The following is a 112,745-nucleotide window of genomic DNA, read 5'->3' as shown; positions in this document are numbered from 1 at the left end:
GGCTACAACCCCAACGCGATCTACGCCATCCTCGCCAGCGGGATCCCGGCGATCCTGTCGGTGATCGTGCCGAAGCTGATCGGGTCGGGGCTGTGGATCGCCGACTACTCCTGGTTCCTCGGATGCGGGCTCGGGTTCGTCGCCTTCATCCTGTTCGAGCGGCGCAACCCCCGGATCATGGTGGACGCCAGGTGATCCACGTCAAGGTGATCAACCCCAACACCTCCCGGGACATGACCGAGATCATCGGCGCGTGCGCCCGGGAGGTGGCGGGCCACGTCACCGCGGTCAGCCCGGCCATGGGCCCGGCCTCGATCGAGAGCCACTACGACGAGGCGCTGGCCGTGCCGGGGATCCTGACCGAACTGCACGGCGCCGACGCCTACGTGATCGCCTGCTTCGGCGATCCGGGCCTGGACGCGGCCCGCGAGGTCGCCGACGGCCCGGTGGTCGGCGTCGCCGAGGCGGCCATGCACGTCGCGACCCTGGTCAGCCGCACTTTCAGCGTGGTCACCACACTGGGCCGGACCGTCCAGCGGGCCTGGGACCTGGCCGAACGGTACGGCTGCGGGCAGGCCTGCCGGGGGGTGCACGCCTGCGAGATCCCGGTGCTCGACCTCGACGACAAGGCGTGCGACCTCGTCGCGGAGGTGGCCGAGGCGGCGCTGGAGAGGGACCGCTCGGAGGCGATCGTGCTGGGGTGCGCCGGGATGGGGGCGTACACGAAGAGGATCGCCCGCCGGATCGACGCCCCGGTCATCGACGGCGTCCAGGCGGCGGTGACCCTGGCCGAGTCGCTCGTGCGGCTCGGCCTGACCACCAGCAGGCTGGGCGAGTACGCCGCTCCCCCGCCGAAGCCCTATTCGGGCCTGCTGAGCGAATTCGCGTTGCGGGGACAACGTCCGATATGAACACTTTCCCGCATGATCCGACAGATCCGCGCCCGCTACGACGAACACACCATCACCGTCTACCAGGCCTACAACCCCGAGATCGGCGGGTACGCCGCAACCCACGGCCGCTTCTCCCCCACCTATAACCGGGACAGGATGACCTGGGTCAAACCCTCCTTTTTGTGGATGATGTACCGCTCCGGCTGGGCGACCAAGCCCGGCCAGGAGCGCGTGCTGGCCATCCAAATCACCAGGGAGGGCTTCGAATGGGCGCTGGCCCATTCGGGGCTGAGCCATTTCGACCCGGCCATCCACGCCGACCGGAAGGAGTGGACCGCCACCCGCCACCGCCCGGTCCGGGTCCAGTGGGACCCGGAGCGGTCGCCGAGCCTGCACGCGCTGCCGCACCGGGCGCTCCAGATGGGCCTGTCCCGCGAGGCGGTGCACCGCTACGTCGACGAGTGGATCGTCGGCATCGAGGACGTGACCGCCCTCGCCCACCGCGTCCACGCGCTCGACCCCGGGTCCCGAGCGGCCGCCCTCCCGGTGGAGCTCCCCTACCCGCTCCCCGCCGGCATCGCCGCGACCTGCGGGGCCACCTCATGATCGAACAGGTGTTTGATAGTGTTCGGAGTCATGAGCGCACCGTTCCAGCCGTCGCTCCTCGACGCGACGGCCGACCACGAAGGGCCCGGCCCGCTCGACGGCCACGTGCACCGCACCCTTCTGACTGACGGCGCCTGGATCGACGTCCGCCCCGGCTGGATCGCCGGAGCCGACGCCCTGTTCGCCCGCCTCTCCGAGACGGTCCCGTGGCGGGCCGAGCGCCGCAAAATGTACGACAACGTGGTCGACGTGCCGCGACTGCTCGCCTTCTACGACGAGGGCGACCCGCTGCCCGACCCGCTGCTCGACGAGGCGAAACGGGCCCTCGACGCCCACTACCGCGACGAGCTGAAGGAGCCGTTCCGCACGGCGGGCCTGTGCCTCTACCGCGACGGCCGCGACAGCGTCGCCTGGCACGGCGACCGCATCGGCCGAGGCTCCACCGAGGACACGATGGTGGCGATCGTCTCGGTCGGCACCCCCCGGGCCCTCCTCCTCCGCCCCCAGGGCGGCGGCCCCACCCTCCGCCACGACCTCGGCCACGGGGATCTGATCGTGATGGGCGGCAGCTGCCAGCGAACCTGGGAACACGCCATCCCCAAGTCGGCGAAGGCCCTGGGGCCCCGGATCAGCATCCAGTTCCGGGTCCGCGGCGTCCGCTGACCGGATGCGCGTGGCACCGCGACCGGGTGGACGAGGCCCACTGACCGGATGCGCGGGGCACAGAGATAGGTGCGCGGGGCCCGCTGACTAGATGCGCGGGGCGCAGTAACTGGATGCGCGGGTCTGTTGACCGGATGCGCGGGGCGCAGTAACTGGATACGCGGGTCAGTTGGCCGGATGCGCGGGACCATCGCCATTCCGGGGTTCCGTGTTGCCGGCGTGATTCGCGGCCGAATTGGGTCATGGCTCGAATCCAGCCTTTCCTGATGTCGCTGAGATGCCCGCATTTATCCGGATAATTCCGCGCTAAGATCGTCGCCCTGCCGTCAAATCGTGGGGAATGACGTGTCAATTCGTATTGCGGCGGTTATTGTCGGCGTTTATTCGGCCGCGATGATCGGCGCTCTCGGGTATGCGGTGCTCACCGGGGAGTGGCACGTCTTCTTCCTGGCCGCCGTCGGGGATCGCTTCGAAGCCGCCGAACTGTGGCTGGTGCTCGCGGTGCTGGTGACCGCGGGGCTGCGCGGCTGGGTGCTCTGGGCGCTGCTGGTCCGCCCGCCGCTCCAGGGGCCGCCGTGGATCCGGGTGCTGCGGGTGCTGCTCTACCTGAACCTGATCGTCTTCCTGCTGGGCCCTGTCGTGCAGCCGGTGGCGGGTTACGCCGCCTTTCTGCTGACGCTGCCGGTGGTGGCGATGCTGCCGCTGGCGTTCGGGCAGGCGCCCCTGGCGGTCCGGGTGGTCGTCGCGGTGGCGGGGCTGGCGGGGTGTCTCGTGCCGTTCGTCGTCGACCTGCCGGGACCGGCGGTCGTCTGGCCGATCGGGGTGGTGCTGCTCCAGGTGTTCTGCCGGTCGAGCCCGCTCACGCGGTGGCTCGGGCTGGTCGCGCTGGTGCACGCGGGCGCCATGAGCATGCTGCCGTCCCGGTTCACCACCTACCAGGATCTGAGCGCGCTGTGGCTGCTGCTCGACGCGTTGGCGGTCACCCAGGCGTTGTGGCTGGCCCACACCGCCGCCGACCTGGGCCGCGACCACACGGACGCCCCGGCCGCGCCGCTCCCGTTCCGGGTGGGGGCGCTCGCGCTGGTCTCGGCGGTGGCCGGGCTGGTGGCGGTGACGGCGCTGCGTCCACCGATGGTGGTCGTCGACGAGCTGGTGATCGCCACCGAGCCGGAGGCGTTCGTAGAGGACTTCCCGCCGCAGGCCGCAGGCTGCGAGCCGTGGACGGTGCTCGGGGGGCAGTACGCCACCACGGCGGCGCAGGACCGGGAGAAGGCCTACCTGTGCCTGGTCCGCCGCATCGACCCGCGGAACGTCCCGGACGAGACCCTGCTGGCGGAGGGGCGGGCCCGCTGCGCCGCCGCCGACCCGCTCTACCGCCGGGACATGGAGCGGCTGATCTACCTGTGCCCCGAGAGGGCGACGGACACCTCGTCGTTCTCCCTGCTGCTCGGCCAGGGCGTCGAGGACGCGCTCCACGAGAAGTGCACCGACCCCTGGCCCCGCGACCGGGACCGCCGCCAGCTCACCATCCCCTTCTACATGGACGATCCCGCGGCGGGCTACCGGCTCGGGGCCGACGGCCCGGCCGACGCGCCGCCCGGCTACCCGGGCGAGATACCGGTCGCCGTCGGCGCAGGGGTCCAGGCGGTGTGCGTGACGATGAAGACGCTCCCCACGGCGCCGCCCGTCCGGGCCGGCGGATGGCGGAGCGTGGTCGAAGTGCCGTTGCGCTCGGCCGACGGCGGTTTCTGGGTGCGCGGGACCTATCCACAGCTCGCCCACGACACCCCCGCGGGCCGCCAGCGGATCCGCCTGTACGCCCGCGACCTGGCCACCCCGGGGCTGAAGGCCGAGCAGCACCTGATCGTGGTCTTCCCCGGCCGATCCGCGAAGAGGGTCGTCCACAAGTGATCCGCGCCCTTGTCGTCGCCCTCTACGGCGTCGCCGTGCTCGTCACGGCCGTCGTCGCGGTGGTGACCGGCGACCTCGATCCGCTGTCCCTGCTCACTGTCACGCCGTTGCGGTCGTACCTGCACGGGGGAACGGACTGGCTGATCGTCCCGCTGGCACTCGTGTCGATGCGCACGGCCGCGGAGGCCGACCGCCGCCCGGTCGGGGCAAGTGAGGCGGCGATCGTCTCCGTGTAGGACGGCTCAGGCGACCGGCTCGACCGGGGCCGCCACGGCGGTGCGCGGGGCCGTGAGGACCGGGCGTTCCACCAGGGTGACGTCGACCTTCAGGCCGGGCGCGAGGCGTACCGCCTCGTGGCCCGGGACGTCGGCGAGGACCTCGCCGCCGCCGTCGAGCTGGACGCGCAGCCGGGCGATCGAGCCCCGGAACGACGACGCCAGGATGAAGCCGCGCCCGTCGTCTGACGGGGTGACCCGGACCGCCTCCGGGCGGACCAGGACGTCGACCTCCTCGCCGGGGGCGGCGTTGTCGAGGGGCAGGATCTGGCCGAAGACCTCGACCGTCTCCCCCGACACGCGGCCGGGCAGGTGGTTCATCGTGCCGACGAACTCGGCGACGAACGGGGTCGCCGGGCGGTCGTACACCTCGGCCGGAGGGGCCACCTGCTCCAGGCGGCCCGACTTCAGCACCGCGACCCGGTCGGCGACCGAGAGGGCCTCCTCCTGGTCGTGGGTGACGAAGATCGTGGTGATGCCGAGTTCGAGCTGGAGGCGGCGGATCTCCTCGCGGAGGTTCACCCGGACCTTGGCGTCGAGGGCCGACAGCGGCTCGTCGAGCAGCAGCACCTTCGGCTGGAGGGCCAGCGCGCGGGCCAGCGCCACGCGCTGCTGCTGGCCGCCCGACAGCTGGTGCGGGTAGCGCTCGCCGAAGCCGCCGAGGCCGACGAGTTCGAGCAGCTCGGCGGCCCGGCTGTGCCGCTCGGAGGCCGGCCGCCGCCGGACCCGCAGCCCGAACGCCACGTTGTCGCGGACGTTCAGGTTCGGGAACAGCGAGTAGCTCTGGAACACCATCCCGGCGTCGCGCCGGTTGGCGGGGACCCGGGTGACGTCGGCGCCGTCGATGAACACGGCGCCGGTGTCGGGGCGCTCGAAACCGGCCACGCAGCGCAGCGCGGTCGTCTTCCCGCAGCCCGACGGGCCGAGGAAGGCGATCAGCTCACCCTGCTCGATGGTGAGGCTGAGGCCGTCGAGGGCGACCGTGCCGCCGAACGAGCGGCGCAGCTCACGGAGTTCAACGGTCATTTCGCTTTCCTTCCAGCCCCCGAGAGGGTGAGCAACAGCAGCCAGATCAGGCCGAGGCTGAGCACCGACAGCGCCACCGAGAGCTGGCCGTCGTTGCCGGAGATCGTGACGATCCACACCGGGAACGTGCGGTAGCCCATCAGGGCCGCGATCGTGTACTCGCCCATGACGAGCGCCAGGCTGAGGAAGCCGGCGCTGGCCACGGACGAGCGCAGGTTCGGCAGGATCACCCGGAACAGCACGTACGGCCACGAGGCGCCCAGGTTCCGGGCCGCCTCCACGAGGGTCCGCACGTCGATGGCCCGCAGGCCGGTGTCCAGCGAACGGTAGGCGAACGGCAGCGCGAGCATGACGTACGCCAGGACCAGGACGACGGGGAAGTCCTCGTCCTGGATGGAGATGAGGGTCTGCCAGAACGGCGTGGCCGCCAGGGCGTCGGTGCCGCCGCGCAGCGCGTTGGCGATGCCGACCACGTAGGTGATCGGCGGCACGATCAGCGGCAGCGTCGTGATGGTCTCCAGCACCGGGCGCAGGCCCGGAGCCCCCAGACGTACCGCCAGAAGAGCGGGCAGCGCCAGGAGCAGGACCAGCACGATGACCGCGGCCCCGAGCAGCAGCGACGTGAGCAGGCTCTCACCGAAGCCGGGGGCCGAGACGATCCGGCCGTAGGCGCCGAGGGAGAAGCCCCGCGACTCGTTGTAGACGGTGAACCAGACCGCGATGGCCAGGGGCACCAGGAAGTAGACCGCCGCCACGCCGAGGGTGACCCGGCGCCAGGTCACGCCAGCCATCGGGAGCTCCTCTTCTGCAGGGGCAGGTAGACGGCCATCACCAGCAGCGCGATCACGATCATGTCGAGGGACAGCGCGAGGGCGATGTTCTCGTACCCGATCAGCACGTTGCCCGTGAGGGCGTCGGCGATCTGGAGCGTCACCAGCGGCACCGACGCGCCGACCATCGCGGCGGCGGTCGCGTAGGCGGCGAACGCCCCGCCGAACAGCAGCACGCCCCCGCCGAGCAGCGACGGGCCGAGCACCGGGATGCCGACCATCCGCCAGAACTGCCAGGTGGACGCGCCGTTGTTCTGCGCGGCCTCGCGCCACTGCGGCTTGAGGCCGTCGAGCGCGGGGGCGATGACCAGCACCATCAGCGGCACGGAGAAGTAGAGGTAGACCAGAGCCAGGCCCCAGAAGTTGTAGAGCGCGCCCGGGCCGAGGCCGAGGGCGGCGGTGACCACGCCGGAGTTGCCGAGCGTGGCGATCCAGATGAAGGCCAGCGGCACCCCGCCGAAGTTGGACAGCACCCCGGAGGCGGTCAGCACGGCCTCGCGCAGCAGCCCCGACCGCGAGGTCAGCACCGCCTGCGCGAGGAACGCCCCGAGGATCGCGCCCGCGACGGCGACGACGGCCGACAGCTTGACGCTGCTCCACAGCGCCCCGATGTACGGCTCGCGCATCGTCGCCGACAGGTTGTCGAACCCGAGCCCGCCGGTCTTGACGGTGAACGCGCCGACGACCAGCACCACCACGGGGATGCCGAAGGCGATCAGGGTGACGGCGAGCAGGGGCGCCGCCGCCAGCCACCCGGCGCCGCCACCGCGACGCCGGGAACGTACCGGGCCGGTCATCAGCCGGCGACCGCGGCGCCCCAGCCGGAGGCGACGACTTCGTTCGCCTTCGTGACCTGGTCGGCGGTGGGGAAGGCGGGCTCGCCGTCGACCGGCGGCAGGGCGGCGGAGGCGGCCTGGTCGACCGAGCCGTCGGCGATCATCGCGGGCAGCAGCACCGGGCGGGCGAAGCCCTTCAGGTAGAGGTTCTGGCCCTCGGTGCTGTAGAGGAACTCCTGCCACAGCCGCGCGGCGGCCGGGTGGGGGGCGTCCTTGTTGATGGCCTGGGCGTACAGCGAGATGTACTTGCCGTCGGTGGGGATGACGGTCTTCCAGTCGAGGCCCTTGGCGGCCATGATCGGCGCGTAGGCGGCGTTGTTGTAGTCCCAGTCGATCGAGATCTGGGTCTCGCCCTTCTCGATCGTCGCCGGGGTCGTCTCGACCGGGTTGAAGTTGCCGGCGTCCTTGAGCTTCTTGAAGAAGTCGATGCCGGGCTGGATGTCGTCGAACGAACCGCCGTTGGCGAGCGCGGCGGCGTACACGCCGGCGAAGGCCGAACCGGCCTTGGTCGGGTTGCCGTTCATCGCGACCTTGCCCTTGTACTCGGGCTTGAGCAGGTCGGCGAAGGTCTGCGGGCAGGCCGCGATCTTCTTGGCGTCACAGGCGATGGAGACGTAGCCGCCGTAGTCGTTCACCCAGAGGCCGTCGGCCTCCTTCTGCGCGGCGGGGATTTTGTCCCAGGTCGCGACCTTGTACGGCGCGAACAGGCCCTCGGCCGCGCCGGAGTAGGCGAACGACTGGCCGATGTCCAGGACGTCGGGGGCGCGGTCCTGGCCCTTGCGGGTCTTCACCGCGTTGATCTCGTCGGCGGAGGAGGCGTCGGGGGTCTCCTCCTCGATCTCGATGCCCGGGTACTTGGCCTTGAAGGCGGCCAGGATCGCGCCGTAGTTGGCCCAGTCGGGCGGGAGGGCGATGACGTGCAGCTTGCCCTCGGCCTTGGCGGCCTCGTAGAGCTTGTCGACGCCACCGAAGTCGGCGGCCGAGGTGGCGGTGCGGGCGTCGACCGCGGCGGCGCCACCGGAGGCGGCGGCGGAGGACGTGGAGGTTGCCTCGGTGCCGGGCGCGGACCCACAGGCCGCGACGGCGATCAGCAGACCGGCGGTCAGGCCGGTGAGACGGACTCGGGAAGAGACCACGGTGAACTCCCCATGGAGCGAAGTGCAGAGAACTTGTCCAAACAAGCTAGGGACACCAGATCGACCACCCACGTCCTGCCGGTGAACAGTCGGAGGCCATTCGTCAAATGGCTAAACCCCTACTTTTCCGGACGTTTTCCGGACCGTACGGTGAAGCCTGCCCTGTACACACGAAGGTGGGGAGCCGCCGTGCACCCGCGTTACGCGCGCATCGCCGACGAACTACGGGCGGCGATCCTCGGCGGCGAGATCCCGGTGGGCACGCCGCTGCCGTCGGAGACCGTGCTCGCCGCCCGGCACCAGGTCGCCCGGGGGACCGTCCGTCAGGCCGTGGCGGTGCTGGCGGCCGAGGGGCTGGTCGGCTCCCGGCAGGGGGCCAGGCGGATCGTGCTGGGCCGCGAGCGCAGTCAGAACTTCGCGGTGCTGCACAGTTTCGCGCAGTGGGCGCGGGCCGCCGGACATGAGGTGACCGGCCAGGTCATCGAGCAGCGCCGCCGTACGGCCGACGCCGCCGAGGCGGCCCGGCTCGGGCTGGCGGTGGGCGATCCGGTGCTGCGGGTGCTGCGGTTACGCCGCCTCGACGGCGCGGCGGCCCTGCTGGAACGGACCGTGTACGCGGGCTGGCTCGCCCCCGCAGTCGAACGGCTGCCCGCCGACTGCGACTCGGTCACGCAGGCCCTGTACGAGTCCCGGGGGCTGGTGTTCGCGTACGGAGAGCACCTGATCGACGCCGTCGCGGCCGGGAGCGAGGACGCCCGCCTGCTCGGGGTGCGGCGGGGCGGGCCGCTGCTGCGGCAGCGGCGGGTGACGACGACGCGGGAAGGGCGCCCGGCGGAGTGGTCGGACGACCGCTACCGGGCCGGCAGCGTGACGTTCGCGATCCGCAACGCGGCGGGCGCCCTGGCGGTGAACCCGCCCGGCTAGCTGTAGAAGCCGCCCTCGATGCGGCTCTTGAACACCGACTGGATGCCCTGGTGGGCCATGACGCCCTGCGAGACGGTGTAGTCGATCAGCAGGACGCTGGCCTCGAACGTCAGGTTCTCGGTCACCCGGGTCCCGGCCGCGCCGAGGTCCTCGAAGGTGATCGTCTGGTGGGTGATGACGTTGGGCAGCGTCCACGAGTCGACCTCGTAGAAGTACCCGGCCGCGTTGATCCGCTGCTGGGCGTGGGTGTTGATCGGCGTCGCCGGCAGCCCCGGCTGGAGCGGCGTGTTCTCGATCGCGGTCTGGTTGATGGTCCGGACCCCGGCTGCCGTGGTGTCGGAGTGGACGACCACCCGCTGGAGCAGCGGGTTGGCGCCGATGTGGTTCTCGAAGTTCGAGTAGATCGCGAACACCACGTCGCGGGGGGCCGCGATGTCGACGGAGATGCTCTGCGACCTCGCGGCCCGGCCCAGGGCGGGGTTCGGATGGTTCAGGGCCTCGATCAGGGTGTACGTCGTGCGGGCCAGCTCCCACTGGAGGGCGACCAGCGGGTCGGCGTCGGCCCTGGCGGGCGAGCTCATGACGGACAGGACCATCGTGAGGGCGAGCAGTGGAGCGCTTAACAGCCGGAACGGCTTCTTTCTCATGGCCACATCTCACCCCAGAAGCCGTTGGAACGCTCCTGGCAAGACCTGCCAGTCTTTAAGCGAGACGCGGGCGGCCGAAGGCCGACCGCGGCTCGCGCGCCCGGAATCTGCCCAATATCAAGGCACCAATCGGTACCCCACTCCCCGCACGGTCTCCACGACGTTCGGCTCGCCGAGCTTGGCCCGCAGATGGGCGATGTGCACGTCGAGGGTGCGCGCCGCCGACCGGCTGAGGTCCTTCCAGTTCTCCAGCAGCAGGGTCTGCTTGGTGACGACCTCGCCGGGTGTCTGCACCAGCCGCCGGAGTAACGCGAACTCCTTCGGCGTCAGTGGCACGTTCCGGCCGTCCCGCCAGACCAGATAGCGCTTGGCGTCGATCTGGATGTCGCCCGCCTGGAGGACGTCGGTCTTGCCGCCCCGCGTGCGGCGCAGCACGGCCTCCATGCGCGCTTCCAGTTCCTCCATGGAGACCGGTTTGACCAGGTAGTCGTCGGCGCCGGCCCGTAGTCCGCGGACCCGTTCGGCTCCGTCGTCCCGGGGCGACAGCACGATGATCGGGACGTCGCTCGTCCGCCGGATCTCCCGGCACGCCTCGGCCCCGTCGTCGTTTCCCGCCCCCAGGAACACGACGTCATATCCGAGCACGGCCGTCCGGTCGGGTCCGACCGTGACCGAATAACCTGATTTCCCCAGTGCGGCTTCGATGTCGGCCGCCGTCTGCCTGTCTTCGTCCACGACGAATACCCGCATGTCTCCCCGTGTTTAAAGCTGTGGCCCCCGCCTCGTCCGGGCAATACTGGTGGGTTCAGGATGACATGTCAACAATTGCCGAAGAATCAATTAGGGCATGGTCAAATGAATGGCCGCCTCGGCGGTGAACGGCAGGAACGTGAACGACTCCTGCAGATAGAGCGTCACCGTGGCGTCGGTGTGGCTCAGATATCCAATGGAGACGTCCTGCCCGAGATGCAGGTCGAAGTCGCCGCCCCGGGTGGTGAGCACGACCGCGCCGGTGATCGCCGGCGCCCAGACGATGTCGCCCGAGACGAGGCGCTGGATGTGCTCCAGCACCGGATATCCGTGGTCGGCCGTCTCGGCGACGCCCGTGTAGGAGTCGGCGCTGAGGAGCACCGAATAGGGCCCGTCGACCCCGGCCATCCGCAGGATGCCGAGGGCCTGCGCGATCGCGTCCGGATAGGCGCGGACGTCGGAGGGGAGCACCAGCGGCCGGTGGGAACTGAGCGGGATGACGCCCGAGATGTGCCCCGCGTCGAACCCCTCGAAGACGGCCCGGTCCTCGGCGATGGCCAGCGCGGCGGCGGCGTCCTTGACCGGCTGCCAGTCGGAGTCGTTCGAGCCGCGCTCGACGTCGTCGACCGCCTCGCGGTCCAGCTCGAACGGCCGGCGCAGCTCGATCAGCCGGGACACCTCCCGCCGCCGGACCTGGAGGCCGGGCGACGGCGAGGTGACCGGCGTCGTGTGCCCGGTCGACACGGCCGACAGCTCGGTCCCTCCCGGGCCGTGGACGTCGACCACCCGGCGGCCGGCGATGTGGCGCTTGAACGTCCGGGTGGCCTCCTCCTCGATCTGCGCCCAGGCGGCGTCGGAGATCGGGGCGAGCTCGCGATGGAGGTTGTTCATAGCTGCGGGACTCCCTTGAGGTCGCCGATGGCCATCCTGGTGGGGATCTGCGCTGCGGGAGGGTCTTCGAGGAAGGCGCCCGACGGGACGAAGTAGAGCGAGCCGGTCAGCGCCGTGGAGAAGTCGAGGATCCGGTCGTAGTTGCCCGGCGGGTCACCGATGAACATGTTGGTCAGCATGTGTTCCAGCAGCTCGGACGTGCGCGAGTAGCCGATGAAGTAGGTGCCGAACTCGCCCTGCGAGGCGTTGCCGAACGGCATGTTGTCGCGCAGGATCTTCAGTTCCCTGCCGTCCTCCTCGATGACCGTGAGGGCGTTGTGGGCGTTGGCGGGCTTCACGTCGTCGTCGAGCTCGACGTTGGAGAGCTTGTGGCGGCCGATGACCTTCTCCTGGTCCTCGGTGTTCAGCCGGTTCCAGGTCGAGAGGTCGTGGACGTATTTCTGGACCAGGACGTAGGAGCCGCCGGCGTGGTCGGGGTCCTCGTCGCCGATGAGCACCGATTCGAGGGCCAGGTCCCCCGTGGGGTTCTCGGTGCCGTCGACGAATCCGAGCAGGTCACGGGCGTCGAAGTAGCGGAAGCCGTGCACCTCGTCGGCGCTCGCGACCCCGTCCCGGAGCCGGTTCATGATGAGCTGGGCCAGCTCGAAGCAGAGGTCGTGCCGGTTGGCCCGGATGTGGATCAGCAGGTCGCCCGGCGTGGAGGGGGCGTAGTGGGCGCCCCTGATCTCCTTGAGCGGATGGAGCCCCTGCGGCTTCGGCAGCCCGGGGTAGAGCCGGTCCCAGAGCTGCGACCCGAACCCGAGCACACACGACAGCCCCGGGTCGAGCGAGCGGAACCCGACCGTCCGCAGCAGCCCCGCCAGGTCTTCGCCCAGGTCCCGGACCGCCTGATGGCCGGTCGGCTTGATCGTCGCGACGATGAAGATGGCCGAGGGACTCAGTGGACCCAGGACCGCCTGTACGCCGCTGCGATAGTCCTCCACCCCGCTAGGGGTCGCCGGTGACATGGCTGAGGAACCTCCTGATCCGGTACGGATTCGTCTATGACCCGTAGTACGACACGACGGCCGGCTGGCCGGTGTAGTTGGGCCCGGCCGTGTCGTCGGCGCCCAGGTAGTCGTAGGGAAACTCGATCACGGCGGGCCCGGTCCGCCAGATGCGCTTGGCGCGGGCGTCGTACCCGAACCCCTGACCCCTCAGAGTGGCCACCAGCCCGCGCCGGGACGGCACCTCGACCGACGCGACGTCGAAGCTGGCCACGAACCTGCCGCCCTCGTTCAGCCATCCGGCGACGTCGGCGAGGACCCGGAGCTTGTCCCCGACGTAGTGCAGCCCGTGCACGACCGTGACCAGGTCGAACCGCTCGCCGGGCCGCCACCCGGGCACGCCCGCCACGACCAGCCGCAGGTTCCGTCCCGGCCGCACCGCGAAGTGATCGACCAGATCGACCCCCGTGACGTCGGCCCCGAGCATCGCCCCCTCGGCGAGGGCATGCCCCTCCCCGCAGCAGAGATCCAGCCACCTCCTGCCTGGCAGGAGCCCGGCCAGGTCGAGCCCGAGCTCCCGCGAGTAACTCGCCAGCCGCCGCCCCCGGTTCATGGCGTTGTTCGCCACCACGGGAGACACCTCAAGCTCAGCGGCCCCGAGCAGCTTCCCCATGCGGCCTATTTTGTCGCCAATGTCGTGAAGCGGCGGGCGTTTCGCACCGCCGCGCCGGTGGGGTCGTTGTTGAAGTAGACGTAGCCCTCGTCCGGCAGGCGGTCGAGCCAGGTCCTCATCGCCTGGTCGCCGTATTCGGGCGGGTTCTTCCTCGACGTTCCTTCGTGGAAGCGCAGGTAGGCCCAGGTGGTCGTCTGCCACAGCGGCCCCTGCCGGCGGCCCCGGCGGTCGGCCCAGACGAGGGCGGCCTCGTGGGTTTCGAGGGTCCGCCGGGTGTCGTCGTTCCACCACGACTCGTGGCGGGGTTCCACCGCCAGGGCGACGCTTTCGGGGAAGCATTTCAGGCAGTCTCCGAGGGCGTCCTCCTCGTACGGGAGATTGGGCGGCAGTTGAATCAGGATGGGGCCGAGTTTGTCGCCCAGGCCTTCGGCCATGCGCATCAGGCGGTCGACCGGTTCCCTCGGGTCGCGCAGGCGTCTGACGTGGGTGAGATATCGGCTCGCCTTGACGGCCATGACGAAATCGGCGGGCGTCCGGTCGTGCCATTGCCGAAAGGTCTCGTGTTTCGGCAGGCGGTAGAAGGAGCCGTTGTTCTCGACGGTGCGGAATTCCTCGCCGTAGTGTTCCAGCCAGCGTTTCTGCGGCACACCCGGCGGATAGAGGACCCCGCGCCAGTCGGCGTACTGCCAGCCGGATGTTCCCACCAACATCCCCCCAGCCTAGGCTTCGCGGGGTGAACCTCAGGGAGATCGCCCGCCGCTTCGCCGCCACCTGGCAGACCGGCTGGGCCACCCACGACGTCGACCTGCTGCTTTCTCTGTACGCCCCGGGCATCGTCCACCGCTCGATGCCGTTCCGCGAGCCCCACCAGGGCATTTCGGCCCTGCGGGACTATCTGACGTGGTCGTTCTCCGAGGAGGTCGTGCGGTCCGTGGAGTTCGGGGAGCCGCTGGTCGACGGCGACACGGCGGCGATCGAGTTCCGGGTCGCCGCCGAGGAGGGCGATCTGGCGGGATGCGTTTTCGTACGCTTCGACGAAAACGGTCTCGCCATCGAGACACGCGATTATTGGCACATGTCGGATAATCCCGAACGGGTTTAGGACCAGGTGTGGGTCGGGGCCTGTCCGTGGCGGCGGTTGTAGCATCGGGCGGTGAATTTCCCGCCTGGTATGCCGCCCTCCCGGTCGCCGTCTCCGCGGCCGGAGTGCTGTTCACCGATGGGCATGACCGGGTGCTGCTGGTGCGGACCACGTACAAAGACGACTGGGACATCCCCGGCGGCGTGATCGAGGTCGACGGCGGCGAGACCCCCGCGGCGGCGGCCCGGCGGGAGCTGCTGGAGGAGCTGGGCCTCGACCGCGAGGTGGGCGACCTGCTGAGCATCGACGTCCGCCCCCCGCAGCCGGACCGGCGGGCGTTCGTGGCCTTCCTCTTCGACGGCGGCGTGCTGACCCCCGGCGACGTGGCCGGGATCGGGTTCCCCGACGGCGAGATCGCCGAGGTCCGCCTGGTCTCCCTCGGCGAGGTGGCCCGCTTCACCGACGCGGCGCTGGCCCGCCGGATCAGGTCCACGCTGCTCCACCCGGGTCCGGGCCTGCTGTTCCTGTCGGACGGCGAGCCGACCGGGGATGATCGTGGCCATGGACCACATGACCGCCCTGATCGAGCAGAACGCCCGGTTCGGTGACCTCCTCCACGCCGCCGACCCCTCCACCGAGGTGCCCACCTGCCCCGGCTGGACCCTGAAGCAGCTCTTCCGCCACGTCGGCCGGGGCGACCGCTGGTCGGCCCAGATCATCTCCGACCGGGTCGACGGCGGCCTGGACCCCCGCGAGGTCCGTGACGGCAAACCCCCGGCCGACACCGAAGGAGCCCTGGCCTGGCTGCACGGCGGCCCGGCCGTCCTGCGGGACGCGCTCGCGGCGACCGGAGCGTCGACGGACGTGTGGACGTTCCTCGGCCCCCGCCCGGCGGAGTGGTGGGTCCGCCGCCGCCTCCACGAGGCGACCGTCCACCGCGCCGACGCCGCCTTCGCCCTGGGGCAGCCCTACGACCTGGCCCCCGACCTGGCCGCCGACGGCATCGAGGAGTGGATCGACACGGTCGCGGCCTCCCGCCCCACCCTCGACCCGGGGGTGACCGTGCACCTCCACACGACCGACGTCCCGGGCGAGTGGATGATCCACGGCGAGGAGGGCCGGACCGTCTGGGAGCCGGGCCACGGCAAGGGCACGCTCGCGGTCCGGGGACGCGCGGAGGACCTCTTCCTGGCCCTGGTCAACCGGAGGGAGGAGGGCCTGGAGATCTTCGGCGACGAGAACCTCTGGGCGTCGTGGCGGGAACGCGCCCGGTTCTGACCTCTCAGGCCCCGGCGCCCGGCAGGGTCTCGGAGAGCTCGATCATGTTGCCCCACGGGTCGCGGAAGAAGGCCAGGCGGCGGCTGATGTCCTCGATCTCGAACGGCTCGCCGATCACGTCCACGCCGCGCCGGACCAGTTCGGCCCGGGTCTCGTCGACGCTGTCCACGTGGACGCAGATGTGCTGGTAGCCGCCGTGGCGCAGGCTCACCTCCAGGTCGTCCAGGACCTCCTTGGGAAACGGGACCGGCCCGGCGAGGATCTCGACGTGGAAGTCGTCGTCGTCGGCGGGGCTCAGATAGGCCAGCTTCAGCTCCCCGTACGGCCATTCCTGCAGGACCCGGAAGTCGAGCTTCTCGACGTACCAGGACTTGGCGGCCTCGAAGTCCGGGACCCGGATTCCGACGTGGTGCCCGGCGAACGACGCGAACGGGCTGGCGGGGTTCCTGGGCGGGTGGGCCGGCATCGGCATGGTGCAACTCCAGCGGAAGAGAGAACGGGCCGCCCCCCTCGGGCGGCCCCACTGAAGTCAACCGGCCGGGACCCGCCGGGTGAACGCCCAGCCTGGCACCGCTCAACCTGGTTCCCGCAGGACCACCCTAGGCGCGGGATACTGGACCCATGTCCAGGCCAGCGGAGATTCGCGAATTCCTGCGCTCGCGCCGGGCCCGACTGACCCCGGCCGACGTCGGGCTGCCGATCAGGGCCGGGAGCCGCCGCGTGGCGGGCCTGCGCCGGGAGGAACTGGCGATGCTGGCCGGTGTCAGCGTCGACTACTACACGCGCCTGGAGCAGGGCCGCGCCCCCCACGCCTCCGAGCAGGTGCTGGGCGCGGTCGCCGACGCCCTGCGGCTCGGCGACCTGGAGCGGCGCCACCTGTTCGACCTGGTCAAGCCGGTGGCCGACCCGGGAGACGACCGGCCGCCCCGGGCCCGGCCGGCGGTGCGGATGATGCTCGACGCCCTCGACCCGGTGCCCGCCGTGCTCCACGGCCCCTGCCTGGAGGTCGTGGCGATGAACCGGATGGGCAAGGTCCTGCTCGACGACTTCGACGCCATGCCGCCGGGCGAGCGCAACATGGTGCGCTGGATGTTCCTCGACCCGAAGGCCAGGTCGGTCTATCCCGACTGGGACGAGGTCGCCGCCCAGATGGTCGCGATCCTGCGCGCCGCCGCCCCCCACCCGCGCCTGACCCGCCTGGTCGGCGAGCTGACCGCCCGGTCGCCGAGGTTCACCGACTTCTGGGACGACTACAGGGTCTTCCAGCACACCCACGGCACCAAGCGCTTCCACCACGACGCGGTCGGCACCATGTCGCTCAACTACGAGTCGCTGGTCCCCCCGGCTGACCCGTACCTGTCGCTGATCATCTACTCGGCCGCCACCGGCTCCCCCTCGGAGGAGAGACTGTGCGCCCTGACGGACTGGGCCGACCGCTCCTGAAAACGCGAACAGCGCACTCGTGATCACACGAATGCGCTGTTCGGAAGCCGGTGCGCCGCCAGGGACTCGAACCCCGGACCCGCTGATTAAGAGTCAGCTGCTCTAACCAACTGAGCTAGCGGCGCTTAAGACCCCTGAAGATTACCGCACCCCCGAACCCCCACCAAATCGGGCTACACTAGAACATCATTCGGTACGTCCAGAGGGAAGCCCACGTGACCTGGTTCGCCTCACCGTCGGAAGCCGCCACCCGTCTCGGACAGACCGGATACCTCTCCGACGACTCCATCGCCACATCGGTCTTCCTGGCCGGCGTCCTGGAGAAGCCCCTCCTGGCCGAGGGCCCGGCGGGCGTGGGCAAGACCCAGCTCGCCAAGGCGATAGCCGAGGCGACCGGAGCCGACCTGATCCGGCTCCAGTGCTACGAGGGCCTCGACGAGGCCAGGGCCCTCTACGAGTGGAACTACAAGAAGCAGCTCCTGCGGATCCAGGCCGAGGACGACGCCTGGGACGACATCTTCAGCGAGGAGTTCCTCCTCGAACGCCCCCTGCTGAAAGCGATCAGGGCGGAGCGGCCGACCGTCCTGCTGATCGACGAGACCGACAAGGCCGACGTGGAGGTGGAGGGACTCCTGCTGGAGATCCTCTCCGACTTCCAGATCACCATCCCCGAGCTCGGCACCATCACCGCCGGGCGCAAACCCTTCGTCGTCCTCACCTCGAACGCGACCCGGGAACTCAGCGAGGCGCTCAAACGCCGCTGCCTCTATCTGCACCTCGACTATCCGACCCCGGAACGCGAACGCGACATCGTCCGGGCACAGGTCCCCGGCATCGCGGAGACGCTGGCCGAACAGCTCGCCCGGACGGCCGCCACGCTCCGCGCCCTGGAACTCAAGAAGTCGCCGAGCATCGCCGAGACCGTCGACTGGGCGCACACCCTGCTCGCCCTGGGCCGCGAGATCCTCGACGAACAGACCGTCGCGGAGACCCTCGGCGTCGTGCTGAAACACCGTTCCGACCAGCAGCGGGCCGCCAAGGAACTGGGCCTGCGATGATCGACCGGCACATCGGTTTCGTGCACGCCCTGCGCGAGTCGGGTCTCCCCGTCTCCCTCGCCGAGGGGCTGGACGCCGCCGACGCCCTGCGCCATCTCGACCTGTCCGTCCGGGAGAACCTCCGTGAGGCCTACGCCGCGACGCTGGTGAAACGCCCGCAGCACCGCGAGGGCTTCGACGTCCTCTTCGACCTCTGGTTCCCCGCCACGACCCAGGGCCCGCCGAAACACCACGACGGCGACCCCCGCGAGGAACTGGCCGAACTCCTGCGGGGAGACCCGAACACCCCGGAGTTCCGCGCCTTCGCCCAGGCGATGGTCGAACGCTTCGGCCAGGTCCAGGCCGGCCCCGGCCGCCAGTCGTGGTTCTCCTATCCGGTCATGCGCGCCCTCTCGCCGCAGACCCTGATCGCCCGCCTGCTGGGCGAACGCGGCGGCCTGCCCGAGAAAATCGCGCGGCAGCGCATCGCCACGAACATCGCCGCTTTCGAGGCCGAGGTGGCCACCGACGTCCGCAGGAGAATCGCCGAGGAACAGGGCCGCGAGCGCATCACCAGATCGGCCGTGAAACCGCCGATCGACCGCCGCGACTTCCTCCGCGTCACCAAGGCCGAACTCGCCGAACTGCGCAGAGAGGTCCATCCCCTGGCCAGAAGACTGGCCACCCGCCTCTCGATGAAACACCGGAAGGGCGACCGGGGCAGGCTCGACTTCCGCAGGACGGTCCGCGCGTCGCTCCAGTCGGGCGGCGTCCCGCTCACCACTCACCTGAGGCCGAAACGCCCGCACAAACCGGAACTGGTCGTCATCACCGACGCCAGCGACTCGGTCGCGAGTTTCGCCCAGTTCACCCTGCTGCTCACCTTCGCCCTGCGCGAGCAGTTCACCAAAGTGAGAGCCTTCGCCTTCGTCGACACCGTCGACGAGATCACCGGGTATTTCGCGCCGGGCGCCGACGTCCTCGACGCCATCACCCGCATGACCGGTGAAGCCGACATCACCAGATTCGGCCGCACCGACTACGGCCAGGTCCTGACGCGTTTCGAAGAACGCTACGCGAGCGCCCTCACCCCGAAAACCAGCCTCCTCATCCTCGGCGACGCCCGCTCCAACTACCAGCCGCCCAACACCGAAACCCTGAAACGCCTCACCGAAAAGACCCGTCACGCCTACTGGCTCAACCCGGAGCCGAGAAACCAATGGGACACCGGCGACTCAGTGGCCAGCGGCTACGCCGCCGTCATCCCCATGCACGAATGCCGAAACGTCCACCAACTGGCCACCTTCATCGAAGAGATCGCCTGAGAAGGAGCCGGCATGCCGTTGCGGGACGAACTCAAGCTGGTGGTTCTCATCTGGAACAGCACACTTCTCCTGGCGGACATCGACGCCATAAGGGGTTCGGGCCCTTTCGAGGAGGCGTTCGTCGCTCCCGGCTCATTCGCGGGTGCGGCGGACGGCAGTCTCACCGCGCTGAGCAACTTCAACACCCGCCATTCCGACGTCGTCCTCCAGCGCTGGGACGGAGCCCCGCCCCGCAGCGCAGACGCCGTCGACCTCTCCGTCCGGCTGGTCTCAGGGAAAATAGGCCCCTTCGTCCTCGTCAGCGGAGACGTTCTCCCCCACATCGATCTGGGAGAAGAGAACGCCACCTGGCACGTCCGCATCACGCGAACGCCCGCCGACGTGCCGGATGACTACGACGAAGAAGAAGACGACCCCATGGACGAGACGTTCACCTTCCAGTTCTGGCCCGGCTGAGAAGCCTCCTCCGTTACGGCTCCGCCCACCCCGGCACCGCCCGCCGTCCCAAGCCACGCCGTAACCGGCGCCAACCGGCCGCAATGGCTCCTCGCCACCACAAGGTCGCCTCTTGCCAGTAATAGTTCAGTACACCTATATAAACATCTAGGAGTCGATGATGTAATTGACTCTGTGCAGCTCAGGTATAACTTCCGCCTCTACCCCACCGCGGGTCAGCGCGAATCTCTGGCCAGGGCGTTTGGGTGCGCGCGTACGGTGTTCAACGACGGGCTGCGCCTGCGGCACGAGGCCCGTGAACAGGGCTTGCCTTACGTCTCGGATGGAGATTTGTCCAAGCGGCTCATCACCGAGGCGAAGAAGACACCGGAGCGGGCGTGGTTGGGCGAGGTGTCGGCCGTCCTGCTCCAACAGGCTCTTGCCGACCTGAACACCGCCTACCGCAACTTCTTCGCTTCGGCCACCGGGCGGCGGAAGGGCCCGCAGATGGCTCCCCCACGGTTCCGCTCGCGCAAGGATTCACGGCAGTCGATCCGATTCACCAAGAACGCCAAGTTCAAGGTCACCCCGGCCGGAAGGCTACGCCTGCCGAAGATCGGAGACGTCCCGGTCCGCTGGTCGCGCCGACTACCGTCGCAGCCGTCGTCGGTGACCGTGACGAAGGACACCGCCGGACGGTACTTCGCTTCCTTCGTCGTGCAGACGTCTGACGAACCGTTACCGGAGGTGTCCTCTGAAGTAGGCGTCGATCTTGGGCTGACCCACTTCTTGGTCACGTCCGACGGCAGAAAGGTGGACAACCCACGTTTCCTGCGCCGCGCCGAACGCCGTTTACGCAAAGCCCAGCAGTCCCTGGCCCGCAAGGAGAAGGGCAGCCAGAACCGGAAGAAGGCCGTGGTGAAGGTCGCCAGGGCTCACGCCAAGGTGGCCGATGCTCGCCGAGACCACGCCCACAAACTCTCCACCCAGTTGATCCGCGACAACCAAGCGGTCTACGTGGAGAACCTGTCGGTGTCCGGTCTCGCCCGCACCCGGCTGGCCAAGTCCGTGCATGACGCGGGCTGGTCGCAGTTCACGACCATGCTGGCGTACAAGGCCACGCTGCATGGCCGGACGTTCGCCAGGATCGACCGCTGGTTCCCCTCGTCCAGACGCTGCTCGGCCTGCGGCGTCATCGCCGGCAGGATGCCGCTCGACGTCCGCGAATGGACCTGCGGCTGCGGCGTCACCCACGACCGTGACCACAACGCGGCGAAGAACATCCTCGCGGCTGGACGAGCCGAGAGGCGAAACGCCTGTGGAGACCAGGCAGGACCGGATTCCGGACCTGCGCCAGTCGTTGAAGCAGGAACCCACTCCACGCTGCCCGCCTCGGCGGCGCTCCAAGGGAGAATCCCGCCTGTTAGGCGAGAGGGATGTCAAGATGCGGGGCATGCCCTGGAAGACCGGGATGGTCGCTCGTGACCCGTCCGAACCGCACCGTACCGCCACGCCGCTTGAGCTGCTCTTCGACCTGGTATTCGTCACCGCGGTCGCGCAGGTCGCCGCGCAGCTCGATCACGCCCTGCTCGAAGGGCACGCCGCCGAGGGGGTCATCAGTTATCTGATGCTCTTCGGGGCGATCTGGTGGGCGTGGATCTCGTTCACGTGGTTCGCCAGCGCCTTCGACACCGACGACGGGCCCTACCGGATCCTGGCGTTCGTTCAGATCGCGGGGTCGCTGGTGCTGGCGGCGGGGGTTCCGGCGGCGTTCGACGATCTCGACTTCCGCTGGACCGTGCTCGGTTACGTCATCATGCGCATCGCCTATGTGGCGCAGTGGCTGCGGGCGGGGCGGGAGCATCCGGCGGTCCGGACGCTGGCGATCAAGCTGGCGGCGGGGACCACGGCCGTGCAGGTCCTCTGGGTGCTGCAACTGCTGCTGCCGGACGACTACCGGATCCTGGCGTTCATCGTCCTGTTCCTGGTCGACCTGTCGGTGCCGTGGTTCGCGGGCTGGAACGCCGACCAGGGCGGGTTCCACGCCCATCACATCGCCGAGCGCTTCGGCCTGTTCACCCTGATCGTCATCGGCGAGTCGATCACCGCGGCGACGCTGGCCATCCAGGGGGCGTTCGCGGCGCAGGGCCATGTCCTCGACCTGATCGTCCTGGCCGTGGCGGCGCTGCTGATCTCGCTGTCGGTGTGGTGGCTCTACTTCGGCTACATGGACCACCGGGCGCTCCGGACCAACCCCAGGACGACCTACATCTGGTCGTACGGCCACTACTTCATCCTCGCCGCCATCGCGGCCGGCGGGGCGGGGGTGGCGGTGATCGCGGCGTCGGTGGGGGGCCACGGCGCGCACCTGCCCGAATGGGGGGTCGCGCTGGCGCTCACGGTGCCGGTGGCGGTGTTCCTGTTCGCGTTCGCGGCCATCGACGCGCTGGCCAACGGCAGGCGGGACCTGAAGCCGGTCGTGTTCGCCGCCGCGGGGATGGTCGTGCTGGCGCTGACGCCGCTGGCGACGGTGATCGGAGGGCCGTGGACGGCACTGGTCACGGCCCTGATCGTGGTCGCGCTGCTGGCGAAGGAGCTGCTAGCTCATCCGTCGGAGGATGCGCGCAGCCGTCCGGCTGAGTAGTTCGACCTGCTCGGCGTCGAGCTGGGCGGTGGGATTGCGGCGGATGACGCCGGGGATCTTGCGGGGGTAGGCCACGGTCAAGCCCTCGCCGCTGACCACGCCTGAGCGGTTGGCGATCGTGCATCCGTGCAACGCGAGCACGGGGCTGATCGTCACCTGGACGCCGGTCTCCCTCGACAGGACCTCGGCCAGGTCGGTGGCGGCGCCGATGAGGCCCTTGGCCACGCTGGTGCCGTACTTCTCGTCGAAGAAGAGGCGTTTGCCGTGCTTGGCCACGATCGTGTCGGGCGACCAGGCCTCGTTGTCGACGATCCACAGCCCGCCGGGGCCGATGATCAGGTGGTCGACCGAGGCCTTGCCGGGCACGGCGCGTCCGTCCATCACGCGGTAGCCGCGGCGGCGCAGCATCATGCGGAGGATGCGGCCGGTGCGGACCTCGCCCCGGCGTTTGCCGCGCCAGACGGCGGTGCGCTCGTGGGAGCGCCAGGCGATGAAGGCGTCGGTGCCGCCGGCCAGGGCGCCCAGGACGACTCCCGTGGCGAAGGCGTTCCAGCCGAGGCGGGCGGCGAGGAGGTGGCCGGCGACGAAGCCGGCCACCGTGTAGGCGGCGCGCAGCCGGAGGCGGTTCTTGCGGCCGGCGAGCCAGAAGGTCAAGTACAGGTTCTGGGGCGACGACCCGGTGAACTTCTCGTCGCGCGGGACATAGATGGACCCGTTGGGCACCCTGCACTCCCGGATGGTTAGGGCAGCTTTGCCTAAGGCGTACCCGATCAGGGATTCCAGATCCACGATGGTGATGGAACTAGCACACTTACGCCACCACCGGGGTAATCAGCCTCGTCTTGACCGACCAGTCGGTATGCTGGTCGTCGATCAGAGGAGGTCGGCATGGCGCGGTTGGGCACGTCCGTCGAGGAACCGGTACGCCAGCGGTTGCTGTCGGCGGCGACGCGTCTGTTCGCCGACAAGGGCTTCGAGAGCACGTCCGTCCAGGAAATCGTAGCGGCCGCGGGCGTGACAAAAGGGGCCATGTACCACTATTTCGACTCCAAAGATGATCTTCTTCACGAGATCTACGGCCGGGTCCTCCGCATGCAGATGGACCGCCTGCGGCATTTCGCCGACGGTGAGGGAACCGTCGCGGAGCGCCTGCACGCCGCGGCGGCCGATGTGATCAACACCACAGTCGACAACCTCGACGATTCGAAGATCTTTTTCAGGTCGAACCACCAGCTGGCCCCCGACACCCGCAAGATCGTCCGGGCCGAGCGCCGCCGCTACCACGAGCGCTTCCGCGACCTCGTCCTCGAAGGCCAGGAGGAGGGCGTCTTCCGCGCCGACGTCCCGGCCGAGATGGTGGTCGACTTCTTCTTCGGCTCGGTCCACCACCTCGGCACCTGGTACCACCCCGACGGCCCGCTCACCGGCGACGAGGTCGGCCGCTACTTCGCCGACCTCCTCCTCAGGTCACTGACGCCTTCTAACTGACTTCTCCGTTACGGCTCCGCCCACCACGGCGCCGCCCGCCGCCCCCGGCCCGCGCCGAACCCGGCGCCGACCGGCCGCGCCCGCCGCGCGTCGCGACGGCTACTCCGGGGCCGGAAGCCCGACCAGCGGAGCCAGCGCGGTGCGGTGGTCGCCGGGGGTGCCGAAGGCGATCGCGTCGGCCTTGGCCCGCTTCAGATAGAGGTGAACGGGATGCTCCCAGGTCATCCCGATACCTCCGTGAAGCTGGAGGGCCTCCTCCGCCACCCGTACCGCGACCTCACCGCAGTGCGCCGCCGCGACCGCCACGGCCACCCGGGCGTCGGACCCCGAGGCGAGCTGGTCGGCGGCGTTCCGCGCCGCCGCCCGCGCCCCGGCGACCTCCAGCCAGAGATCGGCGAGCCGGTGCTTGAGCGCCTGGAACGACCCCACCGGCCGCGCGAACTGCCGCCGCTCCTTCAGGTAGGCCACCGTCGTGGTCAGGCACCACTCCGCGACGCCCACCTGCTCGGAGGCGAGCAGCCCGGCGGTGAACAGCAGCGCCTCCGGCACCGACCCGCCGTCGAGCACCACGGCCGGAGCCCCGTCGAAGGTGACGGTGGCCAGCGGCCGGGTCACGTCCAGGGAGACGACCGGCTCGACCCGCGCCCGCTCGGCCTCCACCACGGCCACCAGGCCGTCTTCGCCCGGCACCACGAACAGGTCGGCGCCCAGAGCGCCGGCCACCCCGGTGAACCGCCCGCTCACCCGCTCGTTCTCCAGGCTCACCGACGCCGGCCGCTTCCCGACGATGTCGGCGTCGACGGCGGCGGTCGTCACGTCCCGATAGGGCGAGGCGGCCAGCGACACGCACAGCGCCGCCGTCGCCTCCCCCGACGCCAGCCGCGCGATGTCGGCGTATCCGGCGTCCAGCAGCACCCGGGTCGCCAGCACCGACGACGTCAGGAACGGCACCGGCGTCACCGCCCGGCCCAGTTCCTCCAGCACCACCGCGACCTCGCGGGCGGAGGCCCCGGCTCCGCCCGAGGCCTCGGGCACCAGCAGCCCGGCCACGCCGATGTCGCGGGCCAGCCCGTTCCAGGCGGCGGCGTTGTCGCCCTCGGCGGCGGCGGGGGCCTTGTCGGCGAGGAGGTCGCGGACGGCGGTGCGCAGTTCCTCCTCGACCTCCGTGTAGAGCAGCGTCATCGAGGCAGGTCCTTCCACGGCACGGCGACGTCGGTTCGGGGTTCGGCCGGCAGCCCGAGCACCCGCTCGGCCACGATGTTGCGGAGGATCTCGGACGTGCCGCCCTCGATCGAGTTGCCCTTGGCGCGCAGGTAGCGGTAGCCCGCGCCACGGCCGAGGAAGTCGACCCCGTCGGCCCGCCGGAAGGTCCAGTCGTCGTAGGTCAGGCCGTCTTCGCGCAGGAACTCCACCTCCAGCGCCGAGACCTCCTGGTGGTGCCGGGCGAACAGCAGCTTCATGCCCGACCCCTCCGGGCCGGGGTGCCCGGCCAGGAGCTGTTCGCGCAGCCGCTGCCCGGTCAGCCGCATCACCTCGCCCTGCACCCACAGGTCCAGGGCGCGCCGGTGCAGGTCGTGGGTGCGCAGCTCGGGGTGGGCCTGCCAGTCCTCGGTGAACAGGCCCATCATCGTGCGGCGCGGCGATCCGGCGGAGCCGATGGCGACGCGCTCGTTCATCAGCGTCGTCTGGGCCACCCGCCAGCCGTCGCCGACCTCGCCGAGCCGCAGGTCGTCGCCGAGCCGGACGCCGGTCAGGAAGACCTCGTTGAACTCGGCCTCGCCGGTGATCTGGCGCAGCGGCCTGACCTCGACGCCGGGGTCCTCCATGTCACAGACGAAGTAGGTCAGCCCACGGTGTTTGGGCAGGTCGGGGTCGTGCCGGGCGACGAGGATGCCCCAGCGGGCCAGGTGGGCGCTGGACGTCCAGACCTTCTGGCCGTCGACGACCCAGTCGTCGCCGTCGCGGACCGCCCTGGTCGCCAGGCTCGCCAGGTCGGAACCGGCGCCGGGCTCGGAGAAGAGCTGGCACCAGACCTCCTCGCCGGTCCAGAGCGGGCGCAGGAAGCGCTTCTTCTGCTCGTCGGTGCCGTAGGCGAGGATCGTCGGGGCGGCCATGCCGAGGCCGATGCCGATCCGGCTGGGGTTGTTGTCGGGCGTGCCCCGGAAGAGCTGCTCGACCAGCCCCTGCAGGTCGCGCGGGGCGTCCAGGCCGCCCAGTCCCTCGGGAAAGTGCACCCAGGCCAGCCCGGCGTCGAACCTGGCCCGCAGCCAGTCGAGCGGGCTCATCGAAGCCGGGTCGTGCCCGGCCAGGAACGCCTCCGCGCGCTGCCTGACCGTCGTCGCGTCCACCACGTGATCCCCTTGTCTGCGTGCCGTTCCAAGCGAGACGCGGACGGCCGAAGGCCGGCCGTGGCTCGCGCCCGTGAATCTGCCTCAGGGAAGCAGTACCGCACCGGGTCCTTGATCCGGTATCGGTGGAATCACGTGTGCTTCTTCAGCTCCCGGTAGGCCAGGGAGCGCTTGTGGACCTCGTCGGGGCCGTCGGCGAAGCGCAGGCTGCGGGCGCCCGCCCACAGCGCGGCCAGCGGGAAGTCCTGGCTGACGCCGCCCGCGCCGTGGACCTGGACGGCCTTGTCGAGGATCCACTCGACGGTGACCGGTGTCGCGATCTTGATGGCCTGGATCTCGGCGTGCGCGCCCTGGTTGCCCACGGTGTCCATCAGCCAGGCCGTCTTCAGCACCAGCAGCCGGAGCTGCTCGACCTTCACCCGCGACTCGGCGATCCAATCTTGGACGACGCCCTGCTGCGCCACCGGCTTCCCGAAGGTCGTGCGGGCCAGGGCGCGCCGGCACATCATCTCGATGGCCCGTTCGGCCATCCCGATCAGGCGCATGCAATGGTGGATGCGGCCGGGCCCGAGGCGGGCCTGGGCGATGGCGAAGCCGCCGCCCTCCTCGCCGATGAGGTTGGCCGCCGGAACCCGGACGTCCTCGAAGAGGATCTCGGCGTGGCCGCCGTGGTCGTTGTCGGTGTAGCCGAAGACCGACATGCCGCGTTTGACGGTCAGGCCCGGGGTGTCGCGCGGGACGAGGATCTGGCTCTGCTGGCGGTGCTTGGGCGCCTCGGGGTCGGTCTTGCCCATCACGATGAAGACCGCGCAGTTCGGGTTCATCGCGCCGGTGATGAACCACTTGCGGCCGTTGATCACGTATTCGTCGCCGTCGCGGACGATCGAGGTGGCGATGTTGGTGGCGTCGGAGGAGGCCACGTCGGGCTCGGTCATCGCGAAGGCCGAGCGGATCTCGCCGTTCAGCAGCGGTTCGAGCCAGCGCTTCTTCTGGTCGTCGGTGCCGAACTGGTGGAGCACCTCCATGTTCCCCGTGTCGGGGGCGGCGCAGTTGGTCGCGACCGGGGCGATGGCCGGGGACCGGCCCATGATCTCGGCGAGGGGGGCGTACTGGAGATTGGACAGGCCCTTCTCCGGGAGGAACAGGTTCCACAGACCGCGTCTCCTGGCCTCGGCCTTGAGTCCGTCGAGCACCGGCGGCGCGCTCCAGCCCCCCGCGGCGGCCTGCTCCTCGAAGACCGGCTCGGCCGGGTAGACGTGCTCGGCCATGAACGCCTCCAGGCGTTCGCGATAGCCGTTCGTCGTCGCGTCGAAGGCGAAATCCATGGTCAGACCTCCCGAAGGCCGCGCTCGACCAGCGGCGCGACGATGTCCCCGATGTCGGCGAAGCCCGCGCCGACCGTCAGGCCCTGGGTGAAGCGGAAGTGGATGCCCTCGGTGATGACGGCGAGCTTGAAGCAGGCCAGGCCGACGTACCAGCCCAGCCGCGACACGTCGCGGCCCGATTCCGAGGCGTAGCGGGCGGCCAGCGCGGCGACGTCGACCTCACCGCCGAGATCGAGCCCGCCGACGTCGAGATGGGGGAAGTCGGAGTAGAGCAGGAACAGCGCCACGTCGGTGAGCGGGTCGCCGAGGGTCGACATCTCCCAGTCGAGCACCGCCCGCACCCGCCCGTCGCGGATGAGCGTGTTGCCGAGCTTGAAGTCGCCGTGGACGATCGCCGGCGCCCCCGACACCGGCACGTCCCCGGCCAGCCGGGCGAACAGCTCGTCGATCCCGGCGACCTCGCGGCTGCGGGAGGCGTCGAGCTGCCGCTTCCAGCGCTTGACCTGCCGGTCGAGGAACCCCTCGGGCCGCCCGAAGTCGCCCAGGCCCACGGCGGCCGGGTCGATCACGTGGAGCCGCGCCAGCACCCCGGCCAGGTGGTCCCCCACCTCGGGGGTGAGACGGGTGGGCGCGCCCTCGACGTGCTCCATGACGTAGAAGGGCGCGCCGACCACCTCGACGTCGTCGCAGAAGTGGTACATGCGCGGCACCGGCACGTCGGTGTCCCGCAGCGCGCCCATCACCCGGAACTCCCGGCCCATGTCGTGGGCGGTGGCCAGCACGTGGCCGAGCGGCGGGCGGCGCACCACGACGGTGCGGTCGGCGTCGCGGACGACGTAGGTGAGGTTCGACCTGCCGCCCTCGATCAGCTCGGCGGTCAGGGGGCCGTGGGTGACCCCGGCCTCGGAGAGGCGGGCGGCGAGACGGTCGAGGTCGAGTCCGGGCACTGTCACAGCTCGCGAGCATACCGACCAGCCGGTATGAGTGTCGACGGAGGGTCCCCGCGTCCGGAGGGGTGACAGAGGTCAACACGAGGACTTTTCTGGATATATCAGGACATGTAGATATCGAGTACCGGCACTTCGGCCCGCCCGGCCCGCGACCCTAGGGTGACCCCCCATGGAACCGACGTTCTTCGAAACCCCCGACGAGCTGTACGCCTGGCTGGCCGCCCACCACGCCACCGAGAAGGAGCTGTGGGTCGGCTTCCACAAACGCGCCACCGGCCTGCCGGGCCTGACCTGGCCCGAGTCGGTCGACCAGGCACTCTGCTTCGGCTGGATCGACGGCGTGCGCAAGAGCCTCGGCCCCGAGTCCTACGTCATCCGCTTCACCCCCAGGAAGCCCCGCAGCACGTGGAGCTCGGTGAACATCAACCGCATCCGCGAGCTGATCGAGCTGGGCGTCGTCCACGAGGCGGGCGTGGCCGCCTTCGAGGCCCGCAGTGAGGACCGTTCCGAGATCTACTCCTACGAGCAGCGCCAGGCCGCCGAGCTCCCCGAGGAGTACGCCGCCCGGTTCCAGGAGGACAAGGCCGCGTGGGACTGGTTCGAGGGCCAGGCCCCCTGGTACCGCCGGACCGCCATCTACTGGGTCATCAGCGCCAAGAAGGAGGAGACCCGGCTGCGCCGCCTGGCCACCCTGATCGAGGACTCGGCGGCCGGCCGCCGGATCAAGTCGGTGACGCGTCCCTGAACACCGCCGACAGGTATTCGGTGAACGCGGCCCGCAGGTCGTCGAGCGTGGGCGTGCCCCCCGCCCCGACGACGGCGTCGAACAGCAGCCCCTCGGTGAACGCGACGAGCTGGCGGCCCTGCCGGGCCGGGTCGGAGGTCCCGGCGGCGGCGAACATGGCGACGGTCGGCTCGCGGTAACGGCGCCCGATGTCGTCGTAGACGGCGCGCAGTTCCGGCCGCCGGGTGGCCTCCAGCGCCAGTTCGTAGCGGGCGATGCTGCGCCGCCGGTCGGGCCCGATCATCTTGCAGGTCGAGACCGCCAGCAGCTCGATCATGGCCTCCTGCCGGTCGGCGGGCAGCGGCCGGGTCAGCAGCTCGCCGAAGTGCTCGTCCTCCAGCTCGGTCAGCCGGGCCAGCGCGAGCTCCAGCAGCGCGGCGCGGCTGCGGGCCAGGTTGGACGTCGACCCGGGCGGCAGCCCGGCCGCCGCGTCGACCGCGCGGTGGGTCAGCCCGCGCAGGCCCAGGTCGGCCAGGATCTCGATCGCCGCGTCCCCGATGCGCCGCACTCGGTCAGTACTCACTCGCGCAGACTACACATGTAGTGTTAGCCTCGGCGTACTACAGATGTAGTTTCCTCCCAAGGAGCAGGACATGAGACACGCCGTGGTCGTCGGGGCCGGGATCGGCGGGCTCACCGCCGCCGCCGCGCTGAGTCAGCGGGGCTGGGCGGTGACCGTGCTGGAGCGGGCCGCCTCGATCGAGCCGGTCGGCGCGGGCCTGGCGATGGCGCCCAACGCGCTGCGCGCGCTCGACGTGATCGGGGTGGGCGACCCGGTCAGGAAGCTGGCGGCGTTCCAGGGCTCGGGCGGCATCAGGACCAAGAGCGGGAAGTGGCTGTCACGCACCAGCGCCGAGGCCGCCGAGCAGCGCTACGGCGACCCGACCGTGCTCCTCCACCGGGCCGAGATCGTCGGCCTGCTCGCGGAGAAGGTCCCCGGCATCGAGCTCGGCACGCTCGTGGAGTCGGCCTCCGAGGACGGCGTGGTGGTGACGTCGAAGGGTGAACTGCGGGCCGATCTGGTGGTGGCCGCCGACGGCATCCGCTCGCGGATCAGGCAGGCGCTGTTCCCGGCGCTGCCCGCCCCGGTCTACGCGGGGGTGACGAGCTGGCGCTTCATCGCCGACGGCACCGCCCAGCCGTCGGAGTCGTGGGGCGACGGCCAGGTCTTCGGGGTGATGCCGCTGGCCAGGAAGAAGATCTACGGCTACGCCACCGCCCCCGCCCCGCCGGGCGGCGCGTCGCCCGACGAACTGGCCGACCTGACACGGCTGTTCGCCGGCTGGCACGACCCCATCCCGGCGCTGCTCGACCGCACCGACCCGGCCAAGGTGATCCGCACCGACATCCACAGCCTGGAGACCCTCCCCCCGGCCTTCCACCGGGGGAAGGTGGCGCTGCTCGGCGACGCCGCCCACGCCATGACCCCGAACCTGGGCCAGGGGGCCTGCCAGGCGATCGAGGACGCGGTCACTTTGGCGTACACACCGGATCTGAGCGCCTACTCGGCGGCGCGGCTGCCGCGCACGACGCCGATCGTGAAGCGGTCGCGGACCATCGCCCGGATGACGTCGTGGCGCAACCCGGTCGTGGTGGGGGCGCGGAACACGATGATCGGCCTGGCCGGGAGGCTCGGCACGACGGCGGCGCTGCGGCAGATGGACGCGGTCTTCGCGTGGGAGCCGCCGGTCAGACCGTGACGGCCTCTTTGACCTCTTCGATCGCGGGCTTGTGGTCCGGCGCCAACCGGCTCAGCGTGATCGTGCCCCAGACGAGGATCGCGGTGGCCATCAGCGCCGGGACGACCTGGCCCACCCCGGTCGGCAGCGGTTCGCCGAGCAGGACGGTCCCGGCGGTGATCGACGTGATGGGGTCGACGATCTGCACGGTCGCGTACGCGATGCCGAAGTAGCCGACCTCGTAGGACTTCTGCAGCAGCACGACGGCGGCGATCAGCAGCAGCGGGATCGCCAGGGCGAACCAGTGGAGTAAGTCGCCCCACGCGCCGTCGAAGTTGGCCCCCACCACTCGCACGAACGTCGACACGGTCGCGGTCACCGCGCCCGCGCCGATCGACATCCAGATGGCCTTGCCGGGCCCGGCGAAGAAGCGCGCGGACACGAAGCTCGCGGCGGCGATCAGGGCGACCACCAGGATCAGCCCGAGGCCCTCGCCGGTCGACATCGACGGGGTCGCGTTGTGGGCGGGGACCAGCAGCATCAGCCACAGCAGCCCGCCCGCGACGGCCGCCGAGCCGAGATACTCGCTGCGGTGGGCCCGGCGTCCGTGCAGCCAGGCGGCCAGCGGCACCGCGAACACGAGCGTGGCGACGCTGATGGGCTGCACGATGATGAGCGGCGCGAAGCTGAGCGCGACCGCGTGGAGACAGGCGCCGGTGAAGCTGATGGCGCCGCCGATCCACCAGCGCGGCCGGCGCACCAGCCGGAGGGTCGCGCCCTGGGCCACGGCCTCGAACTGCTGGAGGGCCGCCCCCAGCGCGTAACCGAGCGCACCCAGCAGGGCAATGGTGAACCCCAGCCAGCTCATGGGCATGCTCCGAGAAGTTCGAGGGTGGTGGTCACCCGATTCAGCTTAGGGACAATCACCTGTTCCCCGGGCCGAGTCTCCCATATCTACCAGAACGGCCATGGCCGCGTTCCGCCCATTCAGGGCGATGACGCTGCCGCCCGGGTGCGTGGCCGCGCCGCAAAGATAGACCCCCTCCATCGGTGTACGGGGGGTCAACCGCCGATCCCACATCTGGTCCGGCCGCACCTCGCCCTGGAAGATGTGCCCTCCGGTGAGCCCGACGCGCGCCTCGATGTCGGGCGGGCCGAGCACCTCGTAGTGGGCCAGGCAGTCGGCGAAGTCGGGGGCGTACCGGCTGATGAGGTCGATGAACTGGTGGGCCACCTCGTCGCGGCGGGCCTCCCAGCCGCCCTTGAGGGCGTAGGGGGCGTACTGCCCGAAGACGCTCATCAGACCGTCCTGCACGTAGATCTCCCCGAACCCCACCGCCGGTTCGCCGGCCTGGCAGCGTCCGAAGGCGCGCTGGGCCTCGTCGAGACCGGTGGTCACGTCGACCACACCGCCCGCCATGAACGTCTCGCCGGGGGCGGCCGTCCAGGTGGGGAGCCTCTTCAGGGCGGCGTTGAACTTGACGACCGGGCTGCGGACGTCCCACTCGGCGATCCGCAGCCGGTAGTCGTCGGGCGCGTCGGCGACCATGGTCATCAGGCGCTTGGGGTCGGCGTTGGAGACCACGGCGGTGGCGGCGATGAACGTGCCGTCGTCGAGGCAGACCCCCTCGCCGGGGATCACCTGGGCGACCGGCACCCCGGCGGCCAGCACCGCGCCGGCCTCGCGGGCGGCGTCGGCGATGGCGAAGCTGACCATCCCCATGCCGCCCCTCACGTAGCCCCAGACCGCGCCGACGCCGTCGAGCTCGCCGATGAAGTGCATCAGCTTGACGGCCGCCGTGCCGGGATCGCGCGGCCCGGCGTAGGTGCCGATGATCCCCTGGCCGAACAGGGCGTCCTTGAGGCGCTGGTCGGTGACGAAGTCGTCGATCACGTCGGCGATCGAGGCGTGGAACAGGACGTCGGACATATAGGTGTCGCCCAGGAGCGCGTCGAGCTCCTCGCGGGAGGGCGAGTCGCCCGACCAGGTGTCGCGGGCGCCCTTGCGGAGCCTGATCCGCATCTGGTCGAACAGCTCCTCGTAGGCGAAGTAGCCGTCGATCTCCTTGCGCGGCAGGCCGAGCTCGCCGAGCGCCCGGAGGGTGCGGTCGTGGTCGAGCCACTGGGCGAAGGCGGTGCCGTCGTCGTAGGGGATCCAGAGCTGGGGGTCGGCCAGGGTGAAATCGAGGCCGCGATCTTTCAGGCCGAGTTCGCGGATGACCGTCTCGTCGAGGAGGCCGACGACGTAGGCGCAGGGGCTCACGACGTACCGGGGATCCTCGAACGGGCGCTCCAAGGTGCAGGCCCCGCCGAGCCGCTGCCGGGCCTCCAGCACCAGGACCGATTTGCCGGCTCTGGCCAGGTAGGCGGCGCATGTCAGGCCGTTGTGGCCGCCGCCGACCACGACCACGTCCCAGCGGCGACTCGCCAGGGCTTTCACGGGTTCGGGGAGCCCCACCTGGCCGAGCTGGGCGGCGATCTCGTTCATCCCCCAACACTGACTGGATAACCAGTCAAAGCGCAAGGGCCACCCTTGGGTCTAGCATCGGTCATTCCGGGGTTTTTCCTACGGGACGCCCTGGAACGACCTACTCGTGTAGCGCGTTGGAGCGGGCGTGGCCTCTCTGTCCCAGATGATCCGGCGTTTCCTGGAGAAGCCCGGCAGCGTCGACATCGCGCCCTTCGCGCGGACCGTCACCGCCGCCGGGGCGCTCGCCGACCGCGCGCGCGACCTCTCCCTGGAGGAGTTGCGCGAGATGGCCGCCGCGAACGTCGGCTCGGCCGAGTTCTGCGCGGCGGTCCGCGAGGTCGCCGACCGCACCCTCGGTGAACGCCCGTTCGACGTCCAGCTCGTCGGCACGCTCGCGATGCTGTCGGGCAACGTCGTCGAGATGGCCACCGGTGAGGGCAAGACCCTCGCGGGCGCGCTGGCGGCGGCGGGGTTCGCGCTGCGCGGCAAGTCGGTGCACGCCATCTCGGTCAACGACTACCTGGCCCGCCGCGACGCCGAGTGGATGGCGCCGTTCTACACGGCGATGAACCTGACGGTCGGGTGGATCGCCGAGGCGTCCACGGCCGAGGAGCGCCGCGCCGCCTACGCCTGCGACATCACCTACGCCAACGTCAGCGAGATCGGCTTCGACCTGCTGCGCGACCGCCTGGCCACCGACCCCGACGCGACCGTCCAGCCGGTCCCCCAGGTCGTCCTGGTCGACGAGGCCGACTCGGTGCTCGTCGACGAGGCCCGGGTGCCGCTGGTGCTGGCCGGGGCGACCGACGCGGGCGCGGCGGTCCCCGAGATGGCCGCGCTGGTCCGCCGCCTGTCGCGCGGCTACCACTTCGAGCTCGACGACGAGGGCCGCAACGTCTTCCTGACCGCCAAGGGCACCGACACGGTCGAGAGCGCCCTCGGCATCTCCCTGTACGACCACCCTGGCACCGTCACCGAGGTCAACCTCGCCCTCCACGCCCACGCGCTGCTGGTCCGCGACGTCGACTACATCGTCCGCGACGGCCGGGTGCAGCTGGTGAACCCCTCGCGCGGCCGGGTCGCCCAGCTCCAGCGCTGGCCCGACGGCCTCCAGGCGGCGGTGGAGGCCAAGGAGAAGCTGGCCCCCTCCGACACCGGCGAGATCCTCGACTCGATCACCATCCAGGGCCTGCTGACCCGCTATCCCGAGATCTGCGGGATGACCGGCACCGCCGTGGCCGTCGGCGAGAACCTGCGCGAGTTCTACCAGCTCAAGGTCGCCGTGATCGCACCCAACCGCCCGTTCGTCCGGGTCGACGAGCCCGACCGCGTCTACCCGTCGCTGATCGACAAGGAACTGGCCCTGGCCGACGAGATCGTCGCCCAGCACCGGACCGGCCGCCCCATCCTGATCGGCACGCTCGACGTGGCCGAGTCGGAGTCCCTCGCCAAGGAACTGCGCTCGCGGGGCCTGGAGCCGGTCGTGCTGAACGCCAAGAACGACGCAGAGGAGGCGGCCATCATCGCCAGGGCGGGCGAACTGGGCGCGCTCACGGTCTCCACCCAGATGGCCGGCCGGGGCACCGACATCCGCCTCGGCTCACCGGAGGTCGCCGAGCTCGGCGGCCTGCTGGTCATCGGCACCGGCCGCCACCCCTCCAGCCGCCTCGACGACCAGCTCCGCGGCCGCTCGGGCCGCCAGGGCGACCCCGGCAGGTCGGTCTTCTTCGTCAGCGGCGAAGACGACCTGCTCAAGGCCTACCTCCCGGACGAGACCCTCCCCAAGGCCGACAAGGACGGCCAGATCCGCGACAAGCAGGCCGCCTACCTGATCGGCCACGCGCAGCGGATCGCCGAGGGCGTCAACACCGAGATCCACCGCAACACCTGGCGCTACACCCGCGTCCTGGAGGAGCAGCGCACCCGCCTGCTGGAACACCGCGACCGCATCCTCTACGGCGACGCGGGCGCCGAGGCCCTCCGCGAGGCCCGCCCCGAGCGCTACCGGGAACTGGCCGAGCAGTCGTCGGAGGAGGCCGTCGCGTCGGCCGCCCGCCAGATCGTGCTGTTCCACCTCGACCGCTGCTGGACCGACCACCTGGGCTACCTCGCCGACCTGCGCGAGGGCATCCACCTGCGCGCGCTGGGCCGCCTGAGCCCGATCGACGAGTTCAACCGCGAGGCGCTCCCGGCCTACCGCAAACTCCTCGAAGAGATCGAGAAGCGCTCGACGGCCAGCTTCGACGCCCTGGACCTGTCCGAACCCCTGGCCGAACAGGGCATGAAGCGCCCCTCGGCGACCTGGACCTACCTGGTGTCGGAGAACCCGTTCGGCTCGGATTGGGACCGGGTGCTCCGACGCGTCTCGTCTGCTTTGCGCGGCCGCAAGAGAGGCTAGCGGAAGGGCGTGGCACATTCGGGACATGAGCGAACCGTCACACGAGATCTCTGAGCGTGATCCCCGCAACCGCCCGGCCGAGATCATGGACGATCTCGAGCGCGGCGAGCGGAACGTCGCCACCCGCGAGGGCCACCGCATCGGCGCACCGATTCCGACCCGTCACGAGCACCGGACGGTCTCCCGCGCCGACTTCGCCGCAGTCTCGCGCGGGATGCCTCGCCTCGACGACCGTGACTATCCCCGCGACATGGACGGCCACGTCGACGACGACCCGTTCGCGGAGTTCGTCCGGTGACCCATGGGCCTGCTCGCCCCGGACCTCCTCACCCGCGCCCGACCTGAACACCGCCCTAGGCGGTCGTGACGGAAGCCGACGTTCCTCCCACGGGGATCGCACCTCGCGGGCCATTCCCACCCCTGCTTGCTACGGCGACAGTCTGGTCGACAGCGCGACGCCGAGCGGCTCGGCTCGTCTCCGTGCGGCTGGCCGGGGTGTGAACGCGGGAAGGGCCCGAACCCCCGGCGGTTCGGGCCCTTCGTCGTATTCAGGCCGCGGTCTTTAGCGCCACGCGGTGAAGTGCCACTTGTTGGCGGTCGAATAGGTGCAGGACGATACGGACCAGCCGGCCGCCTTCACGGCGGACCTCCAGTAATTGCAGTTGCCCGAGTCGGGGTACCCGCCGTAGAACTTGCTTTCCGCGTGGGCCGTGCCTGACATGGAGAAAACCGCTCCGGCGATGGCGAGACCGACGAACGCCCTTTTCAGAACTTTCATGGTGTTGCCCTTCTGTGGATCCGTGCGAGAAAAGCCGCTACCCCATGATCCTCAACCGGATATCACCGCCACGCAAGACCGAAATTGAAATGGAACGGGCCATTTATTTACAGCGACCGCGCGTTCGAGTCCTTCGAATTAGGCGATTTATAATTCAACGATCCGCGCCCCCTGGGAGACGGGGCGCGGATCGCCGAACGGGGCCCGCTTCTTCCTTATGCCCCGGTCCTATGCCCTGTTCTTCTCGTGCCTGCCCTTCCTGGCCTGGACGATCAGGACACGCATGCCGACCGCGACCAGCGCGCAGGCCACCAGCCCGGAGGCGATGACCGGCACGGGCGCCTCCGGCCGGGGGGTCGTGGTGTCGGCGGCCACGTGGCTCGCCGACGGGATCGCGATGGTCTTCTCCGGCTGCGCCGCCGGGGCGGCGGCAATCTTCTTCTCGGGCGCGACGGGCGCGGCGGAGGTGATCGGGGCGGCCGACTCGGCGGGTTTGGCGGGGGCGGCCTTCTGCTGGGCGATCGGCGCCTCGTCGGGGGCGCAGACCACGTCCTCGGCGGCGGACAGTTTGAACTTGATGCGCGGTGTCTCCGAAGGGCCGCCGCTCTCGTTGTAGGCGCCCTCGGAGAAGGCGGCCGGGGCCCCCTTCCGGCCGAGGCCCTCGCCCCACTTGGTGATGACGTAGTCGATCTTGATGTGGCCCTGGCCGCCGATGCCCTCGACGGTCAGACTGCCGTCGTCGAAGGTGCCGCCGGTGAGGTCGGCGAAGGTCTTGCCGTCGAGGTCGAGCATGATGCCGCTGCCCGACGGCGAGCCCGGACCCCGGTCGCCGACGAAGAAGGGGGCCTTCTTGCCCTCGTACATGACGTAGCCTTCGGTGCCCATGGGCCAGCTCGGACTGGCCGCCAGTCCTTTCTGCATGGGCTTGCCCGACGCGGGGGCGCCGGTGTCTCCGTTGCGGCCCGAACCGTCGTCCCAGAAGTAGGACGCGGTGGTCGAACCCTCGTACACGGGATGGACGACCAGGTCGGGGACGCCGTAACCGGCGAAGTCGGCCGTGGGGCGGGTGACCCGCTGGACCGAGCCGTTGAGGGCCTCGATGGTGGTCACCTTGCCGCCGTGGACGGTCTCGACCACGCCGACCTGGCCGTGGTCCTTGAGGAAGGCGACCGCGCCGGGCTCGGGGTCGCTGGTCCAGGCGTCCTTGGACCTGAACCACTCGGCGTGGTCGGCGGAGGCGGCGAAGCTGCCGACCTGCTTGAGGACGCCGGCCGACTGACCGGCGTACGAGACGAACGTGTCGCACCAGGGGGCCGAGGCGAGCTGGGGGTCTTTGCCTCGGGCATACCAGGCGCCGTACTTGCTCTGCGTGCCCGCCTGCGCGGCGTAGCCCAGTTCCTGCCGGGCCGCGTCGAGCAGCGAGTCGGTGATGGGGGAAATGGGGGGAACTCCTTCGGTCACATTCGAGTAACCGGACATTAGGCCCCATTTACGACAAAGATGAAGAGACCGCCACGAAACTTTGCCTTGGGTTTACTGATCGCCGTACGCGGCAGAGGGGGTCCAGCCACGACGAAGGGACCTGAGATGACGACCTCGGAGACGGTGGGCGGGGCCGCCCGCAGGGCCGTGCAGCACCCCATGCTCGACAGGCTGGCGAAGGTGGGATTCGCCGCCAGGGGCGTGCTTTACGCGCTGATCGGCGTGATCGCGCTGCAGATCGCCTTCGGGGGATCCGGCGGTGAGGAGGCCGACAAGTCAGGCGCGATCCACATGGTGGCCGCACAGCCCTTCGGGTCGGTGCTGCTCTGGATCATGGCCATCGGCCTGACCGGCCTGGTGGTCTGGCAGATCGGTGAGGCGATCTGGGGACGTCCGAAGATGCGCGACCGGGTCGAGTCGATCGCCCGCGCCGTCGTGTACACCGCCCTGGTGATCTCCATCGTCGGCCTCCTGGTTAAGGGCAAGGAGGCGGCCAGCACCGACTCGCAGTCGCAGGACGCCACCCGCGCGCTGCTGGAGATGCCCGGCGGCCAGTTCCTCGTCGGCCTGCTCGCCCTGGGCGTGATGGCGCTCGGCGTCTACTGGATCCACGAGGGCTGGACCGAGAAGTTCATGAAGGACATGCACGTCACCGACCCGAAGGCGCGGACCACGGTCGTGCGTCTCGGCAAGGCCGGCTACATCTCCCGTGGCGTCGTCGCCATCGCGGCCGGCGTGCTGGTCGGGCAGGCGGCGCTGACCTTCGACCCGGACAAGGCGGCGGGCATCGACGACGCGCTCAAGTCGCTGTCGGAGACCCCGATGGGCCCGTGGCTGCTGGCCGCGGTGGCGATCGGCCTGATCCTCTTCGCGATCTACTGCTTCGCCGAGAGCCGCTGGCACCGCACCTGACGTACCGACAAGAAAGGGCCTCCCGACCGGCCGGCGGGAGGCCCTTTCGGCTGTGTCAGGCCTCTACCGGCGTCTCCTCCTTGGCCGGGGCGGGCTCCTCGGGAATCCGGCCGCGCCACAGGCCGAAGCCGATCAGGACCAGGGCGGCGAACAGGTAGCCGAGGGCTATCTGGCCGCCGACGTTCCAGCCGACCTTCTCGGCGTGGACCAGGCCGATGAACGACAGCAGCGCGCCGAACAGCGCGTAGCCCGCCGCCCAGAAGAAGTTCCGGTCGATGATGAACGCCACGATCGCGCCCAGGACCAGCCCCGCCAGGATCGCGCCGCCGCCGAGCAGCACCGTGCCGTGGTAGACCGTCCCGGCCGCGGCGATCTGGTCGGCCGTCACGGCCACGCCCGAGGCGGCGATGACGTTGTTCATCTGGGTGGCCGCCCACGAGGCGATGTTCGGGATGATGGCCATCACGACCGCCACGGCGTGGACGCGCGGCACCTCCTGGAACGCCTGGGCGCCGATGAGCAGGCCGATGTAGAGCAGGATCGGCACGATCGCCGGGGTCGGCAGCAGGGTCGCCAGCACGCTGAACAGGCCCAGGAAGCAGAACAGGGCGATGACGACGCCGCTGGCCAGCGAGTAGGACGTGCGGCCGCCCGCCGCCTTCCAGCCCGGGTGGCCGATGTAGACGGCCGGCGGGAACGGCGAGCCCAGGGCCGAGCCGACCACGGCCCCGGCGCCGTCGGCGATCAGGACGGCGCGCAGGTTGTACTTGTCACCGGCCACGGCGGCCGACTCGACGTTGGCCATGCCCTCGGTGAAGTTGTAGATGCCCAGCGGGATCGCCGTCGCCAGCAGTGGCGCGACCTCGCTCAGCCCGTTGACCAGCAGGTCGAGCTTGAGCGTGGGAAGGCCGATCGCGATGTCGCTGACGGCGGCGCCGACGGCGGCGGGCTCCATGTAGCCGCCGATCCAGCCGATGGCCGAGCCGACGAGCAGCGCCGCCAGGCCGATCGGGATGTTCCCGGGCAGCTTCAGGTCGGTGAAGAACCCGACCAGGATGATCACCAGGACCGGCAGGGCGATCCAGAGCGCCTCCCACATCTGCGCCGCCGGGCGCATCGAGATGAAGGCGATCGAGATGCCCGCCAGGGTGCCGAGCATGGCCGCCTGGGGGGTGTACTTCCGGATGACCGGCCCGATGAACGCGCCCAGCAGCACGATCAGGCCGATGATGAAGCACCAGGCCAGCCCGGCCTGCCAGGCCGCGATCGGGTCGTTGGTGGCCAGGTACGTCGGCAACATGATCACGAACACGACGATGAACATGTGCGGGACCGACGGACCGTAGGGCATCGCGCAGACGTCGAGGCGGTTCTCCTTCTTCGCCAGCCGGCGCGCCAGGTAGGTGTAGTAGACGTTGCCGATCAGCAGCTGGATGCCGAGGGCCGGCAGGATCACGCCGTACACGTCGCCGCCGGCGATGTGCACGACGCCGACGCACAGGGCCGTCAGGGTCAGCACGTTCACCAGGACGTTGAACCCGAGCCCGAAGAAGGCGTTCGTGTCGCCCGGCACCCACCGGGGGATCTTCACCGCTGGAGTCGTCATCTCACATCACCTCGATGAGCTTGTCGGAGGGCGTGACCCACCCGAAGATGCCGCCCTGGGCGGCGATCATGGCGAGTCCCGCTTCCTGGAACCCGTCGAAGTACGACCCCACGCAGTCGGACACGACGAGGCACTCGAAGCCCCGGTCGTTGGCCTCCCGCACGGTCGTGTGCACGCAGACCTCGGTCGTGACACCGGTCACGATGAGCGAGGTGACGCCCTTCTCGGCCAGCAGTTCGCCGAGGTTCGTGGCGTAGAAGGAGCCTTTGCCGGGCTTGTCGATGACCGGCTCGTCTCCGAGGGGCTTGAGGTCGTCGACGATGTCGTGACCGTACTCACCCCTGATGAGGATCCGGCCCTTCGGGCCGGGGTCCCCGATGCGCATCGACGGCGCGCCGCGGTTCAGCTTCGCGGGCGGGCAGTCGGACAGGTCGGGCAGGTGGCCCTCCCGCGTGTGGATGACCGGAAGCCCGGCCGCGCGGGCCGCGCCGAGCAGTCTGACCAGCGGCGGGATGACTTTCTGCAGCTTGCTGACGTCGTTGCCGAGTGTCTCGCCGAACCCGCCGGGCTCGACGAAGTCGCGCTGCATGTCGATGATCAGCAGCGCGGTGGACTCGGGGTGGAACGTGAACGGATAGGGGGACGCGTCGACAGTGGGCACGACCGGCTCCTCGGTGCTTCATGGCCGGTACGCCCCCCGACGCCGGACCGGCCGGGCGGTCCATTCGTCGATTGTCGACAGAATATGTATCCGCCACCGCCGCGCCGCGTTAACGGCCGGTTACCCGATATAGGTGCGGGCCCCGTGGGAGGCGAGGGCGGCCAGCACGGTCGGCGCGTCCTGGCTCACCACGGCGTCGAAGAGCTTCTTGTGGCGGCGCACGCCGTCGCCGGGGTCCCCCACGTGCTCGACCTCGCGCCGCAGGTTGGCGGCCATGTAGAGCTGGAGTTTGCGGATGACCGGCTGGTAGGCGAGCAGCAGCTGGCGCTGCCCGGCCAGGCCGACCATGGCGATGTGGAACCGGCAGTGGGCGTCGTTCTCCTCACGCAGGTCGCCTTTGCGGGCGGCGACGTCCATGGCCTCCAGCGCCGCCTCCAGCTCATGGACCGAGACGTCCGCGGAAAGGGGCGTGGAGAGCGCGACGGCGTATTGTTCGAGCACGTCGCGGAGCCCGAACAATTCGTCGACGTCACGCTCGGACAGTTGCGCCACCCGCACCCCGCGCCGGGGCAGATGCTCCACGAGCCCCTGCTCGTCGAGCAGCCGCAGAGCCTCGCGCAGCGGGGCCCGGCTGATGCCGAACCTCCGCGTGAGGGCCTCCTCGATCAGGCGCTCGCCCGGCTGGAGCGCGCCACTCAGGATGTCCTCGCGGAGCTGGTTCATCGACAGCTCGACGAGACTCGACGATTCGAGCACGCCACCTCCTCTTGCTCCAACTTTGGCAGATCAATCATGCGCTTCCGTGGGCACACCTTCCCACAGGTACTAAAAGGCACTTCTGTACCATTAGAGACACCTTTGGGGGAGGTAAAGCGTGATAACACGACTTATTGCCATTATGGGGCTTTTGTCATCACCAGCATCGGTGCCGGGAACCACACCCGTGCCGCCGGAACCGGCGTCCGTGACCACGCCGGTTCCGGTCGTCACTCCGGAACCCGAGCCCGAGCCCGCCCCCGAACCGCTCAAACTGCTGACGTTCAACGTCTGCGGCGGCCTCTGCCAGACCGGTTTCTCGCTGAACACGTGGACGTCGATCCTGCTCCGCCAGATCGAGGGCGCCGACGCCGTCTTCCTCCAAGAGGTGTGCGGGAAGCAGTTCGACGCGCTCCGCGCCCGCCTCGCCGGCAGCTACCACGCCGAATACGTCGTCACCGTCCGCGAGAACAGGTCGTGCAAGCGGAACTGGGGCGACCACCGCTTCGGCATCGCCGTCTTCGTCAAGGGCCCGGTCATCGACCGCGCCGTCTGGGCCCTCCCGAACCCCCGCCACGACGAACCCCGCGCCCTGCTCTGCGTGGACGCGGTCCTCACCTACCGCCCGACCCGCCTCTGCACGACCCACGTCGACTACAAGGGCCACAACCGGGAGATGCACGTCAACTACATCGACGCGGTCATCCGGGGATGGACGGGCCCGCTCATCATCGGCGGCGACCTCAACCTGAGCCCGGGGACGGCCCCGATCCGCAACCTCTACCGCCGCTTCCACGAGATCGACCCGATGGCCCGGGTGACCTTCCCCGAGCAGGACCTGAAAATCGACTACATCCTGCTGAGCGGCCACTTCACCCACCGCACGGCGAGCGGCGGCGGCTGGCTGCCCTGGCTGTCGGACCACCGGATCCTGCGCGGAACGGCGACGCGCGCGGATTTCTGAGGTCGTCCGGCAGGCATTCAGGGCTTGCCGGGCGGCTTCTCGATCGCGGCCAGTAACTCGGGCATCGACGACGACGGGTTGTCGTGGGGGAACTCGGTGCCCCCGGCGGCGTGGCGGGCGGCCAGGGCCCGCGCCCGCCTGACCGCCTTGTCCCGGTGTGCCAGATAGACCTGTGGATCGATGCTCTTGCCGGGTCGGCCGTCGAGCTTTCGGCTCTTTCTCTCGGCCTCGTCCGAGCTGAGGAATCCGGTCTGGTCTCGCAGGTGGAGAATGAGCCAGACCTCGAAGCACGGGTTGGAGACCGCCACTTTGACACCGTGCCGCCGAGCCAGGTCGAGAGCCTGCCGAAGATTGGGGTGGTTCTTCGGCCACTCCACGTCGAAGACGCACCAGCACTCGTCGACCTCGTCGTCGGCTTGACGTTCGACAGCGCGCTTGACCAGGGTCATCGGGACTCCCTGGTCGGGGTCGATCTCGATTTCGACGGCGGTGTTCTCCCGGACGTGCGGAAGGCGCTTCAGTCCCTTGATGTAGTCGGGTTCTGACGCCTCGCCTTCGCAGAAGACGACGATGGTCCTGCGTTCGGGGCGGTTCGCGACTTTACGCTGGAGATCTTTGGCCTTGGTGCGGCGGGGGGACATCGCTCGATCAGCCGATCAATCCCAGGGAACGCAGGAAATCGGTCCTGTCCACATCGGGAATCGCGCCGAACCTGCCGTGCAGGTAGGCCTTCTCGAGATTCTGCGACCGCCTCACCCGCTCTCCGGCGAACTCCGCCAGTGCTCCCAGCCTGGTGGCACCGTCTTCGCCCTTCTCGGTCAGCCACACCTCGTCACGGTTCAGATGGTTGAGCAGGCTCGTGTCATGGGACGTGAAGATGAGCTGTGCCCCCTCGGGGTTGGTCGCCGGATCGGCGAACAGGCGGATGAGCTGGGCGGACAGCGTGGGATGGAGGCTGGCGTCCAGTTCGTCGAGGACGAGCAGGCTGCCTGCCTCGAGCGCCGTCAAGATGGGGCCGATCAACCGGTACCAGGTCCGGGTTCCCTCCGACTCCGCGACGAGTTCGAGCAGCCCTCGCGTGCCACGGATGTTGTGAACCATGCGCACACGAGTTCGTTGCACCGGCAGATCCGCGACTCGATCCTGAGTTTCGACTTTGTCGATGACGACGTCCTCGATTCCCAGGTCGGCCAAGCGCAGTAATGCCAGAGCCCGTCCCCGCGTTTCCGGCTGAGACGCCGGTCTCGCACCGTCGAACCACGCCCCGGTGTTGGCCGGTCGGCGAAGCATCCGCGCACGCCGTCGCCAGGTCCCTATCGACTGCACGTCAAGCAGCTGCCGGGAGAAGTCACCGACGAGAGGCTCGTCGAATCGGCGGGCGATCGTCAGGACGAGAACCCTGTCGGTCAGCAGTTCCCGCGTCCCGGAGATCGCGCCGAGCCCCCGCTGCAGTTTCAGGGTCAGGCCTTCGCGCTCGAAAATCCGTCGGCGTTTCTTCTCGGGATAGTGGAACAGCGCCTCGTACACGACTTCTCGATCGTCGAGTTCGACGACGTACTCGAATCGAACACCCGATATCTCCATCTCGACGGTGAACTCCGAAGGGCGATCACCGCCGTCCAGGAAGGCGAAGCGCTCGATCGGGATGCTGTCGTCCCAGAAGCGAAGCGAGTCGGCCACCGCGTCCACCAGCCATTGCAGCGCCTCGATGACGTTGGTCTTGCCCGACGCGTTCGGCCCGTAGATCGCCGCGACCGGAAGCAGGCTCGCGCCCAGACTCGCCACCGGCCGGGCTTCGGGCCGGTCGACGTCGACGGCGACCATCGACAGCTCGGCCGGCTCCAGGATGGAGCGGAAGTTGGCCACCTCGAACCGGATGAGCATGGCATCCCCTTCCAGCAGTTCGACTGCAAGGATAGCCACAGGATCGTCGGAACTCGACGAAATCGGGCCTCAGTCGACGCCGGTCAACGCTCGTATACGTTTGCCTCCGGCGCAACCGGTCGATAACTCTCCGTAATCATCTTTGTTCCGACGGAGGGGACATCATGAACGACCACCCGCACCACGACCACGAGGACGCCGACCACGAGCACGAGCTCGACTGCGCCTCCGAGGCCGCCTGTGGTCCCGGCCACTGCCACGACCACTCGGCTCACTAGCACGACACCGCGTCCGGGCGGACCGCCCGGACGCGGCGCTGATCAGGCGGGTCAGATCAGGCGGGTCCGATCAAGCAGGGCGGGCGCTCTTGGGGCGCATGTCCGTCCAGACCTCCTCGATGTGGGCGAGGCACTCTTCCTTGGTGCCCTCGAACCCGTCGGGGTGCCAGCCGTCGGGGATGTCCCGGCCGGTCTGCCAGATGGAGTACTGCTCCTCGTCGTTGCGGACGACCAGGTGGGTCACGGCGCGCTCCTTGCGGTGATCAGGGTGTGCGTGGGGGAACGGGTCAGGTCGGTTCGGGTGACGTCGGCGGCGCCGGCCTCGCGGAGCCAGCCTTCGAGCTCGTCGGCGGTGTAGAGGCGGCCGCCCTGGGTGAGCCACAGGTTCAGCGCGAAGCCCTCGGTGAAGGCCTGGTCGGCCACGCCGCCGCGCGGGGCCGTCGTGGTCTCCAGGATGTGGACGTCGCCTCCCGACGCCACCGCCTCGTGGACGAGGCCGCGCGCACGGGAGCGCGAGAAGCCGTGGACCACGTTGAACAGCAGCACGTGGTCGTAGCCGTCGAGGACCAGCGGCTCCGCGAGGTCGGCCTCCAGCAGGGGCAGCTCGCACGGGGTTCCCGGCAGGTCGACGACGACCGCCGAGAGGCCGGGCGTCCGGTCGAGGAAGGCCTGGGCGAACACGCCGCGCCCGCCGCCGACGTCGGCCAGCCGTCCGGGGGTCATCGGGATCAGCTCCACGACCTCCTCGGCCAGCCAGCCCGCCAGGCCCGACTGGAGCTGGTGGAAGACGGCCAGGTCAGCGGGGCGGGCCGACAGCCAGCGGTAGAAGTCGGCGCGGGGACGGCCGGTCGCCAGGCCGTCGTAGAGGTCGCGCCAGAACTCGCCGATGATGGCGCCCCACAGGCGCAGCGGGGTGGCCCAGCCCGAGCCGGTCCACATCGCGGTCGCGGTGAAGACGTCGTCGTGCCGGGCGAGGTAGCCGGTCGTCGTCAGCAGGTCGAGCAGGAGGGTCAGGCCCTCCTCGTCGGCCCCGGTCGCCTTGGCGAGCTCGGCGGCGGTGCCGGGCAGCGCGTCGAAGACGCCCAGCCGGACCGCCGCGTCTGCGGCGTGGAAGGACATCGCGCCGACGAGGTCGGTCGACGGGCCTGGGTCATGCGGTGGCAACGGCATCGGGCACCTCCTCGGTCTTCCTCGGCGCGGGCTCGCGCAGGAACAGCACCCGTACCGCGACCAGGAGCAGGATCACGGCGTCGGCCAGGATGACGAACGCGATCCCCCGGCCCTCGCCGGTGCCGATGAGCGAGCCGGCGCTGGAGGCGAGCGCGCCGCCGGGCGAAAGCCACGGCCCGGCGACGTGTTCGGCCAGCGGCCCGGCCAGCAGGTAGGCGAACGGCGAGGCGATGCCGCCGATGGAGTGCACCGTGCCCAGCACGCGGCCGAGGCTGTCGGGTTCGATGCCCGACTGGAGCACCGCGTTCCCGGAACCCTGCACGACCGGCAGCGTGAACAGGAACGCCGCCGCCGCGAAGGCCACCACCCACGGGTCGGGGCGCACGGTGTGCAGGACGAGGAACAGCGACCCGAGCAGCATGAACACGCCCATGCCCCGGATGCGCCTCTTCGGCCCGCCCCACACGCCCATCACCAGGCCGCCGAGGAAGACCCCCGACCCGCCGGCGAACATCAGCGCGCCGAGCACGGCCGGGGAGCCGAACGACAGGATGAGCGGCTGCACCAGCACCCCGGCCACGGCGAAGCAGAAGTTGTACGCCGTGAACGTCAGCGTCAGCGACATCAGGTCGCGCCGCCGCCGCAGGTAGTGCCAGCCGTACGCCAGGTCCGCCAGCGGCGCCCTGGCCGAACCGGCGCCGGGGGCCTTCACGACCGACGCGGGCAGCTTCACCACGACCAGCGTCGTCACCGCCACCGCGAACGTCACCAGGTCGAGCACCAGCACCCCGGCCATGCCGATCGCGCCGAGCAGCGCGCCGGCCGCCAGCGGGGCGGCGATCTGGGTGGCCACGGTGATCTGCATGAGGCCGTTGGCGCGGGCGAGGTGGCGTTCGGGGATGAGCAGCGGCGTCATCGCCTGGTAGGTCGTCATGTGCAGCGTGCCGCAGATCGCGCCGACCAGCGAGCCGAGGCAGATGTGCCACACCTGGAGCGCGTCGTTGTAGAGCAGCAGCGCCTGCGCGCCGGTCGACAGCGCCACGACGCAGTCGCTGACGATGAGCACCCGCCGCCGGTCGAACCGGTCGACGATCACCCCCGCGAACGGGCCGACCAGGATCGCGGGCAGCAGCCCCGACAGCATGACCAGCGCGAACAGGGTGGTCGACTCGGTGTTCTGGTAGACCCAGACGCCGAGCACGAAGCCCGTCAGGCTCGAACCGACGCCGGAGACCAGCGACGACAGCCAGACGATGCCGAATCTCACGAGGTCAGGCACATCGCCTCCACGTAACGCCGGATGAGCGCCCGGTCGGCGGGCGGGCAGGTGATCCCGGCGGCGGCCAGCACCCCTCGGGTGCGGGAGCAGTCGAACCACGGCCGGGGGAAGGCCGGCCGGTCCTCGGGCAGTTCGGTGACGAACGCCGCCAGCGGCAGGTCGGGCAGCCCGTCGTGGACGGCCGCCCGCCACTCCTCCCAGGCCACCAGCCTGACCCCGAGGGCGGCGGCGATCTCCGCGTAGGTGATCGTCGCCTCGTTGAAGTAGTGGTGGTCCTCCCCCGCGCCGGTCAGGACGTGGTGGACGATCGCGTCGGCGACGTGGTCGACCGGCGAGACGTCCTCGTCATAAGGCATGTCGGGGGCCATCCCGAGCCGGGTCATCGTGGCCAGCAGGCGGCTGAAGTAGTCGCCGTCGTTGCCCCATCCGGTGCGGCTGTCGCCGCCGATGCGGGCCGGGCGGTGGATCGAGACGGGGACGCCCCGCTCCCGCGCCCGCGCGACGAGCCGGTCGGCGACCCATTTGGTCTGGTTGTAGCCGCCGCCCAGCCCGGCCGGGTCCTCGGGCACGTCGGCCTCGGTGATCCGGCGGCTCTGGTAGGCCTTGCCGAGGTGGACCCCGAGCGTCGAGACGTGGTGGACCGGGACGCCCCCGCCCAGGGCGGCCAGCCGGAGGATCTCCAGCGTGCCGCCGACGTTCACATCCCTCAGGCGGCTGTACGGCTCGGCGAAGTTGATCAGCCCTCCGTTGTGGCAGATCACGTCGACCCGGTCGGCCAGCGCGGCGAAGTCGGCCTCCGACAGGCCGAACCGGGGCGACCCGAGGTCGCCGGGGACGCCGACGACCGGCGCCTCCGGCAGCCCCTGCGCGGCGAACCCGGCCCGGACGCGGGCCTCGGCGGCGGCCGGGGTGTCGGCCCGGACCAGGCAGAGCAGTTCCGAGACGGGGGCCAGGCGGGCGGCGAGATGGGCGCCGAGGAACCCGGTCGCTCCGGTCAGCAGGACCGTCGTGCCCGGACGTTCCCTGACCCGGGCGGCCCGGGTGACCTGGATGTCGGCGGGCAGCACCGCCTCCACCAGCAGGTCGGGCTCGTCGGACGTGGCGCGGGTTCCCTCGATCGTCGCCGCGAGTTCGGCCAGGTCGGCCGTCTCGAACAGGGCGCGCAGCGGGAGCGCGACGCCGAGCCGGTCCTTCAGCGCGGCCAGCACCCGGGCGGCCAGCAGCGAGTGCCCGCCGAGCTCGAAGAAGTTGTCCCGCCGCCCGACCCGCCGGTCCCCCGCGACGACGGCCGACCAGACCTCGGCCACGGCCTGTTCCGCCGGGGTCCGGGGCGCCTCGTAGGGGGTCGACACGGTGACCTCGGGCAGCGCCGCGGTGTCGACCTTGCCGTGGCTGGTGCGGGGGACGGCGTCCAGCGCCACGAACACGTCGGGCACGAGGTAGTCGGGCAGGCGTTCCCGCAGCCAGGCCCGCAGGTCCGCCTCGCCCGTGACGTAGGCGACCAGCCGGTCGCCGGCCGAGGTGACGTGGGCGTCGCCGACCGCCGGGTGGGCGGTCAGCGCGGCCTCGACCTCGCCGGGTTCGATGCGGTGGCCCCGGACCTTGAGCTGCCGGTCCTTGCGCCCGGCGAACTCGAAGGTCCCGTCGAGCCGCCGCCGGACCAGGTCGCCGGTCCGGTACATCCGCGCCCCCGGGACACCGGAGAACGGATCGGGCCCGAACCGCTCGGCCGTCATCCCCGGCTGGCCCAGGTAGCCCCAGGCCAGACAGTCGCCGGCCAGGTGGAGCTCGCCGTAGACGTTGTCGGGGGCGAGCCCGCCGTGACTGTCCACGACGTAGGCCCGCACGTGCGGCAGCTCGGCGCCGATCGGCAGGTGCAGCAGGCCGACGGGCTCCGAGGCCGTGTACGTGGTCGCGCACACCGTCGCCTCGGTCGGCCCGTAGTGGTTGACCAGCGGGGTGCCGGTCGCGGCCAGCCACGACGCGAGGGCCGTGCCGGGCACCGACTCGCCGCCGACCATCATCAGCCTGACCGGCCAGTCGATCTCCCGTCCGGCCAGCTCGTCGGCCCAGCGACGCCAGAGGGAGGCCGCCGTGTCGACGGCGGTGACGCCGTGGCGTTCGACGAAGGCCAGGAGTCCGTCCGCGTCGAGCCGGGCCGGTTCGGGGTGCAGGACCAGCGCGCCGCCCGTGGTGAGCACCGGGAACAGGTCGCCCACCGACGCGTCGAAGGTCAGCGGCGGGATCATCAATACCCGGTCGGCGGCGGTGAGGCCGTGGACGTCCACGAAGGCCCGGGTGAACGCCCGCAGCGACTCGTGCCCCACGGCGACGCCCTTGGGCGTGCCGGTCGAGCCCGAGGTGAAGATGACGTAGGCCAGCGAGCTGGGTTCCACCGGGGCGTGGTCCCGGGGGTGGAAGCCGTCGCGGTCCACGACGCCGACGGCGTTGGCCGCCGTCAGGAGGCGCTCCACCCGTTCATCGGGGTGGCCGGGGTCGAGCGGCAGGTACGCGCCGCCCGCCTGGAGGATCCCCACGATGGCGGCGACGGCGTCGGGGCCGGTCGGCAGGCGTACCCCGACGACGCCGCCCGGGGGCAGCCCGGCCAGGTCGAGGGCGGCGGCCCGGCGGAGCAGCTCCCGGTAGGTCACCGTCTCGGTGTCGGTGATCACCGCCGGTTCGTCGGTGGGCCGGATCTCCCATTCCGGGGCGGCGGCCCGCACGGGCGCGGGCCGGTGGACCTGGAGGGGCACGTCCCACATGCCCTGGTCGGCGTCGGCGACGGTGGCGCGCAGGACGGTGACCATGTGGTGGCCGATCGCGTCGATGGACGCCGCGTCGAACAGGTCGGTCGCGTAGTCGATGTGGACGCCGTCGCCCTCCACCACCACCGTGAGGTCGAACCGGGCCGGCGGCGCGGACAGCTCGTAGGCCACGGCGGACAGGCCCGGCGCGACCTCGACGGCCCCGCCGGGCTCCCCGGTCACCAGCATGACCTGGAAGACCGGGTTGTGGCTGAGGTCGCGCCGCCCGCCGGTCAGCTCGACGACCGCGTCGAACGGCAGCGTGCGGTGGTCGAGCGCGCTCATGGTCGTCTCGCGGGCCAGCCGGACCACCTGCCGCAGCGTCGGGTTGCCGGTCAGCCGGGTCCGCAGCGCCACGGTGTTGACGAACATCCCGGCCGTGCGTTCCAGCTCGGGCAGCTCGCGGTCGCTGACCGGGGTGCCGATCACCACGTCGTCGGTGTCGGCCAGCCGGGCCAGCACGACGTTCAGCGCGGCCAGCACCGTCATGAACACGGTCGTCCGGTTGCCCTGCGCCCACGCGCGCAGGGCAACCGCGAACCCCTCGGGGTAGACGACCGAGCGCCGGACGCCGTCGAACGTCGGCCGGGCCGGGCGGGGGCGGTCGAGCGGCAGGTCGAGCAGCCCGCTGGCGCCGGCCAGCCGCTCGGCCCAGAAGGCCCGGTCGGCCGCGCCGGTGTCGCGGGCGGCCAGCCAGGCCGCGTAGTCGGGATACTGCGCCTGTACGGGGGCCAGGCGCTCCCCCCGGTAGAGGGCGTAGAGCTCCTCGAACAGGATGCCGGTGGTCTCCCCGTCGCACACGATGTGGTGCCAGCACATCGCCAGGACGTGGCCCGCGCCGTGCGGGATCAGCAAAACCCGCATGAGCGGCGCCCGGGAGAGGTCGAACCCGCCGGCGAGGAACTCCGGGATGGTGCCCTCGTTCGAGAAGGGCACCTCGACCTCGTCCAGGACGTGCTGGAAGGGCACCCCGTCGCGGACCACGATCGCGGTCCGCAGCGCCTCGTGCCGAGCGGCCAGTTCGTCGATGGCCCGTCTCATCCTGGGCACGTCGAGGTCGCCGGTCAGCTCGTGGGCGGCCCAGCAGAGGTAGCGGTCGCCGTCGAACCCGGCCTGGTCGAGGAACCAGAGCCGTTCCTGCGCCGGGGCCAGCGGCGCGTCGGCTCCCGGGGCGCGGCGCGGGATCCCGGCCCGCTGGGCCGCGACCCGCGCCATCCGTTCGGACAGCCTGCTCACGAGGGCACCACGTCTTTCAGGTGGGCGGGCACGTGGTCGCCGAAGATCGCGCGGTACGCCGACACGTGCTCCTCGCGGGAGGTCAGGAACGGCAGGTCGGTGGTGACCATGTGCCGGACGACCAGCATCGGGACCGGCGCGTCGAGCGGGCGCATCAGCGGGTTCCACAGGCCGCCCTTGTCCGGCGGGCCGTCGTGGAACTCGCCGACCATGACGCCCGCGGTGACGTGCCGGTTCTTGAGGATCTCCTGGGCGTCGTCGATCAGGCCGAGCCGCTGCCTCGCGTCCGGGAACAGCACCAGCACGGCGGTGTGCATCGAGTCGGCGATGGACCGGGGGGCGAGTTCGCCGAACCACTGCCGGTAGGGCTCGACGGCGGCCACCACCTCCTCGACGGTCTCCGGCCGTCCGGGGCGGACGGCGAGCAGGAAGCGGCCCCGGTCGATGGAGCCCTGGGCCCAGGGGCAGACCGGGCCGCGCCGGCCGAGCTCCGGGTGCGGGCGGCACAGGTACTCGCGCGCCCACTTGGTGACCACGCGGAGCTGGCGGATGTACATGGCGCCGAGGGGGTGGAGCGGGCGGCCGCTCTCGACGTCCTTGACGTCGAACAGGCGTAAGGTCGGCTCGTCGGGGTGGGTGATCACTTCTGGTGCCTCCTGTCGCGGCGCCAGAGGAGCGCGACCGCCAGCCCCACGGCCGCCGTCATCCCTCCCGCGCGGACGATCCTGTCCTGCGTTCGCGCACGCCGCAGCGCCTCGCCGTACGGCATGGTGGTGTGGCTGACCATCGTGTAGAGCGGTCGCCACATGTCGGGCAGCAGTCGGCTGAGCACGGTGTCCACCTGCTTGCGGGCCAGGTGGAGCGGGGAGCGCAGCCGGTCGCGGAGTTCCAGGAAGTTGTCGGCCGACAGGTCGGCCAGCACGTCGGTGTGCGGTTTCCTGCGCCGCTGGTAGGCGGCGAACGCCGCCTCCATGTCGCCGGGCCGGGCCTCGACGCACTCGGCGAGGACGACGCAGTCCTCGAACGCCGAGTTCATGCCCTGCCCGTAGAAGGGGTAGACGGCGTGGCAGGCGTCGCCGATCAGCACCACCCGGCCGCTCTCGTGCCAGCGCGAGGTCCGCACGGTCACCAGGTGGCCGATCGGGCTGCGGGCCAGCTGTCCCGGCAGGTCGGGCAGGTCGGCGGCGGGGAGCACGCCCTTGACGTAGGCGGCCAGGTCGGGCCGCTGGAGGTCGGCGTGGTCCATGAACAGCGTGCAGGTCAGCGACCCGTCGATGTTGGGGTGGGCGACCATGAGGCCCTGCTCGCCGGGCCAGACGTGGAGCGCTTCGAGCCGCTCGGTGAACGGCAGGTGCAGCTCCTTGTAGCCCCACGGCAGGAACTCCTGCCGGAAGTCGGCCGGTCGTCCGCGCAGGAGTTCGGAACGGACCGTCGAGAACGCTCCATCGGCGCCGACGATCACATCGGGGGTGATCGTCTCGCCGCCCGCCCGGAACGACGGGCCGTCCCTGTCGATGTCGCTCACCGGGGTCTCGAAGAAGAACCGCACCCCTTCGAGCTTCTCGGCGTGCTCCACGAGGGTCCGGCTGAGGGCGTCCCGCCGGATCGAGTAGAGGATCTGGCCGGGGTCGCGCCCGTACGGGTGGAAGAACGGCCGCCCCTCCTTCGGGTGCACGTAACGGCCGCGCATCGGCACGGTGTGGGCCCGCACGGAGTCCCACAGCCCCGCTCCGCGGAGCGCGCCGATTCCCCGGGCCGACAGGCCGAGGTTGATCGAACGCCCTTCGTCGGGCGGCGCGACCCGGGGGTCGGCCCGGCGTTCGTAGACGTCGACGCGGTGGCCCTGCCCGGCCAGGTACACGGCCAGCAGCGAACCTGCCAGCCCCGCACCGACCACCGCGAAATGGATGTTCAGGTCGTCGCGCATGCGCGCTCGGCCTCCTCCAGGATCTCGTCGACCGCCGCCGCGAATTCCGCGACCGTACGGCTGGCGAACAGGGTGCGCACCGGGACGACCAGGTCGACGGCCCGGCGGATGCGCGCCACCACGCGGGTGGCGAGCAGCGAGTGCCCCCCGAGGGCGAAGAAGTCGTCGGTGATCCCCACCCGGGGGACGCCGAGCACTTCGCCGAATATCTGGGCGACCAGCTCCTCGGCGTCGGTCCGGGGGGCGACGTACGCCTCTCCGGCCACGTCGGGAGCGGGCAGCGCCGCGCGGTCGAGCTTGCCGTTCCGGGTCAGCGGCAGCTCGGGCAGCGGCACGATGTGGCCCGGCACCAGGTGCTCGGGCAGGGTGCGCCGCAGGTGGGCGCGGAGATCATGGAGGAGGTCGCCGCGGAGGTCGCCGAGGGCCGGGTCGCCGGTGACGTAGGCGATAAGGGCCCCGTCGAGCGCGATCACGGCGGCGCTCCGGACCGGGGGGAACGCGGTCAGCGCGGCCTCCACCTCGGCGGGCTCTATCCGGACACCCCGGATCTTGACCTGGTTGTCGAGGCGGCCGAGGAACTCCAGGTCCCCGTCGGCCCTGACCCGGGCGCGGTCGCCGGTGAGGTAGAGGCGGGTGCCGGGCGCGGGGACGAAACGTTCGGCGGTGAGGCGCGGCCGGTTGAGGTAGCCCCAGGCGACGCCCGCGCCGCCGATGGCGAGTTCGCCGGGGATCCCGGGCGGGACCTCCCGCTGCCGGGAGTCGAGGACGCGGACCGTGGTGCCCGCGATCGGGCGGCCGATCGACGGCTTCCCGTCGCCGAGGTCGCCCGCCGTCGCGATGACGGTGGCCTCGGTCGGGCCGTAGGTGTTGACCAGGCGGACCCGATCGCCGAACCGCGAACGCCAACGCTTGACCGCCGACGCGGCGACGGGGTCGCCGCCGAGAATGACGAGCCGAAGGTTCGGCGGCCATGCGATCTCGTCGATCTCCTCGACGAGGGCATGCCAAAAGGAGGTCGGCAAATCGAGCAAGGTTACTCGAGCCCCTTCGGAAGTGGTCAGGAAATCCGGCAGGGTGCGCCCGCCATTGGGCAGCATCACGACCGTAGCCCCCGCTTCCAAGGATGGGAAGATCTCTTCCACGTGGGCGTCGAATCCCAGCTCCGCGAATTGCACTATCCGGTCGCCGGGCTGCAGGTCATAGGCCTTGCGCATCCAGGAAACGCGTTCCGATACGCTTTGACGATCGATCATGACACCTTTGGGCAGACCGCTTGACCCCGACGTGTAAATCACATAAGCGGGTAAGGAATGGTCGGAGATCGTTGTCAGAATGGCCCCGCTCAAATCCGCGGGCCGCACCGCCGCAATTCCCTGAACGTCGGCGGCGTCCGTCACCAGAATGCGCGCGCCGGCGTCTCCGATCAAGGCGGAGATCCGGGCGGCGGGAAGCGCCGGATCGACCGGCAGATAGGCCGCCCCGGCCCGCCAGACGGCCAGCAGCACCGGCACCAGATCGAGGGTGCGCCGCAGGCCGACCCCGACCACGTCACCGGGCCGCACCCCGCGCGCGGCCAGCCCCGACGCCATCCGCGCGGCGCGTTCACCCAGCTCCCGGTAGGTGAGCTCGACGCCGTCGCAGGCGACCGCCGGGGAGTCGGGGTCGATCCCGGGCGGCCGGGCGGCCTCGGGTTCCGGCCCGGCCGGGAGCATGTCGAGGGCGCGGAAGTCGAGGGCGCAGAACAGGTCGAGATCGCCGCACGGCTCGGCCGGCCGGCGCGCGGCGTCGGCCAGCAGGCTCTCGAAGCGGGCGGCGAAGCGCTCGGCGGTCGCCCGGTCGAAGCGCCCCTTGTCATAGGTGAGGACGAGGCCCGTCTCGGTGGGGCCCTGGTAGACGTCCAGGGCCAGGTCGCATTTGGCCGAGGCCAGGCCCGAGTCGTGGATCTCGACGTCGAGGTCGCCCAGGCGGGGGCGTTCGGTGGTCGTCCGGGTGTACTGGAACATCGCCTGGAACACGGCCCCGCCCGGCACGTCGCCGTGCTCGAACGAGCGCAGCACCGCGCCCCGGGCCCGGCGCAGCGCCTCGGTGAACGGCGGGTCGTCGGCCAGGCCGGTGCGGAGCATGGCCAGGCCGGTGAAGTAGCCGACCAGCCCCTCGGTGTCGACCCGGTCGCGGCCGAGGATCGGGGTGGCGACGCAGACGTCGGGCTGGGCGGCGTGCCGGGCCAGGAAGACCTGGAAGGCGGCCAGCAGGACCATGAACAGGGTCGCGCGCTCCCTGCGGGCCAGCGTCTCCAGGTCGCCGACCAGTTCCTTCGGCAGGGTCGCGAAGATCTGGCCGCCCTCGCCGGTCGCGCGGGGCCGGTCGCCGGGGAGGTCCAGCACCGGCAGGCCGCGCAGCTCCTCGGCCCAGTAGTCCGGGTGGGAGCGCTCCGCGCGGGCGACGTGGTCGGCGAAGGTGATCGGCAGCGGCGGGAGCGCGCCCCCTCGGTAGAGGGTGTCGAGTTCGCGCAGCAGCACGTCGACCGACCATCCGTCGGCGGCGATGTGGTGGACGACCAGGCAGAGCACGTGGTCGTCCGGCGCGGTCTCGATCAGGGTGAACCGGGCGACCGGCCCGGCGGCCAGGTCGAACGGCCGGTTGGCGCGTTCGGCCACGGCCGCCCGGACGTCGGTGGTGCTGATCCTCTCCAGGGCCGGCCCGGCCGGGGTGACCAGCCGGACCGGATTCCCGTCGTCGTCCTCCACGTAGCGCCCGCGCAGCACGTCGTGCCGCTCGGTGATCGTGGTGAGCGCCGCCTCCAGCGCCCTCTCGTCGAGGCGGCCCCTGATCCGCAGGGCCACCGGCATGTTGTACGACGCGTCGGCCGGGTCGAGACGCTGCAGGAACCAGAGTCGCCGCTGCCCGGCCGACAGCGCATTCACCGTCCGTTCCGGCGATCGGCGACGTCGGCGGCGATCCCGGCCACGGTCGGCACGTCGAAGAACACGTAGAACGGCACGTCGACGCCGAGCCGGTCGTGGACGCGCGCGGCGATCCTGGCGATCGTCAGCGAGTGGCCGCCCAGCTCGAACAGGCTCTCGTCGTCGCCGATGTGGTCGAGCCCGAGGACCTCCTCCCAGATCTCCCGCACGACCTCGACCGTGTCGTCGGCCACGAGGTCGCTCTCCTCCGGCACGAGGACCGGAGCGGGCAGCGCGGCCCGGTCGAGCTTGCCGTTCGGGGTCAGCGGCATCCGGTCCAGCGCCACGAACGCGGAGGGGACCATGTAGGCGGGCAGCACCCGCGCCGCCTCCCGCCGCAGGTCACCGGCCGCGCCGACCGTGTAGGCGACGAGCTCCTCGTCGTGCACGGCCACCGCCGCCTCCCGGGCGTGACCGAGCAGCACGGCCTCGATCTCGCCCAGTTCGACCCGGTGCCCCCGGACCTTGACCTGGTCGTCGGTCCGCCCGAGGAACTCCAGCCCGCCGTCCCTGACCCGGACGCGGTCGCCGGTCCGGTACATCCGCGCCCCCTCCGCGCCGAACGGGCACGGCAGGAAACGCTCCGCCGTCAGCGCCGGACGCCCCAGGTAGCCCCGGGCCAGCCCCGCCCCGGTGATGAACAGCTCCCCCGGCACGCCCGCAGGCACCGGCCGCAGGTCGTCGTCGAGCACCAGCAGCCCGGTCGCGGCCAGCGGCCCGCCGATCGAGATCCTCGCCGGGTCGGGCGGGATCTCCGCGATGGTGGACCAGATCGTCGTCTCGGTCGGCCCGTAGACGTTGAACAGCCGGGCCACGCGCGGCCGCAGTCGGGCCGCCAGCGGCAGCGGCAGCGCCTCCCCGCCGACCAGCGCGGTGACGGGCGCCTCGAACCCGGCGTCGGCCAGCAGCCGCCAGGTCGAGGGGGTGGCCTGGACGTGGGTGACGCCGTGGGCCGAGACGAGCGACCGGAGCGCCGCGCCGTCGCCGCCCTGGGCCTCGGTCGCGATCACGACCCGGCCGCCGGTGATCAGCGGCAGCCACAGCTCCAGCCCGGAGATGTCGAACGACAGCGACGTGACCGCCAGCCAGGTGGCCGAGGGCCCGCTGCGGGTCTCGTCGCGGATCGACAGCAGCAGGTTCGTCAGCGCGGCATGCCCGACCTCGACCCCCTTGGGCTTTCCGGTGGAGCCGGACGTGTAGATCACATAAGCCCGGTCACCGGGAGCCTCCGCCCGCCTGGCCGCCGGCGGTCCGTCGAGCTCCACCCTCACCGGTCCGGCGAGGTCGCCGTCCGCGTCGGCGAGCAACGCCGAGGCCCCGGAGTCGGCGAGGACGTAGTCGAGCCGTCCGGCGGGGTAGGCCGGGTCGAGCGGCAGGTAGGAGGCCCCCGCACGCCAGATCCCCAGCACTCCGGCGACCAGCCGCTCCGACCGCTTCGCCGAGACGGCCACCAGGTCGCCGGGGCGTACACCCGCCTGCTGGAGGCGGCCCGCCACGGCGTCGGCGCGGTCCATGAGCTCGCGGTAGGTCAGCCGCTCCTCCCCGACGACCGCGACGGCGTCGGGGGTGCGGGCGGCCTGGGCGGCCACCAGGTCGGGGACCGGAGACGCGCCCGGGAAGGCACTGCCGGACCAGAGACCCACCGGCTCCTCGGTCACCGGCAGCGCACGCAGCGGCGTCGCCGGGTCGTCGGTGACGTGCCGCAGGACGTCGAGCAGGTGGCCGGCGATCCGCTCCGCGTCGGCGCGCGGCATCGACGCGGGCGGGAACTGGAGCATCACGCCGAGCCCGTCGGGCCCGTCGACCAGGTGGAGCCGCAGGGCGTTGCGGGCGACGTGGTTGAACACCACCCACTTCACCTCGGTCGTCAGGCCGGGGAACTCGGGCGGCGCGATCCGCCGCCGGTAGGTAAGGGAGACCGGCGCGAGGGCGATGCCCGGTTTGGTCCCGGGCGCGGCCCGGCCGAGCGGCACCTCGCGGACCCGGTAGAGCTCCCGCAGGCCCGACCTGACCGCGCGGGCGAACTCCGTGAACGGCGTGTCCGGACGGGGATCGGAGGCGAACGGCAGCTCGTTGACGTGGACGCCGACGCGCTCGCCCGCCCCTGCCTCGCGGGTGCCGAGGTCGAGGGCGGTGACCGGCACCGCGTTGCCGTACCGGAACAGCAGCGCGTGGACCGACGCCACGACCAGCTCGAACCGGGTGACCCCCAGCTGGGTGGCGGCCTTCTCCAGGATCGGGTCGGTGACGGACAGCTCCACCGCCTCGCCCGGCTGCACCGCCTCCTCGGGCCGGTCGAGCCCCGGCAGCACGACGTCGGGGAACTCCGTCGGCCGCCCCGACCAGTAGGCCCGCGCGGCCGGCAGCCCCTCGGCGACCCGGCGCGCCTCGGCGGCCAGGTCGGCCGGTTCCGGCGCGTGGACCGGGAGGGCGCCGCCGTAGAGACGGGCCAGGTCGGCGACGAAGACGTCGGTCGACTGTCCGTCGAAGACGAGGTGGTGGGCGACCACCAGCAGCTCGTGCTCGGCCGGGCCGAGAGGGAACAGCGCCATCCGGGTCAGCGGCCCGGCGGCCAGGTCGAAGGGCCGCAGGATCACCTCCCGCCGGGCCTCCGGTAATCGGCCGGGATCGGTCTCGATGATCTCGAAGGGCACCGGCGGCCCTTCGAGCTGGTAGGGGGCGCCGGACTCCTCCCGGACCGCCGCCCGCAGGGCGGGATGCAGGGTGACCACGCCCGCGCAGGCGTGGCGCAGCGCGTCCACATCGAGCTCACCGGAGAACCGGATCGCGAAAGGCATGTGGTGGACGGCCCCCGCGCCGCCGAGACGTTCGTTGAACCAGATGCCGCTCTGCGGCACCGAAAGTGGTACTCGTGACATTACCTGCCCCAACGCTTCGCTTATTTCGTGAGTATGACCAGAAATTGCGTTCACTTGCTAGATACTTGTGAGGAATCGTTCGGTCTGATTTACTCCCCTTCCGACCGTCTGCTGTACGCGGAAGAGGTGGGCCCATGACCGCGACCCTCCCCCACTTACTTCGAGCGAGGGCCGTCGAACATCCGGACAGAACCGCCCTGATCAGCACAGACGGCCGGGAACTCACGTTCGGCGAATGGGACGCGGCGGCCGACTCCGGGGCACACGCCCTGCTCGGCAAGGGCTTGCAACGGGGTGACCGGGTCGGTCTGCTCTTTCCTAACGATCAATGGGTGGATTTCGCCGTCACCTGCATGGCTGTTTTGCGGGCCGGTGGCGTCGCGGTTCCGCTGTCCGCCCGGCAGTCGGCGGCGACCCTGAAGGTGATGACCGACGACTGCGCGGCCCGCTGGGTGCTGACCGGGCCTCTGTCCGGCTCGGGCGTCCCGGACGTGGAGCTCTCCCCGGACGACCCCGCGCAGATCCTCTACACCTCGGGCACGACCGGGCAGCCGAAGGGCGTCATGGCCACCCACGCCAACCTGGCCTGGGGACACGCCGAGAAGCCCGCGTTCCGGGCCTTCGGCCACTCGGCCCACTTCCTGCACGCCTTCCCGATCGGCACCAACGCGGGCCAGATGATGCTGGTCAACACGGTGACGGCCCATCCGGCGGCGGTCGTGGCGGCCAGATTCGACGCGGCCGAGTTCTGCGGATTGATCGAGAGGTTCCGGATCGGGACGGTGTTCGTGGTGCCCGCGATGGCGACCGAGCTCCTCGACTCCGGGGTGTGGCGCGACCACGACCTGTCGAGCGTGGTCCTGCTGAGCTCCTCGGCCGACGCCCTGCCGCCCCGGGTGGCGGCCGGCCTGCCGGAGGCCTTCCCCAAGGCCATGATCGTCAACTACTACACCTCGACCGAGGCCGTCCCGGCGCAGACCACGATGATCGTCGACCCGCGCCGCCCCGACTCGGTCGGCCGCGCCACCAGCCGGGGCGACCTGATGATCGCCGACGAGGACGGCGTCCCGCTGGCGGCCGGCGAGGTCGGCGAGGTCTGGCTCCGCGCCCCGGCCGCCCAGCGGACCTACTACGGCGACCCCGGGACCAGCGCGAAGACCTTCAAGAACGGCTGGACCCGGATGGGCGACCTCGGCCGCCTCGACGCCTCCGGCTACCTGTACCTGGTGGGCCGCGAGAGCGACGTCATCAAGTCGGGCGGCCTGAAGATCTCCCTCCCCCAGGTCGAGTCCGCGATCCGGGCCCACCCCGAGGTGGCCGACGCAGCCGTGGTGGGCCTCCCCCACGCCACGATGGGCCAGATGATCGCCGCCGCAGTCGTCCGAAAGTCGGCACGGACAGAACAGTCGGCACTCGTTTCGCGGACGACCGAATCAGCCGCCGGCTCTACGAAAGCCGTCACATCCGTCGATATCTCCCCGCAAACGCCCGCGTCGGGCAGCGCAGCACCCGGCCACATCGCTCTGGAAGCGCCCGCCTCGGGTGGCGCAGCGTCGGGAGAACTCGCATCCGGCGACGGTCCTCCTTTCGCCGACCGGTTGCGCGCCTTCCTGCATCAGCGGCTCGCCCGCAATGAGGTGCCCTCGCGTTACGTCTTCGTCGACGCGCTCCCCCGCAACGAGCTCGGCAAGGTCGTCAAGGCCGAGGTTCGTTCGCTGTTCAGCGTGGCCAAGCCCTCGGGCAGGCCGCTCACGAGCGAGGAGGAGATCGCGCTCGGCCGGTTGTGGACGGGGGTGCTCGGGGTGCCCGCGACCAGCGCCGACGACGACTTCTTCGCGCTCGGCGGGGACTCGCTGCGGGCCGCGCAGCTGGCCGCGCGGGTGACGGAGAGGTTCGGGGTCCCCGTCGAGGGGAAGTTCGCCTTCGACCGGCCCGTGCTGGCCCATCAGGCCGTCCAGATCCGTGACGCCGTCTCCACCGCCGCTGGTGACGACGACGTGGTTCTGGAGGACGGCGCCCTCTCCGGAGTGCAGGCCCACTGGTGGCGGTGGATGCACGCCTCCGGGGAGCGGCGCCACATGCCGCCCGTCCACGTCGCGGTCCGGGTCCCGGGCGGGCTCGACCTCGGCGTCCTCCGCCGGGCGGTGGCGGAGCTGGTGCGGCGGCACGACAGCCTCAGGACCGTCTTCCGCGACCCGGGCGTGGGGCCGGTCCTGGAGACGATGGACGTCCCGATCGCCGTGCACCGGCGCGGGTCGGAGGAGGAGGCCGCCGAGCTGGCGGCCGACCGGGTCCGCGCGCCCTTCGACGTCGAGAACGGGCCGCTGCTCCGGGTGGAGGTGATCGAGCTGCCGGAGGGGTGCGTGCTGGTCGTCTCCGTCCACCATCTGGTCTTCGACGGCGGGTCGGCGACGGTGCTGCTGCGGGAGCTCGGGGTGCTCTACTCCGCGATCCGGCACGGCGCGTCGTCGCCGCTGCCCCCGGCGGTGCCCTACGGCGACGTGGTGGCGTGGGAGCGCCGGGAATGGGCGCGGCACCGCCCGTGGTGGGAGGCGACGCTGGCGGGCGCTCCGACATCGCTGGAACGCCTGCCGGGACGGGCCCGGGACGTGCGGCTGTGCGCGGCGGACGCGCACCACTTCGCCGTCCCCGACGTGCGGGACCTGGCCCGGTCACGCGGGGCCACGGTGTCGATGGTCCTGGCGGCGGCCTGGGCGCTGACGCTGGGCGCGTGGGCGCGGGCGCCGCGGCTCGTGCTGGCCAACCCGGTCAGCGGCCGGGCGCGGCCCGGGTTCGAGAACGCGGTCGGCTGCCTGTTCCGGTGGAACCTGATCGCGGTCCCGGGCGTGGGAGCGCTGCCCGACGTCATCGACCACGTCCGGCGGGAGTTCCTCGCGGCCTCCGAGCGCCAGTTCCACGACTGGGGGCACCTGCACTCCCTGGTGCCGTTCCCCGCCTACTTCCGGTTCGAGAGCTGGGGGCACCCCGCCCACCTGCCGGGCGTGCCGTCGGAGGAGTTCGCCGTCCCGGCCGGTCCCATCATGGAGTGGACGCTCCCCGACGACGACCCCGACCTGCACCCGCCGGAGATCCTCATCAGCGAGTCCCACGACGGGACCCTCCGCGGCCAGCTCATCTACAACCGCCACGCCTACGAGCCCACCGCCATCGCCGATTTGGCCGCCGACTTCATCGAGAAACTCACCTGGCCATGAGGGTGGCCCAGCGGGACTGGGCCACGGCGAGCATGACGCCGCCGAACACCACCAGGTAGGCGGCGTTCAGCAGCAGGCCCGGTCCGACCTCGCCCAGCGCCAGCCCCCGTGACAGTTCGATGGCGTGGTAGAGCGGGAGCGCTTCCACCAGCATCCGCACCCAGTCGGTGTAGACGGTGACGGGGTAGAAGGTCGTCGCGAACAGGAACATCGGCAGCATGACGAGCTGGACGTACTGGAAGCTGTGCCAGCCCCGCGCGTAGGCCGCCGCGGCCAGCCCGGCCGCGCCGAAGGCGAAGGCGGTCAGCAGGCCGGCCGGGACGGCGAGGATCACCAGCGGCGAGCGGGCCAGGCCGAACACCACGATCACCGCCAGGAAGCCGACGCCGGTGATCAGGGCGCGCAGCACCGCCCAGAGCAGCTCCCCGGCGACCATGCCGCGGGTGGTCACCGGTGTGACCAGCAGCGAGTGGTAGTAGCGGTCGAAGGCGAGCTTGCCGTACACGGTCTGGGTGGTCTCCTCCAGGGCGCTGTTCATCATCGCCGTCGCCAGCAGGGCGGGCGCGACGAAGGCCGCGTACGGCACGTCGACCCCGGGCACCCGCCCGACGAGCGCGCCCACGCCGACGCCGAGGGCGAGCAGGTAGAGGATCGGCTCGTACACGGAGAACAGCGCCATCGTCCACGGGGTGCCGCCCTTGTGCACCCACACGTTGCGCAGCACGACCAGATGGGCGCCGCCGGCGGCCGGGAGCCTAGACATAGAGCACCTTCCGGAAGGTGGCCCGCCCGACCAGCACCCCCGCGACCGCGAGCGCGCCCAGGTAGGCGACGTGCAGCAGGGTCATGCCGGGGGTCGCGGTGCCGAGGGCCAGGGATCGGCACAGGTCGGCGCCGTGCCAGAGCGGGAGGGCGTACATCAGCGACTGGAGCGCGGCGGGGAGCTGCTCGACGGAGAAGAAGGTGCCGGAGAACAGGTACATCGGCATGACGACGAACCGGAACACCGTGTTCAGGCGCGGGAAGTCGGTCACGGTCACCGCCCAGGCGGCGACGACGGTCGCGGGCGCGACACCGGTCAGGGTGGCGGCCGGCAGCACCGCGAGGGCCGTACCGGCGGAGGAGAAGAGCCCGAAAGCGGCCATCACCAGCACGAAGGCGAGCGCTCCCACGAAGACCCGCAGCCCGATGAACAGCAGGTGCCCGCCCATCACCGCACCCGGTGACAGCGGCGTCGCGACGGCGGTCTGGTAGACCCTCTCGCGCCCCCGCGCCGTCGCCACCCCGAACCCGGCGTCGATGAACGCGTTCTGGAACGCGGCGGCGGCCAGCATCCCGGGCGCGAAGAACTCCAGATACGGCACGCCCTCGACGTCGCCCCGGACCAGCGAGCCCAGCCCGGCCCCGATGGCCAGCAGGAACAGCAGCGGGTTGGCGACCGAGACGACGATCGTGCCCTGCCAGGTCCGGCGGTAGCGGAACAGCCAGTAGGCGAGCGCGCGGGACATCAGTCGGTCAGCGATCGGCCGGTGAGGCGGAGGAAGACGTCCTCCAGCGTGGCGCGGCGGACCAGGGCGGTCAGCGGCTGGAGACCCAGCTCGGTCACCCGCGCCTGGACGGCGTCGCCGTCGTCGGCGTAGCAGAGGAGGCGGTCGGGGAGGACCTCGACGTCGCCGCCCAGCTTGTCGGCGGCCTGCTGCTGCTCCCCGGGCGGGAAGCGGAGCTCCAGCACCTCGCGGGTGACGTGGCGGTCGATCAGCTCGCGCGGGGTGCCCTCGTCGGCGATCAGACCCTTGTCCATGATCACCAGGCGGTCGCAGAGCTGCTCGGCCTCGTCCATGTAGTGGGTGGTGAGGATCAGCGTCACACCGGAGTTCTTCAGGCGGAACAGGCGGTCCCACAGGATGTGGCGGGCCTGCGGGTCGAGGCCGGTGGTCGGCTCGTCGAGGAGCAGGATCTCGGGGTCGTTGACGAGGGACCGGGCGATGGTCAGCCGTCGCCGCATGCCACCCGACAGGTGCTCGACCCGCTCCCCCGCCTTGTCGGCGAGCTGGGCGAACTCCAGCAGCTCGGCGCTCCTGGCCCTCATGTGCTTGAGGGAGAGCCCGAAGTAGAGGCCGTACACGATGAGGTTCTCGCGGACGGTCAGCTGCAGGTCGAGCGCGTCGTCCTGGGGCACCACCCCGAGGCGGGCCCGTAACTCGCGGCCGTGCGTGACCGGGTCCTGGCCGAGGATGCGCAGGCTCCCGCCGCTCGGCTGGGAGACGCACGCCAGCATCCGCATCGTGGACGACTTCCCGGCCCCGTTGGGCCCGAGGAACCCGAAGGCCTCCCCGCGCTCCACCTGGAACCCGATCCCGGCGACCGCCCTCACGTCGGTCCCCGGGTAACCCTTCTCCAGCCCTGAGGCCTCGATCAGTGCCATGGTTGATCCCCCGTTGGCGCGGGCCCGTGACCGGTTTTACTGGGCAGATTCCAGGCGCGAGCCACGGCCTGCCTCCGGCAGACCGCGTCTCGCGCTTCCCACGAACGGTCACGGACCCGAGATGAAGTGCCCCCGTCAGCGCAGCCAGACGGCGGTGTCGGCGGGCAGTCGGTCGCCGTCGAGAGGGCCGCTCGACAGCAGCACCTCCGTGTGCGGCGGCAGCGGCGCGGCCTCGGCGCCCAGGTTGACCACGCAGACCAGGCCCGACTCCCGCTGGAAGGCGAGCACGTCGGCGCGGGAGTCGCACCAGGTCAGAGTGCCGTCGCCGAGCAGCTCGCGGCGTAGCCCGAGGGCCGTGCGGTAGAGGGTCAGCATCGAGCCGAGGTCCTCGCGCTGGGCCTCGACGGTCAGCTTGTTCCAGTCGGCGGGCTGGGGCAGCCACGGGTCGCCCGTGCCGAACCCGAAGGGCCTCTCCTGGCCCGACCACGGGAGCGGGACGCGGCAGCCGTCGCGGCCCGGCACGGTGTGGCCGGAGCGCACCCACATCGGGTCCTGCCGCAGCTCGGCCGGGATGTCGTCGACCTCCGGCAGGCCCAGCTCCTCGCCCTGGTAGATGTACACGCCACCGGGCAGCGCCATGGCCAGCAGCGCCGCCGCCCTGGCCCGGCGGTAGCCGAGCTCCAGGTCCGACGGGAAACCGTCACGGCGGGCGCCGTGGTCCCAGGAAGTGATCTCGCGGCCGTAGCGGGTCACCACGCGGGTCACGTCGTGGTTCGACAGCACCCACGTGGGCGGCGCGCCCAGCGGGGCGTGGGTCTCCAGCGTCGTGGTGATCGAGTTCCGCAGCGCGTCCGGCTCCCAGGGGGCGGCCAGGAAGTCGAAGTTGAACGCGGTGTGCAGCTCGTCGGGCCGCAGGTAGCGGGCGAAGCGCTCCTGGTCGGGGAACCAGACCTCACCGATGAAGATCCGGTCCGTGTACTCGGTGTCCGCCAGGGTCCGCCAGCTCCGGTAGATGTCGTGCACCTCGGGCAGGTCGGTGTAGCCGTCGGGGTCGCCGCCCTCGAAGTTCTTCACCAGCACGGCCGCCGAGTCGATCCGGATGCCGTCTACGCCGCGGTCGAACCAGAAGCGCAGGACCGAGTGGAACTCCTGGTGGACCTCCGGGTTGGTCCAGTTGAAGTCGGGCTGCTCGGGCGCGAACAGGTGCAGGTACCACTGCCCGTCGGGCACCTGGGTCCACGCCGGGCCGCCGAAGATCGACTTCCAGTCGCCGGGCTCGTCCCGGAACCAGAAACGCTCCCGCTCGGGTGAGCCGGGGCCGGCCGCCAGCGCCGCCTTGAACCACTCGCTCTGGTCGGAGTGGTGGTTCGGCACGACGTCGATGATCACCTTGATGCCCAGCTCGTGGGCCTCCGCGATGAACCTCTCCGCCTCCTCCAGGTCGCCGAACGACGGCTCGATGGCCCGGTAGTCGGCCACGTCGTAGCCGCCGTCGGCCATCGGCGAGGGATACCACGGGACCAGCCAGACGGCGTTGATCCCGAGGTCGGCGAGGTAGGCCAGGCGGCTGCGCAGACCGGCGAGGTCGCCGATGCCGTCGCCGTTACCGTCGGCGAAGCTGCGCAGGTAGACCTGGTAGATCGCGGCCCCCCGCCACCACGTTTCGGGCATGCTGGAACAACTCCTTAGGCTTTATTGGAGAGTGGGCGACACTGGCGACAGGGTCAGCCTTTGAGACTTCCCGCCGTCAGACCGGCCATGATGCTGCGCTGGAACACCAGGAACACCACGATCGCCGGGATGCTCGCGATGAAGAGAGCGGCGATCAAGACGTTCTGCGGCATCTGAGCCGAAAGCGAGGAGATGCCGACGCTGATCGACATCTTCTCGCTGTCCGGCAGGACCAGCAGCGGCCAGACGAAGTCCTTCCAGACGTTGACCACCGCGAGGATGGAGACCACCCCCAGGATCGGCCGGGAGACCGGAAGGACCACCGACCAGAGGATACGCATCGGTGACGCGCCGTCGATCTGGGCGGCTTCGAGCAGCTCCCGCGGGATCGAGTCGAAGAACCGCTTGAGCAGGAAGATGAAGAACCCGTTGGCCGCCGCGGGCAGCCAGATCGCCCACGGGGTGTTCAGCAGGCTCCACCCGAAGACGGGCAGTTCCACGGCCGACAGGTAGGCCGGCAGCAGGATCACCATCGGGGGGATCATCAGCGTCGAGAGGATCAGCGCCAGCACGACCTTGCCGAACATCGGCCGCAGCTTCGACAGCGCGTAGGCCGCCGCCACGTCGAACGTCAGCGTGAAGAACCAGGCGCCGGCCGCGTAGACCAGCGTGTTCTGCAGGAACAGGCCCAGGTCGAGCAGGTCCCACGCCTCGGCCCACACCCCCCAGTTGAGCTCCTGGGGGAAGAAGGTCGGCGGGATGGTGGCGAGCTCCTCGGGCGACTTCATCGCGCCGGTGACCATCCAGTACAGCGGGAACACGAACGCCAGCGTGAACCCGACGACCACGAGGGTCAGGACGGTCCAGTAGACGATCTTCCCGCGTCGGGTGGTCAGGGTGTGGGGCGACACCAGGCCGCGGAACTGCTGGGGCGCTTCCTTCTTCTTCCTGCGGTGTCCGCGGTGCCTGACCGGAGGCGGGGTGTCCTTCACGGCCTTGATCGGCCGCTGGACGGTGCTCTGCGACATCGGTGTTCCTCCTCTCTGCCGGTCTCGGCTAGGTCTGGTCGCGCGAGACGCGCAGGTAGAAGGCGGAGAAGACGATGAGGACGAGCATCAGCATCAAGCCGAGGGCGCCGCCGCCGCCGAAGTTCCCGAAGCTGAAGGCGTACTGGTACATCAGGTACGCCACCGTCACGGTCGCGTTCTCCGGACCGCCGCCGGTCAGCAGGAAGGGTTCGATGAAGACCTGCATGGTCGCCACGATCTGGAGCAGCAGCATGACCAGCAGGATCAGCCGCGTCTGCGGGATCGTGATGTGCCACACGCGCTTGAACAGGCCCGCGCCGTCGAGCTCGGCCGCCTCGTAGAGCTCGCTGGGGATGCTCTGGAGGGCCGCGAGGTAGATCAGCGTGCCGGTCCCGAGGTTCATCCAGGTGGAGACGATGACGAGCGAGGGCAGGGCGGTCGTGGTCGAGTCGAGCCAGGCCAGCGGGGGGATGCCGACCACGCCGAGAACCTGGTTGAACAGGCCGGAGCCCGGGTCGTAGAACCACTTGAACAGCAGCACCGCGACGGCCGGCGGGAGCATCACCGGCAGGTAGACGATCAGCCGCAGGTAGCCCTGGGCGTGCCGCAGCTCGTTCAGCACGACCGCGAACACGAACGGGACGACGTAGCCGAAGACCAGCGCCAGCAGGGTGAAGATCCCGGTGTTCACCCAGGCCGAGACGAAGGCCGGGTCACTGAGGACGGTGCGGAAGTTCTCCAGGCCGACCCACTCCGTCGAGTTCACGAAGTTGGTCTTCTGGAAGGACAGGATGAACTCCCGGACCATCGGGATCCAGGAGAAGAACGCGAAGCAGATCAGGGCCCCGGAGAGGAAGCCGTAGGCCGTGAGGTTCCGGCTCACCGCGCGCCGCAGGGCCCCGGGGGGACGCCGGCGGGCGCCCTTCGCGGAGAGTGTCGTCATCGGTTTGCGCTCACAATCTCAACGTGACTATCGGGGGCCGGCCCTGCGACCGGCCCCCGAACTTCGGGTCAGCCCGCTGCCAGCAGCTTGTTGACCTTCTCTTCCGCGTCCGCCAGCAACTGGTCGATGTTGGCGTCCTTGCGCGTCAGGACCGCCGACATCGGGGTGTCGAGGATGGCGTAGATCTCCTGGGCCTTGGCCGGCTCCAGCTTGAAGGTCACCGACTTGGTGCCCTCGACGTAGGGGGCGAAGTGCTCGGTCGGGACGTTGGCGTTGGCCTCACGGTCGGCCTGGATCTTGGCGCCGGGGGCGGCCGAGCCGTACAGGTCGGTGAGCGGCAGGCCGGTGGGCAGGCCGTCGGCCTTGTTCCGGGCGTAGTCGAACTGGCCCTGGCCCGGGGTGAGGAACTTGTACTCCAGCCACTTCAGACCGGCCTTGATCTGGTCGGGCGTGGCCTTGGCGTTGAACATGTAGCCGTCGCCGCCGGACAGCGACTGGGTCGACTCGGGGAGCGCGGTCACGCCGTAGTCCTCGAACTTGCCCTTGAAGTCGTTGTTCACGGCCTGGACGACGTCGGGGGCGCCGATCATCATGCCGAGCTTGCCCGAGCCCATCATCCGCATGAGGTCTTCCCAGCGGAGCAGCTGCTTGGTGCCCATGCTGTTGTCGTCCCACCGCATCTTGCGGAGGTTCTCCAGCACGGCCTTGCCCTCGGGGCTGTTGAACGCCGCGGTCTTGCCGTCCTCGCTGGTGATCGCGCCGCCGCGGGCGTAGATCGACGAGGTGAAGTGCCAGCCGCCGGTGTTGCCCGCGGAGTACTCGCCGAAGCCGACGTAGCCGGCGCCGAGACCGGCGATCTTCTTGGCGGCGTCCTGGACTTCGGCCCAGGTCTTGGGCGGCATGTCCGGGTTGAGACCGGCCTGGGTGAACAGGGCGCGGTTGTAGACGAGGCCGGTCGCGTAGTTGGTGCGCGGCACGCCGTAGGTCTTGCCGCCCGACTCGAAGACGCCCTTGACGTCGGGGCGGATCTCCGCGAAGGAGGGCGCCTCGCTCAGGTAGGGCGTGATGTCGGCGGCCTGACCGGCGCCGATGATCCGGGCGGCGTCGGTGTAGTAGACGTAGAACAGGTCTTCCATCTGGCCACCGGCGAGCTTGGCCTGGAAGGTCTCAGGAACGATGCAAGGGAAGGCGTCCTTGCTCTCGATCGTGATGTAGGGGTACTTCGCCTGGAACGCGGTGACGTCCGCGTCCCACTGCGCGCGCTCCTTGGGGTTCGTCTTCGGAGGCTGGCAGCCCACGCTGATCGTCACGGGCGCGTTCTCGGCGGCGGCGGGAGCCGAGCCGCCGGAAGGGTTGGCGGCCGGCGGAGCCGGGGTCTCTTCGGAGCCACACGCCGCGGCGGCGAGGGCGAGCCCCGCCACGGCCAGCAACGTCGCGAATTTACGGGATTGCATCAATGATTCCCTCCTGCCGTGGCCAACCACGACACCTTGAGAGCACCTGTCCGTCTGGCAAGTTCCGGAACGAGCCCCCCGAAGGCCCGATCGATGAAGGTGGAGTTACGAGTCCGCTTCGTGTTACCGGTTGCGAGAAACATACAGAGACGAACATTGCCTAGCAAGAGTCCGGTACTCAAGATGCAAAAAAGTGACAGTGCGGCGCAGTGAACGTGCTTGAAACAAGAACCCGCAGGTCGCGGAGGCGACCTGCCTCGATGGTCGCGCGCAGGACGCTGTCATGCTTGAGACATCTCTTGACAGGTCCATGACCGTTCCAGTCAAACACCGACCAGGGTCCGCAAACAAGTTCCTGTCAGTACGCACGGAATCGACGATCAGATGAACTGGAACGACCCTGGTGAGGGTCGGATGCGGATGGAGTGTCCGGGAGTTCCACGGTTCGGGCGACGAACTGCGTCGACAGTCGCCGCCCGTCGGCTCGGAACAGGCAGGGCCCGAGGGGCCGTCCGCGGATGGTGATGCCGGCGGCTGACCACGAGTCGCGCGGAAACGCAGAAGCCCCGCACTTCCAGAGGAAGGCGGGGCTTCAGGGCTTCGAGTTCAAGCGCTTGGGCTTCGATAGTTCGGCGCCTCGAACTTCAGACGCTTCAGCTTCGGCACTTCAACTTCGGGGCTTCGGGGCTTCGGGGCTTCGGGGCTTCGGGGTCAGACGCCGATGCGGACTCTTGCCGGGGCGGTGGAGCCGCGGACCACGAGCTCGGGTTCGTAGAGGAGTTCCTCGGCCGTCACCTGGGCGCCGTCGATCTGGTTGACGAGGAGGGTGACCGCCGCGCGGCCGATGGCCTCGATGGGCTGGCGGACCGTGGTGAGGGGCGGGTTGGTGCAGTTCATGAAGTTCGAGTCGTCGTAGCCGACGACCGAGACGTCCTCGGGCACCGACATGCCCATGCGGCGGACCGCCCGGATCGCTCCAAGCGCCAGCGGGTCGGAGGCGCAGATGATGCCGGTGACGCCCATGCGGATCAGCCGGTTGGTCACCGCCTGGCCGCCTTCGAGGGAGAACATCGCGTGTTCGACAGCGACGTCGGCCAGGCCGGCCTTCTCGGCCGCCGTGGTGATCGCGGCCAGCTTCCGGCGGGACGGTATGTGGTCCTCGGGGCCCAGCACTATCCCCAGCCGCTCGTGGCCGAGCGAGACCAGGTGGCCGAAGGCCTGTTCGACGGCGACCGCGTCGTCGGTGGAGACGCGGGGGAAGTCGAGGTTGTCGCTCGCCGCGTTCACCAGCACGACCGGCAGGCCGATCTCCAGCAGCCTCAGGTAGTGCTCGTGGGGGGCGTCGGCCTCGGCGTAGTGGCCGCCCGCGAAGACGACGCCGGAGACCTGCTGCTCCAGCAGCATCTCCACGTAGTCGGACTCGGACAGGCCGCCCGCGGTCCGCGTGCAGAGAACGGGGGTGAAGCCCCGCTGGGCCAGGGCGCCGCCGACGACCTCGGCCAGCGCGGGGAATATGGGGTTGCCCAGTTCGGGCAGGACCAGGCCGACCAGGCGGGCGCGCTCCCCCCGGAGCTGCGTCGGGCGCTCGTAGCCGAGGACGTCCAGGGCGGTCAGCACGGCCGCGCGAGTCGCGTCGGAGACGCCCGGCTTGCCGTTCAGCACCCGGCTGACGGTGGCCTCGCTGACTCCGACTTTCTTCGCCACTTCTGCAAGTCGACGTGTCACAGCGCAAACTATACGCCTGATCAACGCAACCTGCTTGCATTCCCCCGGTGCCATCTGGCTATGAGAGCGTTTTCCACCCATCGGGTCACGATCATGGAATGGCCTCTTGTTAACCAACGGTCCTGGTAGCACGCTCGGGACGATCGTTTGCGAGGAGATACGCGCGCTTACGTGTTCTCAGGAACCACCACGGGACACATGAACGTTACACACGTCACATCCCTGACAGTTCGCCGAAAGTTTGCGTACCGAACCCTAGGAGGGCCTTAAAAGGCCAGGTCAGCGGCGCTGCGGGAGAGCAAGACCGGGCACCTCAGGCGGTACGGGGGTCATGACCGTGTGGGTCAGGGCCTGTCAGATGACCCCAGACGAGACCTTTTGCGAAATCAAGTTGAAATATTGCGGACTTCTGTTGGCCATCCTATGGTGTGGACATCTCGGACCGCCGATCGCGACGGCGGAACCGGGCACCCCCTTGGCTCGTGTCATCCGCCGACCCCCCGGCGGCGGCGCGGGCCCGCACCTGACAGCAGAAGGGTCCGCCGATGCCTCCATCGGTAATCCGATCACGTCGCCTGTCCGCCGCCCTCGCGAGCGCCGCCCTGATCGCGGCGGGCGCGGTGGCCGTCCCCGGTCTCACCGGCACCGCCGCCGCGGCTGCCTCGGCCGACTCCCCGTGGGGCGTCCCGGGTCGCGGCGCGACCGTTCCGTTCACCGAGTTCGAGGCCGAGGACGTCGCCCACAACGGCACCGTCATCGGGCCCAACCGGATCTACACGACGCTCCCCTCCGAGGCCTCCGGCCGCCGGGCCGTCACGATCGACGCGCCGGGTGAGTACGTCGAGTTCACCCTGACCAAGCCCGCCAACGCGATGACGGTGCGCTACAGCATCCCCGACGCGAACGGCGGCCAGGGCCAGACCATCAACGCCGACGTCCGCGTCGGCGGCGCCAAGCTCAAGGACATCTCCCTGACCTCGGTGTACGGCTGGTTCTACGGCGGCTACCCGTTCAACAACAACCCGGGTGACACCAACCCCCACCACTTCTACGACGAGACCCAGACCCTGTTCGGCCAGACCTACCAGGCCGGCACGAAGATCCGGGTCCAGGCCCAGTCGAACGTCCCGATCACGGTCGACCTGGCCGACTTCGAGGTGGCCCCCGACCCGATCGGGCGCCCGTCGGGCTCCCTGTCCGTCGACGACTTCGGCGCCGCCCGCAACTCCGCGACCGACTCGACGGCCGCCTTCCAGGCCGCGGTCGACGCCGGCAAGGCCCAGGGCAAGGAGGTGTACGTCCCCGCGGGCACGTACACCCTCTGGGACCACGTCGTGGTCGACGGCGTCACGCTGCGCGGCGCGGGACCCTGGCACACCAAGCTGACCGGCCGCCACCCGACGCAGCGCAACCGCGCCGTCGGCATCTACGGCAAGTACGTCTCCGGCGGCGGCTACCAGGGCGGCATCCGCGCCCACGAGGCCGGCGGCCCCAGCCGCAACGTCGTGGTGCGGGACCTCGCGGTCGTCGGCGACATCCGCGAACGCGTGGACGACGACCAGGTGAACGCCTTCGGCGGCGCGATGACCGACTCGGTCATCGACAACGTCTGGATGGAGAACACCAAGGTCGGGGCCTGGATGGACGGCCCCATGAACAACTTCGTCATCCGCAACTCGCGGATCGTCGACCAGATCGCCGACGGCGTGAACTTCCACACCGGCGTGACGAACTCGACGGTGACCAACACCTTCGTCCGCAACACCGGCGACGACGGCCTGGCCATGTGGCCCGACCGGATGGCGAACGTCAACAACACCTTCAGCTTCAACACGGTGATCGCGCCGATCCTGGCCAACAACATCGTCACGTACGGCGGCCGGGACATAAAGATCACCGACAACGTGGTCTCCGACACCCTGTCCAACGGCGGCGGCATCCACATCGCCAACCGCTATCCGGGCGTCAACTCCGGCCAGGGCACGGCGGTCGCCGGCACCCACACGGTCGCCAGGAACACCCTGATCCGGACCGGCAACAACGACTACAACTGGCGCTTCGGCGTCGGCGCGATCTGGTTCTCCGGTCTCAACGAGCCGATCAACGCCACGATCAACGTGACCGACACCGACATCCTGGACAGCTCGTACGCCGCCATCCACTTCATCGAGGGCAGCACGGCGACGGTCAACTTCCGGAACGTCAACATCGTCGGCACCGGGACCTACGTCATGCAGGCCCAGTCGGCGGCCCAGACGACCTTCCAGAACGTGCGGGCCAGCTACATCGGCGCGGGCGTGGCCATCCACAACTGCGTGGGCGCCTCGTTCTCCCCGGTCGACCTGGGCGGCAACTCCGGCTGGAACGGCCCGAACAACTCGACGTGCACGGGCACCTGGCCGAACCCGAACTACATCTATCCGGGTGGCGGCGGCGGCAACCCCTCGCCTTCACCCTCCCCGCCGACCAGCCCGTCGCCGTCACCCTCACCCTCGCCGTCGCCGTCGCCGAGCCCCTCGGTGTGCAACCCCGGCACCGGTGACCTGGCGCGGAACAAGGCGGTCACGGCCACCAGCACGAACCAGAACTTCGTGCCGCAGAACGCGGTCGACGGCAACCAGGACACCTACTGGGAGAGCGCCAACAACGCCTTCCCGCAGTCGATCACCGTCGACCTGTGCGCCCCGGTGAACGTCCAGCGCGTGGACCTGAAGCTGCCGCCCCCGTCGGCCTGGAACACCCGCACCCAGACCATCGCCGTCGAGGGTTCCACCAACAACTCGTCGTGGACGACCCTCTCCGCCTCGGCGGGCCGCACCTTCAACCCGGCGACCGGGAACACGGTGTCGATCAACACCACCCCCGCGACGGTCCGCTACGTGCGCGTCGTCGTGACGGGCAACACCGGCTGGCCCGCCGCGCAGCTCTCGGCGGTCGAGGTGTACGGCACCCCCGGCTCCACCCCGTCCCCGTCCCCCTCCCCGTCGGCCAGCCCGAGCCCGACCCCCAGCCAGCCGGCCGGGAACCTGGCCCAGGGCCGCCCGGCCACCGCCAGCGGCGTCGCCCAGAACTACGGCCCCGGCAACGCGGTCGACGGCAACGCCAACTCCTACTGGGAGAGCGCCAACAACGCCTTCCCGCAGACGATCACCGTCGACCTCGGCCAGAACCGCACGGTCGGCCGCGTCGTCCTGAAGCTGCCCCCCGCGACGGCCTGGGCCACCCGCACCCAGACCCTGTCGGTCCTCGGCTCGCAGGACGGCTCGACCTGGTCGACGCTGTCGGCGAGCGCCGGACGGGTCTTCAACCCCTCCAGCGGCAACACGGTGACCATCACGTTCACCGCGAGCAGTCAGCGCTACCTGCGCCTGAACGTCACCGGCAACACCGGCTGGCCCGCGGCGCAGATCTCCGAGTTCGAGGCCTACGGCTCGTGACCCGGACCACGTGACCGGCGCCCGGGAGGAGGGAGGACGCCCCTCCCCCCGGGCGTCAACGTTCTACCAGGGCGCGCGGGCCCACCCGAGCGGGTTCTGGAAGTAGGAGAGGCCGACGATGCCGATCCTCCCACCGGCGCTGGTGGAGGCCACCTGGCCGTTCCCCAGGCTCACCGCCACGTGGCCGGCCGAGCTCGTGTTGTAGAAGACCAGCGTGCCGCGCGGCGCGGCCGTGTACGGCTGCTGCTTCGACCGGGCGTTCCAGTTGTCGATGGCCCGGGCGTAATGGGGACTGACGTACCCGAAGGACTCTTCGACGGCCTTCTCACACAGACCCTCCCGATCCGTGCGCCCCAGGTTGTTGTAGAACCACTGGATGGCCCGCTCGCCGGAGTCCTTGGACGCCCAGATCGGACCGCCGCCGTACATGACGAGGTTGCCGTCGGTCTGGAGCACGAGGCGGGTGCCACCCCGGCCCGCGGTGTTGGTGGAGAAGATCACGCCGGAGTCGGCGTAGATGACGAGGTTCCCGTCGGACTGCATCACGAGCCTGGCGTTGGTCCCGCGCGTGTTGCTCGACCAGATGGGCCCGGCCGGACCGTACACGACGAAGTTGCCGTCGCTCTGCATCCGTGCCTCGTAGGTCCGTCCCGGGGAGAACAGGGACTGGTTCTGGGCGCCGTAGAGGGTCTCGTTGGAGGCCCCGAACAGCGTGTCGCCGCCCGCGCCGGCCCGTGCGGGCGAGACCGCGACCGTCGCGAGCATGAGGGTGAGGCCGATGGCGGCCAATAAACGGCGTACGTGAATGTGCACTGGTGTTTCCTCCTGATCTGTGAGCCTTGAGAGAAGTGAAGGCTCTGTCCCGGAAGGTCGACAGTGCAGCCCTGCACGGTGGCTTCGCTTTCGTACGGATTTCTTATACGCGGCTGGCGTTTGCGGCTAATCTTGAGTCCGGGAAAAACCGATAAAAATGCAGATCATCTGATTCCGGCTGCTGACGGGGCGGACGCTGAACATGATCGCTGGAGATGCGGTTCTTGTCGTGTTCATGGGCAGGCAATGGCGGATCTCGCTCGGGCAGGTGCTGACACTGGGGCGCAGTCAACAATGCGATGTGCGTTTTCCCGACGACGAACACCTGTCCCGCCGGGCCGGTTCACTGGTCGTCCTCGACGACTGCGTCCTGATACGCAACGAGTCGCGGCAGAAGCCGCTCGTCGTCCGGCCCCCGGCCGGTGAGGACCGCGTCGTCGAGCCGGGAGCGGCCACGGCGTCCCTGCCGTTCCCGCTCTTCTCCCTCGTCTTCGCCGGCGCCGCCGGCGCGGCGGTGACGGTGAACGTCGACGCCCGCGCGGTGACGCCGGGCCCCGGTCAGCCCGGCGCCGAACCGCCCACCGCCTCGCCCGAGACCGTCACACCGCCGCTCGCGCTGACCCGGGCGCAGCGCCTCATGCTGGCCGCGCTCTGCGAGCCATTGCTGGTGCGGGCCGGGCCGGGGGCCGTCCCGGCGACGTACGCGCAGGTCGGCGCCCGGTTGGACCGGCAGCCGGGATATGTCCGCAACGTGCTGAAGGCGCTGCGCGAGAACCTCTCGGGGCATGGCGTCCCAGGTCTGACCTCGGACGACGACGGGGCCGCGCACGACGACTTCCGGTGGGCCCTCGCCCGGTGGGCGGTGCGCACCGGAACGGTCACGTCCGTGGATCTCGAAGATCTGCCGGAAGGCCGGGGGGAACGATGAGCGACGGCGAACCGGTCACCCAGGGCGGGCCCGACCTCCCGCCACCGGCGGCGAACGGCCTCTTCGCCGGCCCGGCCGACGCCCCCGACCGATATGAGCTCCTCGGCCCCGGCATGCACGGCGGCGAGGGGATCACCTGGAAGGCGCGCTATCGGGGCGAACTGGCCTCGCCGCTGCCGCTGGCCGTCAAGATGCTCCATCCGCCCCCCGACGCCGCTCCCGGATGGCCGTCGGAGCGCGACCGTCAGCGGTGGCGCGACCAGGCCGTGCTCCTGCGCCACCTTGACCTGGCACATGTCGTCAGGCTGGACGAGATCTTCGCCGGCGCTCCCCCGCACCTTCGCGGCGCCGCCCCGTCGGACGCCGGGACGGTGGTCTACCTGGTGATGGAGTGGGTGCCGGGCCCCACGCTGCACACACTGCTCGCCGGCCGCCGAGCCACCCCGGGAACGCTCCAGGAGCGCCTGGGATACGTGGCCCAGGCGGCCGAGGCGCTCGCGAGCCTGGCGTCCACGACGCGGTCAGGCGGCAACCCCAGCCTGCACCGGGACGTGAAACCCGGCAACTGCGTCGTGCACGCCGAGCGGGGGCTGGTGCTGATCGACATCACCACGCTGCGCCTGGTCGACGACGGCCACGACGACCTGGGGAGGCACACTCCCGCGTACACCTCACCGGAGGTGCTGGCCGCGCCGCACCTGCCGCGCTCACCCTCCGCCGACGTCTACTCGCTGGGCGCCCTCGCGTACTTCTGCCTCACCGGGCAGGACCCTCCCCCGGCCGACGCTCCGGGCGCCGCGGAACGCATCGCCGGGGAACTGCGCGCCGTCGCCGAGGACGCGGGCGCGCCGGACCCCGGCCGCCTGACCTCACACCTGCTGGCGACCCTGGACGGTCAACCCTCCCGCCGTCCCACCGACCTGCGGAACTGGGCGAGAGAACTGACGGCCACCCCGGAACGCCCCACCCGGCGGCTGCTCCGGCCCGCCTTGGTCACCGTCGCCACCGCGGCCCTCCTGTCGGTCCTGTACGGGAGCCAGAGCACCACGCGGACCGTACCTCCGGACGTGCCGCCGACAACCGGGAACGCCCTGCGGGCGACCGGGACGATCACCACCCCCGTCGACGGCGCGGACGTCAAGATGTGCGCCTATTTCTCCGGCACCGCGTCCCTGCCGCCCGGCACCACGCTGATCCTCGCGATGAAGAACCTGGAGAACGGCGATCCGAACAGATATGTGCAAGTCGTATTCAACTGGACCAAACCCGCCACACTTTCCCGCTGGCGAGGGGCGCAGTATTTCGGCGGCGTCCGCGACGGAATCGGACAGGATTACCGAGTCGACCTGCTGGCGGTGAATTTGGAGGACGCCCGGCGCGACCGCGAATCCGACACCGCGAACAGCGAGGCTCTGGTGAATTCCGGAGTGCTGCTGGCGAGCGTGCGGGTCCACCGAATTCCGGGCACGGTGCCGAACGACTGTGAAGGCCCCTGACAGTGCGGCCCTGCACTATCGCCTCGGAGGGTCGGCTCATTCAATGCGGGCATGAGACCCATTCCCTTCCGAAAGTGGGCCGCCGCCACCGGCAGCGCCCTGGCCGCCCTCACGTCACTCGTCCTGGTCGCACCGCCCGCGTCCGCGGCGAACGCGTGCGCCAACCCGATCCTGGCCTCCAACCTCAACGGCTGGGGCGCCCTGGACGGAGGCTGGGTCACCCGCGACCCCGTCGGTGACCTCGCCGGGGTCAGCTGGGCCTTCGACACCGGAGGACGCGAGTTCTACATGCCCCAGCTGTCGGTGACCGCCGGTCAGACCTGGACCTTCTCCGCCCACGACCGGGTGGTGTTCGGCTCGGGCACCGCCCGGATCATCGTCGAGTGGTACTCCGCCGGCGGCCAGTACCTCAGCGAACAGCACGGACCGGCCTCCGTCCTGCCCGCATCCACCGTCAACGGCGGCGTCTGGACGCCGGTGTCGGCGACCTTCACCGTCCCGGCCGGCGCGACGTCCGCGCACGTGCTGCAACTCGGCGACTTCGGATCGGCGACGGGCACCGGCTTCAAAGCGACCAAGTGCGACTACCGGCTCGGCGCCGCGCCGCCCAGCGATCAGGCGGCCGTCCGCAACGGATGGGGCACGCCCGTCGCCGCCCAGTCGGACGAGTACAACGGGACGGCCGTCGATCTCACCAAGTGGGGGCTCTTCGGCGCCGATCCCGGCCAGACGACAGGGTGCTCGCCCGGCTACAACGGCCACGGGCAGCGCTGCGCCTCGCAGACCACGGTGGGCGGCGGACACCTGTCGGTCTCCGGCACCGCGGGTGGCAGGACGGGCGGCCTGTACAGCCGGATGCCGGCCTTCAGGTACGGCCGGGTGGAGGTCCGCGAACGGGCGGTCCCCCTCGCCGACAACGGCGGACGCGCCTATCACGCCGTGCCGCTGCTGTGGCCCGAGAACGACGCCGACTACACCAACGCGGAGATCGACTTCGCCGAACGTGACGTGGCCTCGCCCGGCACCTACCTGTTCGTCCACCACGACGGCACCCAGAGCAGCTGCTCGGTCAGCGTGGACTCGACGCAGTTCCACAACTACGCGGTCGACTGGCAGCCCAATTCGGTGAAGTGGTACGTCGACGGCAACCTGATCTGCACGGTCAACGCGTCGATCGGCTCCTACAGCTCCACCAACGGCGGCGCCCAGATGGACATGTTCCCGGCCACGGGAACCCTGATGCGCCCGGCCCGTCAGGACGTCGACTGGATCCGCATGTACCCCAACGCCTACACCCAATATCGCTAGAGGGAGTCGGCCGGGACCGGGATCGCCGGGAAGGGGTTGTCCGGCAGGAGGATCACCCGCCGGGCCTCCCGCCCCTCGCGCGCCGCCGCCAGGTGCAGCAGCGCCGCCCCGATCCCCGCCGCCCCCACCATGTATCCCGTGTCGGCCGTGATCTCGTGGGGCCGCAGCCGCCGGTACGCCTGGTACCAGCGCATCCCCCGCCCGTCGTCGCGGGTCGCCCGTTCGATCAGGTCGGCGGCGAGCTCCCCCGCCACGTCGAGGTACTCGCGCGTCCCCGTCGCGGCCCACAGCCCGACGAAGAACTCGACGAGCCCGGCCGCGCCGCAGCACTGGCATGCCACGTTCCAGTAGCCCTCGCTGCGCCGCTCGGGGACCCCGCTGTTGATGACGCCGCGGGCCAGCCGCTCGACCCAGTCGAGGTCGCCGGGGTCGCCGGTGACCCGGTAGAGCTCGTGGAACAGCCGCGCCACCCCGGCCGAGCCGGAGCAGAAGCCCAGGTAGTTGAGCGCCCGCGCGTGCGGCACGTGGTGGGGCACCAGGGCGCACTTGTCGCTGACCGAGCTGACCATGCGGACGAAGTCGGCGGCCCGCCGGGCCGCCGCGAGGAACATGCCGTCACCCGTCACGCCGTACAGACGGGCCATGAGGAAGCCCGATCCGGCCGTGCCGGACAGGAAGCCGGGGGTCACCGCGTCGACGGGGAGGTCGCCCGACTCGCCGCCGAACTGGTGGCCGGGCACGACCTGGCCGGCGATGTGGCGGCCGGTCGCGACGGCGATCTCCTCCAGGTCGGGGCGGCCGAGCATGCCGGCGGTGTGGAGGAGGCCGAGGGCGATGCCGCCGTCGCCGCGCTGGGAGACGTCGCCGGTCCAGGTGTGGCCGCCGCCGGCCGGGCGGCGGGCCGCGATCACCCGCTCGACGACGCGTTCGGCGGCGACCTGGTGGGCGGCGTCGCCGGTGGCCCAGTAGGACTCGGTCAGCGCGAAGACCAGGCCCATGAGGCCGTGGTAGAAGGTCGGGTCGTTGATCGTCGGGGCCACGGCGACCAGGTGGTCGGCCCCGGCGGCGGCGTCGGCCAGATAGGCCTGGTCGCCGGTCGCGGCGGCCAGTTCCAGGTGGAACAGGACGATCCCGGCGGCGCCCGAGTAGAGCGTGGCGGAGTGGCCGGCGCTGGCCGACCGGCCGCCGGGGTCGGGGTTGGCGAGCCAGTGGCGGCCGAGGTCGTCGTCGACGGCGGCCTCGCGGATCCACCGGGCGGCGTGGATCGCCGCGGTGACCGGCGTGTCGGCTTCCGTCCGCCCCATGTCGCCTCCCGGTATTTCCTACAAGGATAGTAGTCTTATTTGGCGAGCCCGGCGAGCGGCGGCGGCAACTCCCGCTCGTGGATCAGGACCAGACGGCGGGTCGCCCTGGTCATCGCCACATAGAGGTCGCGGCCGGCCAGTTCCTCGGGCCACAGCACGATGACGCCGTCGAATTCGAGCCCTTTTGAGGTCGTCACGGTCATCAGCGCCACCGGCGAGTCCAGCGGATCGAGCGTAACGGCTTCCGGGACCAGGGAGGCGACTTCGGCGTACCGCCCGGCCGGGGTGATGATCGCCAGGCGGCCCTCGCCGTCGGCGAGGAGGTCCTTCGCGGCGGCGTCGATCTCCGCCCTGAGCACGTCGTTCGGCCCGGCCGGTCCGATCGGGACCACCCGGGGCGGCTCCTCGGCGGGCCGTACCGAAATCGGGGGTTCCTGGTCGGGGTCGATCTCCCTCAGGACCTCGGCGGCGGCGTCCATGACGTCCTGGGGAGTGCGGTAGTTGACGGTCAGGCGCTCCTCGCGCCAGGTGACGTACTGGTCGAGCATCTCGCCCCAGCTCGTCGCGCCCGCCGGGGAGCCGGTCTGGCCGACGTCGCCGACGATCGTCATCGAGCGGGTCGGGATGCGGCGCATGATCATCCGCCAGGCCATCGCGGAGAGCTCCTGGGCCTCGTCGACGATGACGTGGCCGTAGACCCACCTGCGGTCGCGCTCGGCCCGCTGGGCGGTGGTGACCTCCTCGCCGGGGGCGGCGTTCAGGTCGGCCAGCAGCGCCGCCTCGACCTCCTCGACGCCGGTCACGGTGAGCACCTCGCGGGCGAACAGCTCCTGCTCCCGTCTGTCGTCGTCGGGACGCCGGGCGGCGGGCTCCTCGCCGAGCAGCTCGGCGGCCTCGTCGAGCAGCGGCACGTCACCCGTCGTCCACGGGTCGCCGGGGCCCTTGCCGAGCATCTCCCGCACGAGCTCCTGCGGGGTGGTCACCGGCCACAGGGCGTCGATCGCGGCCCTGACCGGCGGTTCGTGCCAGAGAACCTTCCTGATGTACGCCAGCTCGTCGTCGTCGGCGGGCCGGTCGAGCTTGGCCGTCTCGTCGACGGCGAGGGCGCGCAGCAGGTCGAGCGCCATCAGCTTGCGGGCCACGTTGTGGGGGCGGCCGGAGTTCCTGGCCCGGTTCCGGGCCGCGACGCAGAGGTGGTGCGGGACGGCCAGGTCCATGCCGTCGACGTGGATCTCCAGGTCGCCCTGGGGCACCCGCTGCCGGTCGGCCACCGCCTTGGCGATCGCGTCGACCATGCCGAGGTCCCCCTTGATGACGGCCTCGAACGGCTCGTCGTCGGCCGTGGCGCGGACCCCGGGGAACAGGTCGCCGACACCGGCCAGGACCACGTCGGTCTCGCCGAGCGAGGGCAGGACCTGGCTGATGTAGCGCAGGAAGGTGGTGTTGGGGCCGACCACCAGGACGCCGCGGCGCTCCAGGGTCTCGCGGTAGGCGTACAGGAGGTAGGCGGCGCGGTGGAGGGCCGCGACGGTCTTGCCGGTGCCGGGGCCGCCCTGGACGACGAGGGCGCCGTGGAGGCCGGAGCGGATCACCCGGTCCTGTTCGGTCTGGATGGTGGCCACGACGTCGCCCATGCGGCCGGTGCGCCGGCGGCCGAGGGCGGCCAGCAGCGCGGCCTCGCCGACGAACCCGCCGTCGAGGTTGTCGCGGTCGAGGTCGAACACCTCGTCGTCGACGCCGACGACCGTGCGGCCCTTGGTCCGCAGGTGGCGGCGGCGGACCAGCGTGCCGGGGTAGGTGGGGGTGGCGGCGTAGAAGGGCCGGGCGGCGGGGGCCCGCCAGTCGACCAGGATCGTCTCGTGCTCCTCGTTGCGCAGCCCGACCCGGCCGATGTAGAGCGTCTCCTCCAGGACGTCGTCGATGCGGCCGAAGCACAGGCCCCGCTCGACCCCGTTGAGCTGGGCCAGCCTCCTGGCGTGCTCCTTGGCGGACACCTCACGTTCCACGCGGGCCTGGTGGGTGCCGCCGGAGACGCCCTTGGCGTACTCGGCCTTCAGCGCCTCGGCCGTGTGCCGCCGGACGGTGTCGAGCCGGGCGTAGAGCAGGGTGATCCGGCTCTGCTCCAATTCGAGGACTTGACGATTGGCCACGCGAGTGCTATCCTCTCCAACGGAGCTATGTGATTTGCGCAGTATTGGGGTCGCGACTCACCAGGATAGCTCCTTTTTCTTTGCGCGCATCCGGCGTCGCCGGACCGGTGATTTCGCCGATGCGCCACCCCCGGGTCAGTCCAGACGATGACGCAGTCAGCTTTTCCGACATGGCCGTCGTGCGGAGCCGGAAACGCGCCCGCAACACAGCGGCTCGTCCGAGAACCGGGAGAACCCCCTTGCGACCCCACTTCTCGTCCCGCCTGTCCCGCCTCGCCACGCTCGCCCTCGCCTTCACCATGGCGACCGGGACCGCCGTCACCCTCGCCCCCTCGGCCCACGCCGCCGGGTTCGAACGCGGCCCGAACCCCACCAGCGCGATCCTGGAAGCCTCCCGCGGCCCCTTCTCCGTCGCCACGACGAGCGTCTCCTCCCTCGTCTCCGGCTTCGGCGGCGGCACCATCTACTACCCGACCGACACCAGCCAGGGCACCTTCGGCGCGATCGCCATCTCCCCCGGCTACACCGCCCGCTGGTCCAGCCTGGAGTGGTTAGGCCCGCGCATCGCCTCCCACGGCTTCGTGGTCATCGGCATCGAGACCAACTCGACCCTCGACCAGCCCGCCAGCCGGGGCAACCAGCTCCTGGCCGCCCTCGACTACCTGGTCAACAGCAGCTCGACCACGGTACGCAGCCGCATCGACCGCAACCGCCTCGCGGTGGCCGGCCACTCGATGGGCGGCGGCGGCACCCTCCACGCCGCCGAGGACCGGCCCTCGCTCAAGGCCGCCGTGCCGATCGCTCCGTGGAACACCGACAAGACCTGGGGCTCGGTCCGCGTCCCGACCCTGATCGTGGCCGGCGAGAGCGACAGCGTCGCCTCCCCGACCACGCACGCCAGCCCGTTCTACAACAGCATCACCCAGACGGAGAAGGCCTACCTGGAGCTGAACAGCGCCAGCCACTTCTTCCCGCAGACCACCAACACCCCCTTCGCCAAGCAGTTCGTGGCCTGGCTGAAGCGCTTCGTCGACGAGGACACCCGCTACTCGCAGTTCATCTGCCCCGGCCCGAGCGGCCTGTCGATCGAGGAGTACCGCAGCACGTGCCCGGTCTGACCCCGACGGAAAGGCCCCGCGACCCCGGTCGCGGGGCTTTTCTCTTCGCGCCAGAACTCCGGATCCGGCTGCGGCGGGGACGCCCGGCCGGTATCCGTGGGGCGTGAGAATCCTCGGCCTCGGTCTCGCCGCGCTCGTCCTGACCGCCTGCGGCTCCGCCCCCACTCCCGCCCACACCGACCTCGACGCCGCGGAGGTCGTCAGGGAGCTCTCCGCGCACGGCGTGGAGGCGAATGTCGGCACGGTCTACCAGGAATCCGAGGGGGTCAGCGGGGCGTCGTTTCAGGCCGACGCGATCGCGATCAACGGACCGGGCGGCGGGCCGAACGACCTGACCACCGGCGGGCTGGTCCAGGTGTTCCCCGACGAGGCCGCGGCGGCCAGGGGCGACGTGCCCTCCGACGTGCCGGTGCACACCTATCGCGTGGGCAACGCCGTGATCCACGTCTACAAGGGGCTCCCGGAGAAGGACGCCCTGCGCTACCGGGCCGCGCTCGAAGAGGTCGTGGGCGGGGCCTAGGTGGGGAAGGCCTCGTCGACCGACTCGTACACGTTCATGCGGGCGCGGAGGCCCAGCAGGTCGAACAGGCGGGCCACCCGGGGGGCCAGCGCGCAGTAGGCGGCCTGGCCCCGGCGGTGGGCGTCGATCAGGACCTGGAGGCCGGCGCTGTCGATGAAGGTCAGCCCGGAGAGGTCGAAGACCACCCGCCGCCCGGAACGCTCCCGGACGTAGTCGCGGAACGCCGGTTCGGCCAGGGCGTCGATCTCGCCCTCGACCACGACGACCACGTCGGCCCCCCGCCGGTGGGCGGTCACCTGGAAGGTACGGCCCGCCAGACCGGGCTCACCGTCGTCTTCCGCCGTCAATTCGCGCTCTCTCTCCAGAACGGCCCGCGCGGCCTCGCGGAGGTCGGCCACGCCGTGCCACTCCGCCAGATGGGCGAGGTGATACGCGTCGGCGTAGCGGCGTTCGGCCGGGTGAGCGGCGCGCTGCCGCTGGTCCTGGCGTACGCGCTCGGCGGCACGACGATGATCCTCCACAATCCCCACTCTTTCACTCATCCTCGGTACCCGCCACATCGGGCATCGCCGATGGTGGTGCTGGCCTCACCTTTTTCGCGGGTACCTCGTGGATGGTGACCACCGGCGCCGGGTCTCTACCGTGGTGCCCATGGCCCTCACCCAGACGCTCACCCCCTGGGACCGCATGCGATCCCACTGGGCCGCCCCCACCTGGCTGCGCACCGCACACGTGGTGACCGGGGCGCCCATCGCGCTGCTGGCGCTGACCGTCATCGGCTCCCTCGCCGCCCTGTCGATCGTCTTCATCTGGACGATCGCGGTGCCGCTCGTCGCGCTGACGCTGCTGTTCTGGCTGCTGCCCCGGCTGAGCGCGCTGCAGCGGGGGCGCTTCGCGGCGTTCCTGTCCGTCGAGATCGCGGCGGTCCGGCGCGGGCGCGGCTCCCGCAACCCCTTCAAGTTCCTGTACGCCGAGATCCGCGACCCCGGCACCTGGCGGCAGCTGGCCTACCACCTGCTCGCCCCGGTGATCACGGTGATCGGCCTGTTCGCCGTGGTGGTGGCCTGGTCGGGCACGCTGGCCTCGGCGCTCCTGGCGCTGACGAGGTGGACCGAGGGCGGCTCTGACGGCGAGGGCGCGCTGTGGGCGCTGCTGGCGGTGGCGCTCGCGGTGGCCGGCCCGTGGGCGGCCCGGCTGATCTCCTCGGTCGACGAGGTGGCCGCCGTGTCGCTGCTGGGGCCGAGCGCCCGTGACGTGCTGACCGAGAGGGTGGAGAGCCTGCGCGAGAGCCGCGCCGACGTGATCGACGCGGCCGACGCCGAGCGGCGGCGGATGGAGCGCGACCTCCACGACGGCGCCCAGCGCCGCCTGGTGTGGCTCGCGATGAACCTCGGGATGGCCCGCACCACCCTGAAAGACCTGCCCGAACCGGCCGCGCTGGCCATCGCGCAGGCCCACGACGAGGCCAAACTCGCTTTGAAGGAGCTGCGCGACCTGGTGCGCGGGCTCCACCCGGCGGTCCTCGACGAACAGGGCCTCGACGCGGCGCTGTCCGGGGTCGCGGCGCGGTCGCCGGTGCCGGTGCGGCTGACGGTCGACGTCGTCCGCCGGCCCTCCCCGACGATCGAGGCGGTGGCGTTCTTCGTGGTGTCCGAGGCGCTGACCAACGTCGCCAAGCACGCCCAGGCCCACGAGGCGTTCGTGACCGTGCGCCAGAGCGGCGACCGGCTGGTCGTCGAGGTGCTCGACGACGGGTCCGGCGGCGCCGACCCGGCCGAGGGGTCGGGGCTGCGCGGCCTGATCCAGCGCGCCGGCTCGGTCGACGGGACGCTGACCATCCTCAGCCCCGAGGGCGGCCCCACGACGATCCGGGCGGACCTGCCGTGCGGGTAGTGCTCGCCGAAGACTCCGTGCTGCTCCGCGAGGGCCTGGTCTGGGTGCTCCGGTCGGCCGACATGGAGGTCGTGGCCGCCGTCGAAGACGCCGAGGGCCTGCTCCGCGCGGCCGAGGAACACCGGCCCGACCTGGTCGTGACCGACGTGCGGATGCCGCCCTCCCACACCGACGAGGGCCTGCGCGCCGCGCTGGTGCTGCGGCGGCAGTGGCCCGGCATGTCGATCGTGGTGCTCTCGCAGTACGTCGAGGAGCGCTACGCCACCACCCTGCTCTCCACCGCCACCAGCGGGGTCGGTTACCTGCTCAAAGACCGCGTGGCGGACGTGCCGGAGTTCCTCGACGCGCTGCGCCGGGTGGCCATGGGCGGCACCGCCCTCGACCCCGAGGTCGTCGCCCAGCTCCTGGTCCGCCACAGCGACCCGCTCGACCGCCTGACCCGACGTGAGAAGGAGGTGCTGGCCTTGATCGCCGAGGGCCGCTCCAACACCGGCATCGCCGAGGCCCTGACGGTCTCGGAGAGCGCCGTGGGCAAGCACATCAACAACATCTTCGCCAAGCTCGACCTGACCGGCGACGACAAGGACCACCGCCGGGTGCTCGCCGTGCTGCGCTTCCTGAGGGTCTCGTGAAGACGTCCGCGCGCCTGCGCTGGCGCGTCACGGGCGGCCTGTTCACCGCCGCGGTCCTGGTGTTCGGCGCGGCCGGTTTCGCCTCGGCCGTGCTCGACGAGCCGGCCCCCGCGGTGGCCCTGGTCGCCAGCCGGACGACCGAGACGACCCACGACGAATACGCGTTCTTCGAGCCGACGCTGTCGGTGGTGAACCACAGTGGCCTGGGGGCCGCGGTCGAGGTGAAGGAGGGCGCGGCCGGCCGGCTGCTGATCGACCGGGAGATCTCCTGGACCCTCGACCGGCCCAACCGGCACGAGTCGTGGGACGGCCGGACCCTCCTCATCGACGCCGAGCCGTGCCCCGGCTGCTCGGCCCGCTACACGATCACCGTGCCCGAGGGGACCGAGGTCATCCGCCGGTAAAACCGGGTGAAACCACTCTCCGGGTCGGCTACCGTCACCGGGTGATTCCGCTAGTGGAACGAGAGATCCGCTCCTCGTTCGTGAACTGTTCCAAAGGCGAGGCCTCCCGGCTGAACGTCCCGCGCGACCTGCGCGAGACCGGCTGGGAGGCGCTCGACTTCCTGGGCTGGCGCGACCCGCAGTCGCCCGACCGGGGCTATCTGGTCGCCGAGCACCACGGGAAGCTGACGGGCATCGTCATGCGCTTCCCGCAGGGCGTCAAGCGCAGCGTCGTCAAGACCACGGTCTGCTCGGTCTGCGTCACCTCCCACGGCGGCACCGGCGTGGCGCTCTTCGTGGCGCCCCGCGTCGGCGCGGCCGGGCGGCAGGGCAACACGGTCGGCGCCTACCTGTGCTCCGACCTGGCCTGCTCCCTGTACGTGCGGGGGCTGAAGCCGACCGACCGGCTGTCCGGTTCGGAGACGCTGAGCCAGGAGGACAAGATCGCCCGGCTGACCCTCAACCTCGACGACTTCGTCGCGAAGGTGCTCGCCTAGGGAGGCCGCGATGACCAGGCGGACGGCCCGCTTCCAACCCCGGCCCCGGCAGGCGTGAGACGCCTCCCGGGGCCTTCTTCGTGCCACTAATTCTTAGGAAAGTTTCCTAACCATCTTGACCCGGCATGTCAGAGGTGTGTTTCATGAGCGCTCAAGAGCGCTCGTCCCACCCGTCCCTCCCCTGTCCGGAGTCCGCCGATGGCCCGCTCGTTATGCGCACTTCTCGTGCTCCTGTCCGCCCTCATCGCCACCCCCGCCCAGGCCGCCCCGGCCGTGTTCGCCCACCCGGGGGTCATGGTCAGCCGGGCCCAGCTCGACTTCGTCAAAGGCCGGGTCCAGGCGGGCGCGCAGCCGTGGAAGGCCGCGTTCGACCAGATGGCGGCCTCGCCGTTCGCCTCGCTGACACGCAACCCGACGCCGCGCGCGGTGGTCGAGTGCGGGTCCTACTCCAACCCGAACATCGGCTGCACCGACGAGCGGCAGGACGCGCTGGCCGCGTACACGCTGGCCCTGCGCTGGTACATCACCGGTGACGCGCGCTACGCGACCAAGGCGATCTCGATCATGGACGCCTGGTCGGCCGTGCTGCGCGACCACACCAACAGCAACGCGCCGCTCCAGTCGGCCTGGGCCGCCTCCACGTGGCCGAGGGCCGCGGAGATCATCAGGTACACCTACACCGGCGGCTGGCCGAACGTGCAGCGGTTCGCCACCATGCTGCGCGACGTCTACCTGCCCGAGGTCGTCAACGGGTCGTCCAGCAACGGCAACTGGGAGCTGTCGATGATGGAGGCGGCCATCGGCATCGCCGTCTTCCTGGAGGACAGGGCCGTCTACGACCGCGCCGTCACCCGCTTCCGGGCCCGCGCGGCGGCCTTCCTGTACGTCACCGCCGACGGCCCCCAGCCCAAGTACCCGCCGGTGGGCAGCGTCGACACCTACAGCGAGCTGGTCAGCTTCTGGCACGGCGAGACGACCTTCGTCGACGGCCTCAGCCAGGAGACCTGCCGCGACTTCACCCACACCGGCTACGGCATCAGCGCCATCTCCCACGTGGCCGAGACCAGCCGCATCCAGGGCCAGGACCTCTATCCCGAGCTCACCGACCGGCTCCGGCACGCCCTGGGCTTCCACGCGAAGTACCAGCTCGGCACCGCCGTGCCCTCGTGGCTGTGCGGCGGCTCGCTGAACCTGGGCCTCGGCCCGGTGACCGAGGTGGGCTTCAACGCCCTGAACACCCGCCTGGGCATCGCGATGACCAACACCCAGACGCTCACCGAACGCCAGCGCCCGGCCGGCACGAACTATCTGTTCGTGGCGTGGGAGACGCTGACCCACGCGCGGAACCCGAACTAACGCATCAGGGCCAGGCGCCGGGTCAGCTTCGTGACCGGCGCCTTCGGCCCGAAGACGACCAGGCCCACGTAGTCGATCTCGGCCGCCGGGGTCTCCGCCAGGATCCGCAGGTACTCGCCGTACTCGCGGGCCCGGCGGGCGACCTCGGTGAAGCCGACCACCCGCACCTCCTCCGGCACGGCGTCGTGCAGCTCGCGCAGCGTGTCGCCCGAGGCGGTCAGGACCGGCACGGGGTGGGTGTTGAGGCCGGGGTGGACGTTGCCGTCGGCGTCCTTGCCGTCGGAGCCGAGCCATGCGGTCAGCGCGTCGCCGAGGCTGAGGGCCAGCACGGCGGCGGCGTTCACGGCCAGGCCCGCCGGCAGGTCGTCGCGGAGCACCATGACAAGTTTGGTCTCCATCGGTGAACTCCGTTCAATCGGGTGGTCAACGCCGACGACTCTAGACATTCATCTGGGCCTTATGGCCGCCAACCGAACGCATGGTCGGCGCTAGGGTCCAATTCATGGATTTGGACGACACGGATTCGGCGATCATCGCCCAATTGCAGCTCGACGCACGGCAGTCGAACCGGGAACTGGCCCGGAGGGTCGGCATCGCCCCCTCGACCTGCCTGGAGCGGGTCCGCGGCCTGCACGAGCGCGGCGTCATCACCGGCTACCACGCCCGGCTCGACCTGTCGAAGATCGGCCGGAGCGTGCAGGCGATCGTGGCGGCGCAGGTCAGGCCGTCGAGCCGGACCGTCATCGACAGCTTCCGCGACTGGGCCGTGCCCCGGCCCGAGGTGCTGGAGGTGCTGGTCGTGGCGGGCGGCGACGACTTCCTGATCCGGGTGGCCGTCCAGGACAACGAGCGCCTGCACGGCTTCCTCATCGACCACCTGGCCAAGCGCAAGGAGGTGGTCAGCTTCCGGACGCTGGTCGTCTTCCAGCACTCGGCGACCACCGCGATCACGCCGCTGTCGACCATGACGTAGCGGCGACGTCTCCGAAAATGCCGACAATTGCCACGGAAAAGGGGCCCGACGCGCCATTCATCCGCCAATAGACGGCCTATTCGGATGAATGTGGGTGAAGCGGCAAGCGCCTGACCTGGAGCAAACCGGACTGCGATCCTGTCCCGGTCATGGTGGACCAGACTGCCTCCCTCGAACGGGTCACCGCCATCGCCGTCGAGCACCACACGGCACTCGATCAGGCGGCGCGCCTGGTGCACGCCATCGCCTGGACCGGCGGTGGCGCCTCGGCGTTCGCCGAACTGCTGACCGGGCAGCGCGCCACGCTCCGGATGGCCCTCTCCGAATCCATTTCCCTTTTCTCCGGTACGCCGGAATTAGCCACCGATATTCCCCCCACCCCCCGGCCGAGGGGCACGTTCGCGGGTTTCTCCCGCGACGTGCTGCCGACCCTCGCCGGGGAATTGTGCGCCGCCGCGCGGAACCTGCTGGAGATCGCCGGATTCCTGCGCGAGGAGCTGTCGGTGGCCGGGAAGTCCGACCGCCCGGCGCGCGTCATCGCCGACATCGGTCTGTGGTCCGGCGAACAGGCCGGCCGCCTCCGCGACCGGCTCGTCCGGCTCCCGCCGGGCAGGATCCTGCCCGCCGCGCTGGCCGCCTACTGGATGTTCGGCGACCACGCGGGCGACGAGGCGGGCGCCGGCCCCCTGCTCGCCCGGGTCTCGGCCGGCGACCCGGCCGCCGTCCACAGCCTGCTGGGCCTCCAGCACCGCTGCGCCGACCCCGGCCTCGGCGGCCGGGTGAGCGCCTGGTGGACCATGCAGCCCCCGAAGACCCGGATGACCTCGCTAGGCCTGCCCGGCTTCGGCGGCCTCCACGGCCTGCCCGGGGCGGTCCGCGACTCCGCCAACCGCGAGTTCCTCCAGGTCGAGACCGGCCTGCTGACCCACGACCTCCACCGGCTCGGCGCCTCGGTGATGTGGCAGTCCGACCGCGACCTGCCACGGAGCTGGGACCGGGTGAACGTCCAGCTCAAGCGTCTGGAGACGATCCGGTCGGCGATGACGCCGGTGCCCGGCTACCCCGACCCGATGCTGCTCGGCTTCGACGTCGCGGGCCAGGGCCGGCTGACCGTCTCGTGGGGCGACCCCGACACGGCGCAGACCACCGTGATCCTCGTCCACGGCCTGAACACCGGCCTGTCGGGCGCCATGGCCAGCATCACCCGGGCCCAGCTGCTGTGGCGGCAGGCCTCGACCATGGCGGGCACCCGGGTCTCGTGCGTCACCTGGGACGGCTACGACGCGCCCCTGGTCGACTTCGGCGCCTTCTCCCCCGACCGCAACGCCGACCTGGGCGGCCAGGCCCTGACCGCGTTCTGCCTGGGGCTGCGGGCCGCGCACACCCCGTCCAGAAGCGCCAGGAACGTGCTGATCGGCCACGGCGACGGGGCGCTGACCGTCCACCGGGCGCTGGCGGGCGGGGCCGGGCTGGCCGACGACGTGATCATCATCGACCACGGCGACGGCGACTGGCGGCCGGAGTCCGCCGCCCTGCGCGACGTGGCCACCATCGTCAACGGATCGGGACCGCGGTGAAGATCGGGTACGTGCTGGTGTTCCTTCTCACACTCACGGGATGTGGCATGTCCGACGACGGCGAACTGACCCAGTCACGCGCGACCGAACGGGTGGAGAGACTGGTCCGCGACACGGCGGCGGCGCTGACGCCCCAGCCCCAGCTCGAACTCATCCCGGTGTCGGTGACCCCGACGGCCTGCCTCGACAAGAGCGAGTCGCTGCAGAAGATCGTGGTCGGCCGCTCCTACTGGCTGCGCGGCGTCGGCAGGGCCCAGCACATGGTGGTCTCGCGTCAGGTCGCCGAACACTGGAAGGAGCAGGGTTTCCAGGTCATCGCCAAGAACGGCCAGCCCGACAACCCCGACCTGAGCGGCGTCACCGAGCCCGACAAGTTCATCCTCGCCCTGACCTGGGCCTCCGGCGACCACATCTACCTGGCCGCGACCTCACCCTGCGTCTGGCCGGAGGCGCACCGGTAGGCGGTCGAGGGCGTGCAGCAGGGGCAGCGGCCGCCATTCGAGCTCGTCGGCCGGGGCGCCGAGATCCATCTCCGGGAACCGCTCGAACAGCCGTCCGAGCGCGATCCGCGCCTCCAGCCGGGCCAGCGGCGCCCCGAGGCAGTAGTGGATCCCGTGCCCGAACGCCAGGTGGGGCGACTCGGCGCGGTTGAGGTCGAGCCGGTCGGGCTCCCGGAACGTCGCGGGGTCACGGTCGGCTGAGGAGAGGGCGACGGCGACCAGTTCGCCCGCCGGGATGGTCACGCCTCCGATCGTGACGTCCTCCCCGGTCACCCGCTGGGGCGCGAAGTTGAGCGGGCCGTCGTACCGGAGGAACTCCTCGACGGCGTTCTCGATCACGTCGGGGTTCTCGATCAGCTCGGCGCGCTGGCCGGGGTGGGTCAGCAGGGCCAGGGTGGCGTTGCCGATGAGGTTGACCGTGGTCTCGTGCCCGGCCAGGAACAGCAGGAAGCAGGTCGAGATGAGCTCGACGTCGTCGAGTCTGTCCTCCTGGTCGCGGGCCTGCACCAGCGCGGTCAGGATGTCGTCGGCCGGGTGCCTGCGCTTCTCGTCGACGAGCGCCACGAACCGCTCGACCACGCGCGCGATGCGGCGGTCCCGCTCCTTGGGGTCGTCGCCGGTACGGAACGGGCGCGTCATCGCCTCCTTCATGAGCCCCCGCAGGCCGTCCCGATCGCGTTCGGGCACCCCGAGGAGCTCGCAGATGACCGTCATGGGCAGCGGGTAGGCGAAGGTCTCGATGAGGTCGACGTCGCCGTCCATCCGGTCGAGCAGGCCGGCGGTGATCTCCTCGATCCGGGGCCTGAGCCGCTCGATCGCCCTGGGCGTGAACGCCTTGCTGACCAGCCGCCGCAGCCGCGTGTGGTCGGGCGGGTCGCTGTTGAGCATGTGGGAGGCGAGCTCGGCCGGCTGGACCCGCGCGTCGGGCGTGGTGGCTGCGCGCTGCAGGGCGTCGCGGAGGGCCGCCGCGTCCTTGCGCAGCCGGGGATCGGCGAGGGCCTCCCGGGCGTCGTCGTAGCGGGTGATCAGCCACATGCGGATCCCGTTGGGCATCACGACCTCGACGGCCGGGCCCTCGTCGCGGAGCGCCCGGTAGACGCCGTGCGGATCCCGCAGATAGTCGTCACCGAGCACCGGCAGACCATGCGACACGCGAGGCTCCCTTCCCCTCCGAATGCATCATCGCCAATTCGTCTGGTGGTTATAGGGCCGCTGATCTACCCTTAACCAAATCAAGCCCTCAAGGATGAGATGACTGGCGCATCTTCGCTTTTCGGCCCAGATTTCGGAACGCCCCAGCAAAAGCCTCGCGAATCAGGCTTTAGGCCACTACGAATGTTGATTACGGTCAAGGCAGCACCAAACCCCTCGACCACCTATGGCGAAACGGTCTGTGTCGCAGGACTGAACCTCGACCTCAACAGCCCCGGATGGATTCGCCTTTATCCCATCAACTTCCGCGAACTAGGCAGCGAGAGCAAGTTCAAGAAATACAACATCGTGACTGTCGAGGCCACGCCCAACGCACGCGACCCACGAGCCGAGAGTTGGCGGCCACGCGCGGATCGCATCCGCGTCGAAAGTCACCTGTCCACCTGGGACAAGCGCATGCCGTTCATCGACGACTACGTCGAGGACTCGATGTGCGACATCCTCGCCGGAGTCAGGGAACGCGCCTCGGCCCGATCCCTGGCCGCCATCCGGCCGTCGGAGATCCTCGCTCTGGACATCGAGCCCCACCCGGGCTGGTCATCCGAAGAACAGAGGAAGATCGACCTCTACACGCAGCAGGAGGATCTCCTCTACCAGGGACCGCGAACAGCGCTGGAGGCGCCGCGATTCAAGGCCTGGTATCGCTATCGGTGCGGGTCACGCCGCTGCAACACCCATCGGCAGGGCGTCTTCGACTGGGAACTGGTCTCGCTGCAACGGACCGTCTGGGACCGGGACGACGCGGGAGTGCGACAGGCGATCGAGGAGAAGTTCCTGACGCTCATGTGCGCCCCAGACCGGGACACGATCTTCTACGTCGGCAACCAGCAGGCTCACCCGCAGAGCTTCATCGTGCTCGGCGTGGTCTATCCCAGGAGGGCATAACCCACCATGCCCAAAACGACGTCGCGGTGACACCGCCGTTCATCGGACTCGAAGCACAGGAGGGCGACCGAGGATTCATGGGCCAGCCGTGCGATCTCGTCGAGGCATCGGCGGGCCTCCTCCGAGCGGATCTCACCGGCGTAGAGGTCGCGGGCCTGGCCGAGCTCTTCAGGCGAGCCCGAGAAGCCGGGACGATTCCATTTCGGATTACCCAGGGCGCGCATGTGCCGATAGCCGATTCCAGCTTCGGCCAACCCCGCCGCGAGGGCGTTTTTGCTGAAGCCGCGTTTCCGAGAGATGGGGTTCAGCCGGACGTCGACGATGATGTCGACCCCGGCATCGCGCAGGCACCGGACGAACGTCTCCAGGTCGGTTCCCTCGTATCCGACACCGGTCAGCCCCACGTGATCTCCTCGATTCTGTCGGCTCGCCCGACCATATCCCCTGTCTAGGGGAAACGGTGCGGCCCTGGGCCTTTCTGCCCCAGCACGTCGCGCGGGTTCGAGTAGGGGCACGAGACGAGGGACAGGCAGCCGCAGCCAATGCACTTGGAGAAGTCGTCGCGCAGCGCGGTCAGCTCCTCGATGCGCCGGGTCAGGTCGTCGTGCCATTCGCGGGAGATCCTGGCCCAGTCGCGCTTGCCCGGGACGCCGTCGGCCGGGAGCCGGTCGAGGGCCTCCTTGATCCTCTCCAGGGAGACGCCCACCCGCTGGGCCACCCGGATGAACGCGATGACCCGCAGCACGTCGCGGCGGTATTCGCGGCGGTTGCCGGCTGTGCGGCGGCTGTGGATGAGGCCGAGGCTCTCGTAGTAGTGGAGGGCCGAGACGGCCACTCCGGCGCGTTCGGCGATCTGGCCCGGCTTCAGCCAGGCCGCGTCGGGATCGAGCAATGTCGGCCGCCTTGACGTCAAGTGCGCTTGATGAAGTGGACTCTACTCATGACGTTGATGCGGGCGGCCGGGGTCGCCGAGTTCGGGGCGGCCGACCGGCTTCGGATCGTGGAGGTGCCCCGGCCGGTGCCGGGGCCGGGCGAGGTGCTGGTCCGGGTGCGGGCCGCCGGGGTGCAGCCCGCCGACGTGGCGGTGCGGTCGGGGTGGCTGCCGCCGGGGGCGCCGCCGGTGGAGTTCCCGGTCGTGCCGGGGAACGAGTTCGCCGGGATCGCCGAGGCCACCGGTGAGGCGGTCGTCGGGTTCCGGACGATGCGCTGCTACGCGGAGTACGTGACGGTGCCGGAGAGCCAGGTCGTGCCGAAGCCGGGCGGGGTCGACTGGGCGGCGGCGGGGGCGCTGTCGGCGTCGGGGCAGACGGCCCACACCGCCCTGGAGCGGCTCGGGCTGCGGGAGGGCGAGACCCTGCTGGTCCACGGCGCGGCCGGGGGCGTCGGGACGATGATCACGCAGCTCGCCGTGCGGCAGGGCGTCCGGGTCGTCGGCACGGGCAGCGCGGCCAACCAGGACTACCTCGCGGACCTCGGCGCCACCCCGGTCGAGTACGGCGACGGGGAGCTCGACCGGCTCAAGGAGCAGGGGCCGTTCGACTCGGTGCTCGACGCGGCCGGGAAGGGCAACCTGCGCACGTCGGTCGAGCTGGTCGCCGACCGCGCCCGCATCGGGTCGATCGCCGACTGGGAGCTGGCCAGGGAGCTCGGCTGCCTGTGGATCGGGAGCGACCGGAACCGGGGCAGGCTCGCCGAACTGCTCGACCTGGTCTCCGCCGGGGAGCTGCGGGTGAACGTGAGGGCGGCGTACCCGCTGGAGGAAGCATTCCAAGCCCACGCCGACATCGAAACGGGCCACGGACGGGGGAAGGTCGTGCTGATTGTCGGGTAGGTGGAGCCGATGGACGACTACACCGTGAACCTCATCGGCTACCACGTCGAGGCCGTCGACGGCGGGATCGGAACCGTCGACGCGGTCAGCGACGAGATCGGCGAGGGCTACCTCGTCATCGACACCGGGCCCTGGATCTTCGGGCACCGGGTCATGCTGCCCGCCAGCGTGGTCACCCAGGTCGACGCCTCGCAGCGGAAGGTCTTCGTCGACCGCACCAAGGAGGAGATCAGCAACGCCCCCGACTTCATCATGATCGACAATCCTCCCGCCCCGCCCAATCCCGACCGCTTCCCGTACGGGATCCCCTAGAAGGCGGAAGGCCCCGCCTCCCGAGCGGGGGGCGGGGCCTGGCGTGCGGGGGTTCAGGGCCAGCGTTCCACCGGCACGGGGGTCGGTCTGGCGATCACGTCGAGCCGTTCCAGCAGGACCAGGAAGGTGGAGGCGTAGGGCGACGACTCGGCCACCCCGGCCACCCGGTCCCAGTCGACCTGCTCGCGCAGCGCCCGGACGGTCGGCAGCAGCCCCGAGTAGTCGCAGCTGTGCTCCGACAGCGGCAGTATCCACGAGATCACCAGGTCGGTCGCCTCCAGCACGGGCAGGCTCAGCGCCGCCGTGTTGATCATCGTGGCCCGCGAGATCATCTCGGGAGTGACCGGACGGTCGGCGAGCTGGAAGATCAGGTCGACCAGGACGTCGTCCTCGTCGAACGCCTTGACCAGCCAGTCCTCCGGCGGGCGTTCGGTCCGGAAGCCCATGTTCTCCAGCGTCTTCAGCGCCAACGGGACGTCCTCTTCGACCAGCGCGAAGTCGACGTCGTGCAGAGACGGGGCCGCTCCCCTGGCGTATCCGGCGCACCCGCCGGCCAGGGCGAAACGTACGCCCACCTCTTTGAGGCCGGACCCCGCCCGCTTGAGCGTGTCCAGGATGGCGTCGGTTACCTCGTGACTGTGACTACCCACGCCGCACCGTTTGCCCCGGAACGTTCGACCCAAACAATCTCGGGTACTACGGGCCGCCATGACCGAGACCCTGAAGGAAATCAACGACGCGTATTCCGAGGAACGCCCCTTGGCTTCCTACGCCAGGGTCCTCGGCGTCTACGGCACCGCCGTCGCCGCCCTCCTGGCCGCCGGGAAGCTGACCGGCCGCGCCGCCCCCGACCGGGTGAACCCCATGGACCTCGCCCTGATGTCGGTGGCCACCCACCGCCTGTCCCGCACCATCGCCAAGGACACGATCACCAGCCCGCTGCGGGCCCCCTTCACCCGCTACGTCGGGGTCTCCGGCCCCTCGGAGCTGAAGGAGGAGGTCCGGGGCGAAGGTCACCGCCACGCGGTGGGCGAGCTGGTCAGCTGCCCGTTCTGCCTGGCGCAGTGGATCGCGACGGGCTACGCGGCCGGGATGGTCTTCGCCCCCCGGCTGACCCGGCTGGTGGGCGCCACGATGACGGCAGTGGCGGTGTCCGACTGGTTACAGCTGGCGTACGCCCGGATGATCAAGGAAGCCACATGACCGAAGAGCAGCACAGAGTCCTGCTGACCAACCCCGAGGAGAACCCCAAGGAACGAGTCGACCGGGAACTCGGCGAACTCCTCCAAGGACTCAGAGTCCAGTCGACCGGCGTGCAGGTGCTCTTCGCGTTCCTGCTGACGCTCCCCTTCTCCGCCGGGTTCGGCCGGGTCGACCTGTTCGGCCGGTGGCTCTTCTACGCGGCCCTGGTGTCGGCGGCCGTCGCGTCGATCTGCCTGATGGCGCCGGCGATCCAGAACCGCATCATGTTCCGGTCGGGGCTCAAGGAGCTGATGCTCCACCGGGCCAACGACCTGGCCGTGGTCGGGGGGATCGCCCTGGCGGTCTCGATGACGTGCTCGACCGGGCTGGTCGTCGAGGTCTACCTGGGCACCTGGCCCGCGGTCCTGATCGCGGCGGCGGTGGTGCTGCTCAGCACCTGGCTGTGGTTCGTCCAGCCGCTGGTGACCCTTCAGCGGAACCGGGGCAGGACCGCCGACTCGTAGAACTCGAAGAAGCCGTCCTGGTCGGGCCCGATCTGAGCGATGTAGATCTCGTCGTAGCCGGCGTCGACGTACTGCTGGATCGCGGCGATGTGCACCTCGGGATCAGGGCCTGCCGGGAGGGTCAGGTCCTCGGGCCGGACCAGGGCGGCGAGCTGTTCGAAGTGCCGCGGCAGCGGCAGCAGCTGGCTGGCCTCACCCTCGATGCCCTCGGTGGGCCACAGGCGGTGGGCCAGCCGGCGGGCGTCGTCCTCGTCGGTGCCCCAGCAGACCTTCAGGCCCGCTTGGGCCGGCTTCCCCTCTCCTCCGGCTTTCCGGTACGCCTCCACCAGCTCGGCGTCCGGGAGGACCGAGACGTAGCCGTCGCCGATGCGACCGGCCAGTTCGACCGCCGCCGGGCCGAATCCGCTCACGTAGATGGGCGGCGGCTCGTCGGGCAACGTGTAGAGGCGCGCGTTCTCCACGTCGTAGAACTCCCCGTGGTGGGTGACCAGGCCGCCCTCCCACAGTTCGCGGATGATCCCGACCGCCTCCTCCAGCATCCGCTGCCGGTCGCCGGCCGGGGGCCACGGGTCGCCGAAGATGTGCTCGTTGAGGGCCTCGCCGGTGCCGACCCCCAGCTGGAAGCGGCCGTCGAGGAGGATCTGGGCGGTGGCCGCGGCCTGCGCCACGATCGCCGGGTGGACGCGGACCAGCGGGCAGGTGACCGCCGTGGTCACCGGCAGCGAGACCACCTGGGAGAGCGCGCCGATCACCGACCAGACGAAGGAGCTCTCTCCCTGCTCGTCGATCCAGGGGTGGAAGTGGTCGGAGATCCACAAGCCCTCGAAACCGGCGTGCTCCGCGAGCACCGCCTGTCTGACCAGCTCTTTCGGGCTGTGCTCTTCGGAGCTGAGGAAGTAACCAAAACGTGTCATGAGATTTCCCTTGCCCACGTTCCCGGGCGTTAATGACCCGTTCGGGGGGGCAGTCAGGCTTCATGGCTACTTTGCTCTGGATCATCGCAGTTGTACTCGTCATCGCCGGGATCTACGTGATCCTCGCTCGTCGGGACATCCTCTGGGGGATCGTCCTCATCGTCCTCGGGTTCCTTGTGGGTCCCGGCGGCGTCAGTATCTTCAACGTATAGCGATCGTGAGAACACGAGAACGGCGGCCGGAGAGTCCGGCCGCCGTTACGTGTCTTCTCAGCACTCCCCTTCTCAGCATTCCTCCGCGTCCAGGCAGTACGTGGCGTACGCGCGCTGCAGGACCGGCAGGGCCACGTTGCGGACTCTGATGCCCCCGGGGGTCATGCCCTTCTCCGTGCCGTGGTGGGCGTGACCGTGGACGATCAGGTCGGCGCCCTCGGCGTCGACCGCCTCGGCGAGCAGATAGCTGCCGAGGAACGGGTAGATCTCCGGCGGCTCTCCGGCCAGGGTCTCCTTGACCGGTGAATAGTGGCTGAGGACGACTTTGTATTCGGTGTCCAGGCTCTTCAGCGCCGTCCGCCACCGTTCGGCGATCTCCCGGGTGTGCCGGACGAACGCCTTGGTCTCGGGCTCCCCGAACTCGCTGGCCGACTTTCCGGCGAACCCGCCGCCGAAGCCCTTGCCCCCGGCGATCCCGAGCCGCCCGTCCAGCAGGGTCTCGGCGCTGTCGTCGAGCACGACGCAGCCGGCCTCGCGCAGGACGGCCATGATCTCCTGCTCGACGTCGGAGTGGTAGTCGTGGTTCCCCAGCACGAACACGACCGGCACCGGCAGGCCGCGGAACTCGTCCGCGACGATCTTCCCTTCGCCGAGCGTGCCGTGGCGGGTCAGGTCTCCGCCGACCAGCAGGACGTCGGCGCGTTCCTCGATGCCGTCGAGCCGCTCCCGGTAGGTCCCTCGCTGGGCCTCACTCAGGTGGATGTCGGCGACGGCCGCGACGCGGATGCTCACAGATGCTCCTCCTCACCGGGTTCACGGACCTCGACGCAGGTCACCTCGTTGTGGACGGTCAGCCCCGGAGCGGCCTCACGCGCCACGTCGGTCAGCAGGTGGACCTGGTCCTCGCCGGCCACCTGGCCGCGCAGGAAGAGGTGGTCCCCCCGCACGTCGACCCGGATCCCGAGTTCGTTCGTTCGGCCGTCCTCCGCGATCGCTTGCTGCACGCGGGCGGCCACATAGTGAGGTGTGTCCATAAGGAAAACGCCTGCCCGCGCCTATTGCACCGAAACAGGATGTTTCCTGGAGAGCTTTATAGGTTAAAGTGGAGGCAATCTTGTGCCTAGGAAGCAGGCACCTCCCGTGTTGACGCATGCCGTCCCGGAGGTCCCTTGCACCCGGCACATTTCCCCCCTTCCGCCGTGTCCAACCGGCGTGCTCACCTCCCGGCTCCCGTGACCCCGGACTCGGGCCACCCGTTCGCCCGCGATCCCGCCCGCGAGCGGGATCAGCCGTTCCCGGAGGTAACCCCGTGAAGATCGCCATGATCTCGGAGCACGCCAGCCCGCTCGCCTGCGTCGGCACCACCGACGCCGGAGGCCAGAACGTCCACGTCGACGCCCTGGCCAGAGCCGTCGCCGCCCTCGGCCACGAGGTCGTCGTCTACACCCGCCGCGACGACGAGAACGTCCCCGAGCGGGTCGGGCTCGCGCCCGGTGTCACCGTCGTGCACGTCCCGGCCGGACCGGCCCGCAAGATCCCCAAGGACGACATCCTCCCGTGGGTGCCCCACTTCGCGAAGTGGCTGCGGGAGCAGTGGCTCTTCGACCGGCCCGACGTCGTGCACAGCCACTTCTGGATGAGCGGCCTGGCCGCCCTCGGGGCCGCCCGTGACCTGGGGATCCCGGTCGTGCACACCTATCACGCGCTCGGCGCGGTCAAGCGCCGCCACCAGGGCGCCGACGACACCAGCCCCCCTGAGCGCGTCGAGGCCGAGACCCGCATCGGGCGCGAGGCCGACGCCATCATCGCGACCTGCACCGACGAGGTCGACGAACTGCGCCGCATGGGCGTCAGCCGGCGGCAGGCCCGGGTGGTGCCGTGCGGGGTCGACCTGACCCGGTTCCACCCCCACGCCGCGACGGTCCCGACGGCCCGGCCCCGGCTGCTGGCGATCAGCCGGCTGGTCCCCCGCAAGGGCGTGGCCACGGTCATCGAGGCGCTCCGGGGCGTCAGGGGGGTCGACCTGGTGGTGGCCGGCGGGCCGCCCGCCGGGGCGCTGCACCACGACCACGAGGTGACCCGGCTGCGCTGGCTGGCCCAGCGCAACGGGGTCGCCGACCGGGTGTCCTTCACCGGTCAGGTGGGCCGCGAGGACGTCCCGTCGCTGATCCGCTCGGCCGCCGCCGTCGTCACGGTGCCCTGGTACGAGCCCTTCGGCATGGTCGCGCTGGAGGCGATGGCCTGCGGGGTGCCGGTGGTCGCGTCGTGCGTGGGCGGCCAGAAGGAGACCGTGGTCAACGGGATCACCGGCGTGCTGGTGCCGCCGCAGCGCCCGACCGCGCTGGCGCGGGCGATCCAGCGGTTGCTGGCCGACCCCGTGCGGCAGAGCGCCTTCGGCATCGCGGGGGCCGACCGGGCCAGGGCCCGGTACGGCTGGAACAGGATCGCGACAGAGACCGTCGCCGCCTATCGAGAGGTCGGCGTCAGATTGGAGGCGACGGCATGACGACCGCACTCGTGCTGCGCGCGCAGGGCATCGGCCACCTCCTGACGGCCGTGCCCGCCCTGCGCGCCCTGCGCCGCAGCGGCATCAGGATCGCCCTGGCCTGCCCGCCGGAGCTGAGCGAACTGGCCGCCCTGACCGGGGTGGTCGACCGGCTCATCCCGGCCTACGGCCTGGAGCCGATCCTGTGGCCCGGACTGACCGACCGCAACTCCGACCTGCCCTTCTTCCCCGAGATCGCGGTCAACCTGCACGGCCGGGGGCCGCGATCCACCGAACTGCTGGCCGACCTGCGGCCCCGGAGGCTGTGGGCGTACGCGGAGGAGGCCTATCCCCCCGGCCCCAAGTGGGACGAGGGCGAGCACGAGACCCGGCGCTGGTGCCGCCTCGTCGAGTGGTACGGCCTCAAGGCCGACCCCCGTGACCTGCTGCTCCCCTCTCCGACGACGCCGAGTCCCGCGCCGGGCGCGGTGGTCGTCCACCCGGGCGGAACGGGACTGTCCCGCCGCTGGCCCGCCGAGCGGTTCGCCGAGGTCGCCCGCGCGATCGCGGGTGAGGGCCTGCCGGTCGTGGTGACCGGATCCCGCGCGGAGCGCCCGTTGGCCCTGCTGGTGGGCACGCAGGCGGTGCTGCCGCCGCAGATCGTGTACGCGGGCCGCACCTCGCTGCGGGAACTGTGCGCGATCGTGGCCGGGGCCCGTCTGGTGATCAGCTCGGACACCGGCGTCTCCCAGCTCGCCACCGCCTACGGGACCCCGTCGGTCACGATCTTCGGCCCGGAGAGCCCCCACCGCTGGGGACCCCCGAAGGACCGGCCCCGCCACCAGGCCCTCCGCAACACCGCCGACCCGTCGTCGGTCTCGACCCGGGACGTGCTGTCGGCCGCGGCGGCGGTCCTCAGCGAGGGGCTGGTCAGGCGCTGAGCAGTTCGCCCGCCTGGTCGGCCACCGCCGCCGCGCCCACGTCGGTCAGCCACGACACCGGGTGGGCGCAGCCGCCCGGTTCCCGCAGGCCGGCGCTCCCGCAGGTGGGGCACTGGGTCGTCCAGGAGATGAGGGGCCGGTGGTGGCTCCGGGTGAGCGGGCCGGCGTTGATCAGGTCGCCGCACCAGTAGACCCCGACGGTCGGGGTGCCCATGGCGGCGGCCAGGCGGCGGGGGCCGCTGTCGTTGGCGATCACGACGTCGCAGGCCGTGTAGAGGGCGGCCAGACCGCCCGCCGACAGGGTCCCGACGACGGGGATCGCCTTGGGGATCAGCGCGCAGACCTCGTCCACCAGGTCGCGTTCGTGCTCACCGCCGGTCACCGCGACCGGACGGCCCAGCCGGGCGGCGGCTTCGGCGAAACAGGAGGCGGGCCAGCGCCGCCGGGCGTCGCGGCCCCCCGGGTGGACGGCGATCAGCCCGCGCGGCAGTTCCCCCAGCACCGACCGCAGTTCGGCGTAGTCGCGGCCGGTCACGTGCATGCGCGGCTCGACGTGCTCGCTGCTGGCGCCGACCAGGCCGGCCACCTCCAGGAAGCGCAGCGTCTCGTGCTGGTAGGGGACATAGGGGACCCAGCGGTCGAGAGGCTGGGCGTCGTCGCCGCGCAGCCCGGCGGTGACGCGCGCGCCCAGGCCGTTGACGAAGGCGTTGGCGTAGTGCCCGTCGCCGTGCATCTGGAGTGCCAGGTCGAAGCGGCCGACGAGTTCCGGCGGCGCCTCCGGCGACTGCTCGATGGGCGGGACGGCGACCACCTCGTCGACCGGGCCGGGCCGGCCGCGCAGGAACGGCACCTGCCACTCCCGGCCCAGCAGGGTGATCGACGCGGCCGGATAGGCGCGGCGCAGCGCCTCGACAGCGGGGAGGATCAACAGCAGGTCACCCAGAGCCGAAGCCCGCAAAACGGCGATCCGCTCGACGCTCTCAACGATGAGGTTCATCGATAGGCCTTCGCTCGGTTCGTTTTCGGTACCTCGGCCCGGTTACCCGAGGGGTGCATGAGCAAACACGCTGCGGTTTTCCCCGCACGTCACCGGGCAGCAGAGGTGACCATGACGGAAGAGACAGTCCGCCGCTTTCCCGGTCTCACGGCCGTGGTCGTCGGGGATGTAATGCTCGATTCGTGGCTCCAGGGCCAGGTGAGCCGGATGGCGCAGGAGGCGCCGGTCCCGGTGGTCAGCGTGGACCAGATCGAGGACGCCCCCGGCGGCGCCGCCAACACCGCCGCCAACCTGGCGGCGCTGGGTGCCCGCGTGCACCTGCTCGGCGTCGCCGGAGCCGACCCGGCCGGGACCGCGCTCATCGGATCGCTGCTCCGCCACGAGGTGGACGGCCCCATCATCACCCGCGGGAGAAGGACCGCCGTGAAACGGCGGGTCATGTCGGGCGGCCAGATGGTGGCCCGCTACGACGAGGAGGACCGTTCCCCCGTGCCCGCCTCGGTCGAGCGCGAGCTGGTGTCCCAGATCCGCGAGATCGCGGACCTGGCCCACGTCGTGGTCGTCTGCGACTCCGGCGCGGGCGTCTGCACCGAGGCCGTCCGCGAGGCGCTGGCCGGGCTCCCCCTGCTGGTCGTGGACGCCTACGACCCCGGGCTCTGGCGCGACACCGGCCCGGCGGCCGTGCTGGTCCGCCAGGACGCCTGCGACCTCGTCGCCGACGAGCCCTTCGACACCACCGGGGCTCCGATCGTCGTCACCGACGACGGCGGCGGCGCGGTCGTCCTCCGGGAGGACCGCCCGCCCTACCGCACCCACCCCAACCAGAGCGACCTCGTCGGCGCGGGCGCGGGAGACACCTTCACCGCGGTCTTCGCGCTGGCCCTGGCCGCGGGCGCGGACGCCGCCACCGCCGCCGACCTGGCCCAGGCGGGCGCCGACGTCGTCTCCCGCCGCCCCGGGACGGCGGTGTGCGACGCCGACGACCTGCTCGCCGAACTGGGCCCGCGCCAGGCCATGCCGGCCAAGGTCCTGGCCGAGCGGGTCGCCACCGAGCGCGAGCAGGGCCGGCGCATCGTCTTCACCGACGGCTGCTTCGACGTCCTGCACCCCGGCCACGTGACCTGCCTGGAGCAGGCCAGGCGGCTGGGCGACGTGCTGGTGGTGGGGGTGCGCGACGACGCCAGCGCCGCCCGCAGGAAGGCCCCTGACCGGGTGGTCAACTCGGCGGAGGACCGGGCGGCCGTGCTGGCCGGGCTGGGCTCGGTCGACTACATCACCCTGGTCGAGGACGACAGTCCGGCGTCGCTGCTGCGGCTGATCCGCCCCGATGTGTACGTCAAGGGCGGCGGCGGCCATCCCGACCTGCTGCCGGAGGCGCGGCTGGTGAGAGAGCTCGGCGGCGAGGTTCGCCTGGTCGAGCGGCGATAGCACACGAAATCGGAGGGTAGGGGATAAATCATGACAGAGCCGAGAAAGACCGAAGAGCAGGTCGACCCCAGAGGCAAGCCCATGGTGCCGGCGACCCCTCGCGACGTCGTCCACGTCAGGCTCGGGTCGTTCGGGCTGGTGATCGCGCTCGCCGTCGCGGTGATCGCCGGTCTGAGCCAGGTGTGGTGGCTGATGGCCATCGGCATCGTGGCCGCCGTCGCCATCGGCGTCGACATGTACCTCGCGACCCGCCGCCAGCGCACCCTGGGAGGCGGCCCCCAGTCCGAGGCCGGCTAACCCACTGAGAGGCCGGGCCGGGACGCGATGTCCCGGCCCTCCGTATTTCCTGGGTGACGCCGTAATCCTGGAGAGCGCCTTGTTCTGGAGAGCGCCGTTACCCGGATGGCGCCGTGTTCCTGGAGAGCGCTTGTTCCTGGAGAGCGCCGTGTTCCTAGGCCGCGCCCACGGTGAGCCGGTCGATCGTGCTCGCCAGCGAGGTCGCCCCGGTCAGCACGCACGCGGCGCCCAGCTCGATGAGGCTGCTGGTGGTGCGGCCGCTGACGCGAGCGGTCCCGCCCGCGAAGGGGCCGGTGGAGACGACGCCCCCTTCGAGGCCGAACTGGGACATCTCCCCCCGGAACATCGACTGGCCGACCGTGGTCGTGGTGTCGTCGTTCCAGGTGATCGTCATCTTGGCGTATCCGGGCCCGATGGGCCCCGGACACCCGCCGGTGATGACTCCCTCGACCCGGACGGTCCCGCCGGTGAGCGCGGGGCGCTTCACCGAGGAGCAGATGCCCACGTCACCGGTGCCGGTCAGCCGGACGGTGTCCCTGGTGAACTTCAGCCCGGGGTCGAACCGCAGGTGGATGCTGCCGCCGTGGCAGACGACGTCACCGATGTCGTCGGCGGTCGCCGCCGGGGCGGGTGCGAGGGCGAGCCCGAATGAAAGGGCGACGGCGGACAAGAGGAGTGAACGCATGCACTCCATGATCTTCGCGACCCCTCGGCCGGACCGCCGACCACCGGTCAGGGCACGACCATCGTTCTCTCACGGAAACAAGAAGAGGAGCCGGGTCGGGACACCCGGCTCCTCTTGCCGCGAAAGTTTTAGATGGGGTCGTTGTAGCGGCGCTCCTCGTAGACACGACGCTGGGTGGTGTGCACCTCGTCCACGGGGGCCACCGGGGTCACGGTGGTGGCGGCGCGGCGGACGGTGCTCAGCCGGTAAAGGCCGAACAGCAGCCCCGCCAGGCCGCCCACCATGAGGATGACCCCGATGACCTGGATGTCGAGCCCGGCGAGGGTGAATTCGACAGCCCAGGTGAGAATGGCGCCCAACATGATCAGGATGATGCTTCCGGCGATGGTCATGGCGTTCCTCCTTCGACCGGTGCACTATCCCGTCAGCGAATCTCAAACGTGGGGGGGACCAAAACAGGACCACGAGGGCAGAATGCCCGTCATGAACGAGACCCCCATCGTGATCATGGGCCTGATGGGCGCCGGCAAGAGCACCGTCGCCCGCCTGGTCGCCGACGCCCTCGGCCGCGAGATGCGCGACAGCGACGGCGACCTCCAGGCCCGCTACGGCCAGACCGCCGCCCGCATGAACGAGACCCTCGGCGCCGACGTCCTGCACGACCGGGAGACCGAGGTCCTGCTCGACGCGGTGGCGGCCCGGCCCGCGGTCGTGGTGGCCGCCGCCGCCAGCACCGTCGAGGACCCGGGCGCGCGCGAGGCCCTGACCTCGTCGTTCGTGGTCTTTCTGGACGGTCCTCCGGAGGTCCTGGCCGAACGGATGCTGTCGAGCAGCCACCGGCCCCACTTCGAGCCCGACCTGGTCCACATGCTCAGGACCCAGCGCGACAAGCGCCTGCCGAAGTTCCAGGAAGTGGCCGACTACACGGCCGACGCGACCCGGACCCCGCACGAGATCACGACGGCGGTGCTGGCCGCGTTCCGCTGACGCCCACGCGATCACGATGGTGTGCGCCCGGCGTCGCCTGACGCTGATCCGCCGGGCCACTTGCCGCGAAGACCGCCTGGAACGCGGCAGGCCCTACGAGTCGCCCAGGACGAACCAGACGATCTTGCCGCCGCACACTCCCGGCGCGTATCCCCACGACGCGGCCAGCGCCGCCACGATCATGAGGCCCCGGCCGTCGGTGGACTCGGGGCGGGGGTCGCGGGGCCGGGGCGGCATCCCGCCGGTGTCGTAGACCTCGCCGTAGACCCACTCGGTCGTGCCGCGCAGGCGCAGGGCGAACGCGGTGCCGGCATGGCGGACGGCGTTGGTGACGAGTTCGCTGACGATCAGCTGGCAGTCGTCCAGGAAGGCGGCGCAGCCCTGACCGGTGAGTTCACGCCTGACCAGGCTGCGGGCCGTGGCCACGCTGGAGCCGACGGCGGGGAGGAGGCATTCGGCGGACCACGTCTCGAAGTCGTCGAGCCCGTCGAGCGCTGTGGCGGCGAAAGGGACACTCATGCCCGCGTCCTCCTTCACCATGCATTGGGAGCGCTCCCACCTATGTCCAAGGTACGACACGCTTCCTCTCGTGTGAACCAGGGGCGTCGAACTTGTTACATGCCCCAGCGCCGTGGAGGGGCCTGCGTGACCCCGAAGGGCAAAGCCTGAACCTTCACGACCACAGCGAGCAGGGCTCGTCGCGGCGATCGGCAGAAGTCGGGCGACCAGCGGGAGTCGGGTGGCTGGCAGGAGTCGGGTGGCCGAGCAGGCGGAGCCGTAACGGAAGAAAGCCTCTGACGAGCGGAGCGAGGCCTTGCCGGGGAGCGCGAGGGGGCGGAGACCTCTCGCAAGGAGCGCAGCGACCCGGAGCGACAGCGACGTCAGGACGCGAAGGCGGCCGGGGGAGCGCGAGGAAGCCCCTTCGCAGCGGGGGGTTCGGGGGGTCGTCCCCCCGAGTGAACAGCCAGATTGGACGGTGTCCAATGCCATCCGGTTCCATCGAAATATTGTGATCTGGGTCACACTTATAACGACCTGGGGGAACTAGCCGAATCGTCACCTGTAACGTCCTTGCCAATCCATTTACTGACGGATGGGGCGCAAGTGACGTCCCACGGCAGAGCAAGGGAGACCCCGCAGTGCAGCGCACCCTCCTCATCGGCAGCACCATCGCCGGATCCATCGGACTGCTGGCCGCAGCGCTGGTCGCGACCCCCGCCGCAGCCGCCCCCAAGTACATCGAGAAGGAAGTGCTCGCCGGTTCCAGCGAGGCGCAGGCCATCGCCTACTTCTGGGACAAGGCGCAGCTCCAGGACGCCACCCCCTACAACGTCGAGACCGTCGTCGGGGCCAAGCACATCTCCACGGGCGGGCCGACGGCCGACACCAAGGCGGGCACCGTCCCGGCGATCGGCGACGAGAAGAAGTCGACGAGCACGTCGAAGAACGTGAACCTGCCCCGCACCAGCGGCAAGGTCTTCTTCATGGGCGCCGACGGCAAGCCCCACTGGTGCTCGGGCACCTCGCTCCAGTCGAAGTACCGCAACCTCGTCGCGACGGCCGGCCAGTGTGTCTACGACACGGTCAGCAACAAGGTCACCCTCGACAAGTGGGTCTTCGTGCCCGGCTACTACCAGGGCAAGACCCCCTGGGGCATCTACGTCGGCAAGCAGGGTTTCACCCACTACGACTACGACGTCTACGAGGACGGCGACCGCAACTACGCGTTCGTCACCGTCTACAACGGCGTGAAGCTGACGGGTGACAAAGAGGTCGACAAGGCCGCCTACGGCAAGTGGAAGGGTCAGAAGAAGATCCTTTCCGAGGAGGTCACCAAGGCCGAGTTCGAGGCCAAGTACACCGACGGCGGGCCCTACTGGAAGAAGACCCTCGCCCCCGTGACCTCGCCGGTCGACCCGCCGAAGGCCAGCTTCAGCCAGGCCGAGGCCGAGAAGTACTACACCGACGGCGTCGACGGCGTGAAGCTGACCACCGAGTCGGTCTCCCAGACCGCCTACAACGCCGCGCCCGCCGGCACCAACGCCATGAAGAACGGCGAGAAGTGCCCGACCTGGTGCGGCCCCGACTCCGGCACCTGGTACCCGATCGACGAGGCCGCCTACAACAAGCTGAAGGCCGACACGGCCTTCAAGGGCGAGCTGAAGAAGGACGACAAGGGTCAGTTCTTCAAGCGCGAGTGGTTCGTGAAGAAGTGGGTCAAGACCTCCGTGGCCGAGGCCTACTTCAAGGACCACTACATCATCCGCGGCGTCGAGAACGTCGGCCGTCTGGGCGACAACGTCGGCGGCCAGGGTCTGGCCTACAACCAGAAGGTCGGCAAGGCCCACTACGTCTTCGGCTACCCGAGCGGCTCCCACCCCGACGGCAACCGCGTCTTCTCCGGGAACACCCTCAAGTGGACGTACGGGAAGACCTTCGCCGCCTCGGCGTCGGCGATCAACGCCCAGGAGCTCGTGGGCATCAAGTCCTCGTTCACCGGTCAGGGCGCCATCGGCTCCTCGTGGCTGGCGGGCTACAAGAACACCCGTCGTCTGGGCTACCTGAACGGCGTCACCATCGCGGTCTCCGACCGTGACGGCAACCGTCGCATCGACACCTCGGTGTCGCCCTACTTCGACGGTGAGACCTACGGCGTCTACAAGCAGGCGGCCAACGTGTGGTCCGGCTCGATCATCTAGTCCGTAGTAAGTAAGGGAGCGCCCGTATCCAGGGGGATGCGGGCGCCTCTCGTTTTCGCGACTTCGCATCCCAGGCAGGATCGTGAAGTATGGTCGCAAGCGCGTACCAGACGGGATTAGAGGGGATTCGCCGGATGCCGTTGCGCCTCGCCGGGCCTTTCCGTCCGGGCAAGGGGCGGCGCCGAGCGGCCGGGGCCCGCACGGCGTTCGCTCTCGCGGTGCTGCCGTTCCTGATGATGCTCCTGGTGACGCTGCTCGATCTGAGCACCGGCCCGGAGATAGGTTTCCTGCCCCTGCTCGCGGTCGGCCCGGCGTTCGCGTCGCTGACCGGCGGGATCCGGCGGACCCTGCTCGTCGGGGTGACCGCGCTGGTCCTGGCCCTCGGGCTGGCGGCGTACAACCATCTGGAGTTGCGCAGGGCGTACATCACCATGGGTTCGATCGCCGGTGTCACGGCGGCGAGCGCCCTGGCGACGGTGGGACGCCGGCGCAGGGAGCGGGAGCTGGCGCACGTCAGGTCGGTGGCGGAGGTCGCGCAGCGGGTGCTGCTCCGCCCGGTCCCCCGGCGCGCCGGGCACATGCGGGTGGCGGTCTCCTACACCTCGGCCATGGCCGAGGCGCACATCGGTGGTGATCTGTACGAGGTCGTCGTCGCCCCCACCGGGGTCAGGGCGATCGTGGGTGACGTGCAGGGCAAGGGGCTGGAGGCGGTGGAGACGGCCGCGCTGGTCCTGGGGGCCTTCCGCGAGGCGGCCCACGACGAGAAGGACCTGGAGGGCGTGAGCGCCCGGCTGGAGAAGGCGCTCAACCGGCGTCTGTCCGGCGAGGAGTTCGTCACCGCCGTGCTGGCCGAGTTCAACCTGGAGGAGACGACCATGACGCTCCTCAATTACGGTCATCCGGCTCCGCTGGTGGTCCGGGCGGGCGGGGAGATCGAGTTCGCCGACCCCGACGACCATGTGCCCCCGCTGGGGCTGGCCGTCCTGGGGCCCGAGGGGCCGGCCCCTTACACGATCACCTTCGAGCCCGGTGACCAGATCCTCTTCTACACCGACGGCGTCATCGAGGCCCGCGACGCCTTCGGCCGGTTCTATCCCCTGCCCGACCGGGTCCCGCTGCTCAAGGACGACGACCCGGAGGCGGCGCTGGAGTCCCTGCGCCGCGACCTGATCGCCCACATCGACGGCCCGCCGACGGACGACGCGGCCATGCTCCTGATGCGCTGCCGGGAGCCGGAGCTCGGGTAGAGCCGTGGTCCCGCCGAGGAGGACCCCCAACCTCGGCGGGACCACGACGTTCTCAATTAACTGATGGGCGGGTAGGCGTTGGCGAGGAGCTGACGGAACTGGGCCGAGAACCAGTGACCCGACAGCGGAGCGTTGCCCAGAGCACCCGAGGGGTTGTTCCCGTTACGCTCGTTGCCGCCGTAGGTCGGGTCACACATCCGGTCGAAACCCTTGCCCTCGGTGTTCGGGATCTCCTCCGAGGCACCGTCCGACTCACCCGGAGGCTTGACCCACACGTAGGCGTCGATACCCGTCGCGGGGTTGGCGCGCGGACGCTCGCCCAGACCCGCACCCGACTGGTTGCACCAGTTACCGGCGTGGACCCGCCGGTCGACCTTGGAGTTGTTGACGAAGGTGTTCAGGTCGGTCGAGGTGCTCGGACCGGTCGGGCGGTTCGGGCCGCCCCAGCCGTTGCGCGAGGTGTCGATCAGCATGCCGATGCTGGAGGAGAAGCCCTCCTGGATCAGGCGGGTGCGGAAGGCCTGCGCGAAGGACAGCTCGTCGATGTAGAAGTTCCAGTCGACCCAGCGCGACTGGCGGATCTGCTGGCCGTTGACGGTGCCGTTGACCGAGAAGTACGGCTCGGTCAACGCGCTGTAGTTGGCGGTGTTGGTGATGAAGCCGTGGACGGTGGCCTTGCCACCGGTGGCCAGCGCCGCCGCGGTGCCGAACTGCACAGCCGACGGACCGAAGTTGGAGTCCCAGCCCAGCCAGCCGTGGTGACCGGCGTCCACGTAGTTGTAGACGTTCGGGATCGCGTACAGCTTGCCCAGCGCGTAGGCCACACCCTGCTCGTAAGCGCCGGAGTTCTTGGCCTCCTGACACTTGGGCAGGTTCAGGTTGGTGACCAGGTTCGGCAGCGAGTCGATCTCGATGATCGCCACGATCCGCAGGTTGCGGTACTTGCTGTCCGCCATGATCGCGGCGATCGGGTCGATGTACTCGGTCTTGTACCGGGCCAGACCGTTTTCGGAGACCTTCAGCTCACCGTTGGAGGCCAGCGCCGAACAGTCACGGTTGGGCAGGTTGTAGATCACGACCTGGATCGTCAGTGGCGTGGCACCGTTGGCGGCGTCCTGAGCGACGGCCAGGTCCAGGTGGTCACGCAGACCCTTGCTGTTGTTACCCGCCGAACCGCTGGTGATGGCGGC

Annotated in this window: 110 protein-coding genes and 1 tRNA gene (1 of these 111 running past the window's edge); 51 read left to right on the top strand and 60 right to left on the bottom strand. The window is 70.5% G+C overall.

Going from position 1 to position 112,745, the window contains the following annotated elements; genetic code table 11:
- The 6 genes from AW270_RS27200 to AW270_RS27175 all read left to right on the top strand — a co-directional run.
- Positions 1-195: the 3' portion of an NCS1 family nucleobase:cation symporter-1 gene (locus tag AW270_RS27200; RefSeq protein WP_082801869.1), read on the top strand. The gene continues 1,269 nt to the left of window position 1, outside the view; the window shows 195 of its 1,464 coding nt (coding positions 1,270-1,464); its start codon lies off the left edge, out of view; its stop codon occupies positions 193-195.
- Positions 192-911: an aspartate/glutamate racemase family protein gene (locus tag AW270_RS27195; protein WP_245674870.1), complete on the top strand. Its 720-nt coding sequence runs from the start codon at positions 192-194 to the stop codon at positions 909-911. The genes AW270_RS27200 and AW270_RS27195 overlap by 4 nt, the downstream gene beginning before the upstream one ends.
- Positions 912-923: 12 nt before the next feature.
- Complete coding sequence (locus AW270_RS27190; protein ID WP_061298931.1) at positions 924-1,499, top strand: DUF4291 domain-containing protein; 576 nt, start codon at positions 924-926, stop codon at positions 1,497-1,499.
- Between the two features lie 30 nt (positions 1,500-1,529).
- Positions 1,530-2,162, top strand: a complete 633-nt coding sequence (locus tag AW270_RS27185) for an alpha-ketoglutarate-dependent dioxygenase AlkB (RefSeq protein WP_061298930.1) — start codon at positions 1,530-1,532, stop codon at positions 2,160-2,162.
- 393 nt (positions 2,163-2,555) lie between these two features.
- Positions 2,556-4,073 carry a hypothetical protein gene (locus AW270_RS27180; protein ID WP_157522717.1) on the top strand — a complete coding sequence of 506 codons (1,518 nt, stop codon included), beginning with the start codon at positions 2,556-2,558 and terminating at the stop codon, positions 4,071-4,073.
- Positions 4,070-4,309: a hypothetical protein gene (locus AW270_RS27175; RefSeq protein WP_061298928.1), complete on the top strand. Its 240-nt coding sequence runs from the start codon at positions 4,070-4,072 to the stop codon at positions 4,307-4,309. The genes AW270_RS27180 and AW270_RS27175 overlap by 4 nt, the downstream gene beginning before the upstream one ends.
- Before the next feature lie 6 nt (positions 4,310-4,315).
- On the opposite strand, the gene AW270_RS27170 is transcribed toward AW270_RS27175, so the two are convergent.
- The 4 genes from AW270_RS27170 to AW270_RS27155 are packed head-to-tail and all read right to left on the bottom strand — an operon-like array spanning position 4,316 to position 8,176.
- Positions 4,316-5,374: an ABC transporter ATP-binding protein gene (locus AW270_RS27170; RefSeq protein ID WP_061298927.1), complete on the bottom strand. Its 1,059-nt coding sequence runs from the start codon at positions 5,372-5,374 to the stop codon at positions 4,316-4,318.
- Positions 5,371-6,165 carry an ABC transporter permease gene (locus tag AW270_RS27165; protein ID WP_061298926.1) on the bottom strand — a complete coding sequence of 265 codons (795 nt, stop codon included), beginning with the start codon at positions 6,163-6,165 and terminating at the stop codon, positions 5,371-5,373. Before AW270_RS27165 ends, AW270_RS27170 begins: the two co-directional genes overlap by 4 nt.
- Entirely contained in the window at positions 6,153-7,001 is an 849-nt protein-coding gene (locus AW270_RS27160; protein ID WP_061298925.1) for an ABC transporter permease, read from the bottom strand. Before AW270_RS27160 ends, AW270_RS27165 begins: the two co-directional genes overlap by 13 nt.
- On the bottom strand, positions 7,001-8,176 hold the full coding sequence (locus tag AW270_RS27155) for an ABC transporter substrate-binding protein (protein WP_061298924.1): 1,176 nt from the start codon (positions 8,174-8,176) through the stop codon (positions 7,001-7,003). The genes AW270_RS27160 and AW270_RS27155 overlap by 1 nt, the downstream gene beginning before the upstream one ends.
- 189 nt (positions 8,177-8,365) lie before the next feature.
- On the opposite strand from AW270_RS27155, the gene AW270_RS27150 reads away from it, so the two are divergent.
- The gene (locus tag AW270_RS27150; protein ID WP_061298923.1) at positions 8,366-9,100 is read left to right on the top strand and encodes a GntR family transcriptional regulator; all 735 of its coding nucleotides are present in this window, start codon (positions 8,366-8,368) and stop codon (positions 9,098-9,100) included.
- Here the strand turns inward: AW270_RS27150 and AW270_RS27145 are convergent.
- The 6 genes from AW270_RS27145 to AW270_RS27120 form a co-directional block, all read right to left on the bottom strand.
- A complete protein-coding gene (locus AW270_RS27145; RefSeq protein WP_061298922.1) occupies positions 9,097-9,747 on the bottom strand; it encodes an SRPBCC family protein in 651 nt (216 codons plus the stop codon). The two genes, AW270_RS27150 and AW270_RS27145, sit on opposite strands and share 4 nt — an antisense overlap.
- A gap of 117 nt (positions 9,748-9,864) precedes the next feature.
- A complete protein-coding gene (locus AW270_RS27140) occupies positions 9,865-10,497 on the bottom strand; it encodes a response regulator transcription factor (RefSeq protein ID WP_061298921.1) in 633 nt (210 codons plus the stop codon).
- Between the two features lie 90 nt (positions 10,498-10,587).
- Entirely contained in the window at positions 10,588-11,388 is an 801-nt protein-coding gene (locus AW270_RS27135; RefSeq protein WP_061298920.1) for a family 1 encapsulin nanocompartment shell protein, read from the bottom strand.
- The gene (locus AW270_RS27130; protein ID WP_061298919.1) at positions 11,385-12,395 is read right to left on the bottom strand and encodes a Dyp-type peroxidase; all 1,011 of its coding nucleotides are present in this window, start codon (positions 12,393-12,395) and stop codon (positions 11,385-11,387) included. The genes AW270_RS27135 and AW270_RS27130 overlap by 4 nt, the downstream gene beginning before the upstream one ends.
- Before the next feature lie 34 nt (positions 12,396-12,429).
- Positions 12,430-13,047: a class I SAM-dependent methyltransferase gene (locus AW270_RS27125; RefSeq protein ID WP_061298918.1), complete on the bottom strand. Its 618-nt coding sequence runs from the start codon at positions 13,045-13,047 to the stop codon at positions 12,430-12,432.
- 5 nt (positions 13,048-13,052) lie between these two features.
- Positions 13,053-13,757, bottom strand: coding sequence for a DUF72 domain-containing protein (locus tag AW270_RS27120; RefSeq protein WP_061298917.1), 705 nt, complete (start codon positions 13,755-13,757; stop codon positions 13,053-13,055).
- Positions 13,758-13,780: 23 nt separating this feature from the next.
- Between AW270_RS27120 and AW270_RS27115 the strand changes: the two genes are divergently transcribed.
- The 3 genes from AW270_RS27115 to AW270_RS27105 are packed head-to-tail and all read left to right on the top strand — an operon-like array spanning position 13,781 to position 15,406.
- Positions 13,781-14,149, top strand: coding sequence for a nuclear transport factor 2 family protein (locus AW270_RS27115; RefSeq protein WP_061298916.1), 369 nt, complete (start codon positions 13,781-13,783; stop codon positions 14,147-14,149).
- A gap of 8 nt (positions 14,150-14,157) precedes the next feature.
- Complete coding sequence (locus AW270_RS27110) at positions 14,158-14,736, top strand: NUDIX domain-containing protein (RefSeq protein WP_245674869.1); 579 nt, start codon at positions 14,158-14,160, stop codon at positions 14,734-14,736.
- A complete protein-coding gene (locus AW270_RS27105; RefSeq protein ID WP_061298915.1) occupies positions 14,690-15,406 on the top strand; it encodes a maleylpyruvate isomerase family mycothiol-dependent enzyme in 717 nt (238 codons plus the stop codon). Before AW270_RS27110 ends, AW270_RS27105 begins: the two co-directional genes overlap by 47 nt.
- Before the next feature lie 4 nt (positions 15,407-15,410).
- On the opposite strand, the gene AW270_RS27100 is transcribed toward AW270_RS27105, so the two are convergent.
- Positions 15,411-15,878 (bottom strand): VOC family protein, encoded by a 468-nt coding sequence (locus AW270_RS27100; RefSeq protein ID WP_061298914.1) that lies wholly within the window; start codon positions 15,876-15,878, stop codon positions 15,411-15,413.
- Positions 15,879-16,027: 149 nt separating this feature from the next.
- On the opposite strand from AW270_RS27100, the gene AW270_RS27095 reads away from it, so the two are divergent.
- Positions 16,028-16,849, top strand: coding sequence for a helix-turn-helix transcriptional regulator (locus AW270_RS27095; RefSeq protein ID WP_061298913.1), 822 nt, complete (start codon positions 16,028-16,030; stop codon positions 16,847-16,849).
- A 51-nt stretch (positions 16,850-16,900) separates the two neighbouring features.
- Here AW270_RS27095 and AW270_RS27090 read toward each other — a convergent pair.
- A tRNA-Lys gene (locus tag AW270_RS27090) sits at positions 16,901-16,974 on the bottom strand.
- 90 nt (positions 16,975-17,064) lie between these two features.
- On the opposite strand from AW270_RS27090, the gene AW270_RS27085 reads away from it, so the two are divergent.
- The 5 genes from AW270_RS27085 (at position 17,065) to AW270_RS27065 (ending at position 22,290) form a co-directional block, all read left to right on the top strand.
- Positions 17,065-17,907, top strand: a complete 843-nt coding sequence (locus AW270_RS27085; RefSeq protein WP_061298912.1) for an AAA family ATPase — start codon at positions 17,065-17,067, stop codon at positions 17,905-17,907.
- Complete coding sequence (locus AW270_RS27080) at positions 17,904-19,211, top strand: vWA domain-containing protein (protein ID WP_061298911.1); 1,308 nt, start codon at positions 17,904-17,906, stop codon at positions 19,209-19,211. Before AW270_RS27085 ends, AW270_RS27080 begins: the two co-directional genes overlap by 4 nt.
- Positions 19,212-19,223: 12 nt before the next feature.
- Complete coding sequence (locus AW270_RS27075) at positions 19,224-19,667, top strand: hypothetical protein (protein WP_061298910.1); 444 nt, start codon at positions 19,224-19,226, stop codon at positions 19,665-19,667.
- 174 nt (positions 19,668-19,841) lie between these two features.
- Entirely contained in the window at positions 19,842-21,131 is a 1,290-nt protein-coding gene (locus tag AW270_RS27070) for an RNA-guided endonuclease InsQ/TnpB family protein (RefSeq protein WP_245674868.1), read from the top strand.
- The gene (locus AW270_RS27065; protein ID WP_169807386.1) at positions 21,100-22,290 is read left to right on the top strand and encodes a low temperature requirement protein A; all 1,191 of its coding nucleotides are present in this window, start codon (positions 21,100-21,102) and stop codon (positions 22,288-22,290) included. The genes AW270_RS27070 and AW270_RS27065 overlap by 32 nt, the downstream gene beginning before the upstream one ends.
- Here the strand turns inward: AW270_RS27065 and AW270_RS27060 are convergent.
- Positions 22,246-23,013 carry a nuclease-related domain-containing protein gene (locus AW270_RS27060; RefSeq protein WP_061298908.1) on the bottom strand — a complete coding sequence of 256 codons (768 nt, stop codon included), beginning with the start codon at positions 23,011-23,013 and terminating at the stop codon, positions 22,246-22,248. The genes AW270_RS27065 and AW270_RS27060 overlap by 45 nt on opposite strands.
- 165 nt (positions 23,014-23,178) lie before the next feature.
- Here AW270_RS27060 and AW270_RS27055 point away from each other — a divergent pair, with 165 nt between their 5' ends.
- Positions 23,179-23,778 carry a TetR/AcrR family transcriptional regulator gene (locus AW270_RS27055; protein ID WP_061298907.1) on the top strand — a complete coding sequence of 200 codons (600 nt, stop codon included), beginning with the start codon at positions 23,179-23,181 and terminating at the stop codon, positions 23,776-23,778.
- A gap of 99 nt (positions 23,779-23,877) precedes the next feature.
- Here the strand turns inward: AW270_RS27055 and AW270_RS27050 are convergent, their stop codons facing one another.
- The 4 genes from AW270_RS27050 to AW270_RS27035 form a co-directional block, all read right to left on the bottom strand.
- Positions 23,878-24,960: an acyl-CoA dehydrogenase family protein gene (locus AW270_RS27050; RefSeq protein ID WP_061298906.1), complete on the bottom strand. Its 1,083-nt coding sequence runs from the start codon at positions 24,958-24,960 to the stop codon at positions 23,878-23,880.
- On the bottom strand, positions 24,957-26,129 hold the full coding sequence (locus AW270_RS27045) for an acyl-CoA dehydrogenase family protein (RefSeq protein WP_061298905.1): 1,173 nt from the start codon (positions 26,127-26,129) through the stop codon (positions 24,957-24,959). Before AW270_RS27045 ends, AW270_RS27050 begins: the two co-directional genes overlap by 4 nt.
- Before the next feature lie 128 nt (positions 26,130-26,257).
- Complete coding sequence (locus AW270_RS27040; protein ID WP_061298904.1) at positions 26,258-27,451, bottom strand: acyl-CoA dehydrogenase family protein; 1,194 nt, start codon at positions 27,449-27,451, stop codon at positions 26,258-26,260.
- A gap of 2 nt (positions 27,452-27,453) precedes the next feature.
- Complete coding sequence (locus tag AW270_RS27035) at positions 27,454-28,404, bottom strand: phosphotransferase family protein (protein WP_061298903.1); 951 nt, start codon at positions 28,402-28,404, stop codon at positions 27,454-27,456.
- Between the two features lie 166 nt (positions 28,405-28,570).
- Here AW270_RS27035 and AW270_RS27030 point away from each other — a divergent pair, with 166 nt between their 5' ends.
- On the top strand, positions 28,571-29,146 hold the full coding sequence (locus AW270_RS27030) for a YdeI/OmpD-associated family protein (RefSeq protein ID WP_061298902.1): 576 nt from the start codon (positions 28,571-28,573) through the stop codon (positions 29,144-29,146).
- On the opposite strand, the gene AW270_RS27025 is transcribed toward AW270_RS27030, so the two are convergent.
- Entirely contained in the window at positions 29,124-29,708 is a 585-nt protein-coding gene (locus AW270_RS27025; RefSeq protein WP_061298901.1) for a TetR/AcrR family transcriptional regulator, read from the bottom strand. The genes AW270_RS27030 and AW270_RS27025 overlap by 23 nt on opposite strands.
- 70 nt (positions 29,709-29,778) lie before the next feature.
- On the opposite strand from AW270_RS27025, the gene AW270_RS27020 reads away from it, so the two are divergent.
- Positions 29,779-30,885, top strand: coding sequence for an FAD-dependent monooxygenase (locus AW270_RS27020; protein WP_061298900.1), 1,107 nt, complete (start codon positions 29,779-29,781; stop codon positions 30,883-30,885).
- On the opposite strand, the gene AW270_RS27015 is transcribed toward AW270_RS27020, so the two are convergent.
- Entirely contained in the window at positions 30,875-31,732 is an 858-nt protein-coding gene (locus tag AW270_RS27015; RefSeq protein WP_061298899.1) for a DMT family transporter, read from the bottom strand. The two genes, AW270_RS27020 and AW270_RS27015, sit on opposite strands and share 11 nt — an antisense overlap.
- Positions 31,733-31,777: 45 nt before the next feature.
- Complete coding sequence (locus AW270_RS27010) at positions 31,778-33,352, bottom strand: phytoene desaturase family protein (protein ID WP_061298898.1); 1,575 nt, start codon at positions 33,350-33,352, stop codon at positions 31,778-31,780.
- Between the two features lie 145 nt (positions 33,353-33,497).
- Here AW270_RS27010 and secA2 point away from each other — a divergent pair, with 145 nt between their 5' ends.
- Both secA2 and AW270_RS27000 read left to right on the top strand, forming a co-directional pair.
- The gene (secA2, locus tag AW270_RS27005; RefSeq protein WP_061299002.1) at positions 33,498-35,732 is read left to right on the top strand and encodes an accessory Sec system translocase SecA2; all 2,235 of its coding nucleotides are present in this window, start codon (positions 33,498-33,500) and stop codon (positions 35,730-35,732) included.
- Positions 35,733-35,757: 25 nt separating this feature from the next.
- On the top strand, positions 35,758-36,030 hold the full coding sequence (locus AW270_RS27000) for a hypothetical protein (RefSeq protein WP_061298897.1): 273 nt from the start codon (positions 35,758-35,760) through the stop codon (positions 36,028-36,030).
- 264 nt (positions 36,031-36,294) lie between these two features.
- On the opposite strand, the gene AW270_RS39100 is transcribed toward AW270_RS27000, so the two are convergent.
- Both AW270_RS39100 and AW270_RS42295 read right to left on the bottom strand, forming a co-directional pair.
- Positions 36,295-36,510 (bottom strand): hypothetical protein, encoded by a 216-nt coding sequence (locus AW270_RS39100; RefSeq protein ID WP_157522711.1) that lies wholly within the window; start codon positions 36,508-36,510, stop codon positions 36,295-36,297.
- A gap of 228 nt (positions 36,511-36,738) precedes the next feature.
- Positions 36,739-37,971: a CHAP domain-containing protein gene (locus AW270_RS42295; RefSeq protein WP_439649077.1), complete on the bottom strand. Its 1,233-nt coding sequence runs from the start codon at positions 37,969-37,971 to the stop codon at positions 36,739-36,741.
- Between the two features lie 126 nt (positions 37,972-38,097).
- Between AW270_RS42295 and AW270_RS26990 the strand changes: the two genes are divergently transcribed.
- Positions 38,098-38,904: a DUF1206 domain-containing protein gene (locus AW270_RS26990; RefSeq protein WP_061298896.1), complete on the top strand. Its 807-nt coding sequence runs from the start codon at positions 38,098-38,100 to the stop codon at positions 38,902-38,904.
- Between the two features lie 55 nt (positions 38,905-38,959).
- On the opposite strand, the gene AW270_RS26985 is transcribed toward AW270_RS26990, so the two are convergent.
- The 3 genes from AW270_RS26985 to AW270_RS26975 form a co-directional block, all read right to left on the bottom strand.
- Positions 38,960-40,510 carry a hypothetical protein gene (locus AW270_RS26985; RefSeq protein ID WP_061298895.1) on the bottom strand — a complete coding sequence of 517 codons (1,551 nt, stop codon included), beginning with the start codon at positions 40,508-40,510 and terminating at the stop codon, positions 38,960-38,962.
- Between the two features lies 1 nt (position 40,511).
- Complete coding sequence (locus AW270_RS26980; protein ID WP_061298894.1) at positions 40,512-41,171, bottom strand: cysteine hydrolase family protein; 660 nt, start codon at positions 41,169-41,171, stop codon at positions 40,512-40,514.
- Positions 41,172-41,291: 120 nt separating this feature from the next.
- Positions 41,292-41,927, bottom strand: a complete 636-nt coding sequence (locus tag AW270_RS26975; RefSeq protein ID WP_218009357.1) for a GntR family transcriptional regulator — start codon at positions 41,925-41,927, stop codon at positions 41,292-41,294.
- 208 nt (positions 41,928-42,135) lie between these two features.
- On the opposite strand from AW270_RS26975, the gene AW270_RS26970 reads away from it, so the two are divergent.
- Positions 42,136-42,891: an endonuclease/exonuclease/phosphatase family protein gene (locus tag AW270_RS26970; protein WP_169807385.1), complete on the top strand. Its 756-nt coding sequence runs from the start codon at positions 42,136-42,138 to the stop codon at positions 42,889-42,891.
- Positions 42,892-42,908: 17 nt separating this feature from the next.
- Here AW270_RS26970 and AW270_RS26965 read toward each other — a convergent pair whose 3' ends face one another.
- From AW270_RS26965 to AW270_RS26920, 10 genes are all read right to left on the bottom strand, one after another.
- Positions 42,909-43,532, bottom strand: a complete 624-nt coding sequence (locus AW270_RS26965) for an RloB family protein (RefSeq protein WP_061298892.1) — start codon at positions 43,530-43,532, stop codon at positions 42,909-42,911.
- 7 nt (positions 43,533-43,539) lie between these two features.
- Entirely contained in the window at positions 43,540-44,775 is a 1,236-nt protein-coding gene (locus AW270_RS26960; RefSeq protein ID WP_061298891.1) for an AAA family ATPase, read from the bottom strand.
- A 348-nt stretch (positions 44,776-45,123) separates the two neighbouring features.
- Positions 45,124-45,297, bottom strand: a complete 174-nt coding sequence (locus tag AW270_RS26955; RefSeq protein WP_061298890.1) for an MbtH family protein — start codon at positions 45,295-45,297, stop codon at positions 45,124-45,126.
- The gene (locus AW270_RS26950; RefSeq protein ID WP_082801866.1) at positions 45,294-46,223 is read right to left on the bottom strand and encodes a methyltransferase family protein; all 930 of its coding nucleotides are present in this window, start codon (positions 46,221-46,223) and stop codon (positions 45,294-45,296) included. The genes AW270_RS26955 and AW270_RS26950 overlap by 4 nt, the downstream gene beginning before the upstream one ends.
- Positions 46,204-47,502 carry an MFS transporter gene (locus AW270_RS26945; protein WP_061298888.1) on the bottom strand — a complete coding sequence of 433 codons (1,299 nt, stop codon included), beginning with the start codon at positions 47,500-47,502 and terminating at the stop codon, positions 46,204-46,206. Before AW270_RS26945 ends, AW270_RS26950 begins: the two co-directional genes overlap by 20 nt.
- Positions 47,487-51,542, bottom strand: coding sequence for a non-ribosomal peptide synthetase (locus tag AW270_RS26940; protein WP_061298887.1), 4,056 nt, complete (start codon positions 51,540-51,542; stop codon positions 47,487-47,489). The genes AW270_RS26945 and AW270_RS26940 overlap by 16 nt, the downstream gene beginning before the upstream one ends.
- Entirely contained in the window at positions 51,539-52,186 is a 648-nt protein-coding gene (locus AW270_RS26935; RefSeq protein WP_061298886.1) for a DUF6875 domain-containing protein, read from the bottom strand. The genes AW270_RS26940 and AW270_RS26935 overlap by 4 nt, the downstream gene beginning before the upstream one ends.
- Positions 52,183-53,469 (bottom strand): FAD-dependent oxidoreductase, encoded by a 1,287-nt coding sequence (locus AW270_RS26930; RefSeq protein WP_061298884.1) that lies wholly within the window; start codon positions 53,467-53,469, stop codon positions 52,183-52,185. The genes AW270_RS26935 and AW270_RS26930 overlap by 4 nt, the downstream gene beginning before the upstream one ends.
- Positions 53,454-56,393, bottom strand: coding sequence for a non-ribosomal peptide synthetase (locus tag AW270_RS26925; RefSeq protein ID WP_061298882.1), 2,940 nt, complete (start codon positions 56,391-56,393; stop codon positions 53,454-53,456). Before AW270_RS26925 ends, AW270_RS26930 begins: the two co-directional genes overlap by 16 nt.
- Complete coding sequence (locus tag AW270_RS26920) at positions 56,390-59,311, bottom strand: non-ribosomal peptide synthetase (protein WP_061298880.1); 2,922 nt, start codon at positions 59,309-59,311, stop codon at positions 56,390-56,392. Before AW270_RS26920 ends, AW270_RS26925 begins: the two co-directional genes overlap by 4 nt.
- A 134-nt stretch (positions 59,312-59,445) precedes the next feature.
- Between AW270_RS26920 and AW270_RS26915 the strand changes: the two genes are divergently transcribed.
- Positions 59,446-62,526 (top strand): AMP-binding protein, encoded by a 3,081-nt coding sequence (locus tag AW270_RS26915; protein ID WP_082801865.1) that lies wholly within the window; start codon positions 59,446-59,448, stop codon positions 62,524-62,526.
- Here AW270_RS26915 and AW270_RS26910 read toward each other — a convergent pair.
- The 8 genes from AW270_RS26910 to AW270_RS26875 form a co-directional block, all read right to left on the bottom strand.
- Positions 62,513-63,289: an ABC transporter permease gene (locus AW270_RS26910; RefSeq protein WP_061298876.1), complete on the bottom strand. Its 777-nt coding sequence runs from the start codon at positions 63,287-63,289 to the stop codon at positions 62,513-62,515. The two genes, AW270_RS26915 and AW270_RS26910, sit on opposite strands and share 14 nt — an antisense overlap.
- Complete coding sequence (locus AW270_RS26905; protein ID WP_061298874.1) at positions 63,282-64,034, bottom strand: ABC transporter permease; 753 nt, start codon at positions 64,032-64,034, stop codon at positions 63,282-63,284. The genes AW270_RS26910 and AW270_RS26905 overlap by 8 nt, the downstream gene beginning before the upstream one ends.
- Positions 64,034-64,951 (bottom strand): ABC transporter ATP-binding protein, encoded by a 918-nt coding sequence (locus AW270_RS26900; RefSeq protein ID WP_061298872.1) that lies wholly within the window; start codon positions 64,949-64,951, stop codon positions 64,034-64,036. The genes AW270_RS26905 and AW270_RS26900 overlap by 1 nt, the downstream gene beginning before the upstream one ends.
- Before the next feature lie 135 nt (positions 64,952-65,086).
- Positions 65,087-66,622, bottom strand: a complete 1,536-nt coding sequence (locus AW270_RS26895; protein WP_061298870.1) for a glycoside hydrolase family 13 protein — start codon at positions 66,620-66,622, stop codon at positions 65,087-65,089.
- A gap of 53 nt (positions 66,623-66,675) precedes the next feature.
- Positions 66,676-67,650, bottom strand: coding sequence for a carbohydrate ABC transporter permease (locus tag AW270_RS26890; RefSeq protein WP_082801864.1), 975 nt, complete (start codon positions 67,648-67,650; stop codon positions 66,676-66,678).
- A gap of 28 nt (positions 67,651-67,678) precedes the next feature.
- The gene (locus AW270_RS26885; protein ID WP_061298868.1) at positions 67,679-68,593 is read right to left on the bottom strand and encodes a carbohydrate ABC transporter permease; all 915 of its coding nucleotides are present in this window, start codon (positions 68,591-68,593) and stop codon (positions 67,679-67,681) included.
- A 68-nt stretch (positions 68,594-68,661) separates the two neighbouring features.
- Positions 68,662-70,047 carry an ABC transporter substrate-binding protein gene (locus AW270_RS26880; RefSeq protein ID WP_063819355.1) on the bottom strand — a complete coding sequence of 462 codons (1,386 nt, stop codon included), beginning with the start codon at positions 70,045-70,047 and terminating at the stop codon, positions 68,662-68,664.
- A gap of 711 nt (positions 70,048-70,758) precedes the next feature.
- The gene (locus AW270_RS26875) at positions 70,759-71,751 is read right to left on the bottom strand and encodes a LacI family DNA-binding transcriptional regulator (protein ID WP_245674867.1); all 993 of its coding nucleotides are present in this window, start codon (positions 71,749-71,751) and stop codon (positions 70,759-70,761) included.
- Between the two features lie 566 nt (positions 71,752-72,317).
- On the opposite strand from AW270_RS26875, the gene AW270_RS26870 reads away from it, so the two are divergent.
- A complete protein-coding gene (locus AW270_RS26870) occupies positions 72,318-75,209 on the top strand; it encodes a discoidin domain-containing protein (RefSeq protein WP_061298863.1) in 2,892 nt (963 codons plus the stop codon).
- Positions 75,210-75,272: 63 nt separating this feature from the next.
- Here the strand turns inward: AW270_RS26870 and AW270_RS26865 are convergent, their stop codons facing one another.
- Complete coding sequence (locus tag AW270_RS26865; protein WP_157522705.1) at positions 75,273-75,974, bottom strand: NlpC/P60 family protein; 702 nt, start codon at positions 75,972-75,974, stop codon at positions 75,273-75,275.
- Between the two features lie 349 nt (positions 75,975-76,323).
- Between AW270_RS26865 and AW270_RS26860 the strand changes: the two genes are divergently transcribed.
- From AW270_RS26860 to AW270_RS26850, 3 genes are read left to right on the top strand one after another with little or no spacing between them, the layout of a single operon-like run.
- Entirely contained in the window at positions 76,324-76,950 is a 627-nt protein-coding gene (locus AW270_RS26860) for a hypothetical protein (RefSeq protein WP_061298859.1), read from the top strand.
- The gene (locus AW270_RS26855) at positions 76,947-78,446 is read left to right on the top strand and encodes a protein kinase domain-containing protein (protein ID WP_061298857.1); all 1,500 of its coding nucleotides are present in this window, start codon (positions 76,947-76,949) and stop codon (positions 78,444-78,446) included. The genes AW270_RS26860 and AW270_RS26855 overlap by 4 nt, the downstream gene beginning before the upstream one ends.
- 51 nt (positions 78,447-78,497) lie before the next feature.
- Positions 78,498-79,754: a glycoside hydrolase family 16 protein gene (locus AW270_RS26850; protein ID WP_061298855.1), complete on the top strand. Its 1,257-nt coding sequence runs from the start codon at positions 78,498-78,500 to the stop codon at positions 79,752-79,754.
- Here AW270_RS26850 and AW270_RS26845 read toward each other — a convergent pair.
- Entirely contained in the window at positions 79,751-81,058 is a 1,308-nt protein-coding gene (locus tag AW270_RS26845; RefSeq protein WP_061298853.1) for a lanthionine synthetase LanC family protein, read from the bottom strand. The two genes, AW270_RS26850 and AW270_RS26845, sit on opposite strands and share 4 nt — an antisense overlap.
- A gap of 35 nt (positions 81,059-81,093) precedes the next feature.
- A complete protein-coding gene (locus AW270_RS26840) occupies positions 81,094-83,208 on the bottom strand; it encodes a HelD family protein (protein WP_061298851.1) in 2,115 nt (704 codons plus the stop codon).
- 299 nt (positions 83,209-83,507) lie between these two features.
- Between AW270_RS26840 and AW270_RS26835 the strand changes: the two genes are divergently transcribed.
- Together AW270_RS26835 and AW270_RS26830 are read left to right on the top strand one after the other, a co-directional pair.
- Entirely contained in the window at positions 83,508-84,326 is an 819-nt protein-coding gene (locus AW270_RS26835) for an alpha/beta hydrolase family protein (protein WP_174549899.1), read from the top strand.
- A gap of 103 nt (positions 84,327-84,429) precedes the next feature.
- Entirely contained in the window at positions 84,430-84,846 is a 417-nt protein-coding gene (locus AW270_RS26830) for a hypothetical protein (RefSeq protein WP_061298847.1), read from the top strand.
- Here AW270_RS26830 and AW270_RS38060 read toward each other — a convergent pair.
- Positions 84,843-85,367, bottom strand: coding sequence for an STAS domain-containing protein (locus AW270_RS38060; RefSeq protein ID WP_061298845.1), 525 nt, complete (start codon positions 85,365-85,367; stop codon positions 84,843-84,845). The genes AW270_RS26830 and AW270_RS38060 overlap by 4 nt on opposite strands.
- Before the next feature lie 130 nt (positions 85,368-85,497).
- Between AW270_RS38060 and AW270_RS26820 the strand changes: the two genes are divergently transcribed.
- The 5 genes from AW270_RS26820 to AW270_RS26800 all read left to right on the top strand — a co-directional run bounded on the left by AW270_RS26820 (position 85,498) and on the right by AW270_RS26800 (position 89,667).
- Positions 85,498-86,739, top strand: a complete 1,242-nt coding sequence (locus AW270_RS26820; protein WP_061298998.1) for a sensor histidine kinase — start codon at positions 85,498-85,500, stop codon at positions 86,737-86,739.
- Positions 86,730-87,371 (top strand): response regulator, encoded by a 642-nt coding sequence (locus AW270_RS26815; protein WP_061298843.1) that lies wholly within the window; start codon positions 86,730-86,732, stop codon positions 87,369-87,371. The genes AW270_RS26820 and AW270_RS26815 overlap by 10 nt, the downstream gene beginning before the upstream one ends.
- On the top strand, positions 87,368-87,775 hold the full coding sequence (locus tag AW270_RS26810) for a hypothetical protein (RefSeq protein WP_061298841.1): 408 nt from the start codon (positions 87,368-87,370) through the stop codon (positions 87,773-87,775). Before AW270_RS26815 ends, AW270_RS26810 begins: the two co-directional genes overlap by 4 nt.
- Before the next feature lie 41 nt (positions 87,776-87,816).
- Positions 87,817-88,311, top strand: a complete 495-nt coding sequence (locus tag AW270_RS26805) for an FBP domain-containing protein (protein ID WP_061298839.1) — start codon at positions 87,817-87,819, stop codon at positions 88,309-88,311.
- Between the two features lie 198 nt (positions 88,312-88,509).
- Positions 88,510-89,667 (top strand): alginate lyase family protein, encoded by a 1,158-nt coding sequence (locus AW270_RS26800; protein WP_061298838.1) that lies wholly within the window; start codon positions 88,510-88,512, stop codon positions 89,665-89,667.
- Here AW270_RS26800 and AW270_RS26795 read toward each other — a convergent pair.
- A complete protein-coding gene (locus AW270_RS26795; protein ID WP_061298836.1) occupies positions 89,664-90,065 on the bottom strand; it encodes a DUF2000 domain-containing protein in 402 nt (133 codons plus the stop codon). The genes AW270_RS26800 and AW270_RS26795 overlap by 4 nt on opposite strands.
- Before the next feature lie 104 nt (positions 90,066-90,169).
- On the opposite strand from AW270_RS26795, the gene AW270_RS26790 reads away from it, so the two are divergent.
- From AW270_RS26790 to AW270_RS26780, 3 genes are all read left to right on the top strand, one after another.
- Positions 90,170-90,640, top strand: a complete 471-nt coding sequence (locus AW270_RS26790) for an Lrp/AsnC family transcriptional regulator (protein ID WP_218009356.1) — start codon at positions 90,170-90,172, stop codon at positions 90,638-90,640.
- A 149-nt stretch (positions 90,641-90,789) separates the two neighbouring features.
- A complete protein-coding gene (locus AW270_RS26785; protein WP_061298833.1) occupies positions 90,790-92,217 on the top strand; it encodes an alpha/beta hydrolase in 1,428 nt (475 codons plus the stop codon).
- Between the two features lie 47 nt (positions 92,218-92,264).
- Positions 92,265-92,678 (top strand): hypothetical protein, encoded by a 414-nt coding sequence (locus AW270_RS26780; protein WP_157522699.1) that lies wholly within the window; start codon positions 92,265-92,267, stop codon positions 92,676-92,678.
- Here the strand turns inward: AW270_RS26780 and AW270_RS26775 are convergent.
- The gene (locus AW270_RS26775; protein WP_061298830.1) at positions 92,646-93,869 is read right to left on the bottom strand and encodes a cytochrome P450 family protein; all 1,224 of its coding nucleotides are present in this window, start codon (positions 93,867-93,869) and stop codon (positions 92,646-92,648) included. The genes AW270_RS26780 and AW270_RS26775 overlap by 33 nt on opposite strands.
- A 183-nt stretch (positions 93,870-94,052) precedes the next feature.
- Here AW270_RS26775 and AW270_RS26770 point away from each other — a divergent pair, with 183 nt between their 5' ends.
- The gene (locus AW270_RS26770) at positions 94,053-94,814 is read left to right on the top strand and encodes a DUF8757 domain-containing protein (RefSeq protein ID WP_174549895.1); all 762 of its coding nucleotides are present in this window, start codon (positions 94,053-94,055) and stop codon (positions 94,812-94,814) included.
- Here AW270_RS26770 and AW270_RS26765 read toward each other — a convergent pair.
- Positions 94,796-95,218, bottom strand: coding sequence for a DUF488 domain-containing protein (locus tag AW270_RS26765; protein ID WP_061298826.1), 423 nt, complete (start codon positions 95,216-95,218; stop codon positions 94,796-94,798). The two genes, AW270_RS26770 and AW270_RS26765, sit on opposite strands and share 19 nt — an antisense overlap.
- Before the next feature lie 44 nt (positions 95,219-95,262).
- Entirely contained in the window at positions 95,263-95,706 is a 444-nt protein-coding gene (soxR, locus tag AW270_RS26760; RefSeq protein ID WP_061298824.1) for a redox-sensitive transcriptional activator SoxR, read from the bottom strand.
- 48 nt (positions 95,707-95,754) lie between these two features.
- Between soxR and AW270_RS26755 the strand changes: the two genes are divergently transcribed.
- Together AW270_RS26755 and AW270_RS26750 are read left to right on the top strand one after the other, a co-directional pair.
- Positions 95,755-96,645, top strand: a complete 891-nt coding sequence (locus tag AW270_RS26755) for an NADP-dependent oxidoreductase (protein ID WP_369409007.1) — start codon at positions 95,755-95,757, stop codon at positions 96,643-96,645.
- A gap of 9 nt (positions 96,646-96,654) precedes the next feature.
- Positions 96,655-96,957 (top strand): PRC-barrel domain containing protein, encoded by a 303-nt coding sequence (locus AW270_RS26750; protein ID WP_157522696.1) that lies wholly within the window; start codon positions 96,655-96,657, stop codon positions 96,955-96,957.
- 53 nt (positions 96,958-97,010) lie between these two features.
- Here AW270_RS26750 and AW270_RS26745 read toward each other — a convergent pair whose 3' ends face one another.
- A complete protein-coding gene (locus tag AW270_RS26745; protein WP_061298819.1) occupies positions 97,011-97,607 on the bottom strand; it encodes a nucleotidyltransferase family protein in 597 nt (198 codons plus the stop codon).
- Between the two features lie 58 nt (positions 97,608-97,665).
- Between AW270_RS26745 and AW270_RS26740 the strand changes: the two genes are divergently transcribed.
- Positions 97,666-98,160 carry a DUF1360 domain-containing protein gene (locus AW270_RS26740; protein ID WP_061298817.1) on the top strand — a complete coding sequence of 165 codons (495 nt, stop codon included), beginning with the start codon at positions 97,666-97,668 and terminating at the stop codon, positions 98,158-98,160.
- Positions 98,157-98,663 carry a DUF6328 family protein gene (locus AW270_RS26735; protein ID WP_061298815.1) on the top strand — a complete coding sequence of 169 codons (507 nt, stop codon included), beginning with the start codon at positions 98,157-98,159 and terminating at the stop codon, positions 98,661-98,663. The genes AW270_RS26740 and AW270_RS26735 overlap by 4 nt, the downstream gene beginning before the upstream one ends.
- On the opposite strand, the gene AW270_RS26730 is transcribed toward AW270_RS26735, so the two are convergent.
- A complete protein-coding gene (locus AW270_RS26730) occupies positions 98,630-99,577 on the bottom strand; it encodes a TIGR03557 family F420-dependent LLM class oxidoreductase (protein ID WP_061298813.1) in 948 nt (315 codons plus the stop codon). The two genes, AW270_RS26735 and AW270_RS26730, sit on opposite strands and share 34 nt — an antisense overlap.
- Positions 99,578-99,609: 32 nt before the next feature.
- On the opposite strand from AW270_RS26730, the gene AW270_RS41445 reads away from it, so the two are divergent.
- Positions 99,610-99,789 (top strand): GPGG-motif small membrane protein, encoded by a 180-nt coding sequence (locus AW270_RS41445; RefSeq protein ID WP_061298811.1) that lies wholly within the window; start codon positions 99,610-99,612, stop codon positions 99,787-99,789.
- 72 nt (positions 99,790-99,861) lie between these two features.
- On the opposite strand, the gene AW270_RS26720 is transcribed toward AW270_RS41445, so the two are convergent.
- Both AW270_RS26720 and AW270_RS26715 read right to left on the bottom strand, forming a co-directional pair.
- Positions 99,862-100,581, bottom strand: a complete 720-nt coding sequence (locus tag AW270_RS26720; protein WP_218009355.1) for a metallophosphoesterase family protein — start codon at positions 100,579-100,581, stop codon at positions 99,862-99,864.
- On the bottom strand, positions 100,578-100,823 hold the full coding sequence (locus AW270_RS26715; RefSeq protein ID WP_061298810.1) for a BON domain-containing protein: 246 nt from the start codon (positions 100,821-100,823) through the stop codon (positions 100,578-100,580). Before AW270_RS26715 ends, AW270_RS26720 begins: the two co-directional genes overlap by 4 nt.
- A 275-nt stretch (positions 100,824-101,098) precedes the next feature.
- Between AW270_RS26715 and AW270_RS26710 the strand changes: the two genes are divergently transcribed.
- Positions 101,099-102,295 (top strand): glycosyltransferase, encoded by a 1,197-nt coding sequence (locus AW270_RS26710; RefSeq protein WP_061298808.1) that lies wholly within the window; start codon positions 101,099-101,101, stop codon positions 102,293-102,295.
- Positions 102,292-103,215: a glycosyltransferase family 9 protein gene (locus AW270_RS26705; protein ID WP_061298807.1), complete on the top strand. Its 924-nt coding sequence runs from the start codon at positions 102,292-102,294 to the stop codon at positions 103,213-103,215. The genes AW270_RS26710 and AW270_RS26705 overlap by 4 nt, the downstream gene beginning before the upstream one ends.
- Here AW270_RS26705 and AW270_RS26700 read toward each other — a convergent pair.
- On the bottom strand, positions 103,205-104,212 hold the full coding sequence (locus AW270_RS26700) for a glycosyltransferase family 9 protein (RefSeq protein ID WP_061298805.1): 1,008 nt from the start codon (positions 104,210-104,212) through the stop codon (positions 103,205-103,207). The genes AW270_RS26705 and AW270_RS26700 overlap by 11 nt on opposite strands.
- Before the next feature lie 111 nt (positions 104,213-104,323).
- Between AW270_RS26700 and AW270_RS26695 the strand changes: the two genes are divergently transcribed.
- A complete protein-coding gene (locus tag AW270_RS26695; protein ID WP_063819354.1) occupies positions 104,324-105,640 on the top strand; it encodes a PfkB family carbohydrate kinase in 1,317 nt (438 codons plus the stop codon).
- A 30-nt stretch (positions 105,641-105,670) separates the two neighbouring features.
- Positions 105,671-105,937 (top strand): hypothetical protein, encoded by a 267-nt coding sequence (locus AW270_RS26690; protein ID WP_061298801.1) that lies wholly within the window; start codon positions 105,671-105,673, stop codon positions 105,935-105,937.
- A gap of 154 nt (positions 105,938-106,091) precedes the next feature.
- Here the strand turns inward: AW270_RS26690 and AW270_RS26685 are convergent, their stop codons facing one another.
- Together AW270_RS26685 and AW270_RS26680 are read right to left on the bottom strand one after the other, a co-directional pair.
- Positions 106,092-106,622 (bottom strand): hypothetical protein, encoded by a 531-nt coding sequence (locus AW270_RS26685; protein WP_157522693.1) that lies wholly within the window; start codon positions 106,620-106,622, stop codon positions 106,092-106,094.
- Between the two features lie 128 nt (positions 106,623-106,750).
- On the bottom strand, positions 106,751-107,014 hold the full coding sequence (locus AW270_RS26680) for a DUF6458 family protein (RefSeq protein ID WP_061298798.1): 264 nt from the start codon (positions 107,012-107,014) through the stop codon (positions 106,751-106,753).
- 91 nt (positions 107,015-107,105) lie between these two features.
- On the opposite strand from AW270_RS26680, the gene AW270_RS26675 reads away from it, so the two are divergent.
- The gene (locus tag AW270_RS26675; RefSeq protein ID WP_169807384.1) at positions 107,106-107,609 is read left to right on the top strand and encodes a shikimate kinase; all 504 of its coding nucleotides are present in this window, start codon (positions 107,106-107,108) and stop codon (positions 107,607-107,609) included.
- 93 nt (positions 107,610-107,702) lie between these two features.
- Here the strand turns inward: AW270_RS26675 and AW270_RS39715 are convergent, their stop codons facing one another.
- Positions 107,703-108,128, bottom strand: a complete 426-nt coding sequence (locus tag AW270_RS39715) for an ATP-binding protein (RefSeq protein ID WP_063819356.1) — start codon at positions 108,126-108,128, stop codon at positions 107,703-107,705.
- A gap of 620 nt (positions 108,129-108,748) precedes the next feature.
- On the opposite strand from AW270_RS39715, the gene AW270_RS39910 reads away from it, so the two are divergent.
- The gene (locus tag AW270_RS39910) at positions 108,749-110,308 is read left to right on the top strand and encodes a trypsin-like serine peptidase (RefSeq protein ID WP_063819353.1); all 1,560 of its coding nucleotides are present in this window, start codon (positions 108,749-108,751) and stop codon (positions 110,306-110,308) included.
- 134 nt (positions 110,309-110,442) lie between these two features.
- On the top strand, positions 110,443-111,555 hold the full coding sequence (locus tag AW270_RS26660) for a PP2C family protein-serine/threonine phosphatase (RefSeq protein ID WP_061298791.1): 1,113 nt from the start codon (positions 110,443-110,445) through the stop codon (positions 111,553-111,555).
- Positions 111,556-111,611: 56 nt separating this feature from the next.
- On the opposite strand, the gene AW270_RS26655 is transcribed toward AW270_RS26660, so the two are convergent.
- The coding region (locus AW270_RS26655) for a glycoside hydrolase family 6 protein (RefSeq protein WP_169807383.1) at positions 111,612-112,745 on the bottom strand (1,134 nt) is incomplete at its 5' end.

Source organism: Herbidospora cretacea (assembly GCF_001570605.1).
Taxonomy (GTDB): Bacteria; Actinomycetota; Actinomycetes; order Streptosporangiales; family Streptosporangiaceae; genus Herbidospora; species Herbidospora cretacea.
The sequence above is the reverse complement of the archived record's forward strand: the minus strand, read 5'-3'. Positions and strand labels throughout refer to the sequence as shown.

Excerpts from the sequence above, each read along its gene's own strand:
- AW270_RS27125 (WP_061298918.1), bottom strand. The coding sequence starts at position 13,047 with ATGGGGAAGCTGCTCGGGGCCGCTGAGCTTGAGGTGTCTCCCGTGGTG.
- AW270_RS27165 (WP_061298926.1), bottom strand. The coding sequence starts at position 6,165 with ATGGCTGGCGTGACCTGGCGCCGGGTCACCCTCGGCGTGGCGGCGGTC.
- AW270_RS26985 (WP_061298895.1), bottom strand. The coding sequence starts at position 40,510 with ATGACGACTCCAGCGGTGAAGATCCCCCGGTGGGTGCCGGGCGACACG.
- AW270_RS26880 (WP_063819355.1), bottom strand. The coding sequence starts at position 70,047 with ATGCAATCCCGTAAATTCGCGACGTTGCTGGCCGTGGCGGGGCTCGCC.
- AW270_RS26850 (WP_061298855.1), top strand. The coding sequence starts at position 78,498 with ATGAGACCCATTCCCTTCCGAAAGTGGGCCGCCGCCACCGGCAGCGCC.
- AW270_RS26890 (WP_082801864.1), bottom strand. The coding sequence starts at position 67,650 with ATGTCGCAGAGCACCGTCCAGCGGCCGATCAAGGCCGTGAAGGACACC.
- AW270_RS26785 (WP_061298833.1), top strand. The coding sequence starts at position 90,790 with ATGGTGGACCAGACTGCCTCCCTCGAACGGGTCACCGCCATCGCCGTC.
- AW270_RS39100 (WP_157522711.1), bottom strand. The coding sequence starts at position 36,510 with ATGAAAGTTCTGAAAAGGGCGTTCGTCGGTCTCGCCATCGCCGGAGCG.
- AW270_RS26730 (WP_061298813.1), bottom strand. The coding sequence starts at position 99,577 with ATGACACGTTTTGGTTACTTCCTCAGCTCCGAAGAGCACAGCCCGAAA.
- AW270_RS27105 (WP_061298915.1), top strand. The coding sequence starts at position 14,690 with ATGGACCACATGACCGCCCTGATCGAGCAGAACGCCCGGTTCGGTGAC.
- AW270_RS27180 (WP_157522717.1), top strand. The coding sequence starts at position 2,556 with ATGATCGGCGCTCTCGGGTATGCGGTGCTCACCGGGGAGTGGCACGTC.
- AW270_RS26870 (WP_061298863.1), top strand. The coding sequence starts at position 72,318 with ATGCCTCCATCGGTAATCCGATCACGTCGCCTGTCCGCCGCCCTCGCG.
- AW270_RS26855 (WP_061298857.1), top strand. The coding sequence starts at position 76,947 with ATGAGCGACGGCGAACCGGTCACCCAGGGCGGGCCCGACCTCCCGCCA.
- AW270_RS27050 (WP_061298906.1), bottom strand. The coding sequence starts at position 24,960 with ATGACGCTGCTCTACACGGAGGTCGAGGAGGAACTGCGCACCGCCGTC.
- AW270_RS27040 (WP_061298904.1), bottom strand. The coding sequence starts at position 27,451 with ATGGATTTCGCCTTCGACGCGACGACGAACGGCTATCGCGAACGCCTG.
- AW270_RS39715 (WP_063819356.1), bottom strand. The coding sequence starts at position 108,128 with ATGAGTGTCCCTTTCGCCGCCACAGCGCTCGACGGGCTCGACGACTTC.
- AW270_RS26920 (WP_061298880.1), bottom strand. The coding sequence starts at position 59,311 with ATGTCACGAGTACCACTTTCGGTGCCGCAGAGCGGCATCTGGTTCAAC.
- AW270_RS27160 (WP_061298925.1), bottom strand. The coding sequence starts at position 7,001 with ATGACCGGCCCGGTACGTTCCCGGCGTCGCGGTGGCGGCGCCGGGTGG.
- AW270_RS27130 (WP_061298919.1), bottom strand. The coding sequence starts at position 12,395 with ATGTCACCGGCGACCCCTAGCGGGGTGGAGGACTATCGCAGCGGCGTA.
- AW270_RS26900 (WP_061298872.1), bottom strand. The coding sequence starts at position 64,951 with ATGGCACTGATCGAGGCCTCAGGGCTGGAGAAGGGTTACCCGGGGACC.
- AW270_RS26885 (WP_061298868.1), bottom strand. The coding sequence starts at position 68,593 with ATGACGACACTCTCCGCGAAGGGCGCCCGCCGGCGTCCCCCCGGGGCC.
- AW270_RS26780 (WP_157522699.1), top strand. The coding sequence starts at position 92,265 with ATGTCCGACGACGGCGAACTGACCCAGTCACGCGCGACCGAACGGGTG.
- AW270_RS27095 (WP_061298913.1), top strand. The coding sequence starts at position 16,028 with ATGTCCAGGCCAGCGGAGATTCGCGAATTCCTGCGCTCGCGCCGGGCC.
- AW270_RS27120 (WP_061298917.1), bottom strand. The coding sequence starts at position 13,757 with ATGTTGGTGGGAACATCCGGCTGGCAGTACGCCGACTGGCGCGGGGTC.
- AW270_RS26800 (WP_061298838.1), top strand. The coding sequence starts at position 88,510 with ATGGCCCGCTCGTTATGCGCACTTCTCGTGCTCCTGTCCGCCCTCATC.
- AW270_RS26770 (WP_174549895.1), top strand. The coding sequence starts at position 94,053 with ATGTTGATTACGGTCAAGGCAGCACCAAACCCCTCGACCACCTATGGC.
- AW270_RS26915 (WP_082801865.1), top strand. The coding sequence starts at position 59,446 with ATGACCGCGACCCTCCCCCACTTACTTCGAGCGAGGGCCGTCGAACAT.
- AW270_RS27015 (WP_061298899.1), bottom strand. The coding sequence starts at position 31,732 with ATGAGCTGGCTGGGGTTCACCATTGCCCTGCTGGGTGCGCTCGGTTAC.
- AW270_RS26790 (WP_218009356.1), top strand. The coding sequence starts at position 90,170 with ATGGATTTGGACGACACGGATTCGGCGATCATCGCCCAATTGCAGCTC.
- AW270_RS27055 (WP_061298907.1), top strand. The coding sequence starts at position 23,179 with ATGGCGCGGTTGGGCACGTCCGTCGAGGAACCGGTACGCCAGCGGTTG.
- AW270_RS27190 (WP_061298931.1), top strand. The coding sequence starts at position 924 with ATGATCCGACAGATCCGCGCCCGCTACGACGAACACACCATCACCGTC.
- AW270_RS26895 (WP_061298870.1), bottom strand. The coding sequence starts at position 66,622 with ATGCCCGAAACGTGGTGGCGGGGGGCCGCGATCTACCAGGTCTACCTG.
- AW270_RS26910 (WP_061298876.1), bottom strand. The coding sequence starts at position 63,289 with ATGTCTAGGCTCCCGGCCGCCGGCGGCGCCCATCTGGTCGTGCTGCGC.
- AW270_RS26690 (WP_061298801.1), top strand. The coding sequence starts at position 105,671 with ATGACAGAGCCGAGAAAGACCGAAGAGCAGGTCGACCCCAGAGGCAAG.
- AW270_RS27030 (WP_061298902.1), top strand. The coding sequence starts at position 28,571 with ATGGAACCGACGTTCTTCGAAACCCCCGACGAGCTGTACGCCTGGCTG.
- AW270_RS26740 (WP_061298817.1), top strand. The coding sequence starts at position 97,666 with ATGACCGAGACCCTGAAGGAAATCAACGACGCGTATTCCGAGGAACGC.
- AW270_RS26675 (WP_169807384.1), top strand. The coding sequence starts at position 107,106 with ATGAACGAGACCCCCATCGTGATCATGGGCCTGATGGGCGCCGGCAAG.
- AW270_RS26660 (WP_061298791.1), top strand. The coding sequence starts at position 110,443 with ATGCCGTTGCGCCTCGCCGGGCCTTTCCGTCCGGGCAAGGGGCGGCGC.
- AW270_RS27135 (WP_061298920.1), bottom strand. The coding sequence starts at position 11,388 with ATGAACAACCTCCATCGCGAGCTCGCCCCGATCTCCGACGCCGCCTGG.
- AW270_RS26755 (WP_369409007.1), top strand. The coding sequence starts at position 95,755 with ATGACGTTGATGCGGGCGGCCGGGGTCGCCGAGTTCGGGGCGGCCGAC.
- AW270_RS27065 (WP_169807386.1), top strand. The coding sequence starts at position 21,100 with ATGCCCTGGAAGACCGGGATGGTCGCTCGTGACCCGTCCGAACCGCAC.
- secA2 (WP_061299002.1), top strand. The coding sequence starts at position 33,498 with ATGATCCGGCGTTTCCTGGAGAAGCCCGGCAGCGTCGACATCGCGCCC.
- AW270_RS27140 (WP_061298921.1), bottom strand. The coding sequence starts at position 10,497 with ATGCGGGTATTCGTCGTGGACGAAGACAGGCAGACGGCGGCCGACATC.
- AW270_RS26835 (WP_174549899.1), top strand. The coding sequence starts at position 83,508 with ATGGCGACCGGGACCGCCGTCACCCTCGCCCCCTCGGCCCACGCCGCC.
- AW270_RS27075 (WP_061298910.1), top strand. The coding sequence starts at position 19,224 with ATGCCGTTGCGGGACGAACTCAAGCTGGTGGTTCTCATCTGGAACAGC.
- AW270_RS26960 (WP_061298891.1), bottom strand. The coding sequence starts at position 44,775 with ATGCTCATCCGGTTCGAGGTGGCCAACTTCCGCTCCATCCTGGAGCCG.
- AW270_RS26680 (WP_061298798.1), bottom strand. The coding sequence starts at position 107,014 with ATGACCATCGCCGGAAGCATCATCCTGATCATGTTGGGCGCCATTCTC.
- AW270_RS26930 (WP_061298884.1), bottom strand. The coding sequence starts at position 53,469 with ATGCGCGACGACCTGAACATCCATTTCGCGGTGGTCGGTGCGGGGCTG.
- AW270_RS26750 (WP_157522696.1), top strand. The coding sequence starts at position 96,655 with ATGGACGACTACACCGTGAACCTCATCGGCTACCACGTCGAGGCCGTC.
- AW270_RS27080 (WP_061298911.1), top strand. The coding sequence starts at position 17,904 with ATGATCGACCGGCACATCGGTTTCGTGCACGCCCTGCGCGAGTCGGGT.
- AW270_RS27185 (WP_061298930.1), top strand. The coding sequence starts at position 1,530 with ATGAGCGCACCGTTCCAGCCGTCGCTCCTCGACGCGACGGCCGACCAC.
- AW270_RS26845 (WP_061298853.1), bottom strand. The coding sequence starts at position 81,058 with ATGGGGCGGACGGAAGCCGACACGCCGGTCACCGCGGCGATCCACGCC.
- AW270_RS26820 (WP_061298998.1), top strand. The coding sequence starts at position 85,498 with ATGGCCCTCACCCAGACGCTCACCCCCTGGGACCGCATGCGATCCCAC.
- AW270_RS26965 (WP_061298892.1), bottom strand. The coding sequence starts at position 43,532 with ATGTCCCCCCGCCGCACCAAGGCCAAAGATCTCCAGCGTAAAGTCGCG.
- AW270_RS26685 (WP_157522693.1), bottom strand. The coding sequence starts at position 106,622 with ATGCGTTCACTCCTCTTGTCCGCCGTCGCCCTTTCATTCGGGCTCGCC.
- AW270_RS26990 (WP_061298896.1), top strand. The coding sequence starts at position 38,098 with ATGACGACCTCGGAGACGGTGGGCGGGGCCGCCCGCAGGGCCGTGCAG.
- AW270_RS27100 (WP_061298914.1), bottom strand. The coding sequence starts at position 15,878 with ATGCCGATGCCGGCCCACCCGCCCAGGAACCCCGCCAGCCCGTTCGCG.
- AW270_RS26950 (WP_082801866.1), bottom strand. The coding sequence starts at position 46,223 with ATGCCGTTGCCACCGCATGACCCAGGCCCGTCGACCGACCTCGTCGGC.
- AW270_RS26795 (WP_061298836.1), bottom strand. The coding sequence starts at position 90,065 with ATGGAGACCAAACTTGTCATGGTGCTCCGCGACGACCTGCCGGCGGGC.
- AW270_RS26705 (WP_061298807.1), top strand. The coding sequence starts at position 102,292 with ATGACGACCGCACTCGTGCTGCGCGCGCAGGGCATCGGCCACCTCCTG.
- AW270_RS27020 (WP_061298900.1), top strand. The coding sequence starts at position 29,779 with ATGAGACACGCCGTGGTCGTCGGGGCCGGGATCGGCGGGCTCACCGCC.
- AW270_RS26695 (WP_063819354.1), top strand. The coding sequence starts at position 104,324 with ATGACGGAAGAGACAGTCCGCCGCTTTCCCGGTCTCACGGCCGTGGTC.
- AW270_RS27010 (WP_061298898.1), bottom strand. The coding sequence starts at position 33,352 with ATGAACGAGATCGCCGCCCAGCTCGGCCAGGTGGGGCTCCCCGAACCC.
- AW270_RS26700 (WP_061298805.1), bottom strand. The coding sequence starts at position 104,212 with ATGAACCTCATCGTTGAGAGCGTCGAGCGGATCGCCGTTTTGCGGGCT.
- AW270_RS26735 (WP_061298815.1), top strand. The coding sequence starts at position 98,157 with ATGACCGAAGAGCAGCACAGAGTCCTGCTGACCAACCCCGAGGAGAAC.
- AW270_RS27170 (WP_061298927.1), bottom strand. The coding sequence starts at position 5,374 with ATGACCGTTGAACTCCGTGAGCTGCGCCGCTCGTTCGGCGGCACGGTC.
- AW270_RS41445 (WP_061298811.1), top strand. The coding sequence starts at position 99,610 with ATGACCCGTTCGGGGGGGCAGTCAGGCTTCATGGCTACTTTGCTCTGG.
- AW270_RS27145 (WP_061298922.1), bottom strand. The coding sequence starts at position 9,747 with ATGAGAAAGAAGCCGTTCCGGCTGTTAAGCGCTCCACTGCTCGCCCTC.
- AW270_RS26865 (WP_157522705.1), bottom strand. The coding sequence starts at position 75,974 with ATGCTCGCGACGGTCGCGGTCTCGCCCGCACGGGCCGGCGCGGGCGGC.
- AW270_RS26715 (WP_061298810.1), bottom strand. The coding sequence starts at position 100,823 with ATGGACACACCTCACTATGTGGCCGCCCGCGTGCAGCAAGCGATCGCG.
- AW270_RS27000 (WP_061298897.1), top strand. The coding sequence starts at position 35,758 with ATGAGCGAACCGTCACACGAGATCTCTGAGCGTGATCCCCGCAACCGC.
- AW270_RS26905 (WP_061298874.1), bottom strand. The coding sequence starts at position 64,034 with ATGTCCCGCGCGCTCGCCTACTGGCTGTTCCGCTACCGCCGGACCTGG.